This window comes from Rhizobium mongolense USDA 1844 (assembly GCF_000419765.1).
GTDB lineage: Bacteria > Pseudomonadota > Alphaproteobacteria > Rhizobiales > Rhizobiaceae > Rhizobium > Rhizobium mongolense.
On record NZ_ATTQ01000009.1, the window covers coordinates 110,077 to 223,746 of the forward strand.

The 113,670-nt window shown below is 59.7% G+C and carries 105 protein-coding genes and 4 pseudogenes (1 of these 109 only partly in view); 61 read left to right on the forward strand and 48 right to left on the reverse strand.

Annotated features, from left to right (window positions below; translation table 11 throughout):
* The 9 genes from A3C3_RS0118860 to A3C3_RS0118900 all read left to right on the forward strand — a co-directional run.
* Nucleotides 1-94 carry the 3' portion of a CBS domain-containing protein gene (locus A3C3_RS0118860; RefSeq protein ID WP_022716139.1) on the forward strand. Its footprint begins 350 nt before the window's first position, so the window shows 94 of its 444 coding nt (coding positions 351-444); its start codon lies off the left edge, out of view; it ends in the stop codon at nt 92-94.
* A 207-nt stretch (nt 95-301) separates the two neighbouring features.
* Nucleotides 302-1,045: a FadR/GntR family transcriptional regulator gene (locus tag A3C3_RS0118865; RefSeq protein ID WP_028739788.1), complete on the forward strand. Its 744-nt coding sequence runs from the start codon at nt 302-304 to the stop codon at nt 1,043-1,045.
* A 29-nt stretch (nt 1,046-1,074) separates the two neighbouring features.
* A complete protein-coding gene (denD, locus tag A3C3_RS0118870) occupies nt 1,075-2,058 on the forward strand; it encodes a D-erythronate dehydrogenase (protein ID WP_022716140.1) in 984 nt (327 codons plus the stop codon).
* A gap of 1 nt (nt 2,059) precedes the next feature.
* The gene (locus tag A3C3_RS0118875; RefSeq protein ID WP_022716141.1) at nt 2,060-2,836 is read left to right on the forward strand and encodes an SDR family oxidoreductase; all 777 of its coding nucleotides are present in this window, start codon (nt 2,060-2,062) and stop codon (nt 2,834-2,836) included.
* Nucleotides 2,837-2,942: 106 nt separating this feature from the next.
* Nucleotides 2,943-4,010: an ABC transporter ATP-binding protein gene (locus A3C3_RS0118880; RefSeq protein WP_022716142.1), complete on the forward strand. Its 1,068-nt coding sequence runs from the start codon at nt 2,943-2,945 to the stop codon at nt 4,008-4,010.
* Between the two features lie 128 nt (nt 4,011-4,138).
* Nucleotides 4,139-5,452, forward strand: coding sequence for an ABC transporter substrate-binding protein (locus A3C3_RS0118885; RefSeq protein WP_022716143.1), 1,314 nt, complete (start codon nt 4,139-4,141; stop codon nt 5,450-5,452).
* Between the two features lie 66 nt (nt 5,453-5,518).
* Nucleotides 5,519-6,454, forward strand: a complete 936-nt coding sequence (locus A3C3_RS0118890; protein ID WP_022716144.1) for a carbohydrate ABC transporter permease — start codon at nt 5,519-5,521, stop codon at nt 6,452-6,454.
* Between the two features lie 16 nt (nt 6,455-6,470).
* Entirely contained in the window at nt 6,471-7,364 is an 894-nt protein-coding gene (locus A3C3_RS0118895; RefSeq protein WP_022716145.1) for a carbohydrate ABC transporter permease, read from the forward strand.
* A 37-nt stretch (nt 7,365-7,401) separates the two neighbouring features.
* Nucleotides 7,402-8,148, forward strand: coding sequence for an SDR family NAD(P)-dependent oxidoreductase (locus A3C3_RS0118900; RefSeq protein WP_022716146.1), 747 nt, complete (start codon nt 7,402-7,404; stop codon nt 8,146-8,148).
* Between the two features lie 23 nt (nt 8,149-8,171).
* On the opposite strand, the gene A3C3_RS0118905 is transcribed toward A3C3_RS0118900, so the two are convergent.
* The 3 genes from A3C3_RS0118905 to ltnD all read right to left on the reverse strand — a co-directional run bounded on the left by A3C3_RS0118905 (nt 8,172) and on the right by ltnD (nt 11,001).
* Nucleotides 8,172-9,197, reverse strand: coding sequence for a LacI family DNA-binding transcriptional regulator (locus A3C3_RS0118905; protein WP_022716147.1), 1,026 nt, complete (start codon nt 9,195-9,197; stop codon nt 8,172-8,174).
* A gap of 107 nt (nt 9,198-9,304) precedes the next feature.
* Nucleotides 9,305-10,081 (reverse strand): 2-oxo-tetronate isomerase, encoded by a 777-nt coding sequence (otnI, locus tag A3C3_RS0118910; protein WP_022716148.1) that lies wholly within the window; start codon nt 10,079-10,081, stop codon nt 9,305-9,307.
* A complete protein-coding gene (gene ltnD, locus A3C3_RS0118915) occupies nt 10,081-11,001 on the reverse strand; it encodes an L-threonate dehydrogenase (protein ID WP_028739789.1) in 921 nt (306 codons plus the stop codon). Before ltnD ends, otnI begins: the two co-directional genes overlap by 1 nt.
* A gap of 189 nt (nt 11,002-11,190) precedes the next feature.
* Between ltnD and otnK the strand changes: the two genes are divergently transcribed.
* From otnK to A3C3_RS0118980, 12 genes are all read left to right on the forward strand, one after another.
* Entirely contained in the window at nt 11,191-12,480 is a 1,290-nt protein-coding gene (gene otnK, locus A3C3_RS0118920) for a 3-oxo-tetronate kinase (protein ID WP_022716150.1), read from the forward strand.
* Nucleotides 12,467-13,108: a 3-oxo-tetronate 4-phosphate decarboxylase gene (gene otnC / locus A3C3_RS0118925; protein ID WP_022716151.1), complete on the forward strand. Its 642-nt coding sequence runs from the start codon at nt 12,467-12,469 to the stop codon at nt 13,106-13,108. Before otnK ends, otnC begins: the two co-directional genes overlap by 14 nt.
* A gap of 46 nt (nt 13,109-13,154) precedes the next feature.
* Nucleotides 13,155-14,048 carry an NAD(P)-dependent oxidoreductase gene (locus A3C3_RS0118930; protein WP_022716152.1) on the forward strand — a complete coding sequence of 298 codons (894 nt, stop codon included), beginning with the start codon at nt 13,155-13,157 and terminating at the stop codon, nt 14,046-14,048.
* A gap of 130 nt (nt 14,049-14,178) precedes the next feature.
* Complete coding sequence (panC, locus tag A3C3_RS0118935) at nt 14,179-15,054, forward strand: pantoate--beta-alanine ligase (RefSeq protein ID WP_022716153.1); 876 nt, start codon at nt 14,179-14,181, stop codon at nt 15,052-15,054.
* Nucleotides 15,054-15,884, forward strand: coding sequence for a 3-methyl-2-oxobutanoate hydroxymethyltransferase (panB, locus tag A3C3_RS0118940; protein WP_022716154.1), 831 nt, complete (start codon nt 15,054-15,056; stop codon nt 15,882-15,884). Before panC ends, panB begins: the two co-directional genes overlap by 1 nt.
* A 249-nt stretch (nt 15,885-16,133) precedes the next feature.
* Nucleotides 16,134-16,853 carry a DUF899 family protein gene (locus tag A3C3_RS0118945; protein ID WP_022716155.1) on the forward strand — a complete coding sequence of 240 codons (720 nt, stop codon included), beginning with the start codon at nt 16,134-16,136 and terminating at the stop codon, nt 16,851-16,853.
* Nucleotides 16,854-17,125: 272 nt separating this feature from the next.
* Nucleotides 17,126-18,010, forward strand: a complete 885-nt coding sequence (locus A3C3_RS0118955; RefSeq protein ID WP_022716157.1) for an AraC family transcriptional regulator — start codon at nt 17,126-17,128, stop codon at nt 18,008-18,010.
* 207 nt (nt 18,011-18,217) lie between these two features.
* Nucleotides 18,218-19,303 (forward strand): ABC transporter substrate-binding protein, encoded by a 1,086-nt coding sequence (locus A3C3_RS0118960; RefSeq protein WP_022716158.1) that lies wholly within the window; start codon nt 18,218-18,220, stop codon nt 19,301-19,303.
* 80 nt (nt 19,304-19,383) lie between these two features.
* Nucleotides 19,384-20,205 (forward strand): ATP-binding cassette domain-containing protein, encoded by an 822-nt coding sequence (locus A3C3_RS0118965; protein WP_028739790.1) that lies wholly within the window; start codon nt 19,384-19,386, stop codon nt 20,203-20,205.
* Nucleotides 20,202-21,452, forward strand: a complete 1,251-nt coding sequence (locus A3C3_RS0118970; RefSeq protein WP_022716160.1) for a sugar ABC transporter permease — start codon at nt 20,202-20,204, stop codon at nt 21,450-21,452. The genes A3C3_RS0118965 and A3C3_RS0118970 overlap by 4 nt, the downstream gene beginning before the upstream one ends.
* 25 nt (nt 21,453-21,477) lie before the next feature.
* The gene (locus A3C3_RS0118975; RefSeq protein ID WP_022716161.1) at nt 21,478-22,206 is read left to right on the forward strand and encodes an SDR family oxidoreductase; all 729 of its coding nucleotides are present in this window, start codon (nt 21,478-21,480) and stop codon (nt 22,204-22,206) included.
* Nucleotide 22,207: 1 nt separating this feature from the next.
* Nucleotides 22,208-23,842, forward strand: a complete 1,635-nt coding sequence (locus A3C3_RS0118980; protein ID WP_022716162.1) for an FGGY-family carbohydrate kinase — start codon at nt 22,208-22,210, stop codon at nt 23,840-23,842.
* An 84-nt stretch (nt 23,843-23,926) separates the two neighbouring features.
* On the opposite strand, the gene A3C3_RS47130 is transcribed toward A3C3_RS0118980, so the two are convergent.
* Nucleotides 23,927-24,235, reverse strand: a complete 309-nt coding sequence (locus A3C3_RS47130; protein ID WP_280752699.1) for an iron chelate uptake ABC transporter family permease subunit — start codon at nt 24,233-24,235, stop codon at nt 23,927-23,929.
* A pseudogene (locus A3C3_RS38740) lies at nt 24,215-24,865 on the reverse strand (ATP-binding cassette domain-containing protein); the annotation flags it as partial. The pseudogene A3C3_RS38740 and the gene A3C3_RS47130, both read right to left, overlap by 21 nt.
* Before the next feature lie 184 nt (nt 24,866-25,049).
* On the opposite strand from A3C3_RS38740, the gene A3C3_RS0118990 reads away from it, so the two are divergent.
* The 7 genes from A3C3_RS0118990 to A3C3_RS0119020 all read left to right on the forward strand — a co-directional run bounded on the left by A3C3_RS0118990 (nt 25,050) and on the right by A3C3_RS0119020 (nt 32,682).
* Nucleotides 25,050-26,771, forward strand: a complete 1,722-nt coding sequence (locus A3C3_RS0118990; protein ID WP_028739791.1) for an ABC transporter ATP-binding protein — start codon at nt 25,050-25,052, stop codon at nt 26,769-26,771.
* 60 nt (nt 26,772-26,831) lie between these two features.
* Nucleotides 26,832-27,500, forward strand: a complete 669-nt coding sequence (locus tag A3C3_RS0118995) for a GntR family transcriptional regulator (protein WP_022716165.1) — start codon at nt 26,832-26,834, stop codon at nt 27,498-27,500.
* A 161-nt stretch (nt 27,501-27,661) separates the two neighbouring features.
* On the forward strand, nt 27,662-28,654 hold the full coding sequence (gene bioB / locus A3C3_RS0119000) for a biotin synthase BioB (protein ID WP_051154495.1): 993 nt from the start codon (nt 27,662-27,664) through the stop codon (nt 28,652-28,654).
* Nucleotides 28,651-29,799 (forward strand): 8-amino-7-oxononanoate synthase, encoded by a 1,149-nt coding sequence (locus A3C3_RS0119005; protein WP_022716167.1) that lies wholly within the window; start codon nt 28,651-28,653, stop codon nt 29,797-29,799. Before bioB ends, A3C3_RS0119005 begins: the two co-directional genes overlap by 4 nt.
* Nucleotides 29,796-30,434 (forward strand): dethiobiotin synthase, encoded by a 639-nt coding sequence (bioD, locus tag A3C3_RS0119010; protein ID WP_022716168.1) that lies wholly within the window; start codon nt 29,796-29,798, stop codon nt 30,432-30,434. Before A3C3_RS0119005 ends, bioD begins: the two co-directional genes overlap by 4 nt.
* Nucleotides 30,431-31,696 carry an adenosylmethionine--8-amino-7-oxononanoate transaminase gene (locus A3C3_RS0119015; RefSeq protein WP_022716169.1) on the forward strand — a complete coding sequence of 422 codons (1,266 nt, stop codon included), beginning with the start codon at nt 30,431-30,433 and terminating at the stop codon, nt 31,694-31,696. Before bioD ends, A3C3_RS0119015 begins: the two co-directional genes overlap by 4 nt.
* A complete protein-coding gene (locus A3C3_RS0119020; RefSeq protein ID WP_022716170.1) occupies nt 31,693-32,682 on the forward strand; it encodes a beta-ketoacyl-ACP synthase III in 990 nt (329 codons plus the stop codon). Before A3C3_RS0119015 ends, A3C3_RS0119020 begins: the two co-directional genes overlap by 4 nt.
* 37 nt (nt 32,683-32,719) lie before the next feature.
* Here the strand turns inward: A3C3_RS0119020 and A3C3_RS0119025 are convergent, their stop codons facing one another.
* The 6 genes from A3C3_RS0119025 to A3C3_RS0119050 form a co-directional block, all read right to left on the reverse strand.
* Nucleotides 32,720-33,706, reverse strand: coding sequence for an ABC transporter permease (locus A3C3_RS0119025; RefSeq protein WP_022716171.1), 987 nt, complete (start codon nt 33,704-33,706; stop codon nt 32,720-32,722).
* A complete protein-coding gene (locus A3C3_RS0119030) occupies nt 33,703-34,683 on the reverse strand; it encodes an ABC transporter permease (protein WP_022716172.1) in 981 nt (326 codons plus the stop codon). Before A3C3_RS0119030 ends, A3C3_RS0119025 begins: the two co-directional genes overlap by 4 nt.
* Entirely contained in the window at nt 34,680-36,233 is a 1,554-nt protein-coding gene (locus tag A3C3_RS0119035) for a sugar ABC transporter ATP-binding protein (RefSeq protein ID WP_022716173.1), read from the reverse strand. Before A3C3_RS0119035 ends, A3C3_RS0119030 begins: the two co-directional genes overlap by 4 nt.
* 79 nt (nt 36,234-36,312) lie before the next feature.
* Nucleotides 36,313-37,437 (reverse strand): sugar ABC transporter substrate-binding protein, encoded by a 1,125-nt coding sequence (locus A3C3_RS0119040; RefSeq protein ID WP_022716174.1) that lies wholly within the window; start codon nt 37,435-37,437, stop codon nt 36,313-36,315.
* Nucleotides 37,438-38,044: 607 nt separating this feature from the next.
* On the reverse strand, nt 38,045-39,412 hold the full coding sequence (locus A3C3_RS0119045; protein WP_022716175.1) for a sigma-54-dependent transcriptional regulator: 1,368 nt from the start codon (nt 39,410-39,412) through the stop codon (nt 38,045-38,047).
* Entirely contained in the window at nt 39,409-41,271 is a 1,863-nt protein-coding gene (locus tag A3C3_RS0119050) for a sensor histidine kinase (RefSeq protein WP_022716176.1), read from the reverse strand. The genes A3C3_RS0119045 and A3C3_RS0119050 overlap by 4 nt, the downstream gene beginning before the upstream one ends.
* A 247-nt stretch (nt 41,272-41,518) precedes the next feature.
* Here A3C3_RS0119050 and A3C3_RS0119055 point away from each other — a divergent pair, with 247 nt between their 5' ends.
* Nucleotides 41,519-42,853 (forward strand): dicarboxylate/amino acid:cation symporter, encoded by a 1,335-nt coding sequence (locus tag A3C3_RS0119055; RefSeq protein ID WP_022716177.1) that lies wholly within the window; start codon nt 41,519-41,521, stop codon nt 42,851-42,853.
* A gap of 360 nt (nt 42,854-43,213) precedes the next feature.
* Here the strand turns inward: A3C3_RS0119055 and kdgD are convergent, their stop codons facing one another.
* The 3 genes from kdgD to A3C3_RS0119075 form a co-directional block, all read right to left on the reverse strand.
* The gene (gene kdgD / locus A3C3_RS0119065; protein WP_022716179.1) at nt 43,214-44,137 is read right to left on the reverse strand and encodes a 5-dehydro-4-deoxyglucarate dehydratase; all 924 of its coding nucleotides are present in this window, start codon (nt 44,135-44,137) and stop codon (nt 43,214-43,216) included.
* A 47-nt stretch (nt 44,138-44,184) separates the two neighbouring features.
* Nucleotides 44,185-45,165, reverse strand: coding sequence for a mannonate dehydratase (locus A3C3_RS0119070; protein ID WP_022716180.1), 981 nt, complete (start codon nt 45,163-45,165; stop codon nt 44,185-44,187).
* A gap of 69 nt (nt 45,166-45,234) precedes the next feature.
* Complete coding sequence (locus tag A3C3_RS0119075) at nt 45,235-45,936, reverse strand: FadR/GntR family transcriptional regulator (protein ID WP_022716181.1); 702 nt, start codon at nt 45,934-45,936, stop codon at nt 45,235-45,237.
* A 140-nt stretch (nt 45,937-46,076) separates the two neighbouring features.
* On the opposite strand from A3C3_RS0119075, the gene A3C3_RS0119080 reads away from it, so the two are divergent.
* From A3C3_RS0119080 to A3C3_RS0119100, 5 genes are read left to right on the forward strand one after another with little or no spacing between them, the layout of a single operon-like run.
* Nucleotides 46,077-47,672: an ABC transporter substrate-binding protein gene (locus A3C3_RS0119080; protein ID WP_022716182.1), complete on the forward strand. Its 1,596-nt coding sequence runs from the start codon at nt 46,077-46,079 to the stop codon at nt 47,670-47,672.
* A 19-nt stretch (nt 47,673-47,691) separates the two neighbouring features.
* Nucleotides 47,692-48,720: an ABC transporter permease gene (locus A3C3_RS0119085; protein ID WP_022716183.1), complete on the forward strand. Its 1,029-nt coding sequence runs from the start codon at nt 47,692-47,694 to the stop codon at nt 48,718-48,720.
* Nucleotides 48,717-49,619 (forward strand): ABC transporter permease, encoded by a 903-nt coding sequence (locus A3C3_RS0119090; protein ID WP_022716184.1) that lies wholly within the window; start codon nt 48,717-48,719, stop codon nt 49,617-49,619. Before A3C3_RS0119085 ends, A3C3_RS0119090 begins: the two co-directional genes overlap by 4 nt.
* A complete protein-coding gene (locus A3C3_RS0119095; protein ID WP_022716185.1) occupies nt 49,606-50,451 on the forward strand; it encodes an ABC transporter ATP-binding protein in 846 nt (281 codons plus the stop codon). The genes A3C3_RS0119090 and A3C3_RS0119095 overlap by 14 nt, the downstream gene beginning before the upstream one ends.
* On the forward strand, nt 50,448-51,185 hold the full coding sequence (locus A3C3_RS0119100; protein WP_022716186.1) for an ABC transporter ATP-binding protein: 738 nt from the start codon (nt 50,448-50,450) through the stop codon (nt 51,183-51,185). Before A3C3_RS0119095 ends, A3C3_RS0119100 begins: the two co-directional genes overlap by 4 nt.
* A gap of 19 nt (nt 51,186-51,204) precedes the next feature.
* Here A3C3_RS0119100 and A3C3_RS41645 read toward each other — a convergent pair.
* From A3C3_RS41645 to A3C3_RS0119125, 5 genes and pseudogenes are all read right to left on the reverse strand, one after another.
* Nucleotides 51,205-52,187, reverse strand: a pseudogene (locus A3C3_RS41645) (ABC transporter ATP-binding protein).
* 6 nt (nt 52,188-52,193) lie between these two features.
* Nucleotides 52,194-53,021, reverse strand: a complete 828-nt coding sequence (locus tag A3C3_RS0119110; RefSeq protein ID WP_022716187.1) for a carbohydrate ABC transporter permease — start codon at nt 53,019-53,021, stop codon at nt 52,194-52,196.
* On the reverse strand, nt 53,018-53,896 hold the full coding sequence (locus A3C3_RS0119115) for a carbohydrate ABC transporter permease (protein ID WP_022716188.1): 879 nt from the start codon (nt 53,894-53,896) through the stop codon (nt 53,018-53,020). The genes A3C3_RS0119110 and A3C3_RS0119115 overlap by 4 nt, the downstream gene beginning before the upstream one ends.
* 64 nt (nt 53,897-53,960) lie before the next feature.
* Entirely contained in the window at nt 53,961-55,241 is a 1,281-nt protein-coding gene (locus A3C3_RS0119120) for an ABC transporter substrate-binding protein (RefSeq protein WP_022716189.1), read from the reverse strand.
* A 43-nt stretch (nt 55,242-55,284) separates the two neighbouring features.
* A complete protein-coding gene (locus A3C3_RS0119125) occupies nt 55,285-57,606 on the reverse strand; it encodes an alpha-L-rhamnosidase (protein WP_022716190.1) in 2,322 nt (773 codons plus the stop codon).
* Between the two features lie 140 nt (nt 57,607-57,746).
* Here A3C3_RS0119125 and A3C3_RS0119130 point away from each other — a divergent pair, with 140 nt between their 5' ends.
* The gene (locus A3C3_RS0119130) at nt 57,747-58,790 is read left to right on the forward strand and encodes a LacI family DNA-binding transcriptional regulator (protein ID WP_022716191.1); all 1,044 of its coding nucleotides are present in this window, start codon (nt 57,747-57,749) and stop codon (nt 58,788-58,790) included.
* A gap of 281 nt (nt 58,791-59,071) precedes the next feature.
* On the opposite strand, the gene cysG is transcribed toward A3C3_RS0119130, so the two are convergent.
* The 13 genes and pseudogenes from cysG to A3C3_RS46155 form a co-directional block, all read right to left on the reverse strand.
* Nucleotides 59,072-60,538 carry a siroheme synthase CysG gene (gene cysG / locus A3C3_RS0119135; protein WP_022716192.1) on the reverse strand — a complete coding sequence of 489 codons (1,467 nt, stop codon included), beginning with the start codon at nt 60,536-60,538 and terminating at the stop codon, nt 59,072-59,074.
* Nucleotides 60,510-63,167: a nitrate reductase gene (locus tag A3C3_RS0119140; RefSeq protein WP_022716193.1), complete on the reverse strand. Its 2,658-nt coding sequence runs from the start codon at nt 63,165-63,167 to the stop codon at nt 60,510-60,512. Before A3C3_RS0119140 ends, cysG begins: the two co-directional genes overlap by 29 nt.
* Complete coding sequence (gene nirD / locus A3C3_RS0119145; RefSeq protein ID WP_022716194.1) at nt 63,168-63,497, reverse strand: nitrite reductase small subunit NirD; 330 nt, start codon at nt 63,495-63,497, stop codon at nt 63,168-63,170.
* Between the two features lie 10 nt (nt 63,498-63,507).
* The gene (gene nirB, locus A3C3_RS0119150; protein ID WP_022716195.1) at nt 63,508-65,958 is read right to left on the reverse strand and encodes a nitrite reductase large subunit NirB; all 2,451 of its coding nucleotides are present in this window, start codon (nt 65,956-65,958) and stop codon (nt 63,508-63,510) included.
* A gap of 17 nt (nt 65,959-65,975) precedes the next feature.
* Entirely contained in the window at nt 65,976-67,247 is a 1,272-nt protein-coding gene (locus A3C3_RS0119155) for an MFS transporter (RefSeq protein WP_022716196.1), read from the reverse strand.
* A 316-nt stretch (nt 67,248-67,563) separates the two neighbouring features.
* Complete coding sequence (locus A3C3_RS0119160; protein ID WP_022716197.1) at nt 67,564-68,778, reverse strand: CmpA/NrtA family ABC transporter substrate-binding protein; 1,215 nt, start codon at nt 68,776-68,778, stop codon at nt 67,564-67,566.
* A complete protein-coding gene (locus tag A3C3_RS0119165) occupies nt 68,775-69,377 on the reverse strand; it encodes an ANTAR domain-containing response regulator (protein ID WP_022716198.1) in 603 nt (200 codons plus the stop codon). Before A3C3_RS0119165 ends, A3C3_RS0119160 begins: the two co-directional genes overlap by 4 nt.
* A gap of 210 nt (nt 69,378-69,587) precedes the next feature.
* Nucleotides 69,588-70,385, reverse strand: a complete 798-nt coding sequence (locus A3C3_RS0119170) for an ABC transporter ATP-binding protein (protein WP_022716199.1) — start codon at nt 70,383-70,385, stop codon at nt 69,588-69,590.
* Between the two features lie 11 nt (nt 70,386-70,396).
* Nucleotides 70,397-71,287 carry a nitrate ABC transporter permease gene (ntrB, locus tag A3C3_RS0119175; protein WP_022716200.1) on the reverse strand — a complete coding sequence of 297 codons (891 nt, stop codon included), beginning with the start codon at nt 71,285-71,287 and terminating at the stop codon, nt 70,397-70,399.
* A gap of 59 nt (nt 71,288-71,346) precedes the next feature.
* Nucleotides 71,347-72,645: a CmpA/NrtA family ABC transporter substrate-binding protein gene (locus A3C3_RS0119180; protein ID WP_028739793.1), complete on the reverse strand. Its 1,299-nt coding sequence runs from the start codon at nt 72,643-72,645 to the stop codon at nt 71,347-71,349.
* A 359-nt stretch (nt 72,646-73,004) separates the two neighbouring features.
* A complete protein-coding gene (locus A3C3_RS0119185; protein ID WP_145611636.1) occupies nt 73,005-74,279 on the reverse strand; it encodes a CmpA/NrtA family ABC transporter substrate-binding protein in 1,275 nt (424 codons plus the stop codon).
* A gap of 49 nt (nt 74,280-74,328) precedes the next feature.
* Nucleotides 74,329-74,916 carry an ANTAR domain-containing response regulator gene (locus A3C3_RS0119190; RefSeq protein WP_022716203.1) on the reverse strand — a complete coding sequence of 196 codons (588 nt, stop codon included), beginning with the start codon at nt 74,914-74,916 and terminating at the stop codon, nt 74,329-74,331.
* Nucleotides 74,917-75,051: 135 nt separating this feature from the next.
* Nucleotides 75,052-75,578: pseudogene (locus A3C3_RS46155) on the reverse strand (NAD(P)/FAD-dependent oxidoreductase); the annotation flags it as partial.
* A gap of 157 nt (nt 75,579-75,735) precedes the next feature.
* Here A3C3_RS46155 and A3C3_RS0119205 point away from each other — a divergent pair.
* Together A3C3_RS0119205 and A3C3_RS0119210 are read left to right on the forward strand one after the other, a co-directional pair.
* Nucleotides 75,736-76,032 (forward strand): hypothetical protein, encoded by a 297-nt coding sequence (locus A3C3_RS0119205; RefSeq protein ID WP_022716206.1) that lies wholly within the window; start codon nt 75,736-75,738, stop codon nt 76,030-76,032.
* A complete protein-coding gene (locus A3C3_RS0119210; protein WP_022716207.1) occupies nt 76,022-76,609 on the forward strand; it encodes a type II toxin-antitoxin system VapC family toxin in 588 nt (195 codons plus the stop codon). Before A3C3_RS0119205 ends, A3C3_RS0119210 begins: the two co-directional genes overlap by 11 nt.
* Nucleotides 76,610-76,796: 187 nt before the next feature.
* On the opposite strand, the pseudogene A3C3_RS48615 reads toward A3C3_RS0119210, so the two are convergent.
* Nucleotides 76,797-77,064 (reverse strand): annotated as a pseudogene (locus tag A3C3_RS48615) (aldehyde dehydrogenase family protein); the annotation flags it as partial.
* 7 nt (nt 77,065-77,071) lie between these two features.
* Nucleotides 77,072-78,076, reverse strand: a complete 1,005-nt coding sequence (locus A3C3_RS0119220) for a LacI family DNA-binding transcriptional regulator (RefSeq protein ID WP_022716209.1) — start codon at nt 78,074-78,076, stop codon at nt 77,072-77,074.
* A gap of 201 nt (nt 78,077-78,277) precedes the next feature.
* Here A3C3_RS0119220 and A3C3_RS0119225 point away from each other — a divergent pair, with 201 nt between their 5' ends.
* From A3C3_RS0119225 to A3C3_RS0119235, 3 genes are read left to right on the forward strand one after another with little or no spacing between them, the layout of a single operon-like run.
* On the forward strand, nt 78,278-79,192 hold the full coding sequence (locus tag A3C3_RS0119225; protein WP_022716210.1) for a sugar phosphate isomerase/epimerase family protein: 915 nt from the start codon (nt 78,278-78,280) through the stop codon (nt 79,190-79,192).
* Nucleotides 79,193-79,232: 40 nt separating this feature from the next.
* Nucleotides 79,233-80,156 (forward strand): sugar phosphate isomerase/epimerase family protein, encoded by a 924-nt coding sequence (locus A3C3_RS0119230; RefSeq protein ID WP_022716211.1) that lies wholly within the window; start codon nt 79,233-79,235, stop codon nt 80,154-80,156.
* A gap of 18 nt (nt 80,157-80,174) precedes the next feature.
* On the forward strand, nt 80,175-81,338 hold the full coding sequence (locus A3C3_RS0119235) for a Gfo/Idh/MocA family protein (RefSeq protein ID WP_022716212.1): 1,164 nt from the start codon (nt 80,175-80,177) through the stop codon (nt 81,336-81,338).
* 18 nt (nt 81,339-81,356) lie between these two features.
* Here the strand turns inward: A3C3_RS0119235 and pdxA are convergent, their stop codons facing one another.
* The 4 genes from pdxA to A3C3_RS0119255 form a co-directional block, all read right to left on the reverse strand.
* Nucleotides 81,357-82,343, reverse strand: a complete 987-nt coding sequence (gene pdxA, locus A3C3_RS0119240; protein WP_022716213.1) for a 4-hydroxythreonine-4-phosphate dehydrogenase PdxA — start codon at nt 82,341-82,343, stop codon at nt 81,357-81,359.
* 28 nt (nt 82,344-82,371) lie between these two features.
* Nucleotides 82,372-83,505 (reverse strand): iron-containing alcohol dehydrogenase, encoded by a 1,134-nt coding sequence (locus tag A3C3_RS0119245; RefSeq protein WP_022716214.1) that lies wholly within the window; start codon nt 83,503-83,505, stop codon nt 82,372-82,374.
* 282 nt (nt 83,506-83,787) lie between these two features.
* Nucleotides 83,788-84,975 (reverse strand): sialidase family protein, encoded by a 1,188-nt coding sequence (locus A3C3_RS0119250; protein ID WP_022716215.1) that lies wholly within the window; start codon nt 84,973-84,975, stop codon nt 83,788-83,790.
* 10 nt (nt 84,976-84,985) lie between these two features.
* Nucleotides 84,986-85,891, reverse strand: coding sequence for a dihydrodipicolinate synthase family protein (locus A3C3_RS0119255; protein ID WP_022716216.1), 906 nt, complete (start codon nt 85,889-85,891; stop codon nt 84,986-84,988).
* A 284-nt stretch (nt 85,892-86,175) separates the two neighbouring features.
* Between A3C3_RS0119255 and A3C3_RS0119260 the strand changes: the two genes are divergently transcribed.
* From A3C3_RS0119260 to A3C3_RS0119310, 11 genes are all read left to right on the forward strand, one after another.
* Complete coding sequence (locus tag A3C3_RS0119260) at nt 86,176-87,822, forward strand: ABC transporter substrate-binding protein (protein WP_022716217.1); 1,647 nt, start codon at nt 86,176-86,178, stop codon at nt 87,820-87,822.
* Nucleotides 87,823-87,954: 132 nt separating this feature from the next.
* Nucleotides 87,955-88,911 (forward strand): ABC transporter permease, encoded by a 957-nt coding sequence (locus A3C3_RS0119265; RefSeq protein WP_028739795.1) that lies wholly within the window; start codon nt 87,955-87,957, stop codon nt 88,909-88,911.
* A gap of 2 nt (nt 88,912-88,913) precedes the next feature.
* Nucleotides 88,914-89,873: an ABC transporter permease gene (locus A3C3_RS0119270; RefSeq protein WP_022716219.1), complete on the forward strand. Its 960-nt coding sequence runs from the start codon at nt 88,914-88,916 to the stop codon at nt 89,871-89,873.
* A complete protein-coding gene (locus A3C3_RS0119275; RefSeq protein ID WP_022716220.1) occupies nt 89,873-90,877 on the forward strand; it encodes an ABC transporter ATP-binding protein in 1,005 nt (334 codons plus the stop codon). The genes A3C3_RS0119270 and A3C3_RS0119275 overlap by 1 nt, the downstream gene beginning before the upstream one ends.
* A complete protein-coding gene (locus A3C3_RS0119280; protein ID WP_022716221.1) occupies nt 90,877-91,869 on the forward strand; it encodes an ABC transporter ATP-binding protein in 993 nt (330 codons plus the stop codon). The genes A3C3_RS0119275 and A3C3_RS0119280 overlap by 1 nt, the downstream gene beginning before the upstream one ends.
* On the forward strand, nt 91,866-92,927 hold the full coding sequence (locus tag A3C3_RS0119285; protein WP_022716222.1) for a four-carbon acid sugar kinase family protein: 1,062 nt from the start codon (nt 91,866-91,868) through the stop codon (nt 92,925-92,927). Before A3C3_RS0119280 ends, A3C3_RS0119285 begins: the two co-directional genes overlap by 4 nt.
* A gap of 24 nt (nt 92,928-92,951) precedes the next feature.
* Complete coding sequence (locus A3C3_RS0119290; RefSeq protein ID WP_022716223.1) at nt 92,952-93,716, forward strand: FadR/GntR family transcriptional regulator; 765 nt, start codon at nt 92,952-92,954, stop codon at nt 93,714-93,716.
* A gap of 169 nt (nt 93,717-93,885) precedes the next feature.
* Entirely contained in the window at nt 93,886-95,217 is a 1,332-nt protein-coding gene (locus A3C3_RS0119295) for a hemolysin family protein (RefSeq protein WP_022716224.1), read from the forward strand.
* Nucleotides 95,218-95,517: 300 nt separating this feature from the next.
* Nucleotides 95,518-96,078: an FMN reductase gene (gene msuE / locus A3C3_RS0119300; protein WP_022716225.1), complete on the forward strand. Its 561-nt coding sequence runs from the start codon at nt 95,518-95,520 to the stop codon at nt 96,076-96,078.
* Between the two features lie 119 nt (nt 96,079-96,197).
* Complete coding sequence (locus A3C3_RS0119305) at nt 96,198-96,779, forward strand: RBBP9/YdeN family alpha/beta hydrolase (protein WP_022716226.1); 582 nt, start codon at nt 96,198-96,200, stop codon at nt 96,777-96,779.
* 102 nt (nt 96,780-96,881) lie between these two features.
* Nucleotides 96,882-97,541: a peroxiredoxin gene (locus A3C3_RS0119310; RefSeq protein WP_022716227.1), complete on the forward strand. Its 660-nt coding sequence runs from the start codon at nt 96,882-96,884 to the stop codon at nt 97,539-97,541.
* 350 nt (nt 97,542-97,891) lie between these two features.
* On the opposite strand, the gene A3C3_RS0119315 is transcribed toward A3C3_RS0119310, so the two are convergent.
* From A3C3_RS0119315 to hutC, 3 genes are all read right to left on the reverse strand, one after another.
* Nucleotides 97,892-98,353: a DUF411 domain-containing protein gene (locus A3C3_RS0119315; protein WP_022716228.1), complete on the reverse strand. Its 462-nt coding sequence runs from the start codon at nt 98,351-98,353 to the stop codon at nt 97,892-97,894.
* A gap of 55 nt (nt 98,354-98,408) precedes the next feature.
* Nucleotides 98,409-98,696, reverse strand: a complete 288-nt coding sequence (locus A3C3_RS0119320) for a copper-binding protein (protein ID WP_022716229.1) — start codon at nt 98,694-98,696, stop codon at nt 98,409-98,411.
* Between the two features lie 215 nt (nt 98,697-98,911).
* Nucleotides 98,912-99,667, reverse strand: a complete 756-nt coding sequence (gene hutC, locus A3C3_RS0119325; RefSeq protein ID WP_028739796.1) for a histidine utilization transcriptional repressor HutC — start codon at nt 99,665-99,667, stop codon at nt 98,912-98,914.
* 196 nt (nt 99,668-99,863) lie between these two features.
* Here hutC and A3C3_RS0119330 point away from each other — a divergent pair, with 196 nt between their 5' ends.
* From A3C3_RS0119330 to solA, 6 genes are all read left to right on the forward strand, one after another.
* On the forward strand, nt 99,864-100,706 hold the full coding sequence (locus tag A3C3_RS0119330) for a transporter substrate-binding domain-containing protein (protein WP_022716231.1): 843 nt from the start codon (nt 99,864-99,866) through the stop codon (nt 100,704-100,706).
* Between the two features lie 93 nt (nt 100,707-100,799).
* Entirely contained in the window at nt 100,800-101,525 is a 726-nt protein-coding gene (locus A3C3_RS0119335) for an ABC transporter permease (protein ID WP_022716232.1), read from the forward strand.
* Between the two features lie 9 nt (nt 101,526-101,534).
* Complete coding sequence (locus tag A3C3_RS0119340) at nt 101,535-102,239, forward strand: ABC transporter permease (RefSeq protein WP_022716233.1); 705 nt, start codon at nt 101,535-101,537, stop codon at nt 102,237-102,239.
* Nucleotides 102,240-102,267: 28 nt separating this feature from the next.
* On the forward strand, nt 102,268-103,044 hold the full coding sequence (locus A3C3_RS0119345) for an ABC transporter ATP-binding protein (protein WP_022716234.1): 777 nt from the start codon (nt 102,268-102,270) through the stop codon (nt 103,042-103,044).
* The gene (locus A3C3_RS0119350; RefSeq protein WP_022716235.1) at nt 103,041-104,534 is read left to right on the forward strand and encodes an HAL/PAL/TAL family ammonia-lyase; all 1,494 of its coding nucleotides are present in this window, start codon (nt 103,041-103,043) and stop codon (nt 104,532-104,534) included. The genes A3C3_RS0119345 and A3C3_RS0119350 overlap by 4 nt, the downstream gene beginning before the upstream one ends.
* Before the next feature lie 10 nt (nt 104,535-104,544).
* Nucleotides 104,545-105,711 (forward strand): N-methyl-L-tryptophan oxidase, encoded by a 1,167-nt coding sequence (solA, locus tag A3C3_RS0119355; protein WP_022716236.1) that lies wholly within the window; start codon nt 104,545-104,547, stop codon nt 105,709-105,711.
* Nucleotides 105,712-105,752: 41 nt separating this feature from the next.
* Here solA and A3C3_RS0119360 read toward each other — a convergent pair whose 3' ends face one another.
* Together A3C3_RS0119360 and A3C3_RS47140 are read right to left on the reverse strand one after the other, a co-directional pair.
* Nucleotides 105,753-106,004, reverse strand: a complete 252-nt coding sequence (locus A3C3_RS0119360) for a hypothetical protein (protein WP_245278812.1) — start codon at nt 106,002-106,004, stop codon at nt 105,753-105,755.
* Complete coding sequence (locus tag A3C3_RS47140) at nt 105,979-106,326, reverse strand: helix-turn-helix domain-containing protein (protein ID WP_022716238.1); 348 nt, start codon at nt 106,324-106,326, stop codon at nt 105,979-105,981. The genes A3C3_RS0119360 and A3C3_RS47140 overlap by 26 nt, the downstream gene beginning before the upstream one ends.
* Nucleotides 106,327-106,882: 556 nt before the next feature.
* Here A3C3_RS47140 and A3C3_RS38755 point away from each other — a divergent pair.
* From A3C3_RS38755 to A3C3_RS46160, 3 genes are all read left to right on the forward strand, one after another.
* Nucleotides 106,883-107,188 carry a DUF982 domain-containing protein gene (locus A3C3_RS38755; protein WP_022716240.1) on the forward strand — a complete coding sequence of 102 codons (306 nt, stop codon included), beginning with the start codon at nt 106,883-106,885 and terminating at the stop codon, nt 107,186-107,188.
* 361 nt (nt 107,189-107,549) lie between these two features.
* Nucleotides 107,550-107,759: a cold-shock protein gene (locus A3C3_RS0119380; RefSeq protein WP_022716241.1), complete on the forward strand. Its 210-nt coding sequence runs from the start codon at nt 107,550-107,552 to the stop codon at nt 107,757-107,759.
* Nucleotides 107,760-107,870: 111 nt separating this feature from the next.
* Nucleotides 107,871-108,041, forward strand: a complete 171-nt coding sequence (locus A3C3_RS46160; RefSeq protein WP_167521918.1) for a hypothetical protein — start codon at nt 107,871-107,873, stop codon at nt 108,039-108,041.
* A 106-nt stretch (nt 108,042-108,147) separates the two neighbouring features.
* Here the strand turns inward: A3C3_RS46160 and A3C3_RS45345 are convergent, their stop codons facing one another.
* The 5 genes from A3C3_RS45345 to A3C3_RS0119410 all read right to left on the reverse strand — a co-directional run bounded on the left by A3C3_RS45345 (nt 108,148) and on the right by A3C3_RS0119410 (nt 112,676).
* The gene (locus A3C3_RS45345; RefSeq protein ID WP_022716243.1) at nt 108,148-108,315 is read right to left on the reverse strand and encodes a Thivi_2564 family membrane protein; all 168 of its coding nucleotides are present in this window, start codon (nt 108,313-108,315) and stop codon (nt 108,148-108,150) included.
* A gap of 190 nt (nt 108,316-108,505) precedes the next feature.
* Entirely contained in the window at nt 108,506-109,258 is a 753-nt protein-coding gene (locus A3C3_RS0119395) for an ABC transporter ATP-binding protein (RefSeq protein WP_022716244.1), read from the reverse strand.
* Nucleotides 109,252-110,319: a FecCD family ABC transporter permease gene (locus tag A3C3_RS0119400; protein WP_022716245.1), complete on the reverse strand. Its 1,068-nt coding sequence runs from the start codon at nt 110,317-110,319 to the stop codon at nt 109,252-109,254. The genes A3C3_RS0119395 and A3C3_RS0119400 overlap by 7 nt, the downstream gene beginning before the upstream one ends.
* Nucleotides 110,319-111,455: an ABC transporter substrate-binding protein gene (locus A3C3_RS0119405; protein ID WP_022716246.1), complete on the reverse strand. Its 1,137-nt coding sequence runs from the start codon at nt 111,453-111,455 to the stop codon at nt 110,319-110,321. The genes A3C3_RS0119400 and A3C3_RS0119405 overlap by 1 nt, the downstream gene beginning before the upstream one ends.
* A gap of 90 nt (nt 111,456-111,545) precedes the next feature.
* Nucleotides 111,546-112,676, reverse strand: a complete 1,131-nt coding sequence (locus tag A3C3_RS0119410) for an ABC transporter substrate-binding protein (RefSeq protein WP_028739798.1) — start codon at nt 112,674-112,676, stop codon at nt 111,546-111,548.
* Between the two features lie 115 nt (nt 112,677-112,791).
* On the opposite strand from A3C3_RS0119410, the gene A3C3_RS0119415 reads away from it, so the two are divergent.
* Nucleotides 112,792-113,607, forward strand: coding sequence for a class I SAM-dependent methyltransferase (locus tag A3C3_RS0119415; protein ID WP_051154490.1), 816 nt, complete (start codon nt 112,792-112,794; stop codon nt 113,605-113,607).
* Nucleotides 113,608-113,670 lie beyond the last annotated feature (63 nt).

The window sequence follows — 113,670 nt, forward strand, 5'->3', positions numbered from 1 at the left end:
GGCCACAGTCGCCGAAAAAACGTCGGCCGGCGCAGCTCTTGCGGGCATATCGCGGCACGGAGGCCACCATTCGCAGTCGAGCGGCCTTCACTAAGCGGCCGCGCGATGCGCTAAAAAGCCGGGAACGCGGCGCCCTTATGCGCCACTCAGTGATCCCGCCAGTACCCGGTGCGCGCCGTTTCGCTGCGCGCACCCCCAATGCTGCACTGCGGCGACGAATGTCTCTTGACGGCTGACCTGCGGTAACCTTTACTCAACTGATCTGCTGGACCAACCAGTGGATCAGTGAGCGATGGGGACCATGGACGAGAGCCCGATCTTGACGCAGGTACCGAATGTCGGGCGAAGCCTCGCCCGCCAGACGGCGCGCGACGTCATCGCTGAAAAGCTGATGGTCCTGATTGCCACGAACATGCTGCGGCCGGGCGACGAGCTGCCGGGTGAGCGCGAGCTTGCCAATGTTCTTCATGTGAGCCGGGAAACGGTGCGCGGCGCAATCCAGATGCTTGCCGCCCAAGGCATCATCGAAGTCTCGCACGGCAGCCGCAGCCGCGTCGGCAAGGTCGACCTCAGCCACATCACCGTCACCATCGCATCCCCTAACGCCATCGACAGTTACGATTTGGAATCGGTTCATGCGGCGCGCCTACATATCGAACTCAAGGTCGTCGGCGATGCCGCCGAAAGGATAGACGCCGAAACGCTGAAAAAGCTGCAGGGCCTCATCGAAGCGCAGCGTCTGGGTGGAGACGATGCAATGCGCTTTCTCATCTGTGACCGTGAATTCCACGTCGCAATCTATCGCGCCTGCGGAAACCCGCTGCTCGCCGACTTCGTCACCGATCTATACACCTACATGATGGACTACCGGCGCAACGCCATGTCCCAGCCGGGCGCCATTAAGGCCAGCTACGCCGATCACGTTGCGATCGTCGAGGCTCTTGAACGGCATGACCGGGACGCCGTAATCGCCGCGTTTCGCCATCATCTGACGCGTATTTACGAAACGACCAGGGCTCTTTTGAGCGCCGGCAGTCCGGCGTGAGCCGAACAGCATGAGGAGATTTGCCTGATATGCATGTGATGGTTATCGGCGCAGCCGGCATGATCGGACGCAAACTCGTGGAAAAGCTCGGCTCCAACGCCGAAGCGCTCGGCCCAGGCATCGACAGGCTCACGCTCGTCGATGTCGTTGCTCCGCCGGTGCCTGCCGCACTTGCCTCCGTTTCCAACGCGCTGGCGCTGGATCTCTCGGATGCCGGCGCCGCAGCCACGCTTGCCGCCTTGCGACCGGATCTGATCTTCCATCTCGCGGCAATCGTGTCCGGCGAGGCCGAGGCGGATTTCGACAAAGGCTACCGCGTCAATCTCGACGGCACGCGCTCGCTCTTTGAGGCGATCCGGTACGAAGGCCAAAAAGAGCCTTACACCCCGCGCCTGATCTTTGCGTCATCCATCGCCGTCTTCGGCCAGCCCTTCCCGGAGAAGATCAGCGATGATTTCTTCACGACGCCGCTGACGAGCTACGGGACGCAAAAGGCAATCTGCGAGCTCCTGTTGGCCGATTATTCACGCCGTGGCATTTTCGACGGCATCGGCATCCGCCTTCCGACGATCTGCATTCGCCCAGGCAAGCCCAACAAGGCGGCCTCCGGCTTTTTTTCCAATATCCTGCGCGAGCCGCTGGTCGGCCAGGAGGCGGTGCTCCCCGTCGACGAGAACGTCCGCCACTGGTTTGCAAGCCCCCGTTCGGCGGTCGGCTTCTTCGTCCATGCCGCGCGGATCGACACCAGCAAGATCGGGCCGCGCCGCAATCTGACCATGCCCGGCCTTTCCGCGCTCGTCGGCGAAGAGATCGAGGCGCTGCGCCGCGTTGCCGGCGACAAGGCGGTCAAGCTCATCCGCCGCGAGGCCGACCCCGCCGTTCGTGCGATTGTTTCCGGCTGGGCGACGGACTTCGATGCGCAGCGCGCCACCGCGCTCGGTTTCAAGGCCGAAGCCAATTTCGACGAGATCATCAAGATCCACATAGACGACGAACTCGGGGGTAAAATCTGAGATGCCGCAATCCGCAACCCTGCAGAAAGGCAAGATCGCGCTCGTCACCGGCGGTGGCACCGGCATCGGCCGCAGCATCGCCGGGACCTTGAGCGCTGAAGGCTATGTCGTCGTCATTACCGGCCGCCGGAGCGACGTTCTGGAAAAAGCCGCCGCCGAGCTTGCTGCCGAAACCGGCGGGACGGTCCGGGCGATGACCTGCGATATCGGCCTTGCCGATCAGGTGGCAGACCTTTTTGGTCGGATCAAAGCCGAGTTCGGCAGGCTCGACCTTCTCGTCAACAATGCCGGCAGCAATATTCCGGCGATCCCGCTGGAGGACGTCAGCTTCGATCAGTGGAGCGGGGTGGTTGCGGCCAACCTTACCGGCGCCTTTCTATGCACGCAGCAGGCTTTCAGGTTGATGAAATCGCAGGAGCCGCGCGGCGGCCGCATCATCAACAACGGATCGATTTCCGCCACGACGCCGAGGCCGAATTCCGCTCCTTATACGGCGACAAAACATGCGATCACCGGTTTGACGAAATCGGCCGCACTCGACGGACGGCCATACGATATCGCCTGCGGCCAGATCGATATCGGCAATGCCGCAACGGATATGACGTCGAAGATGAGCTCGGGGGTGCTGCAGGCGAATGGAGAGATTGCGAGCGAGCCGACGATCCCGTCCGAGCATATCGCCCGCGCCGTCGTCTATATGGCAAGCCTGCCGTTGGAGGCAAACGTGCTGACCATGACTGTGATGGCGACAAAAATGCCCCTCGTGGGCAGGGGATAGGCATAACGAAGTTGAATTGGCCGGCGCCCTGGCGGTGTTATCCTGGAGCAGGGATAGCCGGGCAGATGAGGGCCGAAGGCGAAGACAAGGTCTGGGAGGGACTTTTATGGCAGCTGTCGAGTTTGTCGATGTCAGGAAATCATTCGGGGCGTTCCCAGTCATCAAGGGTGTGAACATCGAGATTGCCGACGGGGAGTTCGTGATCCTGGTCGGGCCGTCCGGATGCGGAAAATCCACGCTTTTGAGAATGCTCGCCGGGCTCGAAAACATATCCGCCGGGGAAATCCGCATCGGCAGCCGCGTCGTCAACGGGCTGGCGCCGGGAGAGCGCGACATCGCCATGGTCTTTCAGAACTATGCGCTTTATCCGCACATGACGGTCGCCCAGAACATGGCGTTTTCGCTGATGCTCAAACGTGCGCCGAAGGCGGACATGGACCAGCGCGTGAACAAGGCCGCCGGGATCCTCGGCCTCACCAAACTTCTCGACCGCTATCCACGCCAGCTTTCCGGCGGTCAGCGGCAGCGCGTCGCCATGGGCCGGGCGATCGTGCGCGATCCGCAGGTGTTCCTCTTTGACGAACCGCTCTCCAACCTCGACGCCAAACTCCGCGTCGCAATGCGTGCCGAGATCAAGGAGCTCCACCAGCGCCTTAGCACAACGACCGTCTATGTCACCCACGATCAGATCGAGGCGATGACGATGGCCGACAAGATCGTCGTCATGCATGACGGCGTCGTGGAACAGGTTGGCGCGCCGCTCGATCTCTACGACAATCCGGCGAACCTCTTTGTCGCAGGCTTCATCGGCTCGCCGGCGATGAACATGTTCAAGGGCCGGCTCAATCCGGACAACGCCAACCAGTTCATTGCGTCGGACGGAACGGCCCTGCCGGTTGCAAATCCGCCTGCCGGGGCAAAGGGACGCGATCTGATCTATGGGTTGCGCCCGGAATATATCGCGCTCGATGCCAATGGTCTGCCGGCTGAGATCGTCGTCATCGAGCCGACCGGCTACGAAACGCAGCTGATCGTGAGGTTCGGGGGCGCTGATGTCAGTTGTGTCTTCCGCGAACGCGTCAACGCGCGCCCCGGCGAGACGTTGCGCGTCTCGATCGACGCGTCGCATGTGCATCTCTTCGATGCCGAAAGCGGACAGAGATTGAGTGCCTGATAACGCTTCAGCGGAGGCCGGGAAGAAGAGGAGCCTTCCCTGCTCATCCGCCGATGCGATGACCGTCGTTCGCCACGCGGGAAGGTGAACGCCGGAGAATTCGCTCCCGCTTTTCAAGGAGGAGTATTATGACAATCAAAAGACGTGATTTTCTTGCCGCGTCGGCGGCCGCGGCCGGTATCGCGGGCCTTTCGCCGTTCGGGGTCCGACCGTCTTTCGCCCAGGCCGAACCGAGCTACAAGCCGGAAGAAGGCGCAAGCCTCAGGCTTCTTCGCTGGACGCCCTTCGTCAAGGGAGACGAGGATGCCTGGCTTGCCAACACCAAGAAGTTCACCGAGGCGACCGGCGTCGAGGTTCGCGTCGACAAGGAAAGCTGGGAAGATATCCGTCCGAAGGCTGCCGTTGCCGCCAATGTCGGCTCCGGTCCGGACATGGTGATGTGCTGGTTCGACGACGCCCATCAGTATCCCGACAAACTCGTCGACCTGACCGAACTTGCGAACTATCTCGGCAACAAGTACGGCGGCTGGTATGACGGTGTCCGCGGCTATGCAACCCGCGACGACAAGTTCATCGCTATGCCGCTCACGGCGATCGGCAATGCCGTCGTGTACCGCGACAGCCATGTGAAGGCGGCCGGCTTCAGCGAGTTCCCGAAGGATACGGCCGGCTTTCTGGAACTTTGCAAGGCAATGAAGGCCAAGGGCACGCCCGCCGGCTTCCCGCATGGCAAGGCGGTCGGCGACGGCAACAATTATGCCCATTGGCTGCTTTGGAGTCATGGCGGCAAGATGGTGGACGAAAGCGGCAAGGTGACCATCAACAGCCCCGAAACGCTGGCTGCCATCAACTATGCGAAGGAACTCTATGCAACCTTCATCCCTGGCACGGAAAGCTGGCAGGACATCAACAACAACCGGGCATTCCTCGCCGGGCAGGTTTCGCTGATCGCAAACGGTGTGTCAGTCTACTATGCGGCGAAAAAAGATCCAAAGCTTGCCGAAATCGCCGCAGACATGAGAACCACGAACTTCCCGATTGGTCCGGTCGGCAAGAGCGTCGAGCTGCACCAGACGAGCTCGCTGCTTCTCTTCAGCCATACCGAGTACCCGGAAGCTGCAAAAGCCTACATCAAGTTCATGATGGAAGCCGACCAGATGAATGCTTGGATTACAGGTTCCAGCGCCTATTGCTGCCAGCCGCTGAAGGCCTTTGCCGACAATCCCGTCTGGACGTCCGATCCGATCCATGCGCCCTATGCGCGTGCTTCGGAGACGCTGCGGCCGAACGGTTATGCGGGCCCCCTCGGCTATGCTTCGGCAGGCACTATGGCCGACTACGTGCTCGTCGACATGTTCGCCGTTGCTGTAACAGACCAGATGACGCCGGAAGACGCGATGAAAGAAGCCGAGCGCAGGGCAAACCGCTACTACCGGGTTTAAGCCCGCTTAAAGGTCTGCAGCATGCCGGCGACGGCATGCTGCGATTGTCCATCAGGAGATAGAACCATGTCGACCGTGACATCCGGGGATACGACGCGCGGCCGGGTCGCATCGCTCATGCAGAACAACAACATGCTCGGCTTCTTGTTCATGCTGCCGGCGGCCATCTTTCTCGTATGTTTCCTCACCTACCCGCTCGGACTGGGTGTCTGGCTCGGCTTCACCGACACTCGGATTGGTCGCGACGGTATCTTCATCGGCCTTGAGAACTATCAGTTCCTTGCCAGCGATTCCGTTTTCTGGCTCTCGGTCTTCAACACCCTGCTTTATACGTTCGTTGCCTCCGTCTTAAAATTCGTGCTTGGCCTCTGGCTGGCGCTGCTTCTCAATCAGCACCTGCCGTTCAAGTCCTTCTTCCGCGCTATCGTCCTGCTTCCATGGGTCGTTCCGACGGTGCTGTCGGGGCTGGCTTTCTGGTGGATCTACGATTCGCAATTCTCGATCCTTTCCTGGTCGCTGATGCAGATGGGGCTGATTGATGGACCGATCAATTTTCTCGGCGATCCCACCAATGCGCGGATCTCGGTGATTATCGCCAATGTCTGGCGCGGCATTCCGTTCGTTGCCATCTCGCTGCTCGCCGGCCTGCAGACCATTCCCGCCTCGCTGCAGGAAGCCGCCTCGCTCGACGGCGCAACCAGCTGGCAGCGGTTCCGCTATGTGACGCTGCCGATGCTGACGCCGATCATCGCCGTCGTGATGACGTTTTCGGTGCTTTTTACCTTCACCGATTTCCAACTGATCTACGTGCTGACCAAAGGCGGGCCGGTCAATGCAACGCACCTGATGGCGACGCTGTCCTTCCAGCGCGGCATTCCGGGCGGCCAGTTGGGCGAGGGAGCTGCCATTGCGGTCGCGATGATCCCCTTCCTGCTTGCCGCCATCATGTTCAGCTTCTTCGGTCTGCAGCGCCGCAAATGGCAGCAGGGCGGCCAGGATTAACGCTCGGGAGACAATCATGAACGCCAACACGACCGATCAGGTTCTGACCGACAACGTTCAGGGGATGAGTTATCTCAACCGCCTGCCACGGCGCATCGTCATGCTCTATCTGCCGATGGCGGTCTTCGTCTTCGTGTTGCTCTTTCCGTTCTATTGGATGGCGATCACCGCCGTCAAACCGAACTCGCAGCTGACCGATTACAACAACTACAGCCCCTTCTGGGTGGTCGAGCCGACGCTAGACCACATCAAATATCTGTTCCTTGAAACCTCCTATCCGGGCTGGCTCTGGAACACGATGCTGGTTGCGGTCGGATCGACGGTGCTGTCGCTTGCAGCATCCGTTTTCGGCGCTTACGCAATCGAGCGCGTGCGCTTTACCGGATCGCGCCCGGTCGGGCTCCTTATTTTTCTCGCCTATCTCGTGCCGCCATCGATCCTCTTCATCCCGCTGGCCTTCATCGTCTTCAAGCTCGGCATCTACGATTCCAGGCTGGCGCTGATCTTTACCTATCCGACCTTCCTGATCCCGTTCTGCACCTGGTTGCTGATGGGCTATTTCCGGTCGATCCCTTTCGAGCTCGAGGAAAGCGCGTTGGTCGACGGCGCCAACCGCTGGCAGATCCTGGTGAAGGTCATCCTGCCGCTTGCCGTGCCCGGGTTGATATCGGCCGGCATTTTCGCCTTCACGCTCTCGTGGAACGAGTTCATCTATGCGCTCACATTCATTCAGTCGTCGGAAAACAAGACCATTCCCGTCGGTGTTTTGACCGAGCTGGTGCGCGGCGACGTGTTCGAATGGGGATCGCTGATGGCCGGGGCTTTGTTCGGCTCGCTGCCCGTCGTGATCCTCTATTCGTTCTTCGTCGACTACTATGTCTCGTCGATGACCGGCGCGGTGAAGGAATGACGAAATTTGACTGTCAGTTCGTGAGAGAGAGGGGCGGATGAACAGGATTGATCTGGAAGGACAGCATGCGATCGTCACAGGGGGTGCCCAGGGCATTGGTTTTGCCATCGCCAGCCGTCTGATTGCCTCCGGTGCGGCGGTAACACTTTGGGACATGGATAGGCCGTTGCTCGAAAAGGCGGAGGCTGCGCTTGGCGCAGGAACTCGCAGCGCCGTCGCCGATATCTCACGCTGGGACCAGGTCGAGGCTGCCTATGCCGCCACGACCACCGATGGCCCACCGGTTTCGATCGTCGTCAATTCCGCCGGCATCGCCGGAGATGCAGCGCCGGTTGACACCTATGACATCGCCATGTGGACGAAAATCATCGATATCAATCTCACCGGCACCTTCTATGTCAACCGCGCAGTGGTCCCGGATATGAAGGCGCGCAACTACGGTCGCATCGTCAATATCGCCTCGATCGCAGGCAAGGAGGGCAATCCGAACGCTGCAGCCTATTCCGCCTCGAAGGCAGGCGTCATAGGGCTTACCAAATCGCTGGGCAAGGAGCTTGCCGGCTACGACATCGCCGTCAACTGCATTACGCCCGCAACCGCTCAGACGCGGATTCTGGAACAGCTGACGCCGGAGTTCATCGAATACATGCGCTCGCGTATCCCGCGCGGCCGCTTTTTGAAGGTCGAGGAGGCAGCGTCCATGGTCGCCTGGCTGGTGTCCAAGGAAAACAGCTTTACCACAGCCTCGACATTCGACCTGTCGGGCGGGCGTGCCACCTATTGAAGAACATGGCGGGCTTCACGGCCTTAAGCGGTGGCGCCTGGAAAAATCTCGAAGCCTGTATCGACGATTGATTTCGTTTGCGGCCGTTCCGGCGTTTCGAAGGCCTTTTCCACTGATGTGCGTCCAATCAGGAAGCGGTTCGAGCGCACCGTTGCAAGAGGCTGCGGCAGTTCGCGGCCAATATCCAGGCCATTGAAGCCAAAAATGGCAAGATCGTCGGGCATGCGCACGCCGGCACCAAGGCACTGGAAGACACCTCCGACCGCCATGTCGTCGTTGGAATAGATGATCACATCGAGCTTCACCGGCTCGACGAAAAGACGTGCCGTCATCTCCCGTCCGACACCGACGGAACTCGGCGCATCGGCGATCGCGTGGGCGGCAATTCGTAATCCCGCGTCGCCCAATGCGTCACAAATCCCGTCGTAGCGCAGCCGGGCCCGCCTGTCGGCGTTCCAGTCATGACCGACATATCCGAACTGGCGGTATCCGCGCTCGATGAGGTATTGGCCGGTGGCGTAGCCGGCACGCCGATGCGACATGCCGACGGCGATGTCGATCGGCGTCGAATCGATGTCCATCATCTCGACAATGCGGATGCCGCTTTCAGAAAGCATGCGGTGGGTTGCCGGGGTATGATCGAAGCCGGCAATCAGGATGGCTGCGGGCTTCCATGAGAGCAGTCCGCGAACGATCGTTTCCTCCAGATCAATGTCGTAGCCCGTAATGCTGATGACGGGTTGGTAGTCGCTGCCGCGCAAGGCGGCATGGACGCCTTGCAGAACTTCGGGAAAGACGATGTTGGACAGTGAGGGAACGACGACGCCAACCAGATGGGAATCGAGCGAGGCAAGCGAACCGGCAATCCGGTTGGGGACATAACCCGTCGCCCGAACGGCCTCCATCACCCGCCGGCGCGTTTCCTCTGCGACCGGCCCCTTGTTGCGCATGATCCGCGAGACGGTCGATTCGCCCACGCCGGCGCGAAGGGCGATATCCCTCACGGTCACCTTGCTTTTCCTTGCCGGCAGACGCTGTTTTTGCTGCATTAGATCCTCCTGCTTCAGCCCGCAGGCGGGCATCAACTCCAGACGTTCACTGGCCCATACATCAAGGGCCAGCTCACGAGACCGACGTTTGATTGCCGCAGCTCTTCTCAGCGGCTTGCAAACGCATCAAGCCAGCTAAGACCTGCCACCGTCTTGCCTGCAGGACGATACTCGCAGCCGACGAACCCTTTGTAGCCGAGAACATCCAGCTCTTTGAGCAGACGAAAATCGTCAAGCTCACCGGTTGCGGGCTCGTTGCGCAGCGGCACCGAAGCAATCTGTACGTGGCCGATGAGCGGCATCAGCCGCCGGAGCCCCGTGAGCACGTCGCCGTGAATGATCTGACGATGATAGATGTCGAATTGCAGCTTCAGGTTTGGCTTCTTCAATGCAGTGATGATGTCGGCAGCAAAGTCGAAGTTGTTGAGAAAATATCCCGGCATGTCCCGTGGGTTGATCGGCTCGATGACGATGTCGATGCCGCTTTCGCCTGCCCGATCGCAGGCGAATGCCAGAGAGTCGCGGTAAATCGCAATCGTGGCCGGATCCCTGCGCGAGGCCAGACCGCTCATGACATGCAGCGTGCGGGCGCCTGCGCTTCGGGCGTATCGCAAGGCTGTATCCACCGAGGTTCGAAATTCGCTCTGCCGGCCGTCGAGCGCAGCAAGGCCGCGTTCGCCGGCCTGCCAGTTTCCTGGCGGCAAATTGAAGAGTGCAGGCGTCAGTCCGTTTTCCCGCAGGCGCTCGCCGATGACCTCCGGCGGGTGGTCATAGGGAAACAGGAACTCGACGGCGGAAAAGCCGACCATTGCGGCTGCCGCAAACCGTTCCAAAAACGCCACCTCGTTGAACATCATCGTAAGATTTGCGGCAAATTGCGGCATCACGCAGCCTCCGGCCCGCCGGGAAGCTCAATGCCCGTCACCTTTGCGATCAGCCTTGCGACGGAGGCATCATCGTCCCGGCCCATGCCGGCTGCAGCCGTCATGATGAACATCTGAAGTGCCGTGGACGTGATCGGCAGCGGAAACTTCAACCCGCGTCCCAGATCCGACACGATGCCAAGGTCCTTCGTGAAAATATCGACGGCGCTCTGGGGGGAATAATCACCTTGAAGGATGTGCGGAACGCGGTTTTCGAACATCCAGGAATTGCCCGCCGACGCTGTGATGACCTCATAGATCTTGTCGATATCAAGGCCGAGCGCCTTGGCAAAGGTTATCGCTTCACAGGCGGCCGCGATATGAACGCCGGCAAGGAGCTGGTTGACGATCTTGAAGGATGATCCGATGCCGGCCCGGTCTCCGAGTTCGTAGACCGTCGTGGCGATCGCATCGAGCACGGGGCGCACATGGTTGAAAGCTTCGGGTCGTCCCGATGCCATTATCGTGAGTTCCCCGGCAGCGGCGCGCTTTGCGCCGCCGCTGATCGGCCCATCAATATAGTTCAGACCAAGCGTGCCGGCGCGCTGCGCCAGATCTTCGGCCGCCTGCGGCGCCATCGTTGCAAAGGAAAGGATCGTGCCGCCCTTCGACATGCTCCGCGCCGCACCGCCCTCACCAAATAGAACCTGTTCTGTCTGGGCGCCATTGACGACCACGGTCACGACAACATCGGCGCCGTCAGCTGCTTCGGCTGGACTTGCAGCCCCTTTGCCGCCTGCTGCGACGAAGCGTGCCGTCGTTTCGGCGCTGATGTCGTAGCCGCGGGCCTTAAAGCCTTTTTTCAGCAGTGATGTCGCGACGCCAAAACCCATCGATCCGAGACCGATGACGCAGACCCTCAGGTTAACCGCTTCGCTCATGTTCGAAATCCATTGTTGCATTCATTCCGCGCGGAATCGGCTTGAATCGTGATCCGCGAAAAACTAATGACAGCGCTGCCACTCTATGGTTAGCTTATCGGCGGAATGGATTGCAAGTTCTATTTTTCATCGGGGAATTTGACACTTCGTCAGCCCAGACATTCAACGCAAACAGGCAGGAGTAATGATGTGCTAATCGGTGCAGTAGCCGACGACATCACCGGAGCCACCGATCTTTGCCTCATGCTGTCGCGTGAAGGCATGAAGACCCTGCAAGTGATCGGATTGCCGGAGGAGGGAACTGATTTTGGCGATGCGGATGCGGTGGTCGTTGCGCTCAAATCGAGAACGATCCCTGCAGAAGAAGCCGTCAGGGCATCGACGGCGGCGGCCGGCAAGCTGCTTGCCGCCGGCGCAGAGCAACTGCTGTTCAAATATTGCTCGACGTTCGATTCCACCGATGACGGCAATATCGGGCCGGTCGCCGACGCGCTTCAGGATCTGACGGGAGGCGAACTGACGATTGCCTGTCCATCCTTTCCTGCAACCGGCCGCACCGTCTATAAGGGGCATCTTTTTGTCGGCGACCGGCTCCTGTCGGAAAGCCCTCTGAAGGACCATCCCTTAACGCCGATGCACGATCCCGATCTCGTCCGCGTCCTCAAGCGGCAGACAAGACGGCCGGTCGGTCTTATCGATTGGCCGGTGATCGCCAGGGGCGAAGACGCCATCCGGGCGGCTTTTGTGCAGCAGCAGGCGGCAGGAAAGCGCATCCTCGTTGTCGATACATTGTCGGATGCCGATCTGCGCGCTATCGGGGCGGCCTGCGACGGCATGAAGCTTGTCACGGGCGGCTCCGGCGTAGCCATGGGGTTGCCTGAAAATTTCAGAAAACGCAAAAAATTGCCGGTCCGCAAGGCCATGACCCGCATGATGGCTCCGGCAGGACGCCGGGTCGTCCTGGCCGGATCCTGCTCGCTTGCAACCCGTGTCCAGATCGAGGTTGCCCGCAATGACGCTGCGGCAGTTCTAAGGCTTGATATTTCGGCGATTGCCGATGGAAGCCAGAGCGCGGCAGACATCGCCGACTGGGTGATTTCGCAAGACAAGGACCGGCTGCCGCTCGTTTATTCCAGCGCCAGTCCGGAGGAGCTTCAGAGCATCCAGGCGGCCATGGGACGGCACGAGTCCGGAGCGCTTGTCGAAAAGACGCTGGCCGAGGTTGCCGAGCGACTGAAGCAGAAGGGCTTTACCCGTTTTCTCATTGCCGGCGGAGAAACGTCAGGCGCGGTGATCACTGCGCTCGGCGTCAAGACGCTTTCGATCGGCCCTGAAATCGATCCAGGCGTGCCATGGACCCGCAGCCTAAGCGGTCCGGACATTGTGCTGGCTTTGAAATCCGGCAATTTCGGCGCTCCGGATTTCTTCCTGAAAGCCTGGGCGCAGCTTGAAACGGAGAGGTCGGATGCACGAGATTAACCGCCTGCGCGAAGAGATATGCCGTACGGGGCAGTCGCTGTTCGAGCGCGGGCTGACCTCCGGCTCGACAGGCAATATTTCGGTTCGTCTTTCCGACGGCGGTTGGCTGATGACGCCGACCAATGCCTCGATGGGGTCTCTTGACCCGGCCCGCCTTTCCCTCTTCGACGCCTCGGGCAAACTCCTGTCCGGCGACGCGCCGACCAAGGAAGCATTTCTCCATTTTTCGATGTATGGCGAGCGCGGTGATGCCGGCGCCGTCGTCCATCTCCATTCGAGCCATGCAACAGCCGTCAGCATTCTGCGCGACATCGATCCTGAGGATGTCCTGCCGCCCTTGACCGCCTATTACGTCATGCGTGTCGGACGCCTGCCGCTTGTTCCCTATTTCGCGCCCGGGGATACGGCGCTCGCAGACGCGGTCCGGTCGCTCGCCGGGCGTCATCACGCCATGCTGCTTGCCAATCATGGGCCGGTCGTCGCCGGCACGACGCTTGCAAACGCCCAGTTCGCCGCCGAAGAGCTTGAAGAAACTGCAAAGCTTTTCCTCATGCTGCAGCATCACGCCAAAAGGATGCTGACCGCAGAACAGGTCGATGACTTGCGCAAACGCTTCAACCTTCCCTAGGCCGCGTCGGCGGTGGAACTTCAAAACGATTGGACGGGAGAGAGAAATGGCTGAAATCGAGGAGAAAGTCGGATTTATCGGTGTTGGGCTGATGGGGCACGGTATTGCGAAGAACATCGTCGAAAAAGGCTTTCCGCTGACGGTGATCGCGCACCGCAATCGCAAACCGGTCGAAGACCTGCTCGGCCGCGGCGCCCGCGAGGCCCATTCGCTTACGGAGCTTGCGAAAAATTCGACCATGATCTTTCTGTGCCTCACAAGCTCGAAGGAAGTGTCGTCCGTTATCGAGGAAATGCGGCCGGCCCTTGCCCCGGAAACGGTGATTGTCGACTGCTCGACCGGGGATCCAACGGTGACAATGCGTCTTGCCGAAACGCTTGCGGCGCAGAAAGTCTATTTTGCCGACGCACCGCTTAGCCGGACGCCGAAGGAGGCGTGGGAGGGGACCTTGGACTGCATGGTCGGTGCCGATGATGCGACATTCCAACGGATTCGGCCGGTGATATCGACCTGGGCGGCGAAGATCGTCCATATCGGCGGGGTCGCCGACGGTCATCGCATGAAGCTGCTCAACAATTTCATTTCGTTGGGCATGGGAGCTCTCTTTGCCGAGGCTCTGGCACTTTCCCGCAAGGTCGGAATCTCCGTGGAACGCTTCGACAGTGTCATCCGGGGCGGGCGCATGGACAGCGGATTTTACCAGACCTTCATGGGTTATGCTCTGGAAGGTAACCGAAATGCGCATCGCTTCACGCTTTCGAATGCGTATAAGGATCTGAAATATCTGGAATCCATGGCAAATGACGCGACGGTTGCCACGCCGCTTGCGAGTGCGGTGAAGAACTCCTATGCCGCGGCAGTGGCAGGCGGCGGCAACGGTCCTGAGGATTACGTGCCGCATCTTGCAGACTTCGTTGCCCGGACGAACAATGTCGGTTGACCGCAGATCAAAGCAAGCGGCGGTGTGAAAGCAGTTTCAGCAGCTTCTAATCGATATTATGTTAGCAGGTAAGTTGACGCTTCGCGCGAAATCAACTTCTATCCGCCACCGCTTTTTGGGGAGGTTGAAGATGCGTGTCGTAACAAGGATTGCCGAACTGCGGGAGCACATTGCGGCAATCAAAAATGAAGGCCGGTCCCTTGGGTTCGTCCCGACGATGGGGTACCTTCACGCCGGGCATATGGAACTGGTCGCGCGTGCACGCAGTAAAAACGATGCCGTCGTCGTCTCGATTTTCGTCAATCCGCTGCAGTTCGGAAAGAACGAAGACCTTAGGCGCTATCCGAGAGACTTCGAAAGGGACAGCGCCATGCTCTCTGCCGCCGGCGTCGATATCCTTTTTTCCCCAAGCGTTGAGGAGATGTATCCGCGGCCGATGCACACGATCGTGGACGTGCCGGCGCTTGGTAGCGAGTTGGAGGGTGCCGTGCGGCCCGGACATTTTGCCGGCGTTGCGACCGTCGTGACCAAGCTTTTCAATATCGTTCAGCCACATGCGGCCTATTTTGGCAAAAAGGACTACCAGCAGGTCGTCATCATCAAACGGATGGTCGAGGATCTTGCCCTGCCGGTCCGCATCGTCGCCGTCGAGACTGTCCGGGAGGCCGACGGCCTGGCGTTTTCATCGCGAAACAGTTACCTGACGGCGGACGAACGGGCCGCTGCGGTGATCGTTCCAAAGGCACTTGACGAAGCCGAACGACTTTACCGCGAGGGAATCGACGAGCCGCAGGCTCTGGAGGCGGCATTGGCCGCGTTCATTGCACGCGAGCCGCTCGCCGTGGCTGAAGTCGTCGCCGTTCGCGACCCGCAGACCCTGACACGGCTTGAAACCTTGCGCGATCGGCAAGCCCTTGTCGCCCTCTTCGTTCGGATCGGTTCGACCAGGCTTCTTGACAACAGGATCATCGGCCACCGGCGCCAAACCCAGTCGAGGGCCGCGTGATGAGCAAGCCTTCCAGTCAAAAGCGGCTGACACCATTTCGCATCCAGTCCATGAAGGGCTCAGCGCCGATCGTTTGCCTGACCGCTTATACGACACCGATGGCGCGCGCCCTTGATGCCCATTGCGATCTGCTTTTGGTCGGCGATTCCGTCGGCATGGTGCTCTACGGCCTGCCGAGCACGACTTCGGTTACACTCGACATGATGATCGCCCACGGCCAGGCGGTCATGCGGGGAGTCTCGCGGGCCTGCGTCATCGTCGATCTGCCCTTCGGCAGCTACCAGGAATCGAAGGAACAGGCTTTTCGCAGTGCCGTGCGGATCATGCAGGAAACCGGCTGCGACGGCGTCAAGCTGGAGGGCGGCGAGGAGATGGTCGAGACCATCGCCTTTTTGACCGCGCGCGGCGTGCCGGTCTGCGGACATATCGGACTGATGCCGCAACAGGTGCACACCGCCGGCGGTTACCGCTCGCTCGGCCACAATGAAAGCGAGATCGCCAGGGTGAGGCGCGATGCCAGAGCAGTCGGCGGATCCGGCGCTTTTGCAGTCGTCATCGAGGGAATGGTGGAGCCGCTGGCGCGCGAGGTGACCGCCTCGATCCACGCCGCGACGATCGGCATCGGCGCTTCGCCGGCCTGCGACGGCCAGATCCTGGTTGCCGAGGACATGCTGGGCGTCTTCACCGATTTCAAGCCCAAATTTGTCAAACGCTATGCCGGTCTTGCACAGACAATCGAAGAGGCGGCAAGCGCCTATGCTGACGATGTCCGGAATCGACGGTTCCCGGCCAAGGAACACACCTTCGACGTTCGACCTCCACCGCCTTGATCCGCAGGTCTGGCAAGCCCTGTTCCTATGGGCTCGCCTCGGCCCAAGTCGTCGACGCCGGGTCGGCCGATCTTTCTTGGCATGCACCGGAAGACATTTATCAGCAGTGCTGTCGATTTCGGCGGCCGTCGATCGTCCTTGAACAGGTGAGCGCTCCAGTTGCGGAATGACGGCCCGCGCCTCGCGTTCAAAAGCCCGGGAGAGACGGCACACGGCTCCTCTCTCACGATCAGATCGATGGAGGATATTATGGCTGATCATCAGCACCTGACACCCGCAATCGAACTCGCCCGCAGAAACGGTGCCCGATTTCCGAATGAGAGTGAAGACTATCGGCGTGCGCGCGATGCGCTGCTTGCCGAAGAGATCGAGCTGCGCCGCCACATAGAACGCGTCGCGGAGCAAAGGCGCGCTCTTCCGCCTGGGGGCGAAGTGACGAAGGAATACAGGTTTGAGGGACGTACCGGTTTCGTGTCATTGAAAGACCTGTTCGCCGACAAGGACACGCTGGTCGTCTACAGCTACATGTTCGGTCCCGAACGCGAACGTCCTTGTCCTATGTGCACATCCTTATTGTCCGCCTGGGACGGGGAAGTGCCCGACATGCAGCAGCGCATAGCGCTCGCAGTCGTAGCGCGTTCGCCCCTCGAAAGGCTGCTGTCGTTCAAGAAGGAGCGCGGTTGGCGCTATCTGCCGCTTTATTCCGACATTGATGGGGACTATAGCCGGGACTATCGCGCGCTCGGTGAGGGCGGCAGCGACGACGCGGCGTTTAACGTCTTTTCGCGACGCGACGGTACGATCCGGCATTTCTGGAGCGAGGAAATGGGATCGGCGACAGCCGACCCAGGGCAGGATCCGCGCGGTGCGCCCGACCTCATGCCCCTCTGGACGGTGCTCGATTCCACGCCGGAAGGACGTGCGCCGGACTGGTATCCGAAGCTTTCCTACTCGTCTTTGAGCATCTGATGCGAATATCGGAGACGGACGTCGCGCACGGCAAGGCCAGGCGCGGCGTCATAGTCGGCTTCGGTTTTTGCTGCCAGAAAGGCTCTGCCGAGCCGGAAAAACTGCGTGATTGGTCACAAATCATAGGAGAATTGTCAAAAAAGTATCAGTGAAAGGTCGATGGCGTAGTAGCGATCGCTGATGCCTGCGCGTAAAGTCCCTTCAGATGATGACCTCTGGGAGGAGGTGTCATTGCCGGAGAAATTCCGGTTGAGCGCAGGGAGGAAGGTTCGATGAATCCAGATTTGGAAGTGGTCGCGATCGGCAGCGGCGAGTCCTTCAAGGCCTGGGAGCATGGTTATCCCTACCGTACGGTCCGCTGGCACTTCCATCCCGAATATGAGATCCACCATGTCGTCGCGACGACGGGACAATATTTCGTCGGCGATTTCATCGGCGAATTCGAGCCCGACAACCTTGTGCTCACCGGACCGAACCTGCCGCACAATTGGGTGAGCGACGTGCCGCCGGGCACATGCCTGCCACTACGCTGTCGGGTGCTTCAATTCACCGAGTCCTTCCTTGCAGATGCAAGTCGGATTTTTCCGGAACTCTCGGCTTGTGCCGGCATTTTGGAAATGAGCCGTCGGGGTGCGCTGTTCACACCGGAAACGGCATCGCTCGTCGGCCCGCTCCTCGGGGAACTGGTCGAAGCCAAGGGAATTCGCCGCATCGAGCTTTTCATGAACGTGCTCGATGCGCTGAGTTCTGCGCAGGGCACGCGCACCCTTGCGAGCGCGCTTTATCATCCGGATCCCTCGGGCTTCATGTCAGCCGGGGTGAACCAGGCGCTGGCCTTTATCAACACGCATCTGACCGAGCCTTTCAGTGAAGGTGACCTTGCCGAGTTGACCGGGCAAAGCCCAAGCGCGTTCTCCCGCAGCTTCCGTCGGCATACCGGCATGGCGCTCGTTCAATATGTGAACCGGCTGCGGATCAACTTCGCCTGCCATCTGCTGATGAGCGAAACCGCCATGTCGATAACCGACATCTGCTTTGCGGCCGGCTTTAACAATATCTCGAATTTCAATCGGCGTTTTCTGGATCAAAAGGGCATGGCGCCCTCGCGTTTCAGAACATTGCTGGCACAAAATGCAAGAGCGGTGGAGGCCGCCTAAAAAAGGAGGACCGGGGAGGAGAAAACGAACAACAGGGCAAGGCGAACGGGCGCGCAAGTGGCCCGAACGGGATTGCTTGTCCGCAAATCAGGCTGAGAAGCGCCGGTTAGAAGGCGCCTTGGACGGCCGGATCGCACAAAGAGTGTCGAGTTCGAGCGAGCTTGAGACTTCGTCGAAACAGTTACCATTTGGTACGGAGAAATTCCAATGACCCAATTCGCATGGAAATTGGCAGGCGCAGCAGCGCTCGCCGTCGGTCTTGTCAGCGGCACGTCGGCCTTTGCACAATCTGCAAAGGTAACCGATGCAACGGTCGCCTTTCTGATGCCCGACCAGAGCTCCACACGCTATGAGGAGCACGACTATCCGGGCTTTGAAGCGGAGATGAAAAAGCTCTGCGCCGGTTGCAAGGTGATTTACCAGAACGCAAACGGCGACGCTTCGCGCCAGCAGCAGCAGTTCAACTCGGCAATCTCGCAAGGCGCCAAGGCGATCGTGCTCGACCCGGTCGATTCCACGGCTGCCGCGTCGCTGGTCAAAATGGCGCAGAGCCAGGGCGTCAAGGTGATCGCCTATGACCGACCGATTCCCTCTGCCGCGGCAGACTATTACGTCTCCTTCAACAATGAGGAAATCGGCAAGATGATCGCCAAATCGCTGGTCGATCATCTGAAGGCGAAGAACGTCCAGGCTGGCGACGGCGGACTTCTTGAGATCAACGGCTCGCCGACGGATGCTGCCGCAGGCCTCATCAAGAAGGGTATCCATGCCGGTCTCGCCGAGGGCGGCTATCCGATCCTTGCCGAATTCGATACGCCGGAATGGGCTCCGCCGAAGGCGCAGCAGTGGGCGAGCGGACAGATCACCCGTTTCGGCAAGAAGATCATCGGTGTTGTGGCCGCCAATGACGGCACGGGCGGTGCTGCCGTTGCAGCCCTCAAGGCTGCCGGCATCGATCCTGTGCCGCCGGTCACCGGCAACGATGCGACGATTGCTGGCCTGCAGCTCATCATCGCAGGCGATCAGTACAACACCATCTCCAAGCCAAGCGAGATCGTGGCCGCCGCTGCGGCGAATGTCGCCATCCAGCTGCTATCGGGCGAAACCCCGAAGGCCGATACCACGCTCTTCGACACGCCGACGCAACTCTTCACGCCGGCGCTCGTTACTGCTGAAAACTTAAAGGCCGAGATCATCGACAAAACCGTCAATGGCAAGCCGATCCAGACCCCGGAGCAGCTTTGCACGGATCGCTACGCCGAAGGCTGCAAAAAACTCGGCATCGGCAGCTGATCTGTCCTCCCAGAAGGTCCTTCGACCGCTCTTGCGAGCGGTCGAAGGACCTGAAATTCATGATGAAAGGCTCGCGACAGATGACTGACGCTTCCAACCAAGCAACCCCGGCCGGCGAAGTGGTGCTTAGCCTAAAAGGTATCTCGAAACATTTCGGCGCCGTCTCGGCGCTCACCGATATCGATCTTGACGTTCACGCAGGCGAGGTCGTGGCGCTCGTTGGCGACAACGGCGCCGGCAAATCGACGCTTGTGAAGATCCTTGCCGGCGTCCACCAGCCGAGTTCGGGCGAGATCACTTTCCGCGGCAGCAAGGTGACGTTGGCCGACCCGAGTGCGGCCCTCTCCTTGGGGATTGCGACCGTGTTTCAGGATCTTGCACTTTGCGAGAACCTTGATGTCGTTGCCAACATCTTCCTCGGCCGGGAGCTCAGTCCGTTAAGGCTTGACGAGACCGCGATGGAGGTTCGTGCCTGGACGCTGTTGACCGAGCTTTCGGCCCGCATTCCAAGTGTCCGCATTCCGATCGCATCGCTGTCGGGTGGACAGCGACAGACGGTGGCGATCGCCCGGTCCCTGCTTCTGGAGCCGAAGCTCATCCTGCTCGACGAGCCGACGGCCGCCCTTGGTGTTGCCCAGACGGCAGAGGTGCTGAACCTGATCGAGCGGGTGCGCGACCGCGGCCTCGGGGTCGTAATGATCAGCCATAATATGGAGGACGTGCGTGCAGTAGCCGATCGCATCGTCGTCTTGAGGCTCGGGCGGAACAACGGAGTTTTCTATCCCGATGCGTCCAACCAGGAACTCGTCACCGCCATTACCGGGGCGACCGAAAATGCAGTCTCGCGCCGCGCCGGCCGTCGTCAGGCGCAGCAGGATATGAGGCAGGAGGGTCAGATATGACCAGCGATGTGAAGCAAACAGCAACGCTTCTGGATCGCGGCGACGTTCGCGTCAGCCACGATGCGGGCATTGGCGCGACGATCCGCTCTTCGATCGATAAGGTGCGCTCGGGCGATCTGGGATCGCTTCCTGTGGTCGTCGGCCTGGTGATCATCTGGACAGTCTTCGGCACCCTCAACCCGACATTTCTTTCAAGCAACAACCTTGCAAACCTGCTTTTCGACGCATCAACGGTCGGGGTGATTTCCCTTGGAATCGTTTGCGTGCTGATGGTCGGCGAGATCGACCTGTCTGTTGGTTCAATCAGTGGCTTTGCTTCCGCCATGGTCGGCATGCTGTGGGTCAATCAGGGCTGGCCGGTGGCGGTTGCGATCATTGCCGCCGTGCTTGTCGGCGGATTGATCGGCTCGCTCTATGCTCTGCTTTTCAATCGCCTTGGAATGCCAAGTTTCGTTTCGACGCTTGCCGGCCTGCTGGCGGTGCTCGGAATGCAGCTCTATCTGCTCGGCGCAACAGGTTCGATCAACCTGCCTTACGGCTCGCCTTTGGTGAATTTCGGGCAGCTGCTCGTCATTCCGCGTCCACTCGCATACTTGTTTGCGCTGCTGCCGGGCGTCGTGATGCTGATTTCAGGCTATCGGGCCGCGCAACGCCGTAGACAAGCCAATCTCTCGTCGCGCTCGATCGGTGCTCTCGTCGTGCGTGTCGCTGCAATCACGATCCTTCTCGAATTCGTCGTCTTTTATCTCAATCAGGATCGCGGCATCCCGTGGATGTTCGCGCTCTTCGTCGCGCTTGCGATCGTAATGAACTACGCGCTCACGCGGACTCAATGGGGCCGCTCGATGGCGGCCGTCGGCGGCAATCGCGAGGCGGCACGCCGTGCAGGCATCAATGTCCGGCTCATCTATACAAGCGCCTTCGTTCTTTGTGCCATGTTTGCCGCATTCGGCGGCGTGCTTGCGGCGGCGCGCCTGGCATCGGCAAGCCAGCAGGCCGGGACGGGCGACGTCAACCTGAATGCGATCGCAGCAGCAGTCATCGGCGGAACAAGCCTCTTCGGTGGCCGCGGCAGCGCTTACTCGGCACTTCTCGGCATCATCGTTATCCAGTCGATCGCAAGCGGTCTGACGATGCTCGATCTGTCTTCGGCCCTTCGCTACATGATCACCGGCGCAGTTCTTGCCATTGCAGTCATCGTCGACTCGCTGGCACGCCGGTCGAGAGTCTCGCACGGCCGCGCCTGATACAACTACGAAAGCAAGGATTGATATGGGACAGGAACTTTCTGGAAAGGTCGCAGCGATTACCGGGGCTGCCTCGGGGATCGGTCTTGAATGCGCCAAATCGTTATTGCGCGAGGGTGCGAGCGTTGCTCTCATCGACAAGGCCGAAGATTCACTGAGGAGCATATGCTCCGAGCTGGGTGCGAACGCTTTCCCTCTGGCCGCCGATCTGACCAATCCCGCCAGCGTCTCAATGATGATGCCGCAGATTTTGGAGCGGTTCGGAAAGCTCGATATCTTTCACGCCAATGCGGGCTCCTACATCGGTGGGGAGGTCGTGGACGGCGATCCGGATGCCTGGGACCGAATGCTGAACTTGAATATCAATGCAGCCTTCCGATCGGTTCAGGCGGTCTTGCCTCATATGGTGGAGAGAAAGACCGGCGACATCATCATGACCAGTTCGATCGCCGGTCTGGTTCCCGTGGTTTGGGAGCCGATCTATACTGCGTCGAAACATGCCGTGCAGGCCTTCGTCCACACGGTCAGGCGCCAGGTCATAAAGCATGGCATTCGCGTCGGCGCGGTCGCACCCGGCCCGGTGGTGACGGCGCTGATCAGCGACTGGCCGCAGGAAAAACTTGATGAGACGATTGCCGCAGGAGGATTGATGGAAGCCAGGGAGGTCGCAGACGCGGTGCTCTTCATGCTGACGCGACCACGCAACGTGACGATCCGCGACCTCGTCATCTTGCCGCACAGCACGGACCTTTGACATGGCGCAGTTCTTTATCGGCGTCGATGTGGGTACAGGCAGCGCGCGGGCAGGGGTCTTCGACGAGTACGGCATTCTGCTGGCGGCTGCAAAACGCCCCATCTCGATCTGGCATGAGGCAGGTAGCATCGTCGAGCAATCGAGCGAGCAGATATGGAAAGCGGTCTGCGACAGCGTCAAGGAAGCTGTCACAGCGGCGGGAATTCCGCCTGCAGCTGTTGCCGGTCTGGGTTTTGATGCCACCTGTTCTCTCGTTGCAGTGACGACCGACGGCGCGCCGGTCGCCGTTGGTTTCTCCGGCGACCCCAATCGCAATATCATCGTCTGGATGGATCACCGTGCCGCCGGTGAAGCTGCGCAAATCAATGCCGGAGACCACAAGGTCCTGCGTTATGTCGGCGGGCGGATCTCCCCGGAAATGGAAACGCCGAAGCTTCTGTGGCTGAAGCGCAATCTGCCGGCCTCCTTTGCCGCTGCCGGTCACTTCTTCGACCTTGCGGACTATTTGACCTGGCGCGCAACCGGCTCGCTCAGCCGGTCGGTCTGCACGGTCACCTGCAAATGGACCTTTCTTGCCCACGAGAACCGTTGGGATGCACGGTACTTCGAGGCGATCGGGCTCGAAGAATTGGCAGCCGAAGGCTTTTCCAGGATAGGCACGGACATCGTCGATCCCGGCACGGCGCTGGCAAATGGGCTCACCGAACAAGCCGCCGCCGATCTCGGATTGACGGTCGCAACGCCGGTCGGAGCTGCACTGATCGATGCGCATGCGGGCGGTGTCGGCACGCTCGGCGGGGCCGAGGCAAGCGGCCATTCGGATGTCAGAAACAGGCTTGCCTACATCTTCGGTACATCAGCCTGCTCGATGGTCTCAAGCGACAACGCGGTATTCGTCGATGGCGTCTGGGGGCCATATTTTTCGGCCATGGTGCCAGGACTCTGGCTGACGGAAGGCGGGCAGTCAGCGGCAGGTGCTGCCATAGACCATCTTGTAACGATGCATCCCGCATCCGGTGAAGCACAGGCGAAAGCGGGAGCCGCGGGCGTGTCTCTTGTTCCATGGCTTGACGGGCAAGCCACCGAGATGTGCCCGGACCTTGGGCGCGCCGTCGAGCTTGCCAAGTCTCTTCACGTCGTGCCGGAGTTTCTCGGAAACCGGTCACCGCATGCCGACCCCGACGCGCGGGCAGTCGTCGCCGGCCTCGGACTTGATACAGACATTTCCGACCTGATTTCCCTCTACATCGCCGGCCTCTGCGGAATCGGCTACGGCCTCAAGCAGCTGCTCGAAAAACTGGCGCAGGACGGCATTACGCTTGACCTGATCGTTGCCAGCGGTGGTGCGGCGCAAAGCAATCTCGTGCGCCAGATTCTGGCCGATACGACGAATCTGCCCGTGGCGATCGCCGACACCGAGGAGCCTGTGCTGCTCGGTGCGGCAATGCTCGGGGCCGTCGCTGGCGGACATCATCATTCCCTGCCGGAAGCGATGAAGGCGATGTCGCGTCTCTCCAAAACTTTCCATCCGTCCGGTGGCGCGATTGCGGCTCTGCACAATAGCAGGTACCGGGCTTTCGAACTGCTGCAGTCCGCAGACCGGAATGTCCGTTCGCTTTCATTGGCAGGCGATTGATCGCTTCGCTGCTAAAGGCTAAAGGCGATGTCTATCGGGAGCGGCTCATTGCGATCAGAAAGAACGGGCCGCCGGCGAGTGCTGTCAGCAGACCCACGGAAAAATGATGGTTCTCCCCGCCCAATCGGCCGCGATCAATATGAGTGCACCGTAGAGGGCGGATGCGAATATTTCGCCGGCCGGTCTTCGGAAACCCGTCATTCTCGCAAAGTGCGGCGCCATCAGCCCGACGAAGCTGAGCGGCCCGATCAGCAGCGTGGCGACGGCTGTCGGGATCGCGATGAGGCAAAGGAGGATAGCGCGAACGGCAACGACACCGAGGCCCAGCGAGCGCGACACGGTTTCGCCAAGCGGCAAGACGGCGAGCCAGCGGATCAGGCGCCCGGAATGCAGCGCGACGATTTCGTCGCAGAATCGCGCCGCCATGTTGACGTCGTGAAGCACGGCGATGACGCTGAGGCCCTTCTCGCGCGCGAGTGTCTGGGTGAGCGCCAGCACTTCGAGTTGATGGCCGATGTCGAGTGCCGAGATGGGTTCGTCAAGCAGTAGGCAATCGGCATCTTGGGCTACAAGCATGGCCAGCCAAACGCGTTGGCGCTCGCCGCCCGACAGCGTATCGACAAGCCTGCCGGCCAATGAGGCGGTGCCTGTCAGTTCCAGCGCCTCGGAAGCCTTGGTGCGATCCGCTTCCGCGAAGCGGTCGAGCGCACCATGCCAAGGGTAGCGGCCGAGCGCGACAAGTTCCTTGACGAGCATCCCCGGCGCTGCCGGCGTCTGCTGCGGCAAATAGCCGAGGCGGCGCGCAAAGGCGCGACCCGGCCATTCGGCAAGGGCCTTGCCTTCGAAGCGTATCGTGCCGGAAGAAGGCTGTTGCTGGCGGGCGAGAAGCTTCAGCAGCGTCGATTTTCCGGAACCGTTATGGCCGATCAACCCGACCGTTTTGCCGGCTTCAAAATCCAGCGTCAGCGGATGCAGCAGCGTACGGCCTTCGATGACGAAGCTGACGCCTTGAAGACAGAGCATGGAAATGGTGCCCGCGTCGGAACCTTTCGCCTTAGCGGCAGTTGCCGGTTTCTTATCAACATGCAATGTGATGCACAGCGCCTATTGGCTCTCGTCGAAAAATATGAGAATGCGAATCATGTTTCGCATCAATGCGCGCTTATCGTCAATGCCGCCGCTTAAATTCACTCCCTTAAAGGTCGAAATGCTCCGCCGTTTCTTTTCCTATTACAGGCCCTATCGCGGCCTCTTCGTGCTGGATTTCAGCTGCGCGATCATCTCCGGCCTGCTTGAGCTCGGCTTTCCGATGGCTGTGAAGCTGTTCGTCGATCGGCTTCTGATCGGTCAGGACTGGCTGCTCATTTTATTGGCGTCTGCTGGTCTTCTGGTGGTTTATGCGATCAACACCGGCCTGATGGCGATCGTCACCTATTGGGGTCACATGCTCGGCATCAACATCGAGACCGACATGCGCCGCGCGGCCTTCGATCATCTTCAGAAGCTTTCCTTCAGCTATTACGACAATCAGAAGACCGGCCATCTGGTCGGCCGTCTAACGAAGGATCTCGAAGAGATCGGCGAGGTGGCCCATCACGGTCCGGAGGATCTCTTCATTGCGGTGATGACTTTTGCCGGCGCACTCATCTTGATGCTGACTGTCAATTGGCAACTCGCGCTCATCACCGCCATCATCGTGCCGCTGACGGCATGGGTGACCAGCCGTTACGGAACCCGGATGACGAGGAATTCGCGGGCGCTCTTCGGGCGCGTCGGCGATTTCAACGCCCGGATCGAAGAGAGCGTCGGCGGCGTCAGGGTCGTGCAGGCCTTCGGCAACGAGGACCATGAACGGGCTCTCTTCGAAAATGACAATCAAAGCTACCGGAAGACGAAACTCGAAGCCTACCGCATTATGGCTGCCAGCACGTCGTTGAGTTACATGAGCATGCGGCTGACGCAGATGATCGTGATGATCGCCGGCAGCTATTTCGTTCTGGCGGGCGAGCTGACGGCCGGGGGTTTCATTGGTTTCCTGCTTCTCGTCGGCGTCTTCTTCCGGCCCGTCGAGAAGATCAACTCGGTTATCGAGACCTACCCGAAAGGCATTGCCGGTTTCCGGCGGTTTACCGAACTGATCGACACAGAACCCGATATCGAGGATGCGCCCAACGCGGTCGAAGTCGATCATTTGAAGGGCGAAATCGCCTATCGCGACGTGTCTTTCGCCTATAGCAGCGGAAAGCCGGCGCTTAAGCATGTCAATCTGACGATCAGGGCAGGTGAGACGGTTGCATTCGTCGGCCCCTCTGGCGCAGGAAAGACGACGATATGCTCGCTGCTGCCACGTTTTTATGAAGTGGGCGACGGCGCAATCTCGGTGGACGGCATCGACATCCGCCATATGAAACTCGCCTCGCTCAGACGTCAGATCGGCGTCGTGCAGCAGGATGTCTTCCTGTTCGCAGGAACGATTCGCGAAAACATCGCCTATGGAAGGCTGGACGCCGGCGAAGCCGATATCGTCGAGGCGGCCATGCGCGCCAAGCTTGACGACATGATCGCGTCGCTGCCAAACGGCCTGGATACGATGATCGGCGAACGCGGCGTCAAATTGTCGGGTGGCCAGAAACAGCGCCTGGCAATTGCCCGCATGTTCCTGAAGAACCCGCCGATCCTCATCCTTGACGAGGCGACGTCGGCGCTCGACACAGAGACCGAACGTCAGATACAGCAATCGCTGGCCAAGCTTGCCGAAGGCAGGACGACGCTGATTATTGCGCACCGGCTGGCAACAATACGCGATGCGGACCGGATCGTTGTCGTCGACGGCTCACGTGTTGTGGAAGAGGGTTCGCATGTCGAGTTGCTAAAGCGGCGCGGCCATTACAGGCGCCTATACGATGCCCAGCTTGCCACCAGTTCTTGACCGCGGCCATGAGGCGGTTGCCGTCTCGACAGTCGTGGCGAAGCGAATTATCTATAAAAAATGACCGATCACAGTGACGAGACAATTGCCGCGCGGATAAGCCGCGTACTTGCTGACCGGATCGTGACAGGACAGCTCGCCCCCGGCTCCAAACTCAAGCAGGATCATATCGCCGAAGAATTTGGCTCCAGCCATGTACCAGTGCGCGAGGCACTTCGGCGGCTGGAGGCGCAGGGGCTTGCAATCAGCGAGCCGAGGCGAGGCGTCCGCGTTGCGTCATTCGATCTTGCAGAAGTGCAGGAAGTAGCGCGCATGCGCGCTGCGCTTGAAGTTCTGGCGCTTCGCCATGCTGCTCCCCACCTGACGCCGTCCATCCTCGATCAGGCCGAGCGCGCCACCCTTGAGGGCGACCAGGCCGTTGATGTTCGCGGTTGGGAAGCTGCAAACAGGCGCTTTCACCGGCTGGTGCTTTCGCCTTGCGGGATGCCGCGCCTGTTGGCGGCAATCGATGATCTGCACGCTGCGAGCGCGCGATTTCTTTTCGCGACGTGGAACTCGGGCTGGATGACACCCAAGGACCGCGATCATCGAGCGATCCTAGGGTTTCTTCGCGAGGGAGAAACCGAACACGCGGCCACTGTCCTGGAACGGCACGTTCAATGGATCGGCCGACGGCCGGCAAGAAGTGGCGGTGCCGCTGACGCCGAGCGTTTCGCGATCGTCGGCTGAGCAGGCCGTTTTCCCATCGCTGCAATCTGTCGCTAGCGGAAAATTCGCCTCTGCACTTGCCTTATGTTGCGCTGCATTATTATAGATAAAGCTGGAAGATATCTATATGGCAACGCATCCATAAGGGAGGACCTGGTTCGATGCAGGCTGAAACGGCTGATTTGAATGGTGCATACGAGATTGCAGAGCCACTTTCCACTCGGCATCGGGCTGACGAAGCAGAAATTATCTATAATTTGCCGTTCAACGATCTCCTTTTTCGCGCTCACAGCGTTCATCGCGAAAACTTTGATCCGAACGCTGTCCAGATGAGCCGTCTGCTGTCCATCAAGACCGGCGGCTGCGCCGAGGACTGCGGCTACTGCAGCCAGTCAGCCCATTATCCGACCGGGCTCAAGGCCTCGAAGCTGATGGAGGTCGAGCGTGTCCTTGCTGAAGCGCGCAAGGCAAAGGAGGGCGGCGCAACCCGCTATTGCATGGGCGCGGCATGGCGCAGCCCGAAGGATCGCGACATGGATGCGATCGCTGCCATGGTTAAGGGCGTCAAGGCGCTGGGCATGGAAACCTGCATGACGCTCGGCATGCTGACGCCGGCACAGAGCGCTGCGCTCGCGCAAGCGGGGCTTGACTATTACAACCACAATATCGACACCTCCGAACGCTTCTACGGCGAGATCATAACCACGCGGACATTTGCCGACCGTTTGGAGACACTGTCGAATGTTCGCGACGCCGGCATCAAGGTCTGTGCCGGCGGCATCCTAGGGATGGGAGAGACGGCCGCCGACCGCATCACGATGCTGGTGACGCTTGCCAATCTGGCCGTGCCTCCCGAGAGCGTGCCGATCAACATGCTGATCCCGATCCCGGGTTCGAAGCTTGCCAATGCCGACCCCGTCGATCCGATCGAGTTCGTGCGAACGATCGCTCTGGCTCGCATTTTGATGCCGGCCTCGCACCTGCGGCTTTCGGCGGGACGCTCCGATATGAGCGATGAGATGCAGGCCCTCTGTTTCTTCGCCGGTGCCAATTCCATCTTCGTCGGCGATACCCTTTTGACAGCCGACAATCCAGGGGAGGACCATGACAGCGCACTGTTTCGCCGCCTCGGTCTGAAGCCGATGAAGCTGGACGGCGGGGAGATGGCCCCATGAGGTTTGCGGGCCTTGTCCGCTACGAGCGGACCCTGGCCGGCTTCGAGCGGAAGGGCCGCGCCCGGGCGCTGATCGGCCAGAGCGGTATCGATTTCACGTCGAACGACTATCTGGGGCTTGCTCAATCGGAGCGCCTTAAGAACGCGATTGCCGAAGCGATCGGGCGCGGCGTTGCGGTCGGGGCAGGGGGGTCGAGGCTGCTGCGGGGCAATCATCCCGAGCACGAAGCGCTCGAGGAGCAGGCAGCCGCATATTTCGGAACCGAAAGGGTCGTCTATTTCGGCAGCGGCTACGCAGCCAACGTCGCTGTCTTTTCGACCCTTCCGCAGCGCGAGGACATCATCGTCCACGATGCCTTGATCCATGCAAGCGCGCATGAGGGGATCGCGGCGAGCAAGGCACGGGCGATGTCGGTCGCCCACAACGATGTTGCCGCCTTCGATGAGGCGATCAGGAGATGGCGCCGGTCAGGTGGCACTGGCCGGGCGTGGATTGCCGTCGAGAGCCTCTATTCCATGGACGGCGATCGCGCACCGCTTGCTCAACTTGCAAGCATTGCGAATGCGCATGATGCCTTCCTGGTCGTGGACGAAGCGCATGCAACCGGTGTCTTCGGGCCGGGGGGGCGCGGTTTTTCGGCAGGTCTGGAAGCGCGAGACAACCTCATCGTCCTTCACACCTGCGGCAAGGCGCTCGGTGTTGCCGGAGCGCTGCTTTCTGCAAGCGCTGTCATTTGCGACTACCTCGTCAACCGCGCCCGCGGTTTCATCTATTCGACGGCGCCATCGCCGTTGATGGCGGCTGCTGTTGGCGAAGCGTTGCGTATTCTCGAGGACGAGCCGCAGCGGCGCGCGGAGCTAGACAAGCTGCGGGCCTTTGCAAACTCCGCGCTTGCGGCTGCGACCGGTGCCAAAGGCAGCGGATCCCAGATCCTGCCGGTGATGATCGGCGACAATGCGCGCGCCGTTGCGATTGCCGCGCAGATGCGCGACCAGGGCTTCGACATCAGGGCAATCCGCCCGCCGACCGTGCCGGAGGGGACAGCGCGGCTGAGAATCGCAATCACGCTTAACGTGGATTCCAGCATGATTTCCAGCATGTTCGAGCAGCTTGCAGCCGTCCTGGCGGCGGAGGAGCGGTCATGACGAAGGCTTGCGTCGTCACCGGGACGGATACCGGCATCGGCAAGACGTGGTTCGCCGCTGCCCTGACGCAGGCACTGGATGGCTATTACTGGAAGCCGGTGCAGGCGGGTCTTGAGGAAGAGACAGACAGCCAAGCTGTCGCGCGGCTGGGCGGCATTTCTCCGGCACGGATCATCCCGGAGGCTTACAGGCTGAAGACACCAGCATCTCCGCATCTCTCCGCCAGGCTCGATCGCGTGTCGGTCGAGCCCGAGCGACTGATCCTTCCTGAAACCGACCACCCTCTGGTCGTGGAAGGGGCGGGCGGCCTTTTGGTGCCGCTTACGGACCGACTGTTGTTCGCGGATGTTTTTGCCCGTTGGCAGGTCCCCGTTATTTTGTGCGCGAGGACCACGCTTGGAACGATCAATCATACGCTGCTATCGCTGGAGGCGCTGAAGCGCCGCGCCATGCCGATCCTCGGTGTTGCTTTCATCGGTGACGAGAACGCCGAAACGCAGCGGGTCATCGCCGAGATTGGAGGCATTCGGTCGCTTGGCCGCCTGCCGTGGTTGTCTGGTCCAACGCCCAAGACATTGCAGGAGGCGTTCGCCGAAAACATCGATATTGGACGCATCAAGGCAGCTCTGGCATGACGCATTCTCGCGTATGGCATCCCTTCACCCAGCACGCGATCGAACCGCGCATGAAGCCGATCGTTGAGACGGCAGGCGCCTACCTTATCGATGAGGACGGCAATCATGTTCTTGACGCGATCTCATCGTGGTGGGTGATCACCCACGGCCATCGGCACCCTGCCATCATGGGCGCAATTGGTGCTGCCGCCGGACGTTATGACCAGCTGATCTTCGCCGAATATACGCATGCGCCGGCCGAAGAGCTGGCTGAAGGGCTGGTCGCCGTTGCACCGCCCGGACTGGCCCATGTCTTTTATTCCGACAGCGGATCGACCGCAGTCGAGGTCGCGCTGAAGATGGCGCTCGGTTTTTTCCATAACAATGGCGAGCGGCGCAATCGCATCGTCGTCATGGAACATGCCTATCACGGCGATACGATCGGCACGATGTCGGCCGGTGAGCGCGGCGTGTTCAATGCCGCCTACGAACCGCTGCTTTTTGCTGTCGACCGGCTGCCTTTCCCAGAGGCCGGCCGCGAGCAGGAAACTCTCGATGCCTTCGAAAGCTACTGCCGGTCGGGCGAAGTCGCAGCTCTTCTGATCGAGCCGCTCGTCCTCGGGGCGGGCGGCATGAAGATCTATGCGCCGTCGCTCCTTGCGAGCCTCAAGGAGGTTGCAGAGCGTTGCGGGACGCTTCTCATTGCCGATGAAGTGATGACCGGTTGGGGGCGCACCGGAACGCTTTTTGGCTGTGAGCAGGCAGCGATCACCCCGGACATCCTCTGTACGTCGAAAGGCCTGACGGGAGGCGCTCTACCGCTGGCGGCGACGTTGTGCACGGCGGAAATCTTCGACGCGCACCTCTCCACTGACCGGCGCAGAACCTTCTTTCATTCGAGTTCCTACACAGCCAATCCGATCGCCTGCGCAGCAGCGGTTGCCAATCTTTCCGTCTGGCGGGATGAGCCGGTGCAGGCACGACTTAACGCTCTCGCGGAAGCGCATCGAGCGCATCTGACCCGCTTTTCGAACGACGGACGTTTCCGCAATGTACGGCAAATCGGCACCATCGCGGCTCTTGATCTCGATGTCGTGGCGGGCGGGTACTTGGCAGAGGTCGGGCCGAGGCTGCGCGCTTTCTTCCGCGAACGTCACCTGCTCATCCGGCCGCTCGGCAACGTCATCTACCTGATGCCGCCCTATTGCATCACGGCCAAGGAGCTCGATCGCGCCTATGAAGCGATTGAAGAAGCCGCCTTTCACTTCAGGGTGTCGGCATGACCGCGGCGAGGGCTTCACGGCTGGCGGGCTTCGGGCACAGCGTGCCGGCGCGACGGGTCGAAAACGGCGAGATTGAGAGGGCGCTTGGGCTCGATCCCGGCTGGATCGAACGCCGTACAGGCATTCGTGCCAGGCACTGGGCGGAAGAGGGCGACACTTTGAGCGGGCTTGCGACCCGCGCCGGGGCCATGGCCCTTAGCGATGCCGGCGTCGAACGGGCCGAAATCGCCTTGACGCTGCTTGCAACCTCGACCCCCGACCATTTGCTGCCGCCGTCAGCGCCCCTGCTTGCCCATCGCCTCGGTCTTGCAAATTCCGGAGCGATCGATCTTGCAGGCGCCTGCTCGGGCTTTCTTTACGCGCTGACACTTGCCGACGGCTTTGTTCGAAGCCAAGCAAGACCGGTACTCGTCGTTGCCGCAAACATCTTAAGCCGGCGGATCAACCCGGCCGAACGCGCGAGCTCGGTTCTGTTTGCCGACGCAGCCGGTGCGGTCGTGCTTTCGCCATCGGTCGAGCCCGGCACCGGTCTCCTCGGCGTCGATCTTACGTCCGATGGAAGCGGTTACGACCTGATCTCGATCGCTGCCGGCGGCAGCAACCGCCCGTTTGCGCCGGGGATGAGGGCCGAGGACTTTCTTATGACGATGCGCGACGGACGTGAGGTGTTTTCGCGTGCCGTCGAGATGATGACGGCTTCTTCGCTGCGGGCGCTCGAGCGCGCGGGCATGATCACGCCGAATATCAGCCGCTTCGTGCCGCACCAGGCCAATACGCGAATCTTCAGCGCGGTGGGCGAGAGGCTGGGTATCTCGGACGTCAAAACCGTCAGCACAATTGCCGACTACGGCAATTCATCTGCCGCGACCATTGCCCTGTCCTTGTCGATTGCCAAGGAGAAACGGCCGTTTGCATCGGGCGAGGCGGTGCTTCTAACGGCTGCAGGCGCCGGATTGACCGGTGGTGCCTTGGTTTTGGGATTTTGAGAGGTTTGCCACCGGATAAATCCCGTAGGGCCGCGGGTCACCGGTTGGCAGGGCTGCGGCCGTAAAGCAGCAGCATGGCGATGATGACCACGCCGTAGATGATCTGCCGTCCTGCCTCCGGCATCTGCATGACCGAGAGGATCGATTGCAGGAGGGTGATTAAGATCACGCCGGCGACTGTGCCGAGGTAGGAGCCCCTGCCGCCGAGAATGGATGTTCCGCCAAGGACGACGGCGGCGATCGAGGGCAAAAGATAGGCATCGCCCATCGATTGGGCCGCCTTCGACGCATAGCCGGCAAGCAGGGCGCCGCCAAAGGCGCTAAGGGCACCGGAGGCGATGAAGGCGATCAGCACGATCCGGCGGGTGTTGATGCCGGAAAGATAGGCCGCGCTCTCGCGGTTGCCGATGCCGTAGACGGAGCGGCCGAATGTCGTGCGCGTGAGGGCAAAGACCGTGCTGGCACCGATCACGGCCCAGATAAGCACGGCATTGGGTATGCCGGGGAGAAGAAAGCCGGTTGCCAGATAACGCATGGCAAATGTAGCCGAATCCTGTGGCGAGAAACCACCGGTATAAAGGACCATCAACCCCTGAGCGACGGCGTTGGTCGCAAGGGTGATGATCATTGAGGGAATGCGCAGATAAGCGACGCCGATCCCGTTGGCGAGGCCGATTGCCATGCCGCAGACAATTCCGAAGGGAATAGCAAGCATCTCGCCTGCAGGGCCATATGCGGCCGCAGCACAAGCCATCATTCCGCCAACGGCGACCGACCAGGGAACGGAAAGATCGATCTGGCCGAGTAGGATGACGATCATCATGCCGGTGGCAATGACGCCAAGGAAGGATGCCACTTTCAACTGCTGCAGGAGATATTCGGGGGACAGGAAACTCGTCGAATAAAAACTGCCGATGATCAGCAAAAGGATGATGCAGCCGAAGGCCGTCGCGATCGCCGGATCGAGCCGCCGCACGATTTTAGGCAGAGAGGTCACCTGCTCTTCTCGCGTTACGTTGCTCATCCGAACCACTCCAGGCGATTGCGGACGCGGAACAATCCGAAGGCTCCGAGGCTGACGGCGACGAGCAGCACCACGCCCTGAAACAGAGGCTGCCATAGCGGATCGAAATCGAAGACGAAAAGCAGGTCGCCGATGGTGCGGAAGGCGAGCGCTCCGAATATCGCACCGATCGCGCTGCCCTTGCCGCCAAAAAGGGATACGCCGCCAAGGACGACCGAGGCGATCGAGAAAAGCGTGTAGGCATTGCCGCTTGCAAGGGCTGCCTCGCCTGTGAAAGTGAAGAATGTGAGAAACAGACCGCCGATCGAGGCAAGAAGGCCGGCCAGCGCATAGGCAGTAAACTTGGCACGGCGGATCGGTAGACCGGACATATAGGCTGCGGTCTCCGACGAGCCGGATGCATAAGCCGTTCGTCCGATGATCGAGCGGCTGAACGGCACCCAAATGATGAGAACGATGGCAGCCAGGGCAACCAGGCTGGCGGGCACAGTGCCGAAAATCTTTCCGGTCATGATATCTGCCAGTTCCTCATTAACCGAGCCGCCGGGAAAGGGCCGCAGCAGCAAGGCGATCCCGAAGAAGACTGCACCCGTCGCGATGGTGGCGACAATCGGCTGCAATCTCCCATAAATGACGATCAGGCCGTTCAATGCCCCGCAGAAAAGACCGGTGGCCAGAACGGCGATCACGCCGAAGGACGTTTCGATCGCCGTTCCAAGAACGATCCAGGAGGCCAGCGCATTGGTAAGGATGAAGATCATGCCGACCGAAAGGTCGATGCCCGCCGTGATCACGACCAGCGTCTGCGCCATCGCGACAAAGGCAAGCAGAACACCCTTGTTAGCGGCGGTCTGCACGACGTTGGCCGTTAAGCCGGCCGGATGATTGGAGACATAGATGGCAAACATGACGAGGAAAATACCGGCTGCCATCAGCGTGCTGCGCCGTTCGTTCAACCGGTAACGCCATTCCTTCATGCCGCGCTCTCCGCCTTCTCGCCCTCGACATTGAGCGCGCTTGCGACCAAAGCATGCTGTGTAATGCCGTCGTCCCTCAGTTCGCGCACGATGCTGCCGTTATAAAACACGAGAACGCGATCGCAGCAGCCGATCAGTTCATCGTAATCCGTCGAATAAAAAAGGATGGCCGCGCCTGCCTCGGCAAGCCGCCGCAGCAACTGGTAAATTTCCTGTTTGGTGCCGACATCGATGCCGCGTGTGGGGTCGTTGAGCAGCACGATCCGGGGCCGGCGCATCAGCCACTTGGCAATGACGACCTTTTGCTGATTGCCGCCAGAAAGCGCGCCGACCGGAATGTCGAGGCCTGCCGTCTTGATCGCCAGCAACTGCACCATCTCGTCGATCAGCTGTTCTTCCTTTTGCCGGTCGATGACGCCACCCCTGGATACCCGGTCCAGCACCGCGAAGGAGAGATTTTCCCGAACCGTCATCGGCAGCATCAATCCTTCGGTCTTGCGGTCCTCGGGGATCAGGGCCATGCCGATATGCTTTGAGCGTGCGACTGCCGGACTGGTGAGTGCGACGAGCTTGCCATCGACAAGGACGGAGCCGGTGGTCCCGCGAAGCACGCCGAAAAGGGCAAGCAGCATTTCGCGCTGTCCTTGCCCGTCCAGACCGCCAAGGCCGACCACCTCGCCTCTGCCGACGGTAAGAGAAATGTCGCGCAGGCTGTCCCCCCAGCGGAGCTTGCGGCACTCAAGAGGGGGAGGAGCCGTATCGGCTGCCGCTCGCGCCGGCTTCGGCGGGAAGGCGCTGGAATATTCACGGCCGATCATCATTTCGACGATCTCGCTGCCGCTGCGCGTTCCGGCCGCGAAGCTCATGACATTGCGGCCATTGCGCAAAACCGTGCATTCATCGGCCAGTTCGGCGATCTCTTGCATGCGGTGTGAAATGTAAAGCAACGCCAAGCCCTCGGATCGTAGTCGCCTCAGGACGGAAAAAACCTTGGCGACATCAGCCGCCGTCAGCGCCGACGTTCCTTCGTCGAGAATAAGAATGCGCGGCTTCCATGCGAGCGCCTTGGCGATCTCGACCAGTTGCCGACGCGACAATGACAAATCCTTGATCAGCGCCCGCGGATGGATGTCTTCGGCGCCGGCCCGGGCCAGCATCTCCTCTGCGATCGCACGCTGGGCCCTGCGATTGATCAGGCCGAAATGGCGCGGCGGCGCGGCGATGCAGATGTTGTCGGCAACGCTCAGATCGGGAATGAGCGAAAGCTCCTGGAACACACAGGTGACCCCGGCAGCGGAGGCTTCGGCGGGGGACCTGAAGCTGACCTGGCGTCCGTCCAGCAACATTTGGCCTTCATCGGGCGCGACGACACCTGCCATGATCTTGATAAGGGTCGACTTTCCGGCGCCATTCTCGCCGAGAATGGCGTGAATCCGTCCGGGTCTTACGGCAAGTTCGGCATTTTCCAGTGCGTGAACGCCGCCGTAACGCTTCGAAACACCGCTCATCTGGAAGAGGGGCGTTGCCGCCGGTATTTCTGATGTGATCATAAGGTTCCTCGAAACCGGTTTTTCTGGCGCGTCGCGGGTACCCGCGACGCGCCGTTCAAGCGAGCGGCTTGGACCCGGTCTACTGGTTTTCCTTCGACTGCCCCATGATCTCCTGCGCGGTGAAGTTGATGCCGCAGGTCGGGAAGGCATTGCCGACGAAGAAGTTGTCGGATTGATCGGGATAGAAGTCCTGGCCTTCCTTGAAGTCTGGGTCTTCAACAATTGCCAGCGGCAGCTTGATGGATTGCGGCACGACCTGTCCTTCAAGCGCAGCAATCGCCGTCTTGATGGCAACCGCCACCTGTGCGGGCCCCGTACCGGCCGACGAGCATTTCAGTCCCTCGGCGGCATGCTTGGCGCAGAACTTGCGAAAGCCGTTTTCCGTCTCTCCCCCGAAAGGCACAAACGGATGTCCGGCATCGATCATCGCCTGTACGACGCCGGTATCGCCGCCCTGCGCGGTGATGCCGTCAAATTTCTTGTGCACCGCAATTGCGTCAGCGGTCGCCTTTTGTGCTGTCGGATCGTCCCATTTTCCGAGCACTTCGACGACATCCCATTTCTTGCCGGTCGCAGCGAAGGTTTCGTGAATGCCGTTGTGACGGTCGGTATCGACCGAGGTGCCGGCAACGCCGCGCACTTCGAGAACCTTGCCGCCGTCAGGCAGGTGCTTTGCCAGCCAGTTTGCCCACAATACGCCGAGGCCCTTCTGGTCGACGTTGACGTTGATTGCGTCTTCGGTGTCTAGGATATTGTCGAAGGCGACCAGGACGACGCCGGCCTGCTTGGCGCGCTTGATGACCGGTCCGAATGCCGTCGGGTTCTGCGCATTGACGACGATGGCGTCATAGCCTGAATCGATGAAGTTGTTGATTGCCGAAATCTGCGCAGGCACGTCCTCGCCGGTCGAAACGACCTTGAACTCCTTCAGTTTTGAGGCGACATCCGGCTGCGCGGCATAGGCTTTCGCCGTCTGGATCATCTGGATGCGCCAGGTATTGGCGATATAGCCGTTGGCGAGCGCTATGCGGTAGGGGCCGTCCTTCTTTGGAAACTTGAAGAACTTGGTTTCTGCCGTCCACGGCACGAAGCAGTCAGCTTCGGCCGCAGGCCCGCTGACGATTTCCGGCTCTGCAAGGGCCGTGGCGTGGGAAAGCGTGAATGCAGCCGCGGCCAGGATGCCGCCGACCAATGTCTTGTACATCGAATCCTCCCATTGTTGCCGTGCTTGGACTGGCATCGAATGGGTGTCGGCATCATCGACGTTCCGCTGCGGATTGTTTTCTGCAGTCGGGTGCCGGTCCGGCAAGGCATGTCGATACGCTATCCAGATGACGTCAGACGGGCTCCTCTCCCCTGCGTCATGCCGGCGATGCTAGCGCTGCCAACCATGATTGTAAAGCGGCCTGTAATGACCTGCTCTGTCAGGGATTCCTGCGATTCAGAAGCATTGGATTTTTGAGCAGTCGATGTCTAAACCGAGATTGATGGCGGGTCTTTTGCTGCGGCCTTTACGTGGCGCGGACGTTTAGCCGGCACTGGATATGCCACAACCTAGCGGCGCGGATGAAGGCCGTCTGTGCCCAGGTGGCCGTGGTGGAAACACGGCCGAGCGCTTTGCGGGGATCGGGGCCTGTTTGGAGGCATCGCGCATCAGGCAAAACGCGGTGCAGCCATATTGGGTTTCAATCTTGCCAAACACGAAGAGCTTGCGGAAGCGTTGCGCGGCAAACTCTGGCCGGCCAGTTTTGAGGCACTGCTATCCTAGACGGGCCGGACGCGGCTGCTCCGGTGGAATTTGCTAGCTCCGTCTAAATCTGCCCGGATTTGGATGCTGCGAATTGACTGCGGACGATGCCGTGGCGCTGGAGCTTGTCGTAAAAAGTCTTGCGCGGTATGCCGAGCTCCGCAATCGTGCGGCGGACGTCGCCGCCATTGGCATCGAGCGCCTCTCGGATGATGCTGGCCTCATAGCGGTCCAGTCTCTCGGGCAGGGGAAGCACTTCGCCGGTCTCAGGTGCCGACGGTGGTGTACTTGCCGGTAACTGCTCAACGCCGAGGACGAAGCGTTCGGCAAAGTGCGACAGCTCGCGCACGTTGCCTGGCCAGTCGTGACCTTGCAAATGACGTTGAACGGCTGACGAGATCGCCGGAACGTCGCGTTTGAACCGGGACGCCGCGCGTTCGGCAAAATGGCCAAAGAGGAGGGGGATGTCGTCTCGGCGCTCTCTAAGCGGCGGGATCGAGATCGTCACCACATTGAGCCGGTAATAGAGATCCTCACGAAAATCCCCACGCTGTTCGCGGTCTCCAAGATCCACCTTTGCGGCGGCGACGACGCGCAGGTCGACGGGCCTGACCTCATTGGTGCCTAGGGGCGTCACTTCCCGCATCTCGAGAACGCGCAGCATGTGCACCTGGGTCGACGGCGGCATGCTCTCGATCTCGTCGAGAAAAAGCGTGCCGCCGCTTGCATGCTCGATGCGCCCGACGCGTTTCTTTTGCGCTCCGGTAAAGGCGCCGGGTTCATGGCCAAAGAGCTCGCTCTCTATGACCGTCTCGGGCAGCGCCCCGCAGTTGAGCGCAACGAAATTGCCCGACGCTCTGCGGCTCCATCGATGCAGCAGGCTGGCGACCACCTCCTTACCGCTGCCGGTCTCGCCGGTGACGAGCACGTCGACCTCGGTATCGGCGATCTGGCGCAAGGTCCGGCGCAGCCGCTCCATGGTCGGTGTCTGGCCGATCAGCGGCAGGTCGTCCCGAGCTTGGTCGGCGGCCCGGCGGAGCGCCCTATTTTCCAGAACGAGGCCGCGCTTTTCCACCGCCCTCTTGACTGCTTGGACCAGCCTGTCGGTTGCAAACGGCTTGGTGATGAAGTCGTAGGCGCCGTCCTGAATGGCCTTCACCGCCATTGGAATATCGCCGTGGCCGGTGATCAGGATGACCGGCAGGTCCTCATCTTCCTTCCGCACGCGATCGAAAAGCTGCAGGCCGTCAATCTGCGGCATGCGGATATCGGAAACGATCGCGCCTGCAAAATCGGCGTTAAGGGCACCGAGCGCTTCACTTGCCACCGAAAAGGCTGAAACCTTAAAGCCCGCAAGCTCCAAGGTTTGCTTGGTGGCCCGAAGAAGGTCCTTGTCATCGTCGATCAGAAAGATCGATAACGCATCCCTCATGCCTTTGCCCTCACAAGGTGGACTGTAAAACATGTGCCGTTGCCGCTGCTTGTGACATCGATCCGGCCGCCGTAATCGGCAACGATGTCCTTTGAAATGACAAGTCCGAGGCCCAAGCCTTTTTCCTTGGATGTATGGAACGGCGTAAAAAGAGTGTCGAGAATTGCCGGTGGAATGCCGGGTCCATTATCCGAAACGGTGATGGCGACCTGCTCTGGCGTTTCTGCAACGGATATCTCTACCTTCGCGTCGTCGCGGCCTTCGAGCGCCTCAAGGGCGTTCTGGAAGAGATTGATCAGGATCTGCTCCAGCCGGATTCGATTGCCCATGACGAAGAGTCCCGGTGGCGGCGTTCGGATGTCGAGTGCGTTCAACTGCCCGGCAAACCGGCTCTTCAGCAGGACGACGGCGCCTTCGATGATGGTGCTGAGCTCAACGGGTTCGGCAGCCGTCCTCCCCTTGCGCGCAAAGGCTTTCAATTCCTCGGTAATCGTGCCAATTCTTTCGGTGAGCTGAGCAATGGCGCCCAAATTCTCCTCGGCCGGACTTGGCTCTTGCCGCTGCAGGAAGACGCGGGCGTTATCTGCGTAAGCGCGGATCGTGGCAACCGGCTGATTGATCTCATGGGCGACGCCGGCTGCAACCTGCCCGAGGATGGCGAGCCGGTTCGCCTGCACGAGCTCCTGTTGTACGATTTGAAGCTTCGCCTCCGTATCGCGATGATCGGAAATTTCCGCCTGCAAGCGATCGCGAGCACGGCTCAATTCATCTGTCCTGGCAACGACCCGGCGCTCCAGTTCCTCGCGCATGGCCTGTTCGCTGGCGATCCTCATCACGGAGACCTGCCGCCGTCTCAGCAAAAAGGCCGCGATTGCAAGAACCGGCAGCAAAAACGCCAGTGCGAGAAGCCGCATCTCCCGCACAGCCGACGCGACCGGCACTTCGGTTGGAACTAAATATTCCAGCCGCCATGGCGTCGTCGGAACGGCCGCAAAGAGGCGCAGATACTGGGCCTCTCCGCCGCCGGGCAGGACGGCAGAAACAATGGATGCGTCCGGGCTGATGGTTGACGGATGCATGATGGGAAGCTCTGCCAGTGGTGCATCTCCGAACTGCAGACTGCTTCGAATGGATGCAAGATCCTGCTGCGGTACCGGCCCGGTGGTCATGAAACGCCAGGAAGGAATGCTCGTGATCAGAACGACCCCATGGTTGTCCGTCACGTAAACGGGCCTGTTTGCGTCACGCCAGTCGTTTTCCAGGCGGTCGAATTCCATTTTGACGACCACGACGCCGAGCGGAGCTGCCGCGCTGCCGACCCTGCGGGAGATGTAAAGGCCGGGACGTTTGCTGACGCTGCCAAGCGCGAAGTGTTCCGCCGTGCCTTGATCCATCGCGCGACGGAAATAGTCACGGAACGCGTAGTCGTTTCCGACGAAACTGATCGGCTCGCGCCAGTTGCTTGAGGAGACGGCTATCCCGTCCGGACCGATGACATAAAGCACGGCGGCTTGCGTGCCGGTGACGAGCCGCTCCAGCTTGCGGTTCAAGAGATCGGTCGTGCCGCTCTTTGCAGACGAAAGCGCGTCGAGAACCTGTTGATCCTCCGAAAGAAGAAGCGGCAGGGCGCGAGGGCGCTCCAGAACGGCCGTCAGCAAGGCGACCTTGAGATTGGCGTCGGTGCGGGCCTGGCTTTCCAGCCCTTCGATCGCCGACCGGCGCCCGTAAAGTTCGGCGCCCACGAGCGCAGCCGCAATCAGGATCGCAGATGCGGCTAAGAACAGGATCCAGGCACGGCGCGCCTGCCGAATGACGTCCGGCGGGGTTCGAACGTTGTCTGTGGTTGATCGCTGAAGCATGACGGAGAATGTGCGCAATCTCGCACAATGGTCAAATCACTTTGTGCGAAAAGACGCCCAAGCGAGTTCGCTTTCGCGAGCGGCTTTTCAAGAAGATGCGAAAAAACAGCACTTTAGAGGCATGAACGCAAACTGGCACACCTGTTGCAAAGTGTCTGCAAACAGCCGGGTGGCTGTTGAATTACCAGATATCCGCATCATCCGCCCCGGGAGGCCATTGTCGGTTTGGGGCTTTATGGAGGACACTATGGGTGTAGCAATTCCAGCCGCGCCGGCGCGCGGCAAAGTTCCATTCTACCGGCATCTCTACGTGCAGGTCGTTTTCGCCATCTGTGCAGGCATGCTGCTCGGGCACTTCTACCCCGAGGTCGGCACGGCGCTGAAACCGCTTGGCGATGCCTTTATCAAGCTCGTCAAGATGATCATCGCGCCGGTCATTTTCCTGACGGTGGCAACCGGTATCGCCGGCATGTCCGATCTGCAAAAGGTCGGGCGCGTCGCCGGCAAGGCGATGATCTACTTCCTCGTCTTTTCGACGCTCGCACTTGCCGTTGGCCTTGTCGTTTCCAACGTCATCCAGCCGGGTGCAGGCATGCATATCGATCCGGCCACGCTCGACGCCAAGGCGGTGGCAACCTATGCCGAAAAAGCCCATGACTCGACCATTACCGGCTTCTTGATGAACATCATCCCGACGACCATCGTCGGTGCTTTCGCCGACGGCGACATCCTGCAGGTGCTGTTCTTCTCGGTACTGTTCGGTATTGCGCTGGCCATGGTCGGCGACCGCGGCCGGCCGGTCGTGGATTTCCTGCAGGCTTTGACGACGCCGATCTTCCGCCTCGTGGCGATCCTGATGAAGGCGGCCCCCATCGGAGCCTTCGGCGCGATGGCCTTTACGATCGGCAAATATGGCATCGGTTCGATCGCCAACCTTGCCATGCTCATCGGCACGTTCTATCTGACATCGCTGCTTTTCGTGCTGGTCGTGCTCGGCGGGGTTGCCCGCTACAACGGCTTCTCGATCCTGGCGCTGATCCGCTACATCAAGGAAGAACTGCTGCTTGTTCTGGGTACGTCGTCGTCGGAAGCAGCCCTTCCCGGCCTCATGGCGAAGATGGAACAAGCCGGCTGCAAGCGCTCCGTCGTCGGGCTGGTGATCCCGACCGGCTATTCCTTCAATCTCGACGGAACCAACATCTACATGACACTGGCAGCCCTGTTCATCGCCCAGGCGACGGACACGCCGCTGTCCTTCGCCGACCAGATCCTGCTCTTGCTGGTCGCCATGCTGAGCTCTAAGGGTGCTGCAGGCATCACCGGTGCGGGCTTCATCACGCTCGCTGCCACGCTCTCGGTCGTTCCCTCGGTTCCCGTCGCCGGCATGGCGCTCATCCTCGGCATCGACCGCTTCATGTCGGAATGCCGCGCGTTGACGAATTTCGTCGGAAACGCAGTCGCCACCGTTGTCGTCGCGCGCTGGGAGAACGAACTGGACCAGACGAAGTTTGCTGCGGCAATGGCCGGTGAGCTGCCGGAGAGTGGTGACGTGACCGTGCCGGCACTGCAGGCTGCCGAATAAAGACTGAGCTGTCACCGATCGAGAAGTCGCCGCGCTCTGCAGAGGGCGCGGCTTTCCCGCCTCCACAAAGGCGAAAAAGGCAGCTTTCTCTGGTTCGTCAATCCGACGCGCAACGCGCAGGCGACCGGGGTCGAGCTTGCCGAGGGAATGGGAACGTTTACCGGCGAAAGAGCGTCAATGGCCATCGACTGGAGCCACTATGGCGGCCAGATCGAAATCTCGCCGCGCGAGGGCTGATCCTGCCGTTGGGCTAAAAGCCTGGTCAGCAGACGCCCGCGCGGGTCCAATTATGCCGCGCGGCCGTTCTTGAAGAGGTGGTTCAGGACGGCTGGGAGGGCACCGTATAGCCCTGCTGCCTCTTCATTCCGCTGCGATTTTCTCGATGTCGTTTGCCTGAACGATACGCTCAAGCAGCGCCGTTTCTTCCGGACTGAGATCAATAAGTGGCGGACGAACGGGGCCGGGGTCCCGGTCAAGCACCCGCAGCCCGGCCTTGATGATCGAGACCGCGTAACCCTTCTTGCGATTGCGCAACGCCACAAAGGGAAAGAAGAAATTCTTGAGGATCTCGTCGACAACAGGCTGATTGCCTGTGCGAAGCGCCTGATAGCAACGCTGGGCGAGCGCCGGTACGAAATTGAACACGGCCGAGGAGTAAGTGGTGACGCCGGCTGCAAAATAGGCCTGCGCATACACCTCATGCGTCGGCATGCCGCCGACATAGACCAGACGGTCCTGAAGCTTGGTTGTGATCTCGATCACCTTGTCGACATCACCTACGCCGTCTTTAAAGCCGATGAGGTTCGGGCACTCATCGCAAAGCCTTGCAATGCTGTCCGCCGTCAAGACCGCATTGTCGCGGTTATAGACGATGACACCGATGCCGACCGACTTGCAGACGGCCCTCACATGGTTGATGAGGCCGGCTTGTTCGCTGAACATCAGATAGGGCGGCAAAAGCAATAAACCGTCTGCGCCGGATTTTTCGGCGGATTTCGCGATGTCGATTGCAAGCGAGGTGCCGTATCCGGCGCCGGAGATGATCGGTGTTTTCCCAGCCGATCCTTTTGCCGCCGCCACGACGGAAGGAATTTCCTGCGGATTGAGCGAAAAGAATTCGCCGGTACCGCCCGCGGCGAACAACGCGGCTGCGCCATAGCCGGCCAGCCATTCGATGTGTTTGCGGTAAGCATCCTCGTCGAATTTGAGATCTTGATGGAAATGTGTGACGGGGAAGGAGAGAAGTCCGCTGCCCACCGCGCGCTTGAGTTCAATTGGATCCATTGTTCATTCCCGTTTGAAGTTCATTGATGAAGGGATGCGGCATCGGCTTAAATAGACGATGTCTCGAGCGCTTCGATGAGCGCTGCGATGTAGCCGTAGCAAAAGGCAAAGGCGACGCCGGAAGGATCCCTGCCGCTGATCGTCGGGACGTGGTCGGGCATCAGCATGTATTTGTAGCCGACCTCTTTGTAGATCCGTGCAGAGCGGACCATGTCCATGTCGCCCTCGTCGGGGAAGGTTTCCATGAAGGACAGCTTTCCGCCTCTGATGTTGCGGAAGTGGACATTGAAGATTTTTCCGCGCGTTCCGAACCAGCGGATGATGTCATCGATTTCTTCACGCGGGTTCTCGAGCATCTCACCGATCGACCCCTGGCAGAAATTCAGTCCGTGATAGGGGCTTTCGTGCATGGTCACGAATTTCTTCAGGCCGTCGACCGTCCCAAGGACGCGGGTGACGCCGCGATAACCGGGGGGCGTGTAGGGATCATGCGGATGGCAGGCGAGCCGCACGCGATTGGTTTCGGCAACCGGCACGACACGCTTGAGGAAATAATCGATTCTTTCCCAGTTTTCGTCCTCAGAAAGCTCCCCGGCAAGGCCCGGCGCCGCCGCCTGATTGGCTTTTTCCCAGCGAAAGGCCTCGTTCATCGAGCCGCCGCGGCCCGGTTCCATCGGCGTGCGGGGGATGCCGATCAGATTGAGGTTGTACTTCGCCGCGGGAATGCCTGCCGCGGCAATATCCTCGATCAGTCTGCAGACGGCATCGATCTGACGATCACGCTTAGGACCGGCAAGAAGAATATCTGGATAAGAGGCGTTCTCAATCGGCCGCGAGGGAAGGGGCAACTGGACCATATCGAGAATCAATCCGAAGCTCTCGACCTTGTCGCGGTGGCGTTCCAGGTCATCAAGGGTCCAGCTCGCAGGCGGTCCAGGCGGGTCGGCGCAGATATGCTTCAGCCCGAGCTGTGCGAAAACACGGAAATCGTCGTCGTCGCGAACCGCGACCTGGGTGCCAACATACATGGTTTGAAATCCTCTCCAATTCAGCAATGTCGTATGACATAATATGAATTTCGAAAGGTGTCGAGTATCTTATTGCTGTTCGGCCAGCATCCGGTAGCGCCGCTGGCTGGCAAGCAAATGCGCACGCATGGCCTGCCGCGCCCGCTCGGGCTCCTGATCCGCAATGGCCTCAAGGATCTCGATGTGTTCTGCGTGAACCTTGTCGAGGTAGGCGCGATCATGAGCCTCGGGCAGCGTCGGGAACTGCCCCCTGGGAATGGAGCGAGGCCCGAAATGCCGCAAAACGTCGACATAGAAGCGGTTATTCGTCGCTGCCGCGATCGCCATGTGAAACTCGTAATCTGCTTCAACGGTGGGGGCGCCATCTTCGATCATCTGGGCCATCTTGCGGTTGGCTGCACGGATCGCAGCCTCTTGTTCAGCTGTTCTTCGATAGGCCGCAATGGCTGCCGCTTCTCCCTCTGCGGCCATGCGAAATTCAAGCAATTCAAGGGTTTCCGGGATGCTCTTGATTTCTACCGGCGTTAACGAAAATGCCTTTTGTGCGGATGGATTGCTGACGAACACTCCCTTTCCCTGGATCGGCCGGACATAGCCGGCTGAGCGAAGATCAGCGATAGCTTCGCGAACAACGGTGCGGCTTACGCCGAAAGTCGCCTCCAGTTGCGGCTCGGTGGGCAACTGGTCGCCCTCTTTGAGCTTTCCTGATTCGATCTGGGCACGCATCTGATCGATCAGCTGCTGTGCAAGTCTTTCCCGGCTCCGTCGCATTCTTATATCCCAACCCCTCACAGCGCCTGTCGCAAATGCCCAGGGGCGGCTCTTGCCAACCCGCGGGAAGTTCTGTAAATCATAATACGACATACCGATGACATAATATGTCTTCTATAGTAGACCAGGGAGGAATTGAAATGAAGCATTTTCGTAAGGGGCTATTCGTTGGGGCCGCCATCAGCTTGTTGGCGCTGACTGCTTCTGCCGCCGTCGCCGAAACGCCGAAGGACCAACTCGTCATCGGCACGTCGCTTGCCCAGGTGTTGTCGCTTGATCCGCAGCAGGCGACGGAAGGCAAGGCCAATGAAATCATGTGCAATCTCTATGACCGACTGGTCCTGGCGACGCCGGGGGGGAAGATCGCTCCGCAACTGGCAGAAAGCTGGGCGATCGATGACAAAGGGATCACGTTCAAGCTCAGGGAGGCGGCGTTTGCCTCGGGTAATCCGGTGACATCGAAGGATGTTGTTTTTTCGCTGACGCGTCTGCTCAAGATGAACCAGGCGGCTGCGGCCAACCTGAAGCGGGTCGGTTACAATGCTGACAATGTTGAAAAGCTGGTGACGGCACCCGATGAGCGTACAGTGCGCATTGATCTTTCGGGCGAGGTTACCCCGGAATTGCTTCTCTATCGTCTCGCCATGGTAACCACCAGCGTTGTCGACAGCGTCGAGGTTGAGAAGCACGTCAAGGATAACGACTTTGGAAACGCGTGGCTGCGCACGAACTCTGCCGGTTCGGGGCCCTTCACGCTCAATCGCTGGACACCCAACGAAATCGTCATCCTGGACGTCAACAAGGATTATGTCGGGGGCGAACCGAAGATGCGGCGCGTCGTTATCCGGCATGTTCCCGAAAGCCAGGTCGAGCGCCTGATGCTCGAGCGCGGCGACATCGACATTGCAAGCGCATTGAGCGCATCTGATCTTGCGACGTTTCAAAATAAGCAGGGATTCCAAATTCAGCGCGTGCCGACCGGCGGGTTCTATGTGCTGTCGATGAATGCCGAAAACCAATATCTGTCTAATCCAAAGGTCCGCGAGGCGATTGCCTACGGCATCGATTATGCGGGCATCGAAAAGACGATCATGGGGCCTTACGGCCGGGTGCGGACGGTGCCGGTGCCGGAGAATTACGAATATGCCATTTCGAGCCCTGACTGGCATCTCGATGTCGAAAGGGCCAAGTCGCTGCTGGCGGAGGCCGGGTTCAAGGATGGCTTTTCGCTATCTTTGAAAACGATCGCGCAGACCCCGCGTATCGATCTTGCCACAGCCATCCAGGCCTCGCTTGCGCAGATCGGCATCAAGGTCAATATCCAGCAGGGTAACGGATCGGAGATCATCGCGGCCCACCGTGCCCGCGATTTCGACCTCTTGATCCCGCAGACAGGCGCCTACATGCCGAACGTCCTTGGCTCGATGGAGCAGTTCTCCAGCAATCCGGACAATTCGAAGGAGGCAAACAACGCCGGCAATTTCGTCTGGCGCTCGGCCTGGGACATCCCCGAACTGACGAAGCTGACCGCAAAGGCTTCGCTGGAGCCGGATGCCAAGAAGCGCGGCGAGCTTTATGTCGAAATGCAGAAGATGTTCGTCGACCTCAAGCCGGCAGTGCTGCCGCTCTTCGAGCGATATGAGCCGATCGTTCTTAATGCGCGCGTTAAAGACTATGTCGGCCACCCTAACATGACGACGCGACTTGAAGCCGTAGCCAAGGCGGAAGCCGAATAACCGACACAGGCAGCCGATCATGAAGGAATTGTCCACGCGTGAGCTTGGAAGGCGCGTCCTCCAACTCATCGTCAGTCTGTTCATACTGCTTTGCGTCACCTTCGTGATCGGCCGCGTCATGCCCGCCGATCCCGTCGGCGCAGTGGTCGGCGAGCTTGCCGACCCTGCCGCCTACGCGGCGATGCGCGCGCGCCTTGGCCTTGATCTGCCACTTTATCAGCAGTTCTTCATTTATCTGGCGGGCTTGCTGCATGGTGATTTCGGAACGGCAATCCTGACGGGCAATCCCGTTTCGAAGGATCTGGCTCAGGCATTTCCGGCAACGTTTGAGCTTGCCACGCTGGCGGTCATCATATCGACATTCATAGGCGTGCCGCTCGGACTTGCGGCAGCACTTTTCCGCGACAGCTGGATCGACAAGACGGCGCGGGTCGTGGCCCTTGTCGGTCATTCGATACCGGTCTTCTGGTTCGGTATCGTCGGGCTGGTAATTTTCTATGCCGGGCTTGACTGGGTCGGCGGTCCGGGCAGGGTCGATGTCTATTACGAGGGTATCGTAACCCCAAGGACCGGTCTCATGCTGGTGGACAGCCTGCTTGAAGGCGAGCCCGAAATTTTCTGGAATGCGCTCTCGCACATCATTCTGCCAGCCATCATCCTTGCTTACGCCGCGATGGCATATATCACCCGCATGGCCCGCAGCTTTACACTTGAGCAGCTTAATCAGGACTACGTGATCGCAGCGCGAGCCAAAGGGGTCGGGCCGGCGAATGCGGTGATCGGTCATGTTCTGCCGAACATTGCCGTGCAGCTGATCACCGTCCTTGCGATTTCCTATGGAAATCTTCTGGAAGGCGCCGTCGTGACCGAGATCGTCTTTTCATGGCCGGGAATCGGTCAATACATGACGAATGCGTTGATGATCGGCGATATGAACGCCATCCTGGCCGCAACCATCATCGTTGGCTTCATCTTCATGTTCCTCAACTTTGTAGCAGACATTGCCTATGCGCTGCTTGATCCGCGCACCCGGGAGGCCACGCAATGACCGACGCGCTTCACTCTCAAAGTGAGATCAGGCGGCCACCAATCCCGGCCCGCATCGCCGCCTCGCTCGCTCGCGCCGGACGTAAGCTTGCCGACGAGCCGCTCGGTCTCTCCGGCTTCCTCATCCTCGCCGTGCTTTGCATCGTCGCAATCATTGCACCGGCGCTTGCGCCTTATGATCCAAATGTCCAAATGCTGAGTGATGCTCTGCAGCCGCCCAGCCTTGCACATCTTGCAGGGACCGATGAGTTTGGACGCGATATCTTCAGCCGCCTCGTCTATGGAACAAGGATCACCATTCAGACGGTTCTCTCGATATCCATAATTGTCGGCCCTGTGGGTTTGCTCATCGGCATCGTATCCGGCTTTTTCGGCGGCCGGACAGACGCAATCTTGATGCGTGCAACCGATATCGTCCTGTCCTTTCCCTCGCTGATCCTTGCCCTTGCATTTGCCGCCGCCCTTGGAGCGGGATTGAACACGGCGATCATCGCGATCTCCCTAACGGCCTGGCCGCCGATTGCCCGGCTTGCCAGAGCCGAGGCCTTGGTCGTCCGCAACGCCGATTACGTCGCCGCAGCCCGCCTTTATGGAGCGTCGTCCTTGAGAATATTGCTTCTCTACATCGCACCCATGTGCGTCCCGTCGGTGATCGTGCGCCTGACGCTCAATATGGCCGGCATCATCCTGACGGCGGCATCGCTCGGCTTCCTCGGGCTTGGCGCGCAGCCGCCGGCGCCCGAATGGGGCGCGATGATATCAAGCGGACGCAAGTTCATGCTCGATTACTGGTGGGTTGCCGTCATGCCCGGCATTGCCATCCTGCTCACGAGCCTCGCCTTCAACATCGCCGGCGATACGCTGCGCGATATCCTGGATCCGCGCCATGCAAGATCGTGAAATCTCTACCATCCTTTCCGTCCGGAACTTGAACGTGCGCTTTGGGCGCAGTTCAATACCGGCCGTAAGCGAAGTCAGCTTCGACCTGGGGCGGGAAAGGCTGGGAATTGTGGGCGAATCCGGTTCCGGAAAATCGACGACCGGACGGGCGATCATGCGCCTTCTTTCGCCGAGCGCCGAGATCTCGGCGGAGCGTTTCGATCTTGCCGGCAATCCGCTGCTTGAAAAGACCGAACGGCAGATGGGTGCACTGCGCGGCAAGGAGATGGCGCTTATCATGCAAGATCCACGCTATTCGCTTAATCCGGTGCTGACCATCGGCAGGCAGGTGGCGGAGGCGGCAAGGCTTCATCTTGGCCTTGGTCGCGCTCAAGCGATGGAGAGTGCAAGAAGCATGCTCCAACGCGTCAGGATCAGTGATGCAGACCGCGTCATGGCACTTTACCCGCATCAGATATCCGGCGGCATGGGTCAGCGTGTGATGATTGCGATGATGCTGCTTGCCAAGCCGAAGCTGGTCATTGCCGACGAGCCTACGTCGGCACTCGATGTCAGTGTCAGGAAGGACGTCCTCGTCCTACTCGACGAACTGGTGCGGGAAAATGATTCCGGCCTCATCCTCATCAGCCACGATATCCGCATGGTCGCGGCTTTCTGCGAGCGGATCCTGGTCATGTATGCGGGTCGTGTCGTTGAAACGCTCACGAGCCTCGATGACGCCCGACATCCCTATACCCGTGGCCTGATTGCGGCGCTTCCCGACCCCCGTCATCCGGTCCGGAGACTGAAAGTACTGGACAGGAAGGCATTGGAAGCAGAGGCGGCGCAATGATCAGGATCAGCAATCTCGATGTTGTCTATGGTGCGGGCAAAACGCGCAACCACGTCGTAAAAGGGGTAGGCTTTGAGGTCGGCAAGGGCGAAACGCTTGGTATCGTCGGGGAATCCGGCTGCGGCAAATCAACGGTCCTGCGGTCTCTGGCCGGTATCGAGCAGGGATGGACGGGTTCAATAGAACTCGACGGCAAGGCAATCGGAAAGATCCGGTCGCGAAATGAGCTGAAGTGCGCTCAAATGGTGTTTCAGGATCCCTATGGTTCGCTTCATCCGCGTCATCGCATCGGGACGGCCCTGGCCGAGCCTCTCCGCTCGATGGGACACGGTGATGGCTGGTCTGCCGTTCAAAAGGCGCTGCGGCAGGTGGGACTGCCCGACAGCTTTGCCAACCGGTTTCCTCATGAATTGTCGGGAGGCCAGCGTCAGCGCGTTGCCATTGCGCGGGCTCTTATCCTGTCGCCGCCGATCCTGCTGCTCGATGAACCAACCTCGGCACTCGACGTCTCCGTACAGGCTGAGATCCTCAATCTTCTTGCAGACAAGCGCGACGAGCATGGGCTGACCTATGTGCTCGTGAGCCACGATCTCGCAGTGATCGCGCACATGTGCGACAGGGTGCTTGTCATGAAAGATGGTGCTTTCGTCGATGAACTGACGAAAGCCGATCTTCAATCAGGCGTCACCCATGCCGATTACTCACGCGAGCTTTTTGAGGCAAGTTTTCTCTGATTCCGGCTCGACGAGCCGGCTAAACGCCGAATCTGTGCGCTGCGCCTTCCACCGGACTCGCCCAAACGGTGGCACCCGTTGCAAAAGCGGTCTCTCCTTCGGCCCGCACCACCATTTCGCCGATTTCCGGAACATCCAGATAGAGGATGGCATCGGCGCCGAGGCGCTCGATATGTCTGACCTGCCTTGCCAGGCGCCTTTGGCTTGGGAAAGGCGAATATGCTCGGGTCGGATCCCGTAGGTCTGGCACCCGAAGCGCTGCGCAACCTCGCCCGTGTAAAGGTTCATCTTCGGGCTGCCGATAAAGCCCGCGACGAAGGGCGTCGCCGGCTTGCGGTAGAGTTCCATCGGGCTGCCCACCTGCTCGACCCTGCCACCGTTCAGGACGACGATCTTGTCGGCCATCGTCATCGCCTCGACCTGGTCGTGGGTAACGTAGATCATGGTTGTCTTCAGGCGGGTATGGAGTTCTGCAATCTCAAGCCGCATTTGCGCTCGCAAAGATGCGTCGAGGTTCGAGAGCGGCTCGTCGAACAGGAAGACTTTCGGATCACGAACGATCGCGCGGCCGATGGCAACGCGCTGCCTTTGCCCGCCGGAAAGCGCCTTCGGCTTGCGGTCGAGCAAATGGATGAGCTGCAAGGTCTCGGCTGCTGCGCGGACCTTGGCCTCGATCTCGGATTTCGGGCGGCGGGCAAGCGAAAGCCCGAAGCCGATGTTTTCCGCAACCGTCATATGCGGATAAAGCGCATAGCTCTGGAATACCATGGCGATACCGCGCTTCGATGGTTCGGCGTCCGTGACATCCTTGCCGCCTATGGTCAGCTTGCCGGACGTCGACTCCTCAAGCCCAGCAATGATCCGCAGCAAGGTGGATTTTCCGCATCCAGACGGCCCGACAAATACGACGAATTCACCGGAACGCACCTCCAGATCGATGCCCTTGATGACATCAAGGGCGCCAAAGCTCTTGCAAATCCGGGTGAGGGTGAGCTCAGCCATCTTACACTAACCTTTCACTGCGCCGGCAGTCATGCCCGCCACGATCTGCCTGTTGAAGAAAATGAAGACGATGAGGGGAGGGACCGTAACGAGCAGGATGTTCATAAAGAGCAGGTTGTACTGGCTCGTGTACATGCTCTGGAAATTATAGAGCGTCAGCTGCACGGTGACGTTCTCCTTGCCTGGCAGGTAATAGAGCGGGTTCGTGAAATCGTTGAAGATCGCGATCGACTGCACGACAATATTGGTCACCGTCACCGGCTTGAGCAGAGGTAGGATCACCCGGAAAAATATCTGCCAAGGCTTTGCCCCATCGATCAGTGCCGCTTCATCGAGATCGCGGGGAATGGTCGAAATGAACGATCGGTAGAGCAGGGTCGAGAACGAGAGATTATAGGCGACCTGGATCAGGATCATTCCGGTCATGGTCTTGAAGAGGCCGATTTCCTGAAGCAGTCCGATCGTCGGAACGACAGCCGGCGGCATCATCAGTCCCATGAAGAGCGCACCCGAGGCAACGGCATTCCAGCGGGTTCTGCGGCGCTGCATGACATAGCCGACCATCGCCGAAAACAGTATCAGTATGGTGACCGAGACGACGGTGATCAGCGTCGAATTGAAATATGCCAGCACGAGCTGATAGTCGCGCGCCTGGAACACTGCTGCGAGATTGTTCCAGAACAGCCACTGTTTCGGGAGCGCGAAGTCGAGCCGGGATGCCTCGGATTTCGACTTGACCGCCTGGAGCGCAATGAACACGAACGGCAGCACGAAGATGACCGTGGCGACGGCAAGTGCGATCACGCCGCTCGTATAGGGCCGCATCTGTCTCATTGTTCGACCTCGCGCCGGTTGAGCCACATGGTAAGCGGTAGAATGATGATGGCGATCAGCGCAAACAGGATGACATTGCCCGCAGTCGACAATCCGTAGAATCCCGCCTGATACTGCTTGTAGATGACCGACGCGATCACATCCGAGGAAAAGCCCGGCCCACCGCGCGTCATCGCCCAAATGAGATCGAACGACCGGAGGCCGCCGATCAACGACAGCGTGATGACGGTGATCGTCGCCGGACGCACAAGAGGCAGAGTGATGCGCCAGAACTGCTGGAAACGTGTGGCACCGTCAATTCTGGCAGCCTCGTAGTAATCGGGGCTGATTGCTGCCAGGCCAGCGATGAAAATCAAGGTGGCAAGACCCACGCCTTTCCAGAGATCGACGAGCGCCACGGAAAAAAGAGCAAGCGCCGGATTGGTCAGCCAGCCTGGTCCGGGAATGCCGAGCGTTTCAAGCATGGCATTGATGATGCCCTTTGTCGGGTGCATCATCACGGTAAAGGTAATGCCGATGCCGATCGTCGATACCAGAACTGGAAAGAAAACGAGCGTGCGCAGGAAGCCTCGCGCGAAAATATTGCCGGTCAGCAGCACGGCGAGCAGGAGCCCGCATATCGTCTTCAGGCCGGAGGTCGTTAAGGCATAGATCAGCGTGTTGACGAGGCCCTTGACCAGAAACGGCTCGGAAAAGAACTGTCGGAAGTTCTCCAATCCAATGAACTCGGCGGTCGAAAGATCCCAACGTGTGAGGCTGAACCAGAGAGAGGACACAGTAGGGACGACAAACAGCACGCCGTAGACGGCTGCGGCAGGAAGAAAAAACCACAAGGGATAAGGCGATTTGCGTGAGCGGAGGCGTGTTTCGGTCATGTTTACCTCTTCGATCGGGTAGGCCCCGCCCGTGAAGGGCGAGGTCAGCTTTCCCGAAGGGCCACTACCAGTTGGGTAGACCGAGCTGCTTTGCCTGCTTGCGCACGTCATCGTCATAAAGCGCGGCCGCCTCGGCTGGCTGGCGGATGCCGGACCCGACCTCGACGGTGATCTGTTCAAGAGCAGGTCCCTTGATCGGCGACACGAATTCCAGCGCCGGCGTAGTCGCCTTCGCTTCGAAATAGGGGAGCATGTCCTTCACCGCGGGCGGGACGTCGGCCGGCAGCGCGCATCCGTCGACCAGGGACGGACCTTGGGCCGTGTTGGTTTCAACCATGATCTTACAGCCTTCGACGCTTCCGGCGAAATCCACAAATTTCCGGGCTTCATCCGCACTCTGGCTGGCGAGCGGGACATAAAGGGCAGGCGGCATCCAGACCGTCAGACCGTTCTTGGCCGCATCGTCCCCCGGCTGCGCGAAGAAGCCGACGCCCTGAAGATTTTCCGGATAGTTCTGCTTCAAAGCGCCGACGGCAAAGGTGAGCATAGGATAATGGGCGGCTTCGCCTGTCGCCACCATCCTGAGGCCGTCGTCATAGCTTGCTGCACCGAAATCCTCGTTCATCAGGCCGCCGTCATGAACCTCTTTCAGGCGCTCGAAACCTTTCATGGCCGCAGGCGTCGTCGCGTATTTCGCCTTGTTGGCCGTATAGTCGTTTGCGAAGTTCGGCGCGGCTTGATGCAGGTTGTAATAATCCGCCAGAACGAAGAGCTGGGAGGTCCAGGTGTCGCGATAAGTCTGGGCAACAGCGACTTTGCCGGCCGCCTTCACCTTTTCGTTGTTGGCCATGAACTCGGCCCATCTCTTCGGGACTGGCAGGCCGAGGTCCTGATAGATTTTTCTGTTGTAGAGGATCCCGCCAGCCATCGCCGTTCCGAAGGGAACGCCGTATAGCTTGCCGTCAGCGCGGACCACGGCCTTGAAGCCCTCGTCTACTTTTGCCTGCGACGAAAGATCACTGAGGTCGGCCAGCGTCTGTGCAGGTTTCAGCGCCTGCATCAGCGAGCCGGAATTGTACAGGAAGACATCCGACATCTCGCCTGTCGCCAGCCGCGTCTTGACGATGTTGTCGCCCTCGCCACCACCCGGCCGCTGCTCGATTTCGATCGTTACATCCGGTGCGATCTTCTCGTAAGCTGCAACCAGTGCCTCGGCGGCTGCGACCGTATCAGGGCTGTTATCGATCAGGAACGAGAGCGTCGTTTCTGCGTGCGACGGCCCCGCGGCAATCAGCGTTATGAGTGCCGACGCACCGGCAAGAATGACTTTGATGCGGTTTGTCATGACGTTCCTCCTCTGAACGGTTTGACGGTGGCAGGTGTGCTCCTCAAAGATGGGGAAGAGAAAAGATCAGCTCATGTGTTCCCGCTCGAAGGACGGCTTCCCCCATGACAGGCTCGCCGTTAAGCAGCGGGTTCTGATGCCGTCGTCCGGGCTGGAATCGACCGACGCAGCCTTCTGGAAGCGTCACTTTATAGGTGACCCTGTTGCCGCTGCACTCCCATCGAGCTTCAATTCGACCTTGACGCACGTCATGATAGGCGGTGACGGGCGAGAGCGCGGCAATCGGCGCTGGATCGACGATGACCTCGGAAAAACCAGGCGCGCTTCGGCTTGGCGAGATGCCCGCGACGCTCTCAAACAGCCATTGGCACACGGCGCCATAGGCATAATGGTTGTAGCTGTTCATGTCAGGCTCGTAGATCGTGCCGTCCGGCGCCATTGAATCCCAGCGCTCCCAGATCGTGGTTGCGCCCTTGGACACCTGATAGAGCCAGCCCGGAACCTCCTCCTGCAGGAACACCTTTTCGGCAAGGTCGTCCAATCCGAGCTTCGTCAAAGCCGGCAGCAGGGCGGGGGTGCCTATGAAACCCGTGCCGATCTTGTAGTCCGCATCGATGATCACCTGTCTGAAGTGCTGCTTGGCAGCCTCATGGTGCGCAGCCGGGACCAGGTCGTATAGGAACGCCAGCGCGTAAGACGTCTGGTCGTTATGTGCAATGCGTCCGGATGGTGCGATGAATTCGTGCGCAAACGCACGTCGAATTTCTGCAGCACGGCCCTTCATGCGCGCCTCCAGCGCCCGGTTGCCGAGGATCGCTGCGATCTTCGCCAGCAAGTCGGTGGAGATGAAGTGGTAAAGTGTTGCAGCGCAATCGTCGGCAACCGTCGGGCGCGGCTTCCGGTTGTCGCCGATCGGCTGCAGCCAGTCCCCGAATGTGAAGCCGCGGTCGCCCCAGCGGGACGGCGGGCGCACGATCGGACCGTCCGATATCGACCAGACGAAGTCGACCCAACGCACCATCGCATTCAGGCATTCGCAAAGAACTGCCCGATCCTCGTAATGCGTGTAAAGCACCCAGGGGATCACGACGATGGCGTCGCCCCAGCCGGTCGAACCGGCAAATCCCGGAAAGTTTTTCGGATGCAGGCGTGTCGGGTCGGGCGAAAAATGGGAAATGGCACCATCCTCACGTTGATCGGCCATCACATCGCGCAGATATTTCCGGAAGAAGGTCTGGCTGTCCGTCAGCCAGCAGGCCGTTGCAGCAAACACCTGAGCGTCGCCTGTCCAGCCGAGGCGTTCGTCGCGCTGGGGGCAATCGGTCGGGACCTCGATGAAATTGGCGCGCTGTGACCAAATCGTGTTCTGGACAAGCCGGTTGACGAGCGCGTTGCCCGACTGGAAGCCGCCGGTCACATTGGGCACGGAGGAGATCGGAACCGACGAGATCGCCAAGATACGTGCATCGCCCCTAGCCGTCACTCTGGCATAGCGGAAGCCTTGAAAGCTGAAGTGCGGCGCGTAGGTCTGTTCGCCGTCTCCGCAGAGCGTATAGATCGTATGGGCTTCTGCGGTGCGATAGTTGCGGTTGTCGAAGTGACGGCCAGGCCCCAAGACTTCCGAATGTTCCACGCGGATTTCTGCGCCTGTTGCCCCGCGGACGGTATAGCGCACATAGCCTCCGATGTTCTGGCCGAAGTCATAGATCGTTCGCCCTTCCGCGTCGGTCCAACTATCAATCGGAGCGATCGGCGGCAATTCACGCACCGGCGCCGTTTCGTGCGCGACGAGCAACGCCTTGTCGAATGGCAGCCTCACCGTGCCGTGCGTGTCGGCAAGCCTTTCTTCGCGCGCATCATAGATCTCACCGAAATAGATGCCGGATTTGCGGATAGGCAGCAGCCCGCTCTGCCACGTGGTATCGGTTGAGACAATGACGCCACTCGGCCCGATCAGGTCTGCAATGGCTGCCGTTTGCTCACCCCAGCAATTGGGAATGGCCTTTTGACCCCACATGAGAGGAGACCGGTACCAACCGTCGGCAAGCCAGATCTCGATACGATTCTGGCCAGGCTTGATGAGGTCTGAGACGTCGTAGCGCTGATAGGCCAGGCGATGATCGTAGCTGGTCCAGCCGGGTGTCAGGAGGTCATTGCCGACCCGTTTGCCATTGATGAAGCAGCGATAAAGGCCGAGCGCTGAAATGAAAAGTTCGGCAGGCGTCTCTGCGCCATCGCAGTTGAACGTCTTGGCGACAAAACTTGCGGCCGTTCCCTGACCGCGATCCGACAGCGGTGCGATCATATCGCTGGTCCAGTCGCGTGAAACCAGATTGACGCTGGCAGCCATCGGCTGAAAATTCATCAGGTCCTCCACATTTTTTGTAGAACGTTCTTCGTATAACGTTCTACATTTTTTTCAGAAGCGCAATAGATATTTTGCGACCGGTCTGCCATGGTGATTTGGTGAGGCTTTAGGGCCTGCAGATCGAATCTGAGGATTTCATGCCAATCAAAGAGAAGTCGAAGCCCGCAAAGCGCGATCGTGTGACGATACGGACGGTTGCTGCGCATGCAGGTGTGTCTGTCGCGGCGGTTTCGAAAGTCATGCGAAATGCATATGGTGTGAGCGAGAACCTTCGCGCCAAGGTGACCGGGTCGATTGAAGAACTGGGTTATCGGCCGTCAAGGACCGCACGCGGCCTGCGCGGTCGTACGTTCACGATCGGGTTGCTCCTTGTCGACATACGCAATCCCTTCCTGCCCGAAGTCATCGACGGCGTGAATGGCGTCCTGGCGCCGTCGCACTACCAGGCAATGATCGGCGTCGGCGAGGGCCGCATGCAACTGGAGGCCTCGCTTATCGAATCTATGATCGACTATAAGATGGATGGGCTCATCCTCGTCGCTCCTCGCCTTCCTACTGAAATCATTGCGGAATTCGCAGCACAAGTTCCGATCGTGGCTGTCGGCTATCATGATCCGAAAGCAAAGACCTTCGACACGGTCAACACCGATGACCAGCGAGGGGCAGAAATTGCGGTAGAGGCATTGCTGAAGTGTGGTTATCGCGACATCGAAATGCTCAGCCTGGGAGCCCGCGAAGGTCACAAGGTCTCCGTCGTGCGCCAGCGTGAAATCGGATACCGGCGCGCCATGCTGTGTGCCGGACTGAGCTCCTCAGCACCGATCAGCCACATTCCTGTCCATTCCCCTAAGCGCGAGGAGGCAATGCGGGTGTTCCTGGCGCGAAGCGATCGGCCCCGTGCCGTCTTCTGCTGGAGCGATCTTGATGCGATTACGCTTTTGAGCGCAGCCGCGGACATGGGCGTGCGGGTACCCGAAGACCTGGCGGTCGTGGGCTATGACAATTCGACGACCGCAGCTCTTAGCCTGGTCAATCTGGCAAGCATCGACCAGTCGGGCAGGGAGCTCGGTGAAGCAGCGACGCGAACGCTTTTGTCCAGGATCGAGGGGCGTAGCGATCCGGAGCATCTTCTGCTGATGCCCTCGTTGGTCAACAGGAAGAGCTTAATTCGTTCTGGGTAACCCTGACGCTTCTTGCCGTTATGAAGCAAGCCGCCGCAGAGAGTTTGCCTGCAAATGGGGAATGACAGGAAGTGGGTCAACGACGATCCTGCAGTTCTTGCTACCATGAGCTAAAGCCTGAACCATTCGTTTTTAGAAATCTGCCGAACCACTTATTTGTAGATCCTTTTTCGAGATTCCCTCGAAGGGAAACACAACGCAGAATCTTGCTGCCGCTCGGCCGTTTCTCCGTTATGCGCAAGAGTAGATCTCTTGCGGGTGCAGCAGTTGAAAGGCACCTATCAAGACGCAGCGGCCGACAAAGGGGCTGCGTGCGCGGCGCGTTGCCGGCCGGCAAAAACATCACCGACTGCGATCAGGACGGGGTTTTCGTAGCCGACCTCGCTGATGCCTTCGGCAAGCCCTGCAAGGTTCCCATGCCACTGACGCTGCGTCGTGCGGCTCACGTCGCTCATGATGACGGCTGGCGTTTCGGGCGACAGGCCTTCGGCGATCAGCCGGTCGGCAATGAGCGGCGCTGTTCTCCCGCCCATATAAAAGACGGTGGTCGTATGCGGATCGGCAGCGGTGGCCCAATCGACATCCATCGGCAATCCGCCATGGCGGGAATGGCCGGTGATGAAGCGCACAGATTGGGCGTGCTCGCGATGGGTCAGCGAAATGCCGAGGCGTGAGGCCATCGCGCTTGCGGCCGTGATGCCGGGAATGACGTCGACCGGAATGTTCTCGCGATCAAGATGAGCGATTTCTTCGCCGGCGCGGCCGAAGATCATGGGATCGCCGGCCTTGAGACGGACGACGCGCTTGCCCGCCTTTGCAAGTTTTACCATCATCGCGTTGATGTCTTCCTGGCGGCAGCTGGTGCGGCCGCCGCGCTTGCCGACCAGCATGCGCTTGGCCTCGCGGCGCGCGAGTTCCAGCACCTCGGTGGAAACGAGATCATCGAAAAGGATGACGTCGGCGGCCTGCAGCGCGCGAACCGCCTTCAGCGTCAGAAGCTCGGCATCGCCAGGCCCCGCGCCGACGAGCGTGACGCGTCCGATTGTGCTTGTTGTGGACTTCAAGCCCCGAGCGGCAAGCAAAAGCTGCTCCTCGGGATGGTTGACAGCAGAACCGTCGAAAGCCATGTCGGCGAATTTTTCCCAAAAAAGTCGCCGCGCGGAAGCGGTTTCAAGGAGCCCGTTGACCTTGCCGCGTATCGACTGGGCAAGTCCAGCCCAGGATTTCAGCGTGCGCGGGAGCAAGGTCTCGATCTTGCGGCGGATGGTCTGGGCAAGAATGGGTGCTGCGCCATCCGTCGAGATTGCAACAACGACAGGCGAGCGGTTGACGATCGATCCGAACTGGAACTGGCAGAAATGAGGCTTGTCGATGACATTGACCGGGACGCCCGTCGCGCATGCCGCGTCGAAGAAGCGCCCAGCTTCAATCTCGTCGTCGCAGTCGGCAATTGCAATGGCAGCGCCCGTCAGACCTTCCACCTGCCAATGCCTCGGATGATGGATCAGTCTGGCCGCGGCGTGCTCGAGATTGCGGTCAAGAAGCGCCTTGAAGGTGTCGCTCAGCGTTTCGGCGTAGATTTCGACATGAGCGCCGCAGGCGGCAAGAAGTTCCGCCTTCCAGGCGCAGGCGTCGGAGCCGCCGGCCACCACGCACCTCTTGCCTTCAAGCCCCCAGAAGACGGGCAGCTTTGCAAGCGGCTCCATGCGGGCAGGATTGTCATTCCGCGGCTGCTGCAAGACATCCATCGATGATCCCCTTGATTTCGGCGCGGCAGGAGCCGCAGTTGGTGCCGGCGTTGAGCTCTTTGCCGACTGCCTCGACGCTGTGGCAGCCGCCGCGCACCGCCGCGACGATCTGATTGACGCCGACGGCGAAGCAGGAACAGACCGTGGCACCTGGGTCCGGCTTGTCGGCGCCCGGCCGGCCGGCGACAAGCCCAAAGCGCTTGCGCAAGTCGCCATGTTCGGCGGCAAGCTGTGAGATCGCCCAGTTGCGAGCGACGGCGACCGGTTCGCGGGCGAGGAACAGCGCAGCAAGCAGGCGCGTGCCGTCGAAGAAGGCGAGTCGCAGATCGCCGGATTGCTGATCCGCGTAGCCGAGCGGCTCGATCTCGGCAGGAATACCAAAGGTGCTGCGGCACCAGCCGCACCAGTCTTCGACCGCGTGGTCGAAGGCGAGTTCCAGTCGCCAGCCGCCATCTGCTTTCGCCAAGGCCCAATAGGCGGCACCAAGGCTTTGCGGTTTGCTCGCCGAGACTGCAAAGCCGTAGCGGACGGCCTTCAATGGCCGGGCGGCGACGGCGATGTTCTTGGAGGCAGGCTGGCCGGAGAACGGATCGGTGAGCGGGGCAACCACTGCATCGATGCGAGCCTTGGCGGCAAATTGATCGTTCCAGTGCATGGGAACGAAAATGCTGCCGCGGGCCTGGCGCTCGGTGATCAGCGCGCGCACGAGGGCCTTTCCCTGCGGGCTTTCAATTTCGACCAGACCGGCATTGCCGATACCGATTTCCATCGCATCTCGGGGGTGTAGTTCAGCAAAGGGTTCGGCGATATGGGCCGAAAGGCGCGCACTTTTGCCAGTGCGCGTCATCGTGTGCCACTGGTCGCGGATACGTCCGGTGTTAAGCGTGAAGGGGTAGTCGGCGCTGGTGCGGTCGGATGCGGGCGGCTCAACCGGCACGAAGCGTGCCTTGCGATCGGGATGAAAAAAGCTGCCCTTCGCAAAGAAACGGGTCACAGCCCTCTCGTCGCCGGTGGGCTGCGGCCACTGAAAGGGTGTCATCGCGTCATAGGCAGCTTTCTCGATGCCGGCATAGGCGCCGATGTCGAAATCGCGGTTGCCACTGTTTTCGAAGGCGGAAAGCGCAGCATGTTCATCGAAAATGTCTGCTGGAGAGGCAAAGGCGAACGCATCGGCAAAACCCATGCGGCGTGCGACCTCGGCCAATTGCCACCAATCCGCGCGTGCATCGCCGGGGGCGTCGATAAAGGAACGCTGGCGGGAAATGCGGCGTTCGGAATTGGTGACTGTGCCGCTCTTTTCTCCCCAGCCAAGAGAGGGCAGCAATACGTGGGCATGGCGGGCGGTGTCTGTCGTCGTGAGAATATCCGAGACGACGACGAAAGGGCAGGCCCTGATCGCGGCCTCGACGGCAGAGGCATCCGGCAGCGAGACCACCGGGTTCGTCGCCATGATCCAGAGCGCCTTGATGCGGCCATCGCCGACTGCCTTGAACATGTCGACGGCCTTCAGACCCGGCTTTTCGGCAATTGCCGGCGACTGCCAGAAGCGCTGCACGCGATCGCGGTCTTGTGCGCTCTCAATCGCCATGTGGGCGGCAAGCATGTTCGCCAGTCCGCCAACCTCACGGCCGCCCATCGCGTTCGGTTGGCCCGTGAGCGAGAAGGGACCCATGCCCGGCTTGCCGATGCGTCCGGTGGCGAGGTGACAGTTGATGATGGCGTTGACCTTGTCGGTCCCTGACGAGGATTGGTTGACGCCCTGGCTGTAGCAGGTGACGGTCTTTTCGGTCGCCTCGAAGAGGCGATAGAATTCGCGAATCTGCATTGCCGGTAAGCCGGTGAGCTCCAGTATCTCGTTGAAGGAGACACCAGAGGCGGATACAAAAGCCTCGGCAAAGCCGTTCGTGTGTTCGGCTACATAATTCTGGTCGATGGCATTGTTTGCGATCAGGTGCTCGAAGAGGCCGAGGAAAAGAGCCACATCGCCGTCCGGCCGGATCGCTAGGTGCAGATCTGCGATGTCGGCAGTCATCGTCCGGCGCGGATCGATGACGACGACCTTCATGCCGGGACGCGCCGCCTTGGCAGCCGCCAGCCGCTGATAGATGACCGGATGGCACCAGGCGAGGTTGGACCCGGTAAGGATCACCAGATCGGCCACTTCCAGATCCTCATAGGTCCCGGGCACGGTATCGGCGCCGAAGGCGCGGCGGTGGCCGGCGACGGAAGATGACATGCACAGGCGCGAGTTGGTGTCGATGTTGGCCGAGCCGATGAAACCCTTCATCAGCTTGTTGGCGACGTAATAGTCCTCGGTCAGCAACTGGCCGGAGACATAAAAGGCGACGGAGTCAGGCCCGTGCTCGGCAATGGCATCCGAAAAGCGCTGCGCCACGAGATCAAGAGCCTCATTCCATCCGGCCCGCCGTCCCGCGATCTGCGGATGCAATACGCGTCCGTCGAGATCGATCGTTTCGGCGAGCGCCGAGCCCTTCGAGCACAGCCGCCCGAAATTGGCCGGATGGTCCGGGTCGCCCTTGACGGACACATTGCCGTCATCTGCGATCTTGGCGATCACCCCGCAGCCGACGCCGCAGTAGGGACAGGTCGTCTTGATCTCTTTTGCCATCTATTCCGCCGCCATCATCAAGCTTTCGAGGGCGATGAAGAGGGCGCCGTCCTGGTTGCGGACCGGAATGGTCCGCACCGCGCCCTCATCGGCGCCAAGCGCCTTGCCGGTCTCGAGCGAGATGACCCAGTTGTGCAGCGGGCAGGTGACCGCCTTGGCATGCACGATACCCTGGCTGAGAGGGCCGCCCTTGTGGGGGCAGTGATCTTCTATGGCGAAGACCTCGTTTTCAGCCGTCCGGAAGACGGCGATCTTGCCTTGCGGCGTCTTCACGCAACGCGCTCCGCGCAGCGGGATCTCGGAGATATCACCGATTGCAATCCAGTTCATGCTGATCTCCTTACTCTGCAGCCTGCGGATAGCCGATTGTCGCCATCGGCTTGAACTCGTGCTTATCCTTGCCGGAGACACGCTCCGACCAGGGATCGACCTGGGCGAATTTCTGGCTGAACACGAAGCGGTCGAAATAGGCCTTGCGCTTTTCGGCATCGCCCATGATCTGGCGACGGATCTCGTCGAGGCCGATGCGCTTGGCCCACTTGTAAATGCGCTCGAGGTAACGTGCCTGCTCGCGGTACATCTGCGTCAGCGCAACGATATGCTCCAGCGCTTCGTCCTCGGTCTTGACGAGACCAAGGATCTCGGTGCCCTTGATGTCGAGACCGGCCGCACCGGCGAAATGAATTTCGTAGCCGGAATCCACGCAGATGACGCCGACATCCTTGCAGGTCGCCTCCGCGCAGTTGCGCGGACATCCAGAGACAGCCATCTTTAGCTTTGCCGGCGTCCAGGAGCCCCACATGAACTTTTCGATACGGATGCCGAGCCCGGTTGAATCCTGCGTGCCGAAGCGGCACCAGTCGGAGCCGACGCAGGTCTTTACCGTGCGCAGGCCCTTGGCATAGGCCTGACCGGAGACGAAGCCTGCCTTGCCGAGATCGGCCCAGACGGCCGGAAGGTCCTCTTTCTCGACGCCGAGCAGGTCGATGCGCTGGCCGCCGGTGACCTTAACCATCGGGATTTCGAACTTGTCGACCACGTCGGCGATGGCGCGCAGCTCCTTGGAGCTGGTAACGCCGCCCCACATGCGCGGCACCACCGAATAGGTGCCGTCCTTCTGGATGTTGGCGTGGACGCGCTCGTTGATGAAGCGCGACTGATAATCGTCGGCATATTCGTCCGGCCAGTCGCAGACGAGGTAGTAGTTGAGCGCTGGACGGCACTTGGCGCAACCGCAGGAAGTCTTCCACTCCAGCTCCTGCATGACGGCAGGGATAGTCTTGAGCCCCTTGGCCTTGATCAGGCGCCGGACGTCGTCATGGCCAAGTTCGGTGCAGGTGCACATCGGCTGCACGGAGGCAGGGTTATAGCTGTCGCCGAGCGTCAGCGCCATCAATTGCTCAACGAGGCCGGTACAGGAGCCGCATGAGGCCGACGCCTTCGTGTGAGCGCGCACGTCGTCCAGCGAGGTCAGCCCCTTGGCCGTGATCGCCGAGGTGATTTTGCCCTTACATACGCCGTTGCAGCCACAGATTTCCGCGTCATCCGGCAAGGCTGCAACGGCCGCCATAGGGTCCAGCGGGGACCCTCCCTGGTAGGCCTGTCCGAAGATCAGCGTCTCGCGCATCTCGGAAATGTCGGTCTGCTTCTTCTTGAGATCGTTGAACCAGGCGCCGTCAGCGGTTTCGCCGTAGAGCACAGTTCCGATGATCTTGTTGTCCTTCAGCACCAGGCGCTTGTAGACGCCAGCGGAAGCGTCGCGAAGGACGATCTCCTCGCGGTCGTCGCCATCGGCGAAATCGCCAAGTGAGTAGAGCTCGATGCCGGTGACCTTGAGCTTGGTCGGAGTGTCGGAGTGAACGAAGGCCGCAGAGGTGTCGCCGGAGAGATGGGCGGCGGCAACGCGGGCCATTTCGTAGAGCGGAGCGACGAGACCGTAGACCTGTCCACCGACTTCGGCGCATTCGCCGAGCGCCATGATGCTGCCGTCCGAGGTCTGCATGCCGTTATCGACGACGATGCCGCGATTGACCGCGATACCAGCCTCTTTCGCCAGGCCGACATTCGGACGGATGCCGACGGCCATGACGACGAGCGTTGCCGGAATGATCCGTCCGTCGTCGAGCTCGATGCCCTCGACCTTGCCATCGCCGATGATTGCCTTGGTATTTGCCTTGGTGATGACCTTGATGCCGCGCTCCTCGACTGCCCTTTGCAGCAGATAGCCGGCCGCAGGATCGAGCTGACGCTCCATCAGTGTCGGCATGACATGCAGCACGGTCGCGTCCATGCCGCGCTGGGCAAGACCGGCTGCCGCCTCAAGACCGAGCAGGCCGCCGCCGATAACGATCGCCTTTTCGCGTGACTGGGCAGCGAGCAGCATTGCCTGCACGTCGTCGAGGTCGCGGTAGGTGATGACGCCGGGGAGTTCCTTGCCCGGAACCGGAATGATGAAGGGCACGGAGCCGGTGGCGATTACCAGCTTGTCGTAGCTTTCGGTGACGCCGTGGTCGGAGGTCACGGTCTTCGCGTGCCGATCGATCGCAACGATCTTGTGGCCCTTGTAGAGCGTGATGCCGTGCTTGATGTACCAGCCGTCGCCGTGAATGATGATCTGCTCATAGTCCTTTTCTCCGGAAAGAACAGGCGAGAGCATGATGCGGTCATAATTGACGCGCGGCTCGGCGTTGAAGATTGTGACCTCGTATTGGCCGGGGGCCTTTTCGAAGAGGTGCTCGAGCATGCGCCCGGGCGCCATGCCGTTGCCGATGATAACGAGTTTTTCTGTCATAGTTACAAGTCCTTAGATTAGGTTGCCGCCACTGCAGGCACGGCGTGCCCCTGGCGTGACAGGTGCTTTACGGACAGGTGCATCCAGATGAGCGACGTCACGACGATCGCAAAGAGCAGCAGGAAGCAGCTGGACCAAAGGCCGGTGATGTCCTTGAGCAGGCCGAAAGCGATCGGAAGGATGAAACCGCCAAGGCCGCCCATCATCCCGACGACGCCGCCGACAGCGCCGACGCTTTCGGGATAGTAGGCCGGAACGTGTTTGTAGACGGCTGCTTTGCCGAGGCTCATGAAGAAGCCGAGCACGAAGATGACGATGATGAAGATTGCCGGCGTGATACCAAGCGCAGGCCCGGGTCCCGATGGAGATGCAGCCGGTAGAGACAGGATGAGCGTGGCGGCGGCGGAAACGGCCAGCATCACGTACATGACGCTTCTTGCGCCCTTCTTGTCAGATAGAACGCCGCCGAATGCTCTAAAGATGCTGCCTGGCACGGAATAGGCCGCAGCAATCATGCCGGCGATTTCCAGATTGAATCCGTAGACGCCGACCAGATAGCGCGGCAACCACAAAGACAGGGCGACAAAGCCGCCGAAGGCGAAAAAATAATAAAGCGAGAAACGCCAGACCTGGATGTTCTTGAGAGGAGCGAATTCTTCGAGGAAGCTCTTGGAGGCGACGCCGCGACAGCGGCGGTCGCGAAAGGCCGGGTCGTCGGTGGTCGAAAACCAGAAGACGATTGCCATCGCCAAAAGAACGAGAGCCCAGATTTCAGCAACCGCCTGCCATCCCCAGGCGATGAGGACGAAGGGCGCCGCGAACTTGGTAACCGCGGCTCCGACATTGCCAGCGCCGAAAATCCCGAGCGCGGTTCCCTGCTTTTCTGGCGGAAAGAACGGCGAGACATATGCGACACCAACTGCGAAGGAACCACCGGCGAGGCCGATCCCGAGTCCTGCGATCAGCATTTCTGTGTAGCTTGTTGCGTAGGAGAGCAGGAAAGTCGCTATGGCCGCTGCCACCATGGTGAGCGTGTAGACCAGACGGCCGCCGTAGCGGCTCGTCCATATGCCAAGCACGATCCGGACGAGCGAGCCGGTCAACACAGGCGTGCCGATCAGCAATCCGAATTCTGCCTCGTTGAGGCCGAGCTCCTGTTTGATACGAACGCCTATAATCGCAAAGATCGTCCAGACGGCGAAGCAAACGGTGAAGGCGACCGTCGAAATCCACAATGCTCTGGCTGGCTCGCCAGCGGACATAGACTGGGGTTTCACAGAAAAAGGCATGGCTTCTCCAGGGCCCGACAATGTCGTGCCAATCCATCGTTGAGAGTTAAAACAAAAAGCCGCTGGCCAGGTCGCGCACACACGAATGCGCGGGGTGTCCTGATCAGCGGCTTTGCCTGAGGCGCCCGTCTTTGGACGCCGAAATATGCGACCTTTCGGCCTCGGGATTATCCATGCAAGAGGCGTGCCAATTCGAAATCTAGGCCGATTACGTCTTTTCTCGGCGCAAGTCAGCCTTATTGGTCAGGATGGCCAGGGCGAGACCGCCGGCTCCTTCGGCCAAAAATTATGCAATGCATAGAAAATAGGCGGCATGCTATGCCTGCTTTTGAGCAGCAATATACGCATCGACGCAATCGGGATCAAAGAGATTGCCGTCGAAAAAGCCATCCGGACCGAGCGTCATCGTACCGCTGGAGCCAACTGGCGTTTCCATGCGCAAGGCGCCCTCAACCTTAGAACTTGCAGCCGGCATGGCAACGCCGAGCGCCTTTAGAGCATTGCGATAGATATCCGGCCGGTAGGTGTTGCCGGCCACGTTCTGGTGGGCCGCGGTGTGATCGACGTGGCCCCAGCGGACCATCTGCGTGTAGAACCAAAGCGCGTGGCTCTTCCATGGAAACGTCGCTGCCTTGGCGTGCGGGACGAAGAAGTCGCTGACCGTCTGCGTAGCGTTGCGGCCAACTTCAAGCACGCCGGTGACGGATGGACGAAGCCACTCTACCGGGCTGTTGATATAGGCCGGGCCTGAAAGCAATAGGGCAAGCTCTTCATGATTGGCGGGGTCGGCGCACCAGAGTGAGGCATTGTAAAGCGCTCGCAGGAGGGCCACGAGAGCGTCAGGATGGCTATCGCCCCAGCGACTGTTCACGCCCAGCACCTTTTCGGGACTGGATTTCCAGATCGCTGCCTTGACGGTTGCAAGGTGCGCGCCGCGTTTCAGGACGCCGAAAGTATTCCAAGGTTCTCCAGCACAATAGCCGTCGATCAGACCGGACCTCAGCGCGTCACCCATATCCTGCGGCGGAAGGGTCATGATCTCGATCTCGCGGTCCGGATCGATGCCGCTTCCAGAAAGCCAGTAGCGCAATTCGTAGTTATGTCCGGAATAGGGGTGTACGATACCGAAACGGAGCCTGTCGCCTGCCCGCCGCGAGATCACCTTTTTCAGCGCCGCACCGCTTGAGCGCGCATCAAGGGGATCGGTTGCGCCAGCATCGGCCATTTCCCGCCACAAGGGGCCCGAAACGGTGACGGCATTTCCGCCGAGCCCAAGCGCCATGGGCACGATCATGCGCGGCGCGGGAGCCATGAGACCGAAATTGCAGGCGATCGGCATGGGCGCAAGGATATGAGCGACTTCGAAATGACCGACCGCCAGCCTGTCCCTGATCGTTGCCCAGGATCGCTCCCGCACGAGCGTGAGGGCCACTTCCTGCGCTTCAGCAAAGCCCTTCTCTTTGGCGACGACGAGCAGCGCGCTGTCGAGAAGCGGAACGAAGCCCGCGGTGATGTCATGCCTGTTCCTCATACGTCCGCTCCAGGATCAAGCAGGTTTGCCGCAGTGACGAGGCTTTGAGCGATCTCGACGACTTTCCTGTTCTGGTTCATAGCCGTGCGCCGCAATAGCGCGTAGGCTTCCTCTTCCGACAGCCCGCGGGTGCGCATCAGCAACCCCTTGGCGCGATCGATCAGTTTGCGTTTTTCCAACTCGCCGCGTGTTTCTTCCAGCTCTCGGCTCAATCGCGCAAACGCATTGAAACGACTGATCGCCATCTTGAGGATGGGTCGGACCCGTTCCTGCTTCAGGCCATCAACGATATATGCGGAAACTCCCGCCTCGACCGCAGCTTCGATCGAGGCTTCATCGGACTTGTCCACGAACATGGCGATGGGCCTCTTCACCGCACGCGATATCTGGAAGATGCTCTCAAGCATGTCGCGGTTGGGGTTTTCGAGATCGATGACGATGACATCGGGATTGATCTCGGTGATGCGCCTGGCAAGGCCATTCATGTCATCGATGATCGTGACCCTGTCATAACCGGCCTCGCGCAAACCGTCCTCGATGATCGACGCACGAATGCGGTTCTCATCAATGACCAGAACATTCAGACTGTTAGCTTTCATGAGACCGCGCCACGGGTTACTGGCATTCATTCGCTACCGGCGCGCCGATGGTGCAGGAGCCAACGGACACGACGCCGCAGATGCGCGAAGACAGCCACAAAATCAAGCAGTATCTTGGCTGCCTAATCTCCATGCTCTGTCCGCGCGATCGGGGTCCGTCTCTAACCGAGTGGTCGAACACGGCATCTGCACAGCGATAACCGTTGGAAGTTACTCTGCGGCTTCAACGAAGCGGTGACGTTCGTAAAGAAACTTCAAAACGGCCTCGCGGCATTTGAGATACGTGCGGTCCGAAGCGAGTTCGATGCGGTTGCGCGGCTTCTCGATCGGCACATCGAGGATTTCACCGATCTTGGCGGCTGGCCCGTTGGTCATCATCACTATGCGGTCAGAGAGCAGCACGGCCTCGTCGACATCGTGGGTGATCATCACCATCGTGTTGCCGAGACGTGCGTGGATGTCCATCACCGCATCCTGCAGATGGGCACGCGTCAGCGCGTCGAGCGCACCGAAGGGTTCGTCGAGCAACAGGATCTTCGGCTCCATCGACAACGCACGGGCGATGCCGACGCGCTGCTTCATGCCGCCGGAAATCTCAGAAGGCCGCTTGTCCTTGGCGTGGGCCATCTGGACAAGATCAAGATTGGCCATGACCCATTCGTGACGCTCCGCTCTGCTCTTCGAGCTGCTGAAGACCTTGGAAACGGCCAGGTTGACGTTTTCGTAGACGGTGAGCCAGGGAAGCAGGCTGTGGTTCTGGAACACGACGGCGCGTTCAGGACCGGGCGCATTGACTTCCCGATTTTCGAGAAGCACAGCACCGGCCGAAACCGGCGTCAAGCCTGCGATCAGGTTCAAGAGCGTGGATTTGCCGCAGCCGGAGTGGCCGATGATCGATACGAATTCACCCCTGGCAATCGTCAGGTTGATGCCCTTCAGCACCTCGGCGCGCGTTCCGGCCCGGTCAAAATGCTTGTCGATATGGTCGAGCTTGAGATAGGCAGTCATGATCGTTCCTCTCAGTTGGCCGAAGCGCCGCGGGTGATCAGTCGGCCTGCGGCGGCCACCAGCTTGTCGAGCGCAAAACCGACGACGCCGATATAGGCGAGGGCGACGATGATGTCTGGCAGGCGCGACGAGTTCCACGCGTCCCAGATGAAGAAGCCGATACCGACGCCGCCGGTCAGCATCTCGGCTGCGACGATGGCAAGCCACGAAAGGCCGACGCCGATACGAAGGCCGGTAAAGATGTAGGGCGCAGCCGACGGCAGCATGATCTTGAAGAAGAACTCGAAGTGGTTGAGCCGCAGCACCTGCGCCACGTTGCGGTAGTCCTGCGGGATATTGCGCACGCCAACGGCCGTGTTGATGATCACCGGCCAGATGGAGGTGATGAAGATCACGAAGATTGCTGAAGGATTGGAATCCTGGAAGGCAGCGAGCGACAGCGGCAGCCAGGCAAGTGGCGGGACGGTGCGCAGTACCTGAAAGATCGGGTCGAGCCCGCGCATGGCCCAGACCGATTGGCCAATGACGGCGCCGATGACGACACCCGAGATCGCGGCAAGGCCGAAGCCGTAGGCGACGCGCTGCAGCGAGATGATGACGCGCCAGCCAAGCCCGATGTCCTGGGAGCCGTAGTTGAAGAACGGATAAGCGATGAGATCAAAGCTTTCCTGCCAGACCCGGTGTGGAGAGGGCAGCGAGGCGTCGGGCGACGAACAGAGCACCTGCCAGACGGTCAGAATGATCGTAAGCACGACAAGCGGCGGCACGATGCTGCGCGCAGCCGCCATCGCTACGCCGCGGATATTGATGCGGGGCGCCGGCTGTCTTGCAAGGCGGACGACATTTGCGGCCTTCGGCGCAGTCTTTGCCGGTATGGGTTCGTTCTTTGCCAGGGCGGACATGAGGCGCTCCTCGTCGTGAATAAAAGGCCGGCGCGCCTGTCACGCGCCGGAGGTGGGGATCAGGATGCGGCCTTGATGGCAAGGCTATCGAGATAGGCGGACGGATTTTCCGGATCGAAGACCTTGCCGTCGAAGAAGGTTTCCTTGCCCCGGGACGGAGAAGCGGGGATGTCGGCGGCAGCGACGCCCAGCGCCTTGGCCGCGTCGCGCCAGAGATCCTCCCGGTTGACCTGGTCAACGAGAGCCTTGATGTCGGTGTCAGGGGCGAACTTGCCCCAGCGGACGTTCTCGGCCATGAACCAGGTATCGTGGCTCTTGAAGGGGTAGGAGGCGCCGCCTGCCCAGAATTTCATGTAAAGATCGGTGCCATGGGCGACACGGCCGTTGCCGTAGTTGATGTCCCCCTTGAGGCGGCCAAGGATGTCCTTCGGCGGCACGTTGAACCATTGGCGCTTGCCGAGGATCGTCGCCATCTCTTCCTTGTTGTCCATGCTGTCGCACCATTGCTGGGCTTCCATCACGGCCATCAGCAGGGCTCTTGTGGCATTCGGGTTCTTCTCGACCCAGTCGGCGCGCATGCCGAGCGCCTTTTCCGGATGTCCCTTCCAGAGTTCGCCGGTCGTTGCTGCGGTAAAGCCGACGCCCTGATTGACGAGTTGCTCATTCCACGGCTCGCCGACACAGAAGACGTCCATGTTGCCGACCTTCATGTTTGCCACCATCTGCGGCGGCGGCACGACGATGGTCGAGACGTCCTTGTCCGGGTCGATGCCGCCGGCGGCAAGCCAGTAGCGGATCCAAAGGTCATGGGTGCCGCCCGGGAAGGTCATCGCGGCCTTCACTTCCTTGCCTTCGGCCTTCTTTTTTTCGAAGGCCGCCTTCAGCTTGGATGCGTCAAGCTGGACGCCGGTATCGGCATATTCCTTGGCGACGGAAATGCCCTGGCTGTCGTAGTTCAGGCGGGCGAGCAGGGCCATCGGTACCGGCTGATTGTTCTGCGTCACCTTGCCCGTATGCATGAGATAGGGCAGCGGCGAAAGGATATGGGCGCCGTCGATACCGTTCGAGGCCCCGCCGAGTACCAGATTGTCGCGTGTTGCCCCCCAGGACGCTTGCTTGGCGACCTCGACATCGGGAAGGCCATGTTTTTCGAAAAGGCCCTTCTCCTTGGCGACGATCAACGCGGCAGCGTCGGTCAGCGCGATGAAGCCGAGTTTGGCGCCCGTGACTTCAGGTGCTGCGGCTGCTGCAAAGGCGCCGGACGGAAAAGCGGTGCGGACGGCGCCGATCAAGGCAGCCGCGGCGGTCGTTTTCAGGAGGCTGCGGCGGCTCATTCCGCTCGTAAGGATCTTGTTCATGCGCTGGTTCCCCTTGTTGGTCGTCGCAGGAATTCTCGGAATAAAAAAACGCCGCCCGGAGATTGCGTCTGCGGGAAGGGAGAGTTCCCGGACAGCAAAAACCGTGCGACGTCGATGTCTTTTGTAAGCGCTTATCGCGCGCTCATCCGCCAAGATCGCCATTGATCCGGGCAAGATCAGTCTTGCAAGCCGCGTGCCAGTTTTTGATGTGAACTTTAGATCATTGAAATTCAATCAAGATCTTCGCTTTAAGGCCATATGCATAATTTTTGAGCTTGCGACAGTCTTGCATATATATTGTGCGAATGGTGTTTCTCGTGCGCAGACGGCTGCCAGCCTTTTGTGCAAAGCAAAAGAAATCAGACCTCGTCCGCATCCGGTGCAAAGGGCAGGGTGCGCCTCACCGCAAATTCGCGGACATACTCCACGAGCCGCGCCGGATCGAAAATGCGGCCGTCCATGAAGCGGTCGTAGTCGCTGTCGCCTTCGATGCGGATATCGGCGTCCTGAGGCGTGCACGTCTCGCCGAGTGCCGTCCTGTAGAGGTCCGGGCGATAGGCCGAAGCTGCCGCGCGCGCGCTATTCAGGCTGATTGACGCCTGTCCCCAGCGGACCATCTGGCTATAGATCCACAATGCCTGGCTCGGCCGCGGGTAGTTTGCAAAGCCGCCATGGAACATGAAGTAATTGTCGATGACGCGGCGGTGGCCCTTGGCGTCCAGGCTGAACTCGCCGGCAAGCACATATCGGATAATGTCGACGGGTGCCGCGATGTAGCGCTGATCGGCGAGTACCGCGGCCAAGGCATCGTGGTTTCCGGCATGGTCGCACCAGCGCGCTGCGGCATCGAGCGCGACGATCAGCCGGGAGACCGTTTCCGGATGGCTCTCTGCCCAATCCGGCCGCATGCCGACGACCTTTTCCGGGGCTGACGGCCAGATATCCTGTTTTGTCGCAACGATCCGCCCGACGCCGCGCTCAGACGCCACCATGTTCCACGGCGCGCCGACACAGAAGCCGTCGATCGCGCCGGCGGCCAGAGCGTCGGAGGTGAGCGGCGGCGGGACGACGACGAGCTTCACGTCCTTGTCGGGATCAATGCCGCCTGCAGCCAGCCAGTAGCGGAATTCGTAATTGTGCGAGGAAAAGGGATAGGTCATCCCCAGTGTAGGCACCGGCTCGCCGGTCAGTCGCATCTGGTTCAGCACCAATGAAAAGGCGCGCGCGCTTTCGAGGGCGCCGGCTTTCTCGGAAAGACCGGCGGTTTCGCGCATCCGTTCAAAGAGGCGCGTCGAAAGGGTGATCGCATTGCCGCCGCGCCCGAGCGAAAAGGGTGTGATGGTCGGCGAGGGGTTCGAGCCCAGTCCAAGCGCTGCGGCAACAGGCATCGGCGAGAGCATATGCGCTATATCGAATTGGCGAAAGGCCAGGCGGTCGCGAACATTCGCCCATGAAACGTCTCTGACGAGATCAAGGGTCAGGCCCTCCTTCTCGGCAAATCCGAATTCTGCGGCCGCAATCAGCACCGAGGCGTCTACCAAGGGAATGAAGCCGGCGCGTAGAACACGCGGGCCCTCGCTGCTGAGCCTTGAAGGCGCAGAGACGCGCCCTTGCTGTGTGTCAATTCTCGTCACCGCATTCACTCCGCAGTCCTCCGGACAATCGATTGGCCGTGGCGGCGGGTCACATCAGCAACCCTGCGGCCGTCACGACGCTTTGTGCGATTTCGGACATCTTCTTCTTCTCGTTCATCGCCGTCTGGCGCAGCAGAGCGAATGCCTGCTCCTCCGAAAGGCCGCGCATCTTCATCAGGATGCCTTTGGCCCGCTCGACGACCTTGCGCTCTTCGAGCGCCGACTTTGCATCGGCGAGCTCCCGCCGCAGGCGGCTGAAGGCGTTGAACCGGCTGACGGCCATATCGAGAATCGGTTTGACCCGTTCCTTCTTCAGCCCGTCGACGATATAGGCAGAGACGCCGGCCTCAACGGCTGCTTCGATGGAAGCGGTATCCGACCGATCGACAAACATCGCGATCGGCCGACTGACCGTTCGTGTCAGCTGGAACAGATGCTCCATCATGTCGCGGTTCGGGTTCTCGATGTCGATGATGATAACGTCCGGTTTCAGTGTTTCTATGATGCGTGCGACGCCCTGGACCTCGTGAATGACGGTGACGCGCGTGTGGCCGGCCTCCTGCAACCCCTCCTCGATGATCGAGGCGCGGATCGCATTTTCATCTATGACCAGAATTGTCAGGTCGAAACGGCTCATGCCCCGTTTATGACGCACTGCAATAAAACAGGCAAGTTAAAAGCCATAAAATTAAGCATAAAAAGCGGATGCACAAAAAATGCGCTTTTTCTAGAAATCCGCAACCTTGCCCAGGAGCTTCTCAATCATGCGCACCGGTCGACACGAAAGGATTGACGATCGGATGGAAGCTTGCGGAAGTGGATGCCGAGTTGGCGACAGAAGGTCGAAGCCCAGGCGCCGCCGGTCATGATAAATGGTTGCTTTCTCGGTCACCACGGCGCTCAATCGGCCGGCCGTCGTCTCGATGCCGCGCGCGCCGCGCAATTCTGATGCACGCTGCTTCCGAGTTCCGGGCAACAGAAGGTGCGGTCGGTGAGGGATCGGCAGTCCGGTCCGACGGTGAAAAGACCCCACTCTTCCAGCGCCGACCGCTCGCCTTGGCCGTTCGATTGCCTGCACACTGTCGAGCCTGTCGGTCGTCACGCCGCGGCCGTTTTCGCAAAGTCGCGCCAGCGTGCCCAGCCATCGAGAGGCCGCAGCGCCAGAACCCGGTCTCTTCGCCTGTTTTCGGCCGCAAATCGCTCCCACAGATCGAGGCTATTGGTGGCGATCGGAAGTTCGCGCGCGTCGCGGTTTTGCTGGCGGCACCACACCCAATTCCGGCTCGACTGCTTGGCACCACGCGCCCGCTGAATGTGTGATCAGCCGATGCCTGGGGTGTTTACGATCATCAGAAAGCGGTGATCGCCCCGTAATGGCGATCTCTGAAATGCAGTGGAAGTCACTTGAACTGGTGTTGAACAAATTCTATGTTATGTTCAACTACAGGAGATAGCAGTGGCCACTCGCAGTACAATTGCACCAAACGAGGCTAGAGAGATCGCCCAGAAGCGCAATAAGCTGGTGCTCGATCAGGCGAGAGCCAGCGGATTGCTGGGGACCGTGAAGAATACGCGGCTGTCCGGTAGGGTCCCTTCTGAACTGGTAGAGGCCGCCAAACAACGGGCTCACGTAAATTCTGATACGGAACTTCTCGAGCTGGCCCTTTCACGCCTTGCGTTGGAAGACGACTTCGGCGCTAAACTCGTGCGGCGCAAGGGATCGGTACCGCAGGACCTCGATCTTGCCATTTGACATACGGACGACCCTCCGTTCGATTAAGCCGGAAAAACGAACAGGTGGCCTCAATCGAAGAGATGATAGCCATCTGGCATGGGCGGAAGACGAACCACTACTGGGGGGACCTATCCTTCTGGATACCTGTGTGTATCTCGACGTCCTTCAAGGTAAATCCTCTGAGGCGGTTGATCGTTTGCTGACCTACCGGCTGTGCTACCATTCTGCAGTGTGCCTGTCGGAACTCACGCACGTTTTCGGCCGCCTCGATCCGGCTCACACGTCTACCAAAGCGGTCCTTAAGGCGGTCAGTGAAACGGCAAGCGACATCCCTTCGCATAGATTACACGCGCCTGACACCGCGGCGTGGGGCTCCGCTGGCATTCTAGCGGGCCTCATGGCGCGACTGTCTAACGTGCCCAAGAATGCGGGGCACGAGCGACGCTTCCTGAATGACGCGCTTGTTCTGCTTCAGGCACAGAATTTGGGCGCCGCTGTGTTGACTGGCAACATCAAGGATTTCGATTATCTCACGCAGATTGTGACGAGCGAGCAGGTCATCTTCTATCGCGCCGTTTCAGCTCAGGACCGGTAGTGGTAACTCATTTCCACAATGCGTTATTGACCTTGACCGGGTCAGCCAAGCCCGCCGATGTGGAAGCTCTTCATTTCGAGATATTCTTCAATGCCGCACCGGGCGCCTTCGCGACCGGGGCCGGATTTCGATTGAAAGGTTGATCTTCTCGATCGCCGCCTTGTTGATTCGGGCCGTTAGACATACGAGATTGGACCAGAATGCGGTTGACGCAGACGCAGGTCTGGCCGCCATTGCGGAGCTTCGAGGCGATTGCACCCTGGACGGCAAGGTGGAGATCTGCGTCATCGAAGGCGATGGACGGCGCGTTGCCGCCGAGTTCCAGGCACCAGCCGGTTGACGCTGTCGGATGCGCCACGCATCAAGAGCGAGCCTACGCGGGTGGAACTGATGAAGGAGATCTTGCGAACAGGCTGGTTTGCCATCAACTCGTCACCGATCTTGGCGGGCATGCCGGCGCGGTCACACGTTTTCGGGGGTTACGGTGAGAAAGCGGACAGGTTCTGTACTGACGTCGACATCGATCAGGCCAAGCGCCTTTAATGTCAGATCGATCGATCTGCGAGCCTCAATCTCCGGTACCTGATCGAGCACGACCGACATGATGCCTTCACGCAGATAGCTCCGTGTCTGATCGCTCAGTTCGTGTCCGACCCAAAATGCCATCCGAGTCCGCTGATTTTTGAGGACTGATGCGACGGCGACGTTGTCGCCGCCGGCGCTATAGACGCCAATGACGTTCGGGTGCCTGCGAAGCGCGTTGCGCAGCAGTTCTATGGTGTTGTGCTCGTCGTCGAAGTCGAACATCACTTCCACAAAAGCGTGTCCCCCATCGGCATGCTCCGCGAGATATTCAGAAAAGCCGCGGATACGCTCCCTATGGTTTTCATAGGCGCCGCTGTGGCAAAGAGCAACGAAGGAACCTGCCTTGCCCGCCTGCATGCGTGACATGTAATAGGCGGCCGTGCGGCCGGCAGCGTAGTTGTCGATCCCGACATAGGGCAGTTCCGGCGCCGGTCGCGTCATGATCTGGATGACAGGTATGCCGAGAGCCGCTGCTTGCCTGACACTCGTGACGACATCCGGATGATCGGGGGCGACGACGATCAGCGAGGACCGCCGGTTCTTCGGCTTTGCGATATAATGCGCGAAATCCGCAGGGTCGTTTTCGCGGGCAAAGGTCCGGTGAACGACGATGCTGTGATCAAGCAGGGCGGCGATCCTCTCGAACGCCTGGTTCATACGTGAATAGAAGTTCGTTTCCGGGCGCACGAGGACGACTTCGATCCGGACAAGGCCGCGATGGGCCTCTGGCATCACATGCCGATAGTTGAGTTTCCTGACCGCCAGAAAGACCTTCTCCACCGTCTCCGGCCTTACGCCGCCACGGCCGTTGACAACCCTCTCGACCGTCGCGGTGCCGACACCGGCCTCTCTCGCCACATCCCTCAGGGTGATCTTGGTCATGGTTTATGCCGCCTCTGAGGAACGAATACAGCATCTGCGCACCACTGCGTCAATGATCAAATTTGATCAAGGAAGGATTGGCTCGTGGTCTGCAAGCACGCGTAATCTCGCCGTCGACTCGGGAGGAGACGCCGAAGTTCGAAGCCGATCGACAGGTCCGGTGGCTTGAAAGCGGCCAGCCCGGATGAAGGAGGAGACATCATGAGAATCGCACTCGACCCGCATATGCACCGCCATCTGGGACTGAACGCGCTTTGCCGGAAGACGGCCGAGCTCGGCTACGGCTATATCGAGCTGTCGCCACGGGATGATTTTCTTCCCTGGTGGGTGCGTCCGCGCGCTCATAAGGAGCGGATTGCCGAGTTCAAGAAGGCGCTCACGGATCGTGGGGTCAAGCTGGCCTCGCTGCTTCCCATGTATCGCTGGGCAAGCCCGCATGAAGACGAGCGGGTAGCCGCGGTCAGTTACTGGAAGCAGGCCATCGAGATTGCCGTCGAGATGGGTTGCGATACGATGAACTCGGAGTTCGGCCGCGGCCCGTCGCCCGACCGTGGCCACAAGTCGAATTGCTGCGGCGGGCACTATACGCATGAAACCAGCGAGGCAGCCTGGTGGCGGTCGATCGAGGAGCTGGTCCCGGTCTTCGAAAAGCACGACGTAACACTCAACATGGAACCGCATCCGGAAGACTGGTGCGAGACGCTTCATCCGGCGCTCGACATGCTGAAGACCATTGGTTCGAAGAATGTCAAGTTCCTCTATTGCGCGCCGCACACCTTCTACTTCGGCGACGACATGGCCAGGATGATCGAAGTGGCCGGTCCGATGATTGCCCATGTGCATGTCGCCGACACCTATAACCACAAGGCCTCGTCCGGCCTTCGCTACATCATCAATCCTCCCGGTGCGAAGGTTACGATCCACCAGCACATGGACATGCATCAGGGCGAGATCGACTGGGATGTCTTCTTCGGTTCGCTCGCCAAGATCGGCTTTGACGGTATCGTCACGGCTTGCGTCTTCGGCTGGGAGGATCGGGCCGATGCATCCGGCCGCTTCATGCGCTCCGAAATCCAGAAGTATGTCGACAAGTATTGGCCGGCAAAGAGCGCTTGAGCAAAGACTGCATCACCGACCTTCTGCAGGGAATTACTCCATGACCATCACCATTACGACTGCTCCATGCTGCTGGGGCGTCGACGACGTCAACAACCCGAACCTGCCGGCCTGGGAGCGCGTCTTCGATGAGGCGGCCGCTGCCGGCTATGGTGGCCTCGAACTCGGCCCCTATGGCTACGTGCCACTCAATCATCAACAGGTGGCAAAGGCGCTCACCGACCGCGGCCTCTTCATCGTCGCCGGCACAATTTTCGACGATCTTGTCTCTCCGGCCAAGCGGGAAGACCTTCTGCGGCAGACGGACGAAATTTGCGCCATGATCATCACGTTGCCCCAGCCGGAGCAGGTGACGGGCCAGCGATTCCGGACGCCTTATCTGACCGTAATGGACTGGGGTCATGACGAGCGGGATTATGCCGCCGGCCACTCTGACCGGGCACCCCGGCTTTCCGATGGCGCCTGGGCGGGCATGGTCGCCAACATCAAGGCAATCGCCGAACTTGCAAGCAGCAAATATGGCGTTCGCGCCGTCATCCATCCCCATGCCGGAGGCTACATCGAATTTGCCGATGAGATCGAGCGGATCGCAATCGATGTCCCGGCCGAAACCGCCGGCTTTTGCCTCGATACCGGCCACACCTATTATGCCGGCATGGATCCGGTCAAGACACTGCGCCGTTATGCGGAGCGGCTAGATTATGCGCACTTCAAGGATATCGATCAGGCCGTATTCGAGCGCGTGCTCGGCCAGAAGATCCGTTTCTTTGAGGCCTGCGCTGAGGGGGTTATGTGCCCGATCGGGCGCGGCGTCATTGATTATCCGGCCGTCGGGAGAGTGCTCCAGGAGATCGGCTATCACGGTTTCATCACCGTCGAACAGGAACGCGATCCTCTAAGCGTGGCAGGAAGCCTCCAGGACGTGAAGGAGAGCCGCGACTACCTGCGGTCAGTCGGCTTCTAAGACAAGAGGAAACTGAACATGTCAGCAAGCAAGACAAAGCCGATCCGCTGGGGCATGGTGGGCGGCGGACGTGGCAGCCAGATCGGCTATATCCACCACTCGGCAGCGCTAAGGGACAGCACGTTCGAACTCGTGGCCGGTGCATTTGATATCGATCCGGAGCGCGGCCGCGCTTTCGGTGTCGACCTCGGCCTTGATGAGGCTCGCAGCTATCCGGAGTATGCGGCGATGTTCGCCGCAGAGGCTGAACGGCCCGATGGCATCGAGGCGGTGTCGGTCGCCACGCCGAACAACACCCATTTTGCGATTTGCAAGGCGGCCCTCGAACACGGACTGCATGTCGTTTGCGAAAAGCCGCTCTGCTTCACCGTTTCGGAAGCGCAAGAGCTGAAGGCGCTGTCGCAGGCGCGTCATAAGATCGTCGGCGTCACCTATGGTTATGCCGGTCATCAGATGATCGAGCAGGCGCGGGCTATGGTGAAAAACGGTGATCTCGGCGAGATCCGCATCGTCAATCTGCAATTTGCTCATGGTTTTCACAGTGCGCCGGTCGAGGATCAGAACCCTTCCACGCGTTGGCGCGTCGATCCGACAACCGCAGGCCCGAGCTATGTGCTCGGCGATGTTGGAACGCACCCGCTCTATATCTCGGAAGTGATCCTGCCGCATTTGACGATCAAGCGGTTGATGTGCGCCCGGCAGAGCTTTGTCAAAAGCCGCGCGCCCCTTGAAGACAACGCCGTTACGCTGATGGAATACGACAACGGTGCTATTGCCACCGTCTGGTCGAGCGCCGTCAATGCGGGCTCCATGCACGGACAGAAGGTGCGCATTGTCGGCGAAAAGGCGAGCATCGAATGGTGGGACGAGCGGCCGAACCAGCTTTCCTACGAGGTCCAGGGAGAGCCGGCGCGCATTTTGGAACGTGGCATGGGCTATCTCTACCCCGAAGCAAGGATCGACGACCGCATCGGTGGCGGCCATCCAGAAGGCCTCTTTGAGGCCTGGGCAAACCTCTACCGACGCTTCGGATTCGCCATTAACAAGGAGCACGGTCTTGCGCCGGACGGCATCGAAGGCCTTGCGTTTCCGGGCATCGATGCGGGGCTCGAGGGCGTGCGCTGGGTGGAAAATTGCGTGCGCTCTGCCGACGCCGGCGGCGTGTGGGTAGATTATCTGTAACGTTACATCGAGCGTTCACTATGCGCGCTGGCGGGGCGAACGCGCCATCAGCTGCGCATAGGCAATCGCCGAAAGCATGTTGGCGTGGTTTGCCTTTCCGGTGCCAGCAATATCGAATGCGGTGCCGTGATCGACGGAGACGCGGTCGATCGGAAGGCCGAGCGATACATTGACTGCAGTTTCGAAGGCGACGAGCTTGATCGGAATGTGGCCCTGGTCGTGATACTGGGCAATCACCAGATCGAAGGCGCCGTTATAGGCACGCGCAAAGACGGTATCGGCCGAAATCGGGCCAACCACGTCAATGCCCTTGGCCCGAGCCAGTTCGACCGCAGGGGTGAGGAACTCCATGTCCTCCGTGCCGAAGAGGCCGTTTTCGCCGCAATGCGGGTTGATGCCGGCAACGGCGATGCGCGGTTTCTTGCCAAGGCGGACAAAGTGGTTATGGCCAGCTTCGATCGTTGCAATGACGCGGTCCGTCTTGGCGCGCTCTATGGCGCCCCGCAGCGAGACATGTGTCGAAACATGGATCGTGTTGAGGCGGTCAGAGGCAAGCAGCATGAACGAACTCTTCGAGCCGGTCAGATGCGCAAGCAGGCCCGTGTGGCCGTCGAAGTGATGTCCGGCAAGGTTCATTGCCTCCTTGTTGATCGGCGCGGTGACGATGACGTCCGCATCGCCCGACATCGCAAGCTCGACCGCGCGGCTGATGTAGCGAACGGAAGCGTCGCCTGCGATGGGACTGACTTTGCCGATTTCGGGAAGGCTGCCGTCAAGCGCCACCTCGTCGACGGCAATGGTTGATCCGTCTTCCGATGCAGATGGCCCGAAGCGCAGGTCGATGCCGGTCGTGCGGCAGGCGCGCTCCAGTGCTTTGCTATTGCCGACGATCACGAAATCGCGGCGCTCGTGTCGTGGCATTGCCGCAAGCGACTTGACGATGACTTCCGGGCCAACGCCTGCCGGATCGCCGAGCGTGACTGCGACTTTTGCATTTTTGACCATCAGTCAAATTCCCTTTGAAAGGGCCGGCCTAAAAGGCGGCTCCATAGATCGAGCGGATGTCGTCGCGTGTCAGATCGCGCGGATTATTATCGAGCAGGCGGCGGATGGCAAAGGCATCGTTGGCCATCTGGTCGAGGCCGCTTTCCGGCACACCCAAACCCGACAGCTTCATCTCGATGCCGAGTTCCGCGCAGAACTCATAGGCGGCTGCGAAGACGGATTTGGCCTCATCCGAAGCGGGATGGCCGAGAGCTTCCATGACCGCCTTGGTCTTGGCCGGAACGGACGGTGTGTTGAAAGCCAGCACATGCGGGAAGATCAATGCGTTTGCAGCGCCATGCGCGACATGCCAGCGAGTGCCGAGCGGATAGGCGAGGGCGTGACCGCCCGCCGTATTGACCGGTCCCAGGCAGAAGCCGCCATAAAGGGAGGCAAGTGATAAGCCAGCGCGCGCTTCTGCATCGGCACCGTCCCTGACGGCGCGTGCCAGATATTTGCCAACGAGCCGCGTGCCTTCGATCGCGTAGATATCGATCATCGGATGCGCCTTGCGATTGGTAAAGGCCTCAACGCAATGGGCCATTGCATCCACACCGGTCGCAGCCGTCGTGCGGGGCGGAACGGTAAAGGTCAGCGCCGGGTCGATGACGGCGATATCGGCAAGCATGTGGACGCTTTCGACGGCAAGTTTCGACATCGTTTCAGGATCGGTCACCAGCGCGCGGATGCCCGCCTCGCTGCCGGTTCCCGATGTCGTAGGCACTTGTGCGAGAGCCACTTTGCGCGGCCCCTGAACCTTGTTCGGTCCAACGACCTCTCGCAGGCTTTGCGGCGAACCGGCGAGCACGGAGGCGAGCTTGGCAAGATCCATGGCGCTGCCGCCGCCGAAGCCGACGATGAGTTCCGCCCGGGTGGCGTTGGCAGCACTCAGCACCCTGTCGAGATTACTGATGTCGGGTTCCGGTGTGACATCGCCAAACACTGCGACCTCGCCTTGGATCGCGAGGGCATCGATGCGTGAAGCGTTGAAGGCATCCGAAATCACGAGCGTGCGGTGGTAGCCTTTCTCTGCGGCCCATTTGCCGAGTTTGCCAGCCGTGCCGATGCCGAACTCGATGATGTTCGGCCTGATGGTCGTGATAGGCGAACCCAGACTGTCCATGAAAGCGGCTCCTCCCTAACAGAAACGGCCGATCGCCGTCGGTGATGTAAAGTTGTTATATCAGCTGTCCGTTTCTGGCAAGAAAAATGCTCAGACACCACTCGAAAGATCATAAAAAGTCTGGATGCGCAAAGTCGAAAACGCAGCGCGGAGAAGCTAGATATCCATTTGATTTTGTTAGATAATAACGAACGCCATCGGCCCACGCAGCCGTGCTGGCACCATTGAAAATCCTCCCTGCCAGTTTGAACGTATATTTGTCAATAATCGACGATGAGTTGGCTAGCCGAGTGCCTCGGCCGGAAGCCGGACATATTTGATTGCCCGACGATAATAGGTATAGGCGATGTGCAGTGTTCCGTCCGGGCCTTCAACGATTGAGGGATAGGAGAATTCGCGATTGAGCGAATCCTTGGAATTGTTGCTAAGGCAATAGCCGTCGCCGGTATCGAGATCGACAACGCGTTCGAAGTTTGCACCGCCATCGTCCGATACGGCAAGGCTGAGAGGCGCGCGCGGCACGCCCCATACTGCCTTGCGGCCCGATGTCACCGCCGCAGCGGCGCCCATTTCCATCTGATCGCTTTCGATCTCGTCGTAAAGCGATCTGCGTCGCGCATTGGAAGTCTCGGCATTGCTGTGGTTGTAAGCCATTGCAATCCTGCCGTCCTTCAGCAAAACAGCCTGGATGGACGAGTTGTTGTTCGGCAGGTTGATGGGACGTGGACGAGACCAGCTTTCGCCGTCGTCTTCTGACGCAGCCGAGAGGACGTTCTCCGAAAAACGATTGCGGAAGAAGGCTATCATCCTGCCCTTGCCAAGTGCCAGAATGTTCATATGGACTGCGCCGAGGCTGTCGGGAACGTCGGTCATCATCCAGGACTTTCCCTGATCGCGGGAAATCAGCACGCCTGCGGCGTCTGCATCGCCGCTCCATCGTTGGCCCGGCAGACTGACGCAACGGAATGCCGGCAAAAGCCAGTCTCCTTTGGCGTTGGCCACGATCGGTTGCCGGACGAAGGTTCCGGGCAGATCGCAAAGAAGCCGGACCGGCCCGAAGGTTTTTCCGTCGTCGTCGGATATTCGGCATTTGACAACCGCGTCATCCTGATTGCCGGAAGTCTGCGATGTGTAAAGTAACCAGACGGCCCTGTCAGGGGCGTTGAAAATCAAAGGGTTCTGCTCTGATTTTGAAGGATCGTCTGAAAGTTTCTGCGGCTCTGACCATTGCGTGGAGCCTGGGGCGAGCTTCGACATGTAAACCGATATGTCGCCCATGCCCTCCATCGTGCCGCCGAACCAGACGCAGCTCAAGGTCCCGTCGGGGAGAAAAGCAAGGTTGGCGGCATGGTTTTGGATGCATGGAGAGGGCAGGTAGGCGTCTGCGCGGCCAGCGTGAGCGGAATTCGGCTTGATGAGGCCGGTCATCAATACGGGGACCTTTTCCGGCGGCAAAGCTGTCAAGCTCATGGGGTTCTCCTTATGGCAACTGCGCATAGCTTTCGGACAAAGCCGCATACTCGGCGTCATTGAGCGCTACCAGTGGCGGACGCGTGCGTTTCCACGCGCTGTCGCCCGTCTTGAGGCCGACCATCGCCTTGATCGCCGGGATCTGCACATAGGAATTCGAAAGCGTCCGATAGGCATTGATGCGGTCTTGCGCCGCATCGACCTCTGCCGCGCGTGTCGCGTCGTGAACGTGGTCATAGACGGCGCGGAGCGAAGAGGCGACCAAATTGGACGTGGCCGTAATACAGCCGGCACCACCTGCCTTCAACAAAGGCAGCAACAATGGGTCTGCGCCGCAAAGCACCGAAAAGCCGGGATGAGCGGCGATGATTGCCTGCATGTTATTGAAATCGCCCGCCGATTCTTTGATGCCAACCACGGTTTCGGGGAAGGCGTCGACGAGTCTGCCGATCAATGGGATCGAGATCGGAATGCCGGAGACCTGCGGGATATGATAGAGAATGACGCGCAGGCGACTGTCGTTCACTCGGCTCAGAATCTGCAAATAAGCATTGAAGAGGCCATCGTCCGATACGCCCTTGTAGTAGAAGGGAGGCAACATAACGACCTTGGTCACTCCGAGCGAAAGCGCATGATTGGTGAGCTCGATGGTCTCGGGAATGGCGGCAACGCCGGTCCCCGGCAGAAGGTTTTCGGCCGCAATGCCGGCGTTCAGGGCCGCTTCAAGAATCGTGCGCCGTTCGGCCATCGAGAATGAGTTCGCTTCGCCCGTCGTGCCGAGAAGCGCCACACCGTGACATCCCTCGGAAAGCAGACGTTGGCAATGCTCGGTGAAAAGGCCAAGATCCGGGCTGCCGTCAGCGTTGAGAGGCGTGGTTGCGGCGCTGAAGACGCCTGTAATTTTATGATTGCTCATTTCTTCCTCCTCGCAAAAAGCGACAGCGCCTTCATGCGTTTTTTGTCCCAATGTTTTCGTTCATAGGATAAGTTGTTGTCAATCTTACAAGCTGTGCGTTGATGCTGCTGAAAGATTAAGTTACTGTTATAATGCAATAAAACCTAGCATCAAGAATTTTGAAGCCTCGAATCTGAATTTTATATTGACAGATTTACATTGTCGCGCGACTCTGCGGCTCAATTCCATCGCGCTGGCTCGGGGAGGGCTTTCGAGGGCGCATTGAATGCTCATGGGAGGAGCAGATGACAATTCGCGAGAACGAGACTGCCTCACAAATTTCGCGCCGTGATGCGCTGAAGCTCGGCCTCGCGGCAGGCGTCGGCCTGACGATGTTCGGCATGGGCGCACGGGTTGTCATGGCCGAGGAAGGTCAGGTCCTGAAAGCCATCAATCCGGCTTTCGACCAGGATTGGTCGCCACTGCGCGGCGGCGGCAGAACCTTCCGCTGGAATTCTTTCTGGTGGGCATCGCCGATGTATTTCGACACAGAAGGCAAGTTGCAGCCTTATGTATTCACGAGCTGGGAATCGTCCGACAACAAGGTCTGGACCTTCAAGCTCGATCCGAAGGCTGTTTTTTCTGACGGCAGCAAGATCACGTCGGCGGATGTGAAGGGTTCATGGGAAGTGGCCTCGATGCCGAACACCAAGAGCCAGCGCGCCGACCAAGTGCTGAGCAAGGTGCAAGGCTACAAAGAGATCGGAGCCGGTTCCGGCACTGAGCTTACCGGGGTTGCAACGCCGGATGAAGGAACGGTCACCGTTACGCTCACGCAAGCTGACCCGATTTTCTTCATGCGCCTGGCAAACCATATCATTCCGGTGACCAAGGCGTCGCAGTCGAGAGGCGGCGACGGCGAGGAGATTACCGACTGGTATAAGCCGGACAATAATGCCGTCTATTCGGGTCCTTTCAAGCTCACGAGCATCGACATCGACGCAGGGACTCTGACATTTGAGCCGAACGAGAATTTCTTCGGTCCGAAGCCGAAGCTTGCTCGCATCGAGATCAGCTCGATCGAAGACAACGTGACGGCGACTTCGCTCATCAATTCCGGTGAATACAACGTCCACACGGAACTCGTCACCTCGACGATTATCCAGGATCTCGGCCCGGAGTTTTCGGCAGGCCCGATCATTCCTACGAGCCAGCACTTCTGGTTCAACACCTCGCGTGCACCGATGAACGATCCGAAAGTGCGTCAGGCACTGATCATGGCGGTTGACCGCGACGGTCTTTTCAAGGCGTCTTATCCGGATGGGCCGCACAAGAAGGCAGACCAGATCCTGAATTCCGTGCCTGGTGCGGACGGCTCCGGCTTCGACCCCTATCCTTTTGATCCGGAAGGCGCAAAGAAGCTGCTTGCTGAATCGAGCTATGGTGGTCCCGAGCGGCTACCGAAGATCATGTTCGTCGGCGTCTCGGCGCCCGCGATCCAGGCAGCTGCCCAGTTCATCGCGGAACAGTGGCGTCAGAACCTCGGCATTACCGCAGTCGACATGAAGCCGCAACAGGACGCCTATGCCGGGCCCGACCAGAACTCGGTTCAGATTTTCCGCGACGATGTCGGCACGCGTGTCCCGGATGCCGTTTCCTATCTTGCCGGTTCCATCGCCTCCACGTCCTCGAACGCCCAGAACAAGCTCGGGGGCTACAAGAACGACAAGGTGGACAGCCTGCTTGCCGAAGCCGCGACCAAGGCTGCCGACGACCCGCAGCGCGTGAAACTGGCGCAGGAGGCTCAAAAGGCGTTCCGCGACGATTGGGCATTCATTCCATGGTATTCTCAGGCGATGTCCCGCTGGGCGACGAAGGAGGTCAAGGGCATGGAGAAGAACCTGGACTGGCAAGTGGTTGCGCCATGGGACATTTCCATCGGGCAAGCATGACGGCTTTCGCCGATCTTGGTAGCTGAACAGCAGCCGCGCGAAGACCGTAAGGCCTTCGCGCATGTTCAAGCAAGGCGCGGTTGTCCGCGGCGCTCCCGTGAGAACCGCACCGAACAACAGGTGGAGGTGGCTTTGTTTCGCTACGTGTTAACGCGGTTTGCCATCTGGATTCCGTCCGTCCTTGTCGTGATGATGGCCGTTTATGCGATGGCATTTTACGGTGCCGGCGATCCGATCAAGCTGATCTTTCTTCGTGCACCGGGCGACGTCGCCTATAATCCGGAGCGTATCGAAGCCATTCGAGAGAGCGCCGGCCTCAACAAACCATTCATCGAGCAGTTCGGCTTTTACATCTGGAACCTGCTGCATGGCCAGTTCGGCAATTCGCTGACCTCGGGCCGCTCGGTCTGGGCGATGGTTTCCGCAGCCGCTCCCGTCTCCTTCAAACTGGCGCTCTGTTCCATCATCTTGACAGCGGTCGTCGCCATCCCCCTGGGCATGATCGCCGCGCTCAATCAGAATTCCAAGCTCGACTATACGATCCTCGGCTCGGCCCTGTTTTTATGGGCAATTCCGGCCTATGTCGCCGGACCGCTGCTCATGGTCGGGTTGATCGTCTTCCTGCCGATGATCAAGGTTCCCTACGGCTGGGGCGGTATCTTTGATGTCCGCATCCTGCTGCCCCTGATTGTTTTGTCCTTTCAGCCGATTGCGCTTATCGTACGCCAGACGCGTGCGGCAGTCATTGAAGTGCTGTCGGAGGACTTTGTACGTACGGCACGCGCCAAGGGCGTGCCGGAAATCGTCGTCGCTCTCAGGCATATCCTGCGCCCGGTGCTGACCCCGGTCGTCACCCAGCTCGGACTCATCATGATCACCATCGTCAACGGGGCGATCTTCGTCGAACTGGTCTTCGGCCTACCCGGCCTCGGCCGCCTGACCGTGCAGGCGCTCACGAATTCCGATTATCCCGTCATCCTGGCGATCACGCTCATCGGATCCTTCTTGGTCATGGTCTCGAACCTTCTGGTCGATGTTCTCTATCCGCTGCTTGATCCACGCGCCAACGATGCAAGAAGGAGCCGCTGACAATGTCCGCCGTCCCCCTCTCGACGTTCGAGACCGCCGAAGAACCGCCGGTCAGCCTGTGGCGCGATGCCTGGTTCCGCCTGAAGCGCAACAGGCTTGCCCTTTTCGGCCTCGCGGTTGTCCTGGTGCTGGCCCTCGCAGCGGTCTTCGGACCATACCTTACGCCCTATGACTACCTGGGCCAGGACCTTGAGGCCCGCAATGCCGCGCCCTCGCTGACACATCTATTCGGCACCGATGATCTTGGCCGGGATGTCTTCAGCCGCGTCGTCTTCGGCACACGCACTGCCTTTCTCGTCGCCGTGATCGTCACGCTCGTCGCCGTTCTGATCGGACTGACCCTCGGCGCTGTTGCTGGCTTCTTCGGCGATCCGTTCGATCGCGTCATCATGTGGCTGACCGATGTCACCATGTCCGTGCCGAACCTGCTCCTGGTCGTCGTCATCAACGCTTCGCTGAAATCGCCGATCACCAACTGGATGGAGGCCCGCTACCTGGAGACTCTCAATCCTTTTTATCGTCAGACGGTTTGGGTGGATTTCATCCTGGTTTTCGGGTCAATGGCCCTGATCGCCTGGCCGCCTTACGCCCGTCTCGTCCGCGCCCAGGTCCTGTCGATCCGCAGCCGGCCCTATATCACGGCGGCGCAGGCGCTCGGCCTTTCGAACTGGATCGTCATTAAGCGCTACGTCATTCCGAATGCACTCGGTCCGCTGATCGTTTCCGTCAGCGCCGGTCTCGGTACGGCGATGGTGCTTGAAAGCGCCTTCAGTTTCCTGGGTGTCGGCGTCAATCCGCCCACTCCCAGCTGGGGCAACATGATCTCGGATGGCCTGCGCGTCTGGCAGCATTATCCGCACCTACTTGCCGCGCCGGCGGCTGTGCTTGGCCTTGCCTCGGTTGCTTTCAGCTTCCTGGGCGACGGTCTCAATGACGCGCTCAATCCGCGGGGCAGCAAGTAATGAATACGACCATTATGGAACGCCTTCTGGACGTGCGCGGCCTCACCGTCGAGATTGAGACACGCCGCGGTACCGCTGTCGTGGTCGATGGCATCGATCTTTACGTCAACAAGGGCGAAACGCTCGGCGTCGTCGGCGAGTCTGGTTGCGGGAAGAGCTTGACGATGCTGAGCCTGATGCGGCTCCTGCCGAACAAGATCAAGGTCGCCAGGGGCACGGCACATTTCGACGGGCGCGATCTGCAGACGATGTCGAACGCCGATTTGCGGAAGGTGCGGGGTGGTGAAATCGGTTTCGTCTTCCAGGATCCGATGACCTCGCTCAATCCGGTGATGCGCGTCGGCGACCAGATCTGCGAACCGCTGATCTATCATCGCAAGATGAGCAAGGCAGATGCCCGCGTGCGGGCGGTCGAACTCCTGCGACTGGTCGGTATTCCCGGCCCTGAGGAACGCCTGATGGCCTATCCGCATGAGCTTTCCGGCGGCATGCGCCAGCGCGTGATGATCGCAATCGGCCTTGCCTGCAATCCGAAGCTACTGATCGCCGACGAGCCGACCACGGCGCTCGACGTGACGATCCAGGCCCAGATCGTCGATCTCGTGAAGGAGCTGCGGGCCAAGCTTGGCATGTCTGTCGTGTGGATCACGCACGATCTGGCGCTGATTGCAGGTCTCGTCGATCGCGTGGCCGTGCTTTATGCCGGCACTGTCGTCGAAGTTGCGCCGGTCGATGAGCTCTATGCTCGGCCGAGCCATCCATATACGCGCGGGCTGCTTGCGTCGATCCCTAAGCTCTCGGACGCGCCTGCAAGCCGTCTAAGTTCGATCGGAGGAACACCGCCTGAGCCCGGCCGCCGCCCGAAAGGGTGTCCGTTTGCCCCGCGCTGTCCGCTTGTCGAGACGATCTGCCACGAGCGCGTTCCGAAGCTTGAACCTTTGGCTGGAGCCGCCAACCACCGCGCCGCATGTTTTGTAGTGCAGAAAATGCAGGAGGCTGCGTGATGGGCGCTGAACCGCTTCTTAAGGTCGAAAACCTGGTCAAGCACTTCCACGTCAAGCTCGGCGCTTTCGGCGAGCGCTCGGCGACCGTCTATGCGCTCGACAACGTCAATCTGGATATCATGGAAGGCGAGACCCTAAGCCTTGTCGGGGAATCCGGTTGCGGCAAATCGACGACCGGTTTCACGATCCTCAATCTCTACAAGGCGACGAGCGGCAAGGTTGTCTATAAGGGGCAGGATCTGTCGAGGCTTGGCGAAAAGGAAATGCGGCCATTCCGCCGCGACCTGCAGATCGTCTTTCAAGATCCCTATTCGACGCTCAATCCGCGTATGACGATCGGCGAGGCGATCGGCGAGCCGATCCTTTTTCACAAGTTGTGCACCAAGGCTGAGCTCAAGGACAAGGTCGCAACCCTCCTGAGCGATGTTGGGCTGCCGGCGCGCTTTGTGCAGCGCTATCCGCATGAGCTTTCAGGCGGCCAGCGCCAGCGCGTCGTCATCGCGCGCGCGCTTGCCTGCCAGCCGAAATTCATCGTCTGCGACGAGGCAATCTCAGCGCTCGACGTGTCGATCCAGGCACAGATTATCAATCTGCTGCTCGACCTGCAGGAAAAATACAGCCTCACCTATCTCTTCATCGCGCATGACCTGGCGGTCGTCCGCCATATCAGCACGCGCGTCGGCGTCATGTATCTCGGCCGGCTTGCCGAGCTTGCCAGCCGCGAAGAGCTGTTCGGTAATCCGTTGCATCCCTATACGAAGGCGCTGCTTTCGGCCGTGCCGGAAACCGATCCTTCTCACGAGCGAAGCCGCAAGCGCCAGATCCTGCAGGGTGACGTTCCAAGTCCGCTCAGCCCGCCGTCCGGCTGCCGCTTCCACACCCGCTGCCCGATCGCAATCGATGTCTGCAGCAGGCTCGTTCCGGAATGGAAGGAAGCAAAACCCGGCCATCTCGTTGCCTGCCACGCCGTCAATACGGGACAGACGACATGACGCTGAAAGTCGCCATCATTGCCGACGATCTGACTGGGGCGCTCGATACGGGCACGCCGTTCGTAAAGGCAGGGTTTGCGGTTGCGGTTGCCATTGATGTTGAGGCGGCAAAAGAGGCGATTGCGAGGAGCGCCGATGTCGTCGTCATCAACACAGCCTCGCGTGCTCTTGCAGGGGATGCGGCCGCACATAGGGTGCGGCTCGCAGCACAGCTCTTGCTGTCCGCCGAACCTGCGATCGTCATGAAGAAGATCGATTCCAGGTTAAAAGGCAACGTCGCTGCCGAAAGCGCGGCCCTCGCCGAGGTATTCGCCTTCAAGTCGGTTCTGGTCGCGCCGGCGGTTCCGGACCAGGAGCGCATTACCTATCGCGGCTGCGTCGTCGGGCGTGGTGTGGATAATCCGATCCCGGTTGCCGAGCTTTTTGCCAACCATTCGCAAACAGTGGCTGTTGCAGATGCCGAGGATGATATTGATCTCGACTCTATCGCCGGCGAAAATGATTGGCGTTCGGTTCTTGCCGTCGGCGCGCGTGGCCTTGGCGCGGCCCTGGCCAGACGCCTGGGGAAGGCGGGCGTGCAAAGCCAAACCTTTGAGCCGGCCCGTAAGACGCTCTTTGCCTTCGGTTCCCGCGATCCGATTACGGCCCAGCAGATGGACCGCCTTGAGGCATCCGGTGCCTTGCGCATGATCGCCGACGCACCGATGGGTGCTGTGGAATGCGGCGAAGGTTTGGCGCTCCCGGCTCTGCTTCGCTGTCGCGGCGAAATTGCAGATGATGCTGCAGCCGTAGCGCATCGCTTTGCGAAAGGCGTAAAATCGGCCATGGACGATACGCGGCCGGATATGTTGATGGTTGGCGGTGGCGATACTGCGCTTGCGGTGTTTCGCGAGCTTGGTATCCGCATCCTTGTCCCGAAAGGTGAAATCGAGGCAGGCGTGCCGTGGTTCGACGTTACAGCCGCAGACGGGCGAAATCTCCGTTGTGCGGTAAAGTCCGGGGGCTTCGGCAGCTCCGATAGTTTGCTAAAACTGATTGTGCGGAATCAGGCGGCGTAGCGGATGGCGGCGGGGAGAATGAACGTGGATGAAGCAAATGGCGCATCTTTGAACGCAGGTACCGGCCCAGCTGCAAAGCCAGAGCGCGGAAAGGCCGTGAAGCTGGTTGATCGCGTCTTCGACCAGCTTCTGGAGCGTATTCGCGCCGGAAACTATCCTCCCGATTCACGCTTGCCGGGAGAGCATGAACTGGCTTCGATGCTCGGCGTATCGCGCCCGATCGTTCGCGACGCGCTCGCACGCTTGCGCGACCAGGGCATGGTTTATGCCCGACAGGGGGCAGGAACCTTCGTCAGCGCCCACGGTTCGCCTGCCGCGCAACTGGCTTACTCGCCTGTCAAGACAATCGCGGACATTCAGCGTTGCTACGAATTTCGCCTGACGATCGAGCCCGCGGCGGCTTACTTCGCCGCCAAACGCCGCGACAGTGCAGCACTTGAGAAGATCGCAACAGCGCTTGCGGACCTTCGTGAGGCGACGAACCACCAGCTTCATCGAACAGACGCCGATTTCCTGTTCCACCGGGCTGTCACTGAGGCTGCGAACAATCACTATTACACGGCCTCCATGGACGCCCTCAAACCGCATATCGCGGTCGGTATGCATCTGCATGGGCTGTCGCTTCTCGGCCCCCGGCAGGGGCTTCAGAAAGTGTTTCAGGAACACGATGAAATCTACAAGGCTATTGCCGACGGCCGGGCAGACGACGCCCGGGATCTGATGAAGGCCCATCTCGAAGGATCGAGAGATCGCCTCTTCGAGGGCCGGGTTCTCGACCTTTCCTTTTAGGCATCAGCGACGCTGTCATGGAGGTCTGTCGCTGCCACGGCCTGCGATCGGCACTTTCGTCTGCGCTCCTGCTCATGGAAAAGACAAAACAGTCTCTATTGGCGCGTGCCCGTTTGCGCTTGCACATGCTACGATATTGTTTCCTTCAACAGTTAGGGACAATCAACTCATGACGGGCCAAGATGGCGGTATTCTTGATTATGTCGGAATTCTTGCCGTGTTTTTTCTCGTGGGCGCCAACGGTTTCTTCGTGGCTGCCGAATTCGCATTGGTTTCCGTCAGGCGCAGCCGCGTGGCCGAGCTCGTGACCGCCGGACGTATGAACGCTTCAGCGCTTCAGCGGGCCGTGGACAATCTCGATGCAAACCTTGCGGCCACACAGCTCGGCATAACGATCTCTTCGCTCGCTCTGGGCTGGGTCGGCGAACCGGCACTGGCGCATCTGATCGAGCCGCTCTTGGCCTGGCTGCCCGGTGACTGGGCAAGGACAGGCTCTCATGCCATCGCAGTCGTCATTGCGTTCGTGATCATAACGGCGCTTCACATCGTGCTTGGTGAACTGGCACCTAAGAGCCTCGCTCTCCAGCGTAGCGAGGGAACGTCATTGGCCGTGGTCCGGCCGCTTGGGTTTTTTCTTATCCTATTCAAGCCGGCGATATTTGCCCTCAATGGTATGGGTAACTTCGTGCTTCGTGCTTTCGGTCTTCACGCCGGAACTGGCGAATCCTCCTTCCACTCTCCGCATGAGCTGAAGTTGCTGGTGGCCGAAAGCCAGGAGGCGGGTCTTCTCAACCAGGTGCAGCAGCAGCTCGTCGAGCGCGTCCTCAATATCGGCGAGAGACCGATCTCCGATGTCATGACACCGCGTCTCGACGTCGAGTGGTTCGATGCCGACGACAGCGAGGCAGAAATTCTGAGGACGATTAGGGAGTGCAGGCACGAACAGCTTCTCGTCGCTCGCGGCTCAATCGACGAGCCGATCGGGATGGTTCTTAAGAAGGACTTGCTCGATCAGGTTTTGGACGGCGGCAAGATCCGGCCGATGGATGTCATTAAGCAGCCGCTCGTGCTTCACGAAGGAACCTCGGTGGTCCGCGTGCTCAGCAGCTTCAAGGCGTCACCGGTCCACCTCGCTATCGTCATCGACGAATATGGCAGTCTGGAGGGGATTGTCACGCAGACGGACTTGCTGGAGGCGATCGCCGGGGAATTGCCGGGATCCGACGAGGAACCGGCTATCGTGGTTCGCGAAGATGGCTCACTGCTCGTTGATGCAATGATGCCGGCCTTCGACGCTTTCGAAAAACTAGGCCTGCGCAACAAACCGGACGCTGATTTCCATACGCTTGCGGGCTTTGCCCTTCATCAGCTCCAGCACATACCAGAGACCGGTGAGGTCTTCGAGTTCGACGGTTGGCGATTCGAGGTCATCGATATGGATGGTATGCGCATCGACAAGATCTTAGCGACGCGCAGTTCGACGCAAGGAGCGGATCTCTAAATTAGGCTGGCTGCCATTGCCGATTCCAGATGTCTGATCCGATGGATCCGATCACCAACGACTGTTGAAATCTCTAACGCAACTCCGATCATGCCTGCCATTATCGGGTTTCAAAAATCGATTCCCGGCGATTAGACGCTGCGCATATGGAGCTCCGCACCTGCGATTCATAGAAGCTGGTCAGTCGCCGGGGCAGAAAGAAATTTCCCCGTCATCCATTTCGGGACATGCTCATTCCTTTAATCTATTAAATTCATAGACAATAGTCTGTTTCACCATTCAAATCGGAAAGGAAAACAGATGGCCGCTTTGCGAGTGGTCGGAATTGCCGGCAGCTTCAACCGTCCTTCCAAGACCTATGTACTCGTTGAGGACGTTGCCGATCGCGCGGCCCGAAGATATGGCTTCGAGCGTACCGTTTATGATCTGAGCGATGTTGGCCCATCGCTCGGCAGTGCGTTATGGCGAAAGGACCTGGACGATCAGGCGAAGGGCGTCATCGATGCGGTCGTCAGCGCTGACGCTTTGATCGTCGGCTCGCCGACTTACAAGGGATCCTATCCCGGTCTGTTCAAACATTTGATCGACCTTATCGACCCCGGTGAATTGCGCGCAAAGCCCATCATCATCACGGCAACTGGCGGCGGAGACAGGCATGCTCTGATGGTCGAACATCAACTGCGGCCGCTCTTCGGGTTCTTCATGTCCCACACTTTGCCGACGGCCGTCTATGGATCGGACCGCGATTTCGAGAACTACAAGGTTTCTTCGGAGGCACTGTCAGAGAGGATTGGCGAAGTTGTGAGCGAACTTGCAGCTTTCTTTCCCGCAGGAGACGCGATACTCGCGGCCGCCGAATAACGTTCAACGCTTGATATCCTCGCGAAATTAAGGAGTGATCCGATGCAGACAACCCGGTGCACGGCCGCAATAAAATGCCGCGGCATGTCGAGGTTTGACTTACGAAGAGGCGTGTCGCAATGAGCCGAACACTCATTCTCCCCGGCCTCTTCGGTTCCGGCGAGGGGCACTGGCAGGACTATTGGTTGAAGGAGCACCCGGACAGCCGGCTTGTCGAACAGGACGATTGGGATCGGCCCCGCTTGCACGACTGGATCCTCAGACTTGAGGAGACGCTAGCCGAGGAGGACGATGCCTATATTGTCGCTCACAGTCTCGGTTGTCTTTTGACCGCCCAATTGGCAGGTCGACCATCGGCTCGGCGCGTCAGGGGAGCCCTTCTAGTTGCGCCGTGCGATCTGCCTTCGACAGAAGCGCTCCACCCCGGTCACCTCGCCTTCGGCACGATGCCGACCAAGGCGCTTCCTTTTGCGAGCATCGTCGTTGGCAGTCTCAACGATATCTATATTAGTCTTGAGCGGTTGACGATGTTTGCGCGCCTTTGGAAATCCGACCTCAGGAACATTGGAATGGCCGGACATATCAATGTTGCAAGCGGATTCGGGCGCTGGCCGAGCGGATATGGTCTTTTGACAACGTTGAAGAGCCGGACCCGCCACCGGCGGCGGGTTGAAGGCACGCTATCGGTTACCAATGTTTGAAGCGTGCAGCCGAACGCAACCCGCTTGCTGTCGGCTAAGATGAGCGTATATCGCTTGCGGAAGTTGGAATTCAACCGTGAGCCAGGAGAGAGGAACCTAACCATGAGCCTTCGTATCAACGATATTGCACCAGATTTCTCCGCCGAGACGACGCAGGGACCGATCCGTTTTCATGAGTGGATTGCAGACGGTTGGGCGGTGTTGTTCTCGCATCCGAAGAACTTCACGCCAGTCTGCACGACGGAACTCGGCGCGATGGCCGGGCTCGAACAGGAATTCAGTAAACGTGGTGTCAAGATCATCGGCATATCCGTCGATCCGGTGGAAAGCCACGGCAAGTGGAAGAACGACATCAAGACGGCTACCGGTTTCGATGTCGGCTATCCACTGATCGGCGACAAGTATCTCGAGGTCGCCAAGCTCTACGACATGCTGCCGGCAGGCGCAGGCGAGAGCTCGGAAGGCCGCACGCCGGCCGACAACGCCACCGTGCGCTCTGTCTTCGTCATCGGCCCCGACAAGAAGATCAAGCTCATCCTCACTTATCCGATGACGACGGGCCGCAACTTCAATGAAATCCTGCGTGCCATCGACTCCATTCAATTGACGGCCAAGCATCAGGTGGCGACACCTGCAAACTGGCAGCAAGGGGAAGACGTCATCATCACGGCTGCGGTTACGAACGAAGACGCGATCTCGCGCTTCGGCTCTTTCGACACCGTCCTTCCTTATCTCAGGAAGACCAAGCAGCCGGCCGGCTGATTGGAGCCTCGGAGCCTTCGCGGATATGATAGGATCGGCGCGCATTGACCACGGAAGCGGGAGATACGCGCCCAATCCGTTGTCCCTGATCCTTTGCACAATCCGCACTCATGCCGTCCGTCCGCGTCTTTCCACATCGCTTCGCTCGGCGGCAGCGGCTCGATAAACTCTGGCGAGGGACGGTCGTGGACGCAAGCATGCGCCGCTCGCGCGCTATGGATTTTCCGCTGACATGCGGTCGATGTTTCGGTGCGCGAACCGACGGGATGATGCAATCACCGACTGGAAGCAGGATCGCGCGGTTGGGCTCTGCGCTGCCCAGCGCTTGGCGCGGCCGATCGATCGCGACGTCAGACCTTCCGGGGGCGGATCTCCATGAATAGGTATGGTGCGCCGGTTCCCGAAGGGATCGCATAGACGTCATAAGACGCCTGCGGGTCGTCTCCCATCCCCAGCGAGCCAGGTGGCATGCCCGGCACGGCCAGCCCTCGGACCGGCGGCCGCTCCCGCAGCAGGCGCTGGACGGCCTCAAGCGGAACATGTCCCTCAAGGTAGTATTCCTCGACGATGGCAGTGTGGCATCCCTCCACGGCGGTGGGCACACCCAGCCGCGCCTTGACCGCGGCAAGGTCGTCGGTGTCGCGCACGTCGACGGAGAATCCTGCCGCCGCCATCGCCTTCGACCATTCGCGACAGCAACCGCAGTTCGGGTCCTTGTAGACGGTCATCTTCGACGGGGCGGCGGCGCGGACCCCGCAGCCAAGGAACACCAGGGCGGATGCCGCCATCGCGATGAAGCTTCTCCTGTGCATCGTCTTCACTCCTCGATGTCCTGCCGCCCCGGTGGATCCGGGCGGCAGGATGCTGCTATTTTACCTCGGTGACTGTCAGCTTGCCATTCACGCGTAGGGCAACGAACTCGATGTTCGTACCTTCCTGCAGCTTGTCGAGTAGAGCCGGGTCTTCGACCCGGAAGACCATTGTCATCGCAGGCATGTCGAGGCTCTTCAGGTCTTCATGCTTGATGGTGACCTTCTTCGCCTTGGCGTCGACCTTGTTGACGACGCCCCTGGTGAATTCCTGGGCGAACGCACCGAAGGCCGCGCTGGCGCAAAGCAAGGCGGCTACGCCGATCTTGATCATTGCCGTTTTCATGCGTGTGGCTCCTTTTTGCGGTTTTCGACACCGCTCCCGCCCATCAGCAAATTCGACGATATCACCCGGCGTGACCTATGCCTTCGCAGGACACCATCTCAGGCTGACACGTGAAGGCATGACAAGGCACTGATGGCTGATGGCCTCAAGGCGGAGACGCTCTGAACCCTTCAGCTCGGAGTTGTCACCGTTAGCTTCCATATGGAACTCAGATTTTATTCGTCGAACATCCTACCGCTGCGCGCCTCCAGCCGATAGCGATGCCCCGGATAGACAAGTCTGGCAGTCGAGACAACCTTCTTGCCCGACCAGGTCCGTCGCCGGATTGCAAGACAGGGTTCCGTTTTCAAGATCATCAAGAGCTTGCATTCCCAGCTTCTCGGCATTGCCGCCTCGACGACGTGCTCGGATCCACTCAATGGCGCTGCGGCTGTGAGATAGGCATTCGGCGTCAACGAAGAGAAGTCTTGCTCCAGGTAACTCGGCGCTGCCGACGGGTTGACGAAGCGGTCTTCGATTTGCACCGGAACGCCGTTTTCACTGTGAACGATAAGTGAGTGGAAGACGGGGCCACCGATTTCGAGCTCCAGCGCATCAGCCACTTCCGGGGAGGCGGTTTCTCTCGCAAGAACAATGACCTCCGCCTCATGCGCGTTTCCGCGCTCGGCAATCTCTTCAGCAATATTACGCACTTCAAAAAGCGCAGAATAGCCTTTGCGCTCCGCAACAAACGAACCGACACCCTGGATGCGCACCAGCTCACCCTCGCTGGCAAGCTCGCGCAACGCTCGATTGGCGGTCATCTTGCTGACGCCGAGCTCGACGACGAGTTCGTTCTCGGAAGGCACGCGATGCTTCGGCGGCCATTCGCCGCTGTGAATGCGATCGAGGATCATCTGTTTGACGCCGGCATATAGCGGCGCGGTGTCATTTCCCGAAAACTCGCGCTTCATCTCGCCCGGACCCTTCATTGCCCATTCCTTTTGCATCGATGGAATCTGCCCGACAAACAGACTTTTCTCTTGCATATCATGAATTCTCTCATATGGTACCATATACAACCTCCTGATCGAACGTTCGAGTAAAATCGATGACGACAGGCAAGCCGGCGCAGACCGGTTTCATGCAGCCATAAGGTCAATGACAACTTCAGAGGAGATTGATGATATGAGATTCAAGACGCTATTTCTTTCCACTGGGTTTACGCTCGCAGCCTTCGCCGCCCCGCTCGCCGCCAAGGACTGGAAGACTGCGACGATAACGCTCGAAGGCGCCTACGCTCCGTGGAACCTGACGAATGCCGACGGCTCGCTTGGCGGTTTCGAACCCGAACTCGCCAAGGTTCTTTGCGAACGTGCCAAGATCGAGTGCAAGCTCGTCGCCTCCGACTGGGACGGTATGATTCCAGCGCTCAACGCCGGCAAGTTCGACGTCATCATGGACGCCTTGTCGATCACCGAGGAACGCAAGAAGATCATCGACTTTACGGTTCCCTATGCCGCGACCCCCGCCGCCTTTGCGACAGCCAAGGATAGTCCGCTTGCCAACGCCGCAGGCACAGGCTCCACCATCAAGATGACCCCCGGCCAGACCGGGGTGAAGGAAATCGAAGGCCTCAAGGAAGCCTTCAAGGACAAGACGATCGGCATTCAGGCGGCGACTGTCTACGCGAAATTCGTCTACGACAATTTCGGTAGCATCGCCGATATTCGCGAATACAAGACCGGTGCAGACCGCGACCTTGACTTGCAGAGCGGCCGTATCGATCTCGGCTTCGACGATGCGGTCTATTTCAACAACGCGTTCCAAGCCGCAAACGGTGCGCTTGCCTTTACCGGTCCCGAGATCGCCGGCTCCATCTGGGGCGAGGGCGAAGGTCTTGGGCTGCGCAAGGCAGATACGGATCTGCGCGACAAGTTCAACGAGGCCATCAAGTCGGCCCTTGCCGATGGCACTGTCAAAAACCTCTCGATGAAGTGGTTCAAGGTCGACGTCAGCCCGCAACAGTAAGCCCCGGTCCGGTCGAGATTTCCGGTCCCCGCTTTCTTGACGGGGACCGCATGTTATTCTGACAGCCCTTCAAGGGCAGCGCGGGGAACGGATATGGCGATACTGGAACTGATTGGCTTCGGCCCGACAGGTTGGGGGGCACTGCTGCTGCTCGGTGCGGCGACGACGCTCGCCGTGACGGCGACGGCGCTCGCAATCGGCGCGCTGCTCGGAACGATCGTCGCCGGCGCCAAGCTATCGGGCAATTGGCTGCTCTCTGCCATCGGCAGTCTCTACACCACCGTTTTTCGCGGCGTTCCCGAACTGCTGATCATCTATCTGATCTATTTCGGCGGATCATCCGCGATGACGGCGATCGGCACGGCCATGGGCTATGAGGGTTTTCTCGGACTGCCTTCCTTTGCGGCCGGTGCACTGGCGGTCGGTATCATTTCAGGCGCATATCAGGCGGAGGTCTTCCGTGGCGCCTACCTTGCGATTTCCAAGGGTGAACTTGAGGCGGCATCCGCAATCGGCATGCACCGTGGCTTGCGATTCCGCCGCATTATCATGCCACAGGTCCTGCGTTTTGCCATTCCCGGTCTCGGCAATGTTTGGCAATTGAGCCTCAAGGACTCGGCGCTGGTTTCGGTGACGGGTCTTGCCGAATTGATGCGGACCAGTCAGGTCGCGGCCGGCTCTACCCGGCAGTATTTCCTCTTCTTCATCGTCGGTGGCGCGCTCTATCTAATCCTGACGAGCCTTTCCGATCGGGTCTTCAACGGTGCCGAGCGGCGGACAAACCGGAGCATGCCGGCAGCTGCGATGGGCCAGGCCTGAGGAACGACCATGGATCTCACCTTTCTGTCGCAGACCATGATAACGCTTTTGAAGGCCGTGCCGATGACGCTGGCGCTCTTTTCCGCGTCGATCTTCTTCGGCCTCCTTCTGGCGCTCTTGATCGTCTGGATGCGCGTTGGCGGCAATCCGGTGCTTTCGGCGATTGCCAAGGGTTACGTCTTTATCTTCCGCGGTTCACCGCTTCTGATCCAGATGTTTCTCGTCTTTTACGGCCTCGGGCAATTCGGTTTCATCCGCTATTCCTTCCTCTGGCCGTTCCTGCGCGAGCCTTTCGTCTGTGCCGTCCTGTCGCTGGCGCTCTGCACCGCCGGCTACACGGCTGAAATCTTTCGCGGCGGCATTCGTGCAATCTCTCCAAGGGAGATCGAGGCCGCCCGATCGATCGGCATGTCGGGCTTGCTGCTTGTGCGCCGCATCCTGGCGCCCATCGCTTTCCGGCACGCCCTGCCTGCTTATTCGACCGAGATCGTCCTGATGATGAAGTCGACGGCTCTCGCAAGCCTCGTCACAGTATGGGAGGTCACAGGTGTCGCCCAGCGTCTGATCTCGCAGACCTATCGCACGATGGAGGTCTTCCTCTGTGCTGCCCTCATCTATCTTGTTTTGAACTTCATCATCCTTCAGGGCATGGCCCTGCTTGAATACTCGCTCTCCCGACATCGCCGCGCCGTTCCGGCGGCGCTGAAGGCGTAGGATCAGACTGAACCCGATTGGAGCCTACATGCCCGGTCTAACCCGACTTTCGGTCCGCAACATCCGCAAGAGCTTCGGCACTCACGAGGTGTTGCGCGGAATTTCCCTCGACGCACAGGATGGCGATGTGATTTCGCTGCTCGGCGCCTCGGGCTCCGGCAAATCGACGTTCCTGCGTTGCATCAACCTTCTCGAGACGGCGACGAGTGGCGAGATCTGGGTCGATGGCGAAGAGATTCAGATGGTGCACAGGAACGGAAGAAGCAGGCCTGCGAGCCAGAAGCAGGTCGATCATATCCGCTCCGAACTCGGCATGGTTTTTCAGCAATTCAACCTGTGGTCACATATGACCATCCTGCAGAATGTGATCGAAGGCCCCGTGCATGTCCTCAAACGGCCGCGTGCAGAATGCATTTCCGAAGCCGAAGCGCTCCTCGAAAAAGTCGGCATCGCCGACAAGCGTCATGCCTATCCGGCGCATCTTTCCGGCGGCCAGCAACAGCGCGCCGCGATCGCGCGCGCGCTTGCGATGAAGCCAAAGGTGATGCTCTTCGACGAGCCGACCTCTGCACTTGATCCAGAACTCGTCGGTGAGGTACTCCGCGTCATGCGTGCGCTCGCCGAAGAGGGCATGACCATGCTCGTCGTTACCCATGAAATGAGCTTTGCCCGCAACGTTTCTAATCGCGTCATCTTCATGCGCGAAGGTCTTGTGGAAAGCAGTGGCGCGCCGGACGAAATGTTCGGCGGCGGCGCATCGCCAGCCTTCCGCCAGTTCATCGGCCATTTCGGAAGCGGACAATGACCGTCACCATCGGGGACAGGCTTGGCTGGCGCGACATCGCTCAGGTCGGCGAAGGCGAAGCACTTGCACTGTCGCCGGCTGCAGAGGAACGTATCGCCCACGCCGCCCGTATCGTCGGGCGCATTGTCGAAAGCGGGGTGCGAGCCTACGGTATAAATACCGGCGTCGGCGCCCTGTCGGATACGGTCGTTGATCGTAGATCGCAAAGACGACTTTCGCGCAATATCGTCCTCAGTCACGCATGCGGCGTCGGTCCGCTCTTGGCACCGCGCGAGGTGCGGGCGATTATTGCCGCGCAGATCGCCAATTTTGCCCACGGCCATTCAGGCGTGCGGCCGGAAATCGTCAGCAACCTGGCTGCCTTTCTCGAGAGGGATTGCATTCCCGATGTGCCATCGAAAGGCTCAGCCGGCTATCTCACCCACAATGCCCACAGTGCGCTCGTCTTGATTGGGGAGGGATCTGCGCGCGTTGCCGGTCGTCCGATGCACGGGCGCGACGCCTTGACGGCGATCGGGCTTGCGCCACTCGTCCTCAAGGCCAAAGAAGGGTTGAGCCTTGTCAATGGCACGGCTTGCGCAACCGGTCTTTCGAGCATCGCTCTCGCACGTGCCGCCCGCCTGCTCGATTGGGCCGATGCAATCGCCGCTCTTACCCTGGAAGCTGCCGGCTGCCAGCTGGCAGCGTTTGACGAAGCGGTGCTTGCGCTTCGCCCTTCGAGGGGTATCGCGACGGTCGGTGCGTCCATCCGCAATCGGCTTTCGGGCAGCGGGCTTGTTGCGGCCGCCCTCGCAAGACGGACGCAGGATGCGCTCAGCTTGCGTGCGATACCGCATGCGCATGGCGGCGCGCGCGATGTGTTCGAGCAGTCGGCCGAGACTGTCGACCGGGAGCTCGCGTCCGTCACTGACAACCCGGCGATCTTGGGCACGCCGGACAATCCGATCGTCTCGTCCGAAGCGCATGCCGTTGCTCCGGCACTCGCGCAGGCGGCCGACAGCCTTGCAATCGCAATCGCTCAAATCGGCGCAATGAGCGAGCGGCGAATTGATCGGCTTGTCAATCCGCTGGTAAGCGGTCTTCCGCCTTTCCTTGCCAGTGATGCCGGCAGCAATTCCGGCTTCATGATCGCCCAGTATACGGCTGCGGCGCTCAGTAATGAGAACCGCCGTCTTGCTGCTCCCGCCTCGATGGATGGCGGCTTGACGTCGGGGCTGCAGGAGGATTTTCTCGCGCATCCAACAGCTGCGGCAAACAAGCTGCTTTCCGTCATCGATAATGCTGAATACATCCTGGCGATCGAATTGATGGCTGCAGCCCAGGCCCATGATTTTCTCGAGGCGACGGCGCCGAGGGCCAGAGGAACGGAAGAAATCCAACTTATCGTGCGTGCGCATGTGCTGCACTATGCCGATGACCGCCCGCTTGCTGGGGACATGGAGACGTTGCGCACTTTGCTTCGGGATCGCTCGCCGCCGGCGGATATTTGAAAGGGTTGCCATGATCGCTCGATTCGACGTCGCTGTGATTGGCCTTGGGGCCATGGGAAGCGCAGCACTTGCATTTCTCGCCGCCCGCGGCGTCAAAGCGATTGGTATCGACGCTTATTTTCCCGCGCATGCGATGAGCTCGTCGCATGGCGACAGCCGGCTGATTCGGCTCGGCTATTTCGAGGACCCGTCCTATGTGCCGCTTCTTCAACGTGCCTATCGCAATTGGCGTGCGCTCGAAACCAGTCTAAGGGCCGATATCCTGACCATCACCGGCGTGTTGCAGATCGGTCCGCCGGACAGCAAGATCGTCAGCGGCACGCGCACTTCGTGCAGGCTACACGGTCTTGCCCATGAAGAGCTTGATGCGGCCGAAATGGCGCGCCGCTTTCCTGCTTTTCAGCTCGATGACGGTGAGGTTGCGATCCTCGACCCGCAAGGCGGATATCTGCGCCCGGAAGCTGCCGTCATGGGCTACATCAAACTTGCGGCCGAAAGCGGAGCGATGCTCCATTTTGGCGAGAAGGTTATGGCGCTCGATCCGGGTGACGGCGGTGTCACTATCTCTTCAGCGAGTGGCCGCTACCACGCCAAGAAGGTCGTCATCGCGACGGGATCCTGGATTGCGGAACTCGTTCCGCACCTGAAATCACACGCGACCCCGATCCGTCAGGTCGTGGCGTGGTATCAGCCGAAGGACGGCTTTGTAGCAGAGCCGCAGCGCATGCCATGTTTCCTTCGCGATGAAGGTGCGGAAGGTTCTTATTTTGGCTTCCCCGCGATCGGCACCGATGGCATCAAGCTTGGCCGCCACGCGCATTTTCGCGAGCCGATCGACCCCAACGAACCCAATCCGCCGATCAACGACCAGGATACCGCACTGCTCGACGGCTTTGCGTCCAGACGTCTGCCTGCGGCTGCCGGGCTTCGTGTTCGCGCGGCCTCCTGCCGCTATACGATGTTGCCGAGCGAGGACTTCCTCTTCGACCTTTTGCCCGGACAGCCAAACATTGTCGTTGCATCGCCGTGTTCCGGGCATGGTTTCAAATTCACGAGCGTCGTCGGTGAGATTCTGTCTGACCTTGCACTCGATGGTGGCACCGCGTTGGAGATTGCCGCTTTCTCTTTTGACGCCCTCGAAAGACATCGCCATTGGCGATCTGTGGGCGTCAAGTAACCGAGCGGCTGCTGCTGACCACCGATGACCCACGCCGACCGTCACGGGTCCGGGTCATCACGCGTCGCGCCCGCCAAGAGCTTCAATTGCTCCGGTTCGTGCACGCCTTGGCGATATAATTCTATGATGATCGACGCCAGATGTGTGACCGTTCCATTGTCGGTGATATCCATCTGAGCACATAGATCGTCAAGGACGTTATTGCAGACGTTCAGATCTTCAGACGTAAGCGGCTCGTCGCGGCGATTTCCGAAATGCTCTTCCATATCAGCCGCCTGCGCCAGGTGGTGCATCATTTTCGAAAACTTCGCGGTACTGAATCACCTGTTTCTCATCGACGTCGATCGATCCGCGCGCAGGTGCTAGAAGGCGAACGCCTGGGCCGCCGGAGCCTGAATAGTCGCCGTCGAGGAAGGCAATGCCGGCCGCTTCGAGGGCACGAACGACGGCGACGACGTTGTTAGCCAAACCCTTGACCTGTCCCTCGCTTGCTTCCATCCGGCGTAAGGTGGGAGCAGAAACATTGGCGTCCTTGGCAAGTTCGTTTTGACCAAGACCCGCCAACACGCGCGCTGCTGCCAGCTGTTTGCCGGTGATGTGATGGATTTCACGCATGGCGATTTGAGCCGCTAGCCGCCCTGATCATGAGGATATTAATTATCACATTGAACGATTTTGATCAATAAGATGAGATCCTGGCCCTCGACATCAACAATCCAAAAACGCTTCTTCCCGTGGTCTCATTGGTAGAAGAAGCACCTAGTCCTGGCGACGAAGGGTGTACTCACCTGTCGCCGTCGTCGCCGGCGCGATTGAGAGTGTACGAGCTCGTTATGAAGATCGGGAGACGGACGTCGTCTGCACCTAGGGCCCGAATCAGCCTTCCAAGCCCATCCTGCCGGACAGAGAAGCGGCGCACGTTGTACTCGCCGCCGCCGTCGGCGTGCCGGCAGTAAGAAGCGACGGTCTGAGTTTGCCTCAGATCGGCACTGTCACGACCTGCGCCCATATCAGAAGTGCCGGCCCGGTATTCTCAAAATGAATGCGTCCTGATCACGATCGCTGCAGGACCTCATCCGATTGGTTTAGGCCATTACCTCTTGAACGAAAACCTATCAAAACCAATATTTTCTTGGGTGGAATAGCGGCTTCTAGAGAGGAGAAAAACACCATGCTTGTCAGTGAGGTGCCTTGGCGGGTTCCGGTAACGGTCCGCTTGGAGTGCGGACTTGAGCGGACATTTACCTCAGCCTTTGAGACGATTGAATTTCTCGAGAACCAGTGGCCCGAGCGGCGAGGTGAGCGCTACCATCGAGCCGTCAACCAGTGCCGGGGAGCACTGAGCCGAGTCGTCCCCGCAGAGGTGGCCCGCGAAGCATTTATCGCAGCCTGCCTGGAGGCTGGCATGACCGCATTGGCAGGCACGGTCGCCACACGTTCCAAAGCATCACCGCCGAACCTTGCAATCAGTGCATAATTGGACGCCGTCGGCGCAAAGCCGACGGCATTGTTATGGTTTCTTAATGGTCGACGCGCATTCTGGCGGTGTCGCGAAGGTAATGCGTAGCGACCGCATTCCCTCTTAGAACACGAAATTAGGTCCGTTGCTTGGCAAGCGGCGGACCTCTTTCATGTTAGGCGCGCATGCCAGCCCAGGTAGTGCGCTCCAGCCTTTATCTAAACACAGTTGTCGCCTAAAAGCGGGTCATCGAGCTTGCCTGTTAAGCTTTGTTTTGGCGCCCTTTCGCGCTCAAGGCGGTCTTTCCTCTCAAAATCGATCATCCGTCGTCGGCATTGCAGCCGAGCGACTAATCCTGTGCGATTGAAAGGAAATCGTCATGAACAGTGGAACTGTTAAATTTTTCAATTCGGCCAAAGGCTTCGGCTTCATTCAGCCAAGCGATGGATCAACGGACGTTTTCGTTCACATCTCTGCAGTAGAGCGCTCAGGCATGTCTGATTTAAGGGAAGGCCAGAAGGTGACCTTTGACATCGTGCGCGACAATAAAAGCGGAAAGAATGCCGCCGAGAATCTTCTCGCTGCGTAAACCATACGACCAGATCGGCCATTGACCAGGGATGTACCGGCACTGGTCCGTCACGACGAATTGAGGTCGGGTTTGCCCGGCCTTTTTGATTTTCAATTTTGGAGCTACGAGATGAAGAAAACCAATGCAGATCACCTTCTTCAGCGGGCCAAGCGCCAGGTCGCCAACACCAGCGCCGGCGGGCATCTGGGCGGTACCAATTTCGGACAGGCCTATGACGCTAAGACGTCATCAGTGAAGGCGAAAAGCGATAAGGTTCGCAGGAATACCAACGGACGATAAGCCGGCGTCGACCGGATCAAGAGTGCCCGTTGCTCTAGAGCAGCGGGTATTGTCTTCGCCGCAAAGGGTCGACGGCTTTTGTTGGCCAGTCGAAGTCCGCCTGATCTTACCAAACGGCCAGATACTTCAGGAGCGAAACAATGCCGATGATTATCACGATAATCTGCACGATCTGGCGCATGCGGGCATCGATCGGCAGCCGCTGAACCAGGTATAAGACGAGAATGATTACGAGAAATGTGATCAAAATTCCGATTATCACTGACGCACCCATTTATCCTCACTCCTGTCGATGAAAGCCTTTGGACAACAGGTGTTTAACTAACGGATGGCCGGACAAAGGAAAGAGTGGGAATTGACGTTCCCAACTGCTCTTTATTCAGCCGACGTATCGGCCGGGGCGGCCATGAGACCCCGGCACTCTCCTTTCCCCTCTGAATGCTGCACCTGTGCAGCTTCGCCGCTTATATGGCGTTATCGACGATGACCAGGGCGCGTCCCTGCGAGCAGGTCTCGATGCGGGCTGCGACTTTATAGATGTCGCGGAGCATTTCGGGGGTGATGACGGCCGATGTATCGCCACTGATTGCCATGGAACCGTCGGCAATGACGATCGTATTCTGACAGTAGCGAAGAGCGTGGTTGAGATCGTGGAGCGCGACCAGAACGATCATGCCCTTGCGCACTGCCAAGTCGGAAATGAAGGTAAGGACATCCACCTGGCGATGCAGATCGAGCGCCGAAGTCGGCTCGTCCATGAGGAGGACCTCGGGTCGGCGCACCAGCGCCTGTGCCAGCGATACCAGCTGCCTCTGCCCGCCGGACAGCTCCCCGAGCTCTCGAAATGCGAGATCCTCAATCCGCAGTGCCTTCAAAATGGCGTCGATTTCGGCGAGCTCATCGTCGTGAACGCGCCAGCCGCTGCCCTGTTTGGCAGACAGCAGGATCGATTCGTAGACCGTGAGGACGGCGTTGGCGCCGGTATCCTGCGGCATGTAGCAGATCGTTCTCGGGCCGCGCTCCGTGCCGGAAAGTTCAACGAGCCCCGGCCCGGAGATCAATGAGGCGATGCGTTTGAACAATGTCGACTTGCCTGCCGCGTTGGGGCCGATCACCGCCGTTACACTGCCGCTCTGGAGCATGTCCGTGCTGACACAGGAAAGCACCGTCCTGCGGCCGTAAGCGGCTCCAACGTCCTGAAGCGCAAGAGCTACCATGCGCGCCTCCGGTTGCTGAATATGAGAACGAAGAAGAAGGGAACGCCGACGAGCGCGGTGATCACGCCGATCGGAAGGATGGCGCCAGGAATGAGCACCTTGCTGACGACCGATGTCGTCGACAACAGAAGCGCGCCGCAGATGACGGCTCCAGGCAGGAAGAAGCGCTGGTCCTCGCCGACCAGCATGCGGGCAATATGGGGTCCGACAAGCCCGACGAAGCCGATGGTGCCGACGAAGGAGACGGGGATTGCTGCAAGCAGGCTCACGATCATCATCGTCTGCAGCCGCAGGCGGCGAACATTGACACCCATGCTGACAGCCTTGTCGTCACCGAGGCGAAGAGCAGTCAGCGCCCAGGCATCCTTCATGAACAGCGGCACGGTGACGAGAAGCACCGCCCCGGTGAAATAGACCTTGGCCCAGGTGGCCTTCGTCAGGCTGCCCATGGTCCAAAAGACAACCGCTGCGAGCGCCTGTTCGGAAGCCAGATATTCGAGGAGGGAGAGGGCTGCGTTGAACGTGAAGACCAGGGCAATGCCGAGCAGCACGATGGTTTCGACGCTGACACCGCGCATCGTGGAGGCGAAGTGGATGAAGAGCGCCGCGACCATCGCCATGATAAAGGCGTTCAGCGGCACCACGTATTCGATGGCGCCGGGAAACAGGGCAACGCCGCCAACGAGTGCGAGTGCTGCGCCGAAGCTGGCGGCCGCCGAAATGCCAAGCGTAAAAGGGCTCGCCAATGGATTGGAGAGGATCGTCTGCATCTGGGCACCGGCGACCGAAAGCGATGCGCCGACTGTGATCGCCATCAGCGCGATCGGCATGCGGATATCCCAGATAACGACCTTCAGCTGGTTTGCAACTTCACCGGGGCCGAAGATCGCCGAGATAACCTCCGTCAGGCTGTAGCGCGCCGGGCCAAGCGCCATGTCGGCCGCGACACTGAGGCACAGCGCGCCAACCAACCCGGTAAGGATCAGGATCCTGCGCGTTGCCAGAGCGCGATATCGCACGCGTCCCGCCGGCGCAACGAGTGTCTGGGTTGCCTCAGCCATCAGTTTGATCCCCGTTCCAGCGATACGAAATAGCCAGGCTTGAAGGTCACGGGAAGAAAACTCTCATGGAATTCCTTGAATGTTTGATCGGGATCGAGATCAGCAAACAGCTCGGGGTGAAGCCATTTGGCAAATTGCTGGATCGGATAGAATTCGTATGGCGCACCATAAAACTGATGCCACACGGCGTGAACTCGTCCACTCCTAACAGCCTTTAGCGCCGGAAAGGGTGTGCGTGTCATCAGGTTTGCGAGCCTTTCGCGGGCAAGCGACATATCCGCACCGCGGCCCACCGGCACGAACTGGTTGATGTCGGATTCGGCTGCCCAGTTCGAGCCGGTGACAATCACATGTTCGGGATCGGACACGACAAGCTGTTCGGGGTTGAGATCGCCGAAGGTCGTGGCAATGACATCCGATGCGATATTATGGCCACCGGCGTCTTCCACCATGGCGCCGAAATTGACCGGTCCGAAGGTGCGGCAGCAGTTGTTTTCCCCCGAAATACCGGGCGCCCGCTCGACAAAGACGTTCGGGCGTTTCAGGTCCTTGATCTTTGCGAGCCTGTCGGTCACGCGGGCGATTTGCGCGCGCCGATAGGCAATAAATTCCTTGGCTCGGTCTTCGGCGCCGAAAAGGCGACCGAGCAGTTCGATCGACGCCTCGGTGTTGCGAACCGGATCGAGGCGAAAATCGAGATAGACGATCTTTATGCCGGCGGCGGCCGCCTTTTCCTCAAAGCCGCTATCCGTGGCGGACTTTTGCGCTTCCAGATTAAGGGTGATGACATCGGGCGAGAGCGCAATTGCCGCTTCGAGGCTGAACTCACCTTGGGGCAGGTAACCGAAACGTGGCAGGTCGGCAATCTGCGGAAATGCCTCGACATAGGCTGTGTAACTGTCCGGATCCTTCTTGATCAGATCATCGCGCCAACCAACAATCTGATCGAAAGTCTTGTCACCCTCAAGGGCGGCGATGACGTGGATCTGCCGTGCCTCGCCAACGATGACGCGTTGTGCCGGCAGGTCGATCTTGAGCGTGCGGCCCGCAACATCGGTGATCTCGGCTGCCGTCGCGGGTGCTGCAACCAGGCCAATCAGAATGGCGGCGATTTGTCGAATGGCAGAAAACCGCATGTGAGGCTCCTTATCGACGCCCAATTCGCGCGCCGGTGACAGAAATGGTCGGGCCGACGGTTCGCTTCTGCGCCGTCGGCCTGGTCATGCTCATTCGTCCTTCAGGGAAACGAAATATCCCGGCTTGTAGTCGAGCGGCAGGAAGCGGGCATGCAATTCCTTGAAGGTCGCCTCAGGATCGAGATCGGCAAACAGTTCCGGATGGAGCCACTTCGCGATCTCCTGGATGGCGACGAACTGGTAGGGGTTATTATAGAACTGGTGCCAGATGGCATGAACATTATGATCGGCCACCGCCTTGACGCCAGTAAAGGCCGGACGCTTGGTCAGGGCTTCGAGTTTGCGATGGGCTTCCTTCAGATCTGCGCCATAGCCGACGCCAACCCAGGCGCCGCCGGGCACATATTTGTCCCAGTTGCCGCCGGTGACGATGATCTGGTCCGGATTGGAAGCGATGATCTGCTCGGGATTGACCGTTCCGAACGTGCCGGGGATGATGTCCTTGGCCATGTTGGTACCGCCGGCAATTTCGACCATCTTGCCGAAATTTTCGTTGCCGAAGGACATGCAGCAATCCTCGGAATAGCCTCCGGCGCGCTCAACGAAGACGACAGGCTTCGGTGGGTTGGCCCTTTGAAGCACGTCGGTCACGCGCTTGATGCTGTCGGCGCGGAATTTGATGAAGTCTTCCGCGAGTGCTTCCTTGGCCATCAGCTTGCCCATGATGCGCATGCTGGGCTCGGTGTTCTCCATCGGCTTTTCGCGAAAGTCGACATAGACGAGCGGAATGCCGACTTTACCAAGCTTTTCGATGTATCCGGCTTCTTCGGTGGCGGTTTTCGCGTCGATGTTCATCAAGATCACGTCGGGCTTCAGCGCGACGGCCTGTTCGATATCGAAGGTGCCGTCCTTCATGCCACCAAAGGTCGGCAGCTTGGCAATCTCGGGATACTTCGCAAGGTAGGCGTCGTAGGATTCAGGGTCTGCCTTCGGCAGGTCGTCGCGCCACCCGACGACGTGCTCGAAGGGGGCTTCCTTATCCAGTGCCGCCAGAAAATAGATCTGTCGGCCCTCGCCGAGGATCATATGCTTGACCGGGGCGTTCACCTCGACCTCGCGCCCGGTCACATCCTTCACGGTGATCTTGTCGGCAAGGGCCGGCCAGACGGCGGTGACGACAAGGCCCATTGCAAGAACGGCCGCTTTGCCTCTAATGCGCATTAAAATTCACTCCGTAAAATTCACTCCGTGGAAAACTGAAATGCCGTCTATTATTTTATGATTGTAATCGTCAAGTTATATCTATTAGAACAATTTCAAACTGGGACTGGCTGGCATGACGGTAATGGACGGGCAAGTGGCGGGCGGCGAGAATTACGGGCTTCGTGACGAGATCAAGGCCTATTGGTCGGCCAGGGCCGAGTCCTTCGACCAGTCGCCAGGCCATGAGATTTTCACCGAGACGGAGCGACACGCCTGGCATCGGTTGATCGTAAAGCATCTTGGGGCGGGTGAGGGCAGGCGTGCGCTCGACCTGGCGAGCGGCACGGGGGTCATTTCCCATCTCATGGACGATCTCGGTTTCGAGGTGACCGGCCTCGACTGGGCCGAGCCGATGCTGGAACGAGCCCGTGCCAAAGCAAAGAGCCGTGGCCGCATGATCAGTTTCCGCATGGCTGATGTCGAAAACACCACGGAGTTGGATGACACCTACGACGTCATCGTGACCCGCCATCTGGTGTGGACGCTGGTTGATCCCGAAAAAGCCTTTGCGGAATGGATGCGTGTGTTGAAGCCTGGCGGAACGCTGCTGATCGTCGATGGCGATTTCGTCAGTGCCAATTTTGCCGAGCGGCTGGTGAAACGTGTGATGAAATTGCTCGAAGGTGGCGGACTTTTGAAAGCGGATCCGGGGCATGCGCCCGGCATGGCAGAGATCCATAGCAGTATCCTGTCGCGGGTCTATTTCTCAAAGGGAGCGCGGGCGGACAAGATCGCCGCACTTCTGAAGAATGCCGGTTTCGAACACGTCCAGATCGATGAAAACCTGCGGGAGGTGCACAAAGCGCAGGCCCACCACTGGAACTATTTCAAGGCGCTTTCCAGAGGCCTTCAGCATCGCTACGCGATCAGTGCGTGCAAACCTCGCTAAGGCTTGATGGGATCTCGGCGCTGCCTCACTGCAATCGTTCTGCAATCCATTGACGGCATGCAC

Bases quoted from the DNA above. Each gene is read 5' to 3' on its own strand.
- A3C3_RS0118865 (WP_028739788.1), top strand. From the start codon at position 302: ATGGACGAGAGCCCGATCTTGACGCAGGTACCGAATGTCGGGCGAAGC.
- denD (WP_022716140.1), top strand. From the start codon at position 1,075: ATGCATGTGATGGTTATCGGCGCAGCCGGCATGATCGGACGCAAACTC.
- A3C3_RS0118875 (WP_022716141.1), top strand. From the start codon at position 2,060: ATGCCGCAATCCGCAACCCTGCAGAAAGGCAAGATCGCGCTCGTCACC.
- A3C3_RS0118880 (WP_022716142.1), top strand. From the start codon at position 2,943: ATGGCAGCTGTCGAGTTTGTCGATGTCAGGAAATCATTCGGGGCGTTC.
- A3C3_RS0118885 (WP_022716143.1), top strand. From the start codon at position 4,139: ATGACAATCAAAAGACGTGATTTTCTTGCCGCGTCGGCGGCCGCGGCC.
- A3C3_RS0118890 (WP_022716144.1), top strand. From the start codon at position 5,519: ATGTCGACCGTGACATCCGGGGATACGACGCGCGGCCGGGTCGCATCG.
- A3C3_RS0118895 (WP_022716145.1), top strand. From the start codon at position 6,471: ATGAACGCCAACACGACCGATCAGGTTCTGACCGACAACGTTCAGGGG.
- A3C3_RS0118900 (WP_022716146.1), top strand. From the start codon at position 7,402: ATGAACAGGATTGATCTGGAAGGACAGCATGCGATCGTCACAGGGGGT.
- A3C3_RS0118905 (WP_022716147.1), bottom strand. From the start codon at position 9,197: ATGCAGCAAAAACAGCGTCTGCCGGCAAGGAAAAGCAAGGTGACCGTG.
- otnI (WP_022716148.1), bottom strand. From the start codon at position 10,081: ATGCCGCAATTTGCCGCAAATCTTACGATGATGTTCAACGAGGTGGCG.
- ltnD (WP_028739789.1), bottom strand. From the start codon at position 11,001: ATGAGCGAAGCGGTTAACCTGAGGGTCTGCGTCATCGGTCTCGGATCG.
- otnC (WP_022716151.1), top strand. From the start codon at position 12,467: ATGCACGAGATTAACCGCCTGCGCGAAGAGATATGCCGTACGGGGCAG.
- A3C3_RS0118930 (WP_022716152.1), top strand. From the start codon at position 13,155: ATGGCTGAAATCGAGGAGAAAGTCGGATTTATCGGTGTTGGGCTGATG.
- panC (WP_022716153.1), top strand. From the start codon at position 14,179: ATGCGTGTCGTAACAAGGATTGCCGAACTGCGGGAGCACATTGCGGCA.
- panB (WP_022716154.1), top strand. From the start codon at position 15,054: ATGAGCAAGCCTTCCAGTCAAAAGCGGCTGACACCATTTCGCATCCAG.
- A3C3_RS0118945 (WP_022716155.1), top strand. From the start codon at position 16,134: ATGGCTGATCATCAGCACCTGACACCCGCAATCGAACTCGCCCGCAGA.
- A3C3_RS0118955 (WP_022716157.1), top strand. From the start codon at position 17,126: ATGAATCCAGATTTGGAAGTGGTCGCGATCGGCAGCGGCGAGTCCTTC.
- A3C3_RS0118960 (WP_022716158.1), top strand. From the start codon at position 18,218: ATGACCCAATTCGCATGGAAATTGGCAGGCGCAGCAGCGCTCGCCGTC.
- A3C3_RS0118965 (WP_028739790.1), top strand. From the start codon at position 19,384: ATGACTGACGCTTCCAACCAAGCAACCCCGGCCGGCGAAGTGGTGCTT.
- A3C3_RS0118970 (WP_022716160.1), top strand. From the start codon at position 20,202: ATGACCAGCGATGTGAAGCAAACAGCAACGCTTCTGGATCGCGGCGAC.
- A3C3_RS0118975 (WP_022716161.1), top strand. From the start codon at position 21,478: ATGGGACAGGAACTTTCTGGAAAGGTCGCAGCGATTACCGGGGCTGCC.
- A3C3_RS0118980 (WP_022716162.1), top strand. From the start codon at position 22,208: ATGGCGCAGTTCTTTATCGGCGTCGATGTGGGTACAGGCAGCGCGCGG.
- A3C3_RS0118990 (WP_028739791.1), top strand. From the start codon at position 25,050: ATGCTCCGCCGTTTCTTTTCCTATTACAGGCCCTATCGCGGCCTCTTC.
- A3C3_RS0118995 (WP_022716165.1), top strand. From the start codon at position 26,832: ATGACCGATCACAGTGACGAGACAATTGCCGCGCGGATAAGCCGCGTA.
- A3C3_RS0119005 (WP_022716167.1), top strand. From the start codon at position 28,651: ATGAGGTTTGCGGGCCTTGTCCGCTACGAGCGGACCCTGGCCGGCTTC.
- bioD (WP_022716168.1), top strand. From the start codon at position 29,796: ATGACGAAGGCTTGCGTCGTCACCGGGACGGATACCGGCATCGGCAAG.
- A3C3_RS0119015 (WP_022716169.1), top strand. From the start codon at position 30,431: ATGACGCATTCTCGCGTATGGCATCCCTTCACCCAGCACGCGATCGAA.
- A3C3_RS0119020 (WP_022716170.1), top strand. From the start codon at position 31,693: ATGACCGCGGCGAGGGCTTCACGGCTGGCGGGCTTCGGGCACAGCGTG.
- A3C3_RS0119025 (WP_022716171.1), bottom strand. From the start codon at position 33,706: ATGAGCAACGTAACGCGAGAAGAGCAGGTGACCTCTCTGCCTAAAATC.
- A3C3_RS0119030 (WP_022716172.1), bottom strand. From the start codon at position 34,683: ATGAAGGAATGGCGTTACCGGTTGAACGAACGGCGCAGCACGCTGATG.
- A3C3_RS0119035 (WP_022716173.1), bottom strand. From the start codon at position 36,233: ATGATCACATCAGAAATACCGGCGGCAACGCCCCTCTTCCAGATGAGC.
- A3C3_RS0119040 (WP_022716174.1), bottom strand. From the start codon at position 37,437: ATGTACAAGACATTGGTCGGCGGCATCCTGGCCGCGGCTGCATTCACG.
- A3C3_RS0119045 (WP_022716175.1), bottom strand. From the start codon at position 39,412: ATGAGGGATGCGTTATCGATCTTTCTGATCGACGATGACAAGGACCTT.
- A3C3_RS0119050 (WP_022716176.1), bottom strand. From the start codon at position 41,271: ATGCTTCAGCGATCAACCACAGACAACGTTCGAACCCCGCCGGACGTC.
- A3C3_RS0119055 (WP_022716177.1), top strand. From the start codon at position 41,519: ATGGGTGTAGCAATTCCAGCCGCGCCGGCGCGCGGCAAAGTTCCATTC.
- kdgD (WP_022716179.1), bottom strand. From the start codon at position 44,137: ATGGATCCAATTGAACTCAAGCGCGCGGTGGGCAGCGGACTTCTCTCC.
- A3C3_RS0119070 (WP_022716180.1), bottom strand. From the start codon at position 45,165: ATGTATGTTGGCACCCAGGTCGCGGTTCGCGACGACGACGATTTCCGT.
- A3C3_RS0119075 (WP_022716181.1), bottom strand. From the start codon at position 45,936: ATGCGACGGAGCCGGGAAAGACTTGCACAGCAGCTGATCGATCAGATG.
- A3C3_RS0119080 (WP_022716182.1), top strand. From the start codon at position 46,077: ATGAAGCATTTTCGTAAGGGGCTATTCGTTGGGGCCGCCATCAGCTTG.
- A3C3_RS0119085 (WP_022716183.1), top strand. From the start codon at position 47,692: ATGAAGGAATTGTCCACGCGTGAGCTTGGAAGGCGCGTCCTCCAACTC.
- A3C3_RS0119090 (WP_022716184.1), top strand. From the start codon at position 48,717: ATGACCGACGCGCTTCACTCTCAAAGTGAGATCAGGCGGCCACCAATC.
- A3C3_RS0119095 (WP_022716185.1), top strand. From the start codon at position 49,606: ATGCAAGATCGTGAAATCTCTACCATCCTTTCCGTCCGGAACTTGAAC.
- A3C3_RS0119100 (WP_022716186.1), top strand. From the start codon at position 50,448: ATGATCAGGATCAGCAATCTCGATGTTGTCTATGGTGCGGGCAAAACG.
- A3C3_RS0119110 (WP_022716187.1), bottom strand. From the start codon at position 53,021: ATGAGACAGATGCGGCCCTATACGAGCGGCGTGATCGCACTTGCCGTC.
- A3C3_RS0119115 (WP_022716188.1), bottom strand. From the start codon at position 53,896: ATGACCGAAACACGCCTCCGCTCACGCAAATCGCCTTATCCCTTGTGG.
- A3C3_RS0119120 (WP_022716189.1), bottom strand. From the start codon at position 55,241: ATGACAAACCGCATCAAAGTCATTCTTGCCGGTGCGTCGGCACTCATA.
- A3C3_RS0119125 (WP_022716190.1), bottom strand. From the start codon at position 57,606: ATGAATTTTCAGCCGATGGCTGCCAGCGTCAATCTGGTTTCACGCGAC.
- A3C3_RS0119130 (WP_022716191.1), top strand. From the start codon at position 57,747: ATGCCAATCAAAGAGAAGTCGAAGCCCGCAAAGCGCGATCGTGTGACG.
- cysG (WP_022716192.1), bottom strand. From the start codon at position 60,538: ATGGATGTCTTGCAGCAGCCGCGGAATGACAATCCTGCCCGCATGGAG.
- A3C3_RS0119140 (WP_022716193.1), bottom strand. From the start codon at position 63,167: ATGGCAAAAGAGATCAAGACGACCTGTCCCTACTGCGGCGTCGGCTGC.
- nirD (WP_022716194.1), bottom strand. From the start codon at position 63,497: ATGAACTGGATTGCAATCGGTGATATCTCCGAGATCCCGCTGCGCGGA.
- nirB (WP_022716195.1), bottom strand. From the start codon at position 65,958: ATGACAGAAAAACTCGTTATCATCGGCAACGGCATGGCGCCCGGGCGC.
- A3C3_RS0119155 (WP_022716196.1), bottom strand. From the start codon at position 67,247: ATGCCTTTTTCTGTGAAACCCCAGTCTATGTCCGCTGGCGAGCCAGCC.
- A3C3_RS0119160 (WP_022716197.1), bottom strand. From the start codon at position 68,778: ATGAGGAACAGGCATGACATCACCGCGGGCTTCGTTCCGCTTCTCGAC.
- A3C3_RS0119165 (WP_022716198.1), bottom strand. From the start codon at position 69,377: ATGAAAGCTAACAGTCTGAATGTTCTGGTCATTGATGAGAACCGCATT.
- A3C3_RS0119170 (WP_022716199.1), bottom strand. From the start codon at position 70,385: ATGACTGCCTATCTCAAGCTCGACCATATCGACAAGCATTTTGACCGG.
- ntrB (WP_022716200.1), bottom strand. From the start codon at position 71,287: ATGTCCGCCCTGGCAAAGAACGAACCCATACCGGCAAAGACTGCGCCG.
- A3C3_RS0119180 (WP_028739793.1), bottom strand. From the start codon at position 72,645: ATGAACAAGATCCTTACGAGCGGAATGAGCCGCCGCAGCCTCCTGAAA.
- A3C3_RS0119190 (WP_022716203.1), bottom strand. From the start codon at position 74,916: ATGAGCCGTTTCGACCTGACAATTCTGGTCATAGATGAAAATGCGATC.
- A3C3_RS0119220 (WP_022716209.1), bottom strand. From the start codon at position 78,076: ATGACCAAGATCACCCTGAGGGATGTGGCGAGAGAGGCCGGTGTCGGC.
- A3C3_RS0119225 (WP_022716210.1), top strand. From the start codon at position 78,278: ATGAGAATCGCACTCGACCCGCATATGCACCGCCATCTGGGACTGAAC.
- A3C3_RS0119230 (WP_022716211.1), top strand. From the start codon at position 79,233: ATGACCATCACCATTACGACTGCTCCATGCTGCTGGGGCGTCGACGAC.
- A3C3_RS0119235 (WP_022716212.1), top strand. From the start codon at position 80,175: ATGTCAGCAAGCAAGACAAAGCCGATCCGCTGGGGCATGGTGGGCGGC.
- pdxA (WP_022716213.1), bottom strand. From the start codon at position 82,343: ATGGTCAAAAATGCAAAAGTCGCAGTCACGCTCGGCGATCCGGCAGGC.
- A3C3_RS0119245 (WP_022716214.1), bottom strand. From the start codon at position 83,505: ATGGACAGTCTGGGTTCGCCTATCACGACCATCAGGCCGAACATCATC.
- A3C3_RS0119250 (WP_022716215.1), bottom strand. From the start codon at position 84,975: ATGAGCTTGACAGCTTTGCCGCCGGAAAAGGTCCCCGTATTGATGACC.
- A3C3_RS0119255 (WP_022716216.1), bottom strand. From the start codon at position 85,891: ATGAGCAATCATAAAATTACAGGCGTCTTCAGCGCCGCAACCACGCCT.
- A3C3_RS0119260 (WP_022716217.1), top strand. From the start codon at position 86,176: ATGACAATTCGCGAGAACGAGACTGCCTCACAAATTTCGCGCCGTGAT.
- A3C3_RS0119270 (WP_022716219.1), top strand. From the start codon at position 88,914: ATGTCCGCCGTCCCCCTCTCGACGTTCGAGACCGCCGAAGAACCGCCG.
- A3C3_RS0119275 (WP_022716220.1), top strand. From the start codon at position 89,873: ATGAATACGACCATTATGGAACGCCTTCTGGACGTGCGCGGCCTCACC.
- A3C3_RS0119280 (WP_022716221.1), top strand. From the start codon at position 90,877: ATGGGCGCTGAACCGCTTCTTAAGGTCGAAAACCTGGTCAAGCACTTC.
- A3C3_RS0119285 (WP_022716222.1), top strand. From the start codon at position 91,866: ATGACGCTGAAAGTCGCCATCATTGCCGACGATCTGACTGGGGCGCTC.
- A3C3_RS0119295 (WP_022716224.1), top strand. From the start codon at position 93,886: ATGACGGGCCAAGATGGCGGTATTCTTGATTATGTCGGAATTCTTGCC.
- msuE (WP_022716225.1), top strand. From the start codon at position 95,518: ATGGCCGCTTTGCGAGTGGTCGGAATTGCCGGCAGCTTCAACCGTCCT.
- A3C3_RS0119305 (WP_022716226.1), top strand. From the start codon at position 96,198: ATGAGCCGAACACTCATTCTCCCCGGCCTCTTCGGTTCCGGCGAGGGG.
- A3C3_RS0119310 (WP_022716227.1), top strand. From the start codon at position 96,882: ATGAGCCTTCGTATCAACGATATTGCACCAGATTTCTCCGCCGAGACG.
- A3C3_RS0119315 (WP_022716228.1), bottom strand. From the start codon at position 98,353: ATGCACAGGAGAAGCTTCATCGCGATGGCGGCATCCGCCCTGGTGTTC.
- A3C3_RS0119320 (WP_022716229.1), bottom strand. From the start codon at position 98,696: ATGAAAACGGCAATGATCAAGATCGGCGTAGCCGCCTTGCTTTGCGCC.
- hutC (WP_028739796.1), bottom strand. From the start codon at position 99,667: ATGAAGGGTCCGGGCGAGATGAAGCGCGAGTTTTCGGGAAATGACACC.
- A3C3_RS0119330 (WP_022716231.1), top strand. From the start codon at position 99,864: ATGAGATTCAAGACGCTATTTCTTTCCACTGGGTTTACGCTCGCAGCC.
- A3C3_RS0119335 (WP_022716232.1), top strand. From the start codon at position 100,800: ATGGCGATACTGGAACTGATTGGCTTCGGCCCGACAGGTTGGGGGGCA.
- A3C3_RS0119340 (WP_022716233.1), top strand. From the start codon at position 101,535: ATGGATCTCACCTTTCTGTCGCAGACCATGATAACGCTTTTGAAGGCC.
- A3C3_RS0119345 (WP_022716234.1), top strand. From the start codon at position 102,268: ATGCCCGGTCTAACCCGACTTTCGGTCCGCAACATCCGCAAGAGCTTC.
- A3C3_RS0119350 (WP_022716235.1), top strand. From the start codon at position 103,041: ATGACCGTCACCATCGGGGACAGGCTTGGCTGGCGCGACATCGCTCAG.
- solA (WP_022716236.1), top strand. From the start codon at position 104,545: ATGATCGCTCGATTCGACGTCGCTGTGATTGGCCTTGGGGCCATGGGA.
- A3C3_RS0119360 (WP_245278812.1), bottom strand. From the start codon at position 106,004: ATGCACCACCTGGCGCAGGCGGCTGATATGGAAGAGCATTTCGGAAAT.
- A3C3_RS47140 (WP_022716238.1), bottom strand. From the start codon at position 106,326: ATGCGTGAAATCCATCACATCACCGGCAAACAGCTGGCAGCAGCGCGC.
- A3C3_RS38755 (WP_022716240.1), top strand. From the start codon at position 106,883: ATGCTTGTCAGTGAGGTGCCTTGGCGGGTTCCGGTAACGGTCCGCTTG.
- A3C3_RS0119380 (WP_022716241.1), top strand. From the start codon at position 107,550: ATGAACAGTGGAACTGTTAAATTTTTCAATTCGGCCAAAGGCTTCGGC.
- A3C3_RS46160 (WP_167521918.1), top strand. From the start codon at position 107,871: ATGAAGAAAACCAATGCAGATCACCTTCTTCAGCGGGCCAAGCGCCAG.
- A3C3_RS45345 (WP_022716243.1), bottom strand. From the start codon at position 108,315: ATGGGTGCGTCAGTGATAATCGGAATTTTGATCACATTTCTCGTAATC.
- A3C3_RS0119395 (WP_022716244.1), bottom strand. From the start codon at position 109,258: ATGGTAGCTCTTGCGCTTCAGGACGTTGGAGCCGCTTACGGCCGCAGG.
- A3C3_RS0119400 (WP_022716245.1), bottom strand. From the start codon at position 110,319: ATGGCTGAGGCAACCCAGACACTCGTTGCGCCGGCGGGACGCGTGCGA.
- A3C3_RS0119405 (WP_022716246.1), bottom strand. From the start codon at position 111,455: ATGCGGTTTTCTGCCATTCGACAAATCGCCGCCATTCTGATTGGCCTG.
- A3C3_RS0119410 (WP_028739798.1), bottom strand. From the start codon at position 112,676: ATGCGCATTAGAGGCAAAGCGGCCGTTCTTGCAATGGGCCTTGTCGTC.
- A3C3_RS0119415 (WP_051154490.1), top strand. From the start codon at position 112,792: ATGACGGTAATGGACGGGCAAGTGGCGGGCGGCGAGAATTACGGGCTT.